Origin of the sequence: Chryseobacterium sp. AG844 (assembly GCF_003182335.1) — a bacterium.
GTDB classification, from domain to species: domain Bacteria; phylum Bacteroidota; class Bacteroidia; order Flavobacteriales; family Weeksellaceae; genus Chryseobacterium; species Chryseobacterium cupriresistens.
Map to the genome: position 1 here is coordinate 1 of NZ_QGTV01000001.1, position 115,343 is coordinate 115,343.

Annotated in this window: 99 protein-coding genes and 1 tRNA gene (1 of these 100 running past the window's edge); 38 read left to right on the forward strand and 62 right to left on the reverse strand. The window is 36.5% G+C overall.

The window, feature by feature from the left end:
* Positions 1-319: 319 nt before the first annotated feature.
* Complete coding sequence (gene pdxH / locus DEU40_RS00005; RefSeq protein ID WP_110007965.1) at positions 320-961, reverse strand: pyridoxamine 5'-phosphate oxidase; 642 nt, start codon at positions 959-961, stop codon at positions 320-322.
* A 24-nt stretch (positions 962-985) separates the two neighbouring features.
* Between pdxH and DEU40_RS00010 the strand changes: the two genes are divergently transcribed.
* Together DEU40_RS00010 and DEU40_RS00015 are read left to right on the forward strand one after the other, a co-directional pair.
* Positions 986-1,534, forward strand: coding sequence for a YqgE/AlgH family protein (locus DEU40_RS00010; protein WP_110007966.1), 549 nt, complete (start codon positions 986-988; stop codon positions 1,532-1,534).
* Positions 1,535-1,637: 103 nt separating this feature from the next.
* Positions 1,638-2,222, forward strand: coding sequence for an N-acetylmuramoyl-L-alanine amidase (locus tag DEU40_RS00015; protein ID WP_110007967.1), 585 nt, complete (start codon positions 1,638-1,640; stop codon positions 2,220-2,222).
* Between the two features lie 85 nt (positions 2,223-2,307).
* On the opposite strand, the gene DEU40_RS00020 is transcribed toward DEU40_RS00015, so the two are convergent.
* The 11 genes from DEU40_RS00020 to DEU40_RS00070 form a co-directional block, all read right to left on the reverse strand.
* A complete protein-coding gene (locus DEU40_RS00020; protein ID WP_110007968.1) occupies positions 2,308-3,123 on the reverse strand; it encodes an aminotransferase class IV in 816 nt (271 codons plus the stop codon).
* 78 nt (positions 3,124-3,201) lie between these two features.
* On the reverse strand, positions 3,202-3,588 hold the full coding sequence (locus tag DEU40_RS00025; RefSeq protein WP_034696870.1) for an START-like domain-containing protein: 387 nt from the start codon (positions 3,586-3,588) through the stop codon (positions 3,202-3,204).
* Positions 3,589-3,776: 188 nt separating this feature from the next.
* On the reverse strand, positions 3,777-4,952 hold the full coding sequence (locus DEU40_RS00030) for an aspartate aminotransferase family protein (RefSeq protein WP_110008302.1): 1,176 nt from the start codon (positions 4,950-4,952) through the stop codon (positions 3,777-3,779).
* Positions 4,953-5,048: 96 nt separating this feature from the next.
* Positions 5,049-6,788, reverse strand: a complete 1,740-nt coding sequence (locus DEU40_RS00035; RefSeq protein ID WP_110007969.1) for an OstA-like protein — start codon at positions 6,786-6,788, stop codon at positions 5,049-5,051.
* Between the two features lie 3 nt (positions 6,789-6,791).
* Positions 6,792-7,265 (reverse strand): Fur family transcriptional regulator, encoded by a 474-nt coding sequence (locus DEU40_RS00040; RefSeq protein ID WP_002976876.1) that lies wholly within the window; start codon positions 7,263-7,265, stop codon positions 6,792-6,794.
* 64 nt (positions 7,266-7,329) lie between these two features.
* A complete protein-coding gene (locus tag DEU40_RS00045) occupies positions 7,330-9,324 on the reverse strand; it encodes a KUP/HAK/KT family potassium transporter (protein WP_110007970.1) in 1,995 nt (664 codons plus the stop codon).
* Between the two features lie 114 nt (positions 9,325-9,438).
* On the reverse strand, positions 9,439-10,419 hold the full coding sequence (locus DEU40_RS00050; protein WP_110007971.1) for a pyruvate dehydrogenase complex E1 component subunit beta: 981 nt from the start codon (positions 10,417-10,419) through the stop codon (positions 9,439-9,441).
* A 100-nt stretch (positions 10,420-10,519) separates the two neighbouring features.
* A complete protein-coding gene (locus DEU40_RS00055; RefSeq protein WP_110007972.1) occupies positions 10,520-11,137 on the reverse strand; it encodes a hypothetical protein in 618 nt (205 codons plus the stop codon).
* A gap of 2 nt (positions 11,138-11,139) precedes the next feature.
* Positions 11,140-11,637 carry an RNA polymerase sigma factor gene (locus tag DEU40_RS00060; RefSeq protein WP_110007973.1) on the reverse strand — a complete coding sequence of 166 codons (498 nt, stop codon included), beginning with the start codon at positions 11,635-11,637 and terminating at the stop codon, positions 11,140-11,142.
* 100 nt (positions 11,638-11,737) lie between these two features.
* Positions 11,738-12,157 (reverse strand): DUF2147 domain-containing protein, encoded by a 420-nt coding sequence (locus DEU40_RS00065; RefSeq protein WP_110007974.1) that lies wholly within the window; start codon positions 12,155-12,157, stop codon positions 11,738-11,740.
* Positions 12,158-12,306: 149 nt separating this feature from the next.
* The gene (locus tag DEU40_RS00070) at positions 12,307-14,235 is read right to left on the reverse strand and encodes an LTA synthase family protein (RefSeq protein ID WP_110007975.1); all 1,929 of its coding nucleotides are present in this window, start codon (positions 14,233-14,235) and stop codon (positions 12,307-12,309) included.
* Positions 14,236-14,324: 89 nt separating this feature from the next.
* Here DEU40_RS00070 and DEU40_RS00075 point away from each other — a divergent pair, with 89 nt between their 5' ends.
* The 5 genes from DEU40_RS00075 to DEU40_RS00095 all read left to right on the forward strand — a co-directional run bounded on the left by DEU40_RS00075 (position 14,325) and on the right by DEU40_RS00095 (position 17,436).
* Positions 14,325-15,038, forward strand: coding sequence for a CDP-alcohol phosphatidyltransferase family protein (locus DEU40_RS00075; protein WP_110007976.1), 714 nt, complete (start codon positions 14,325-14,327; stop codon positions 15,036-15,038).
* Positions 15,039-15,078: 40 nt separating this feature from the next.
* Complete coding sequence (locus DEU40_RS00080) at positions 15,079-15,843, forward strand: 3'-5' exonuclease (RefSeq protein ID WP_110007977.1); 765 nt, start codon at positions 15,079-15,081, stop codon at positions 15,841-15,843.
* A gap of 2 nt (positions 15,844-15,845) precedes the next feature.
* A complete protein-coding gene (locus tag DEU40_RS00085; RefSeq protein WP_110007978.1) occupies positions 15,846-16,244 on the forward strand; it encodes a DUF2007 domain-containing protein in 399 nt (132 codons plus the stop codon).
* Between the two features lie 89 nt (positions 16,245-16,333).
* Positions 16,334-16,939, forward strand: coding sequence for a fumarylacetoacetate hydrolase family protein (locus DEU40_RS00090; RefSeq protein WP_110007979.1), 606 nt, complete (start codon positions 16,334-16,336; stop codon positions 16,937-16,939).
* A gap of 59 nt (positions 16,940-16,998) precedes the next feature.
* Complete coding sequence (locus DEU40_RS00095) at positions 16,999-17,436, forward strand: universal stress protein (protein WP_062673831.1); 438 nt, start codon at positions 16,999-17,001, stop codon at positions 17,434-17,436.
* A gap of 83 nt (positions 17,437-17,519) precedes the next feature.
* On the opposite strand, the gene DEU40_RS00100 is transcribed toward DEU40_RS00095, so the two are convergent.
* The gene (locus tag DEU40_RS00100; protein WP_002976854.1) at positions 17,520-17,753 is read right to left on the reverse strand and encodes a DUF6341 family protein; all 234 of its coding nucleotides are present in this window, start codon (positions 17,751-17,753) and stop codon (positions 17,520-17,522) included.
* Positions 17,754-17,795: 42 nt separating this feature from the next.
* On the opposite strand from DEU40_RS00100, the gene DEU40_RS00105 reads away from it, so the two are divergent.
* Together DEU40_RS00105 and DEU40_RS00110 are read left to right on the forward strand one after the other, a co-directional pair.
* Complete coding sequence (locus DEU40_RS00105; RefSeq protein WP_110007980.1) at positions 17,796-18,701, forward strand: DUF6427 family protein; 906 nt, start codon at positions 17,796-17,798, stop codon at positions 18,699-18,701.
* Between the two features lie 6 nt (positions 18,702-18,707).
* Complete coding sequence (locus DEU40_RS00110; protein ID WP_110007981.1) at positions 18,708-19,292, forward strand: DUF3109 family protein; 585 nt, start codon at positions 18,708-18,710, stop codon at positions 19,290-19,292.
* Positions 19,293-19,370: 78 nt separating this feature from the next.
* Here DEU40_RS00110 and DEU40_RS00115 read toward each other — a convergent pair whose 3' ends face one another.
* The 13 genes from DEU40_RS00115 to DEU40_RS00175 all read right to left on the reverse strand — a co-directional run bounded on the left by DEU40_RS00115 (position 19,371) and on the right by DEU40_RS00175 (position 35,940).
* Positions 19,371-22,214, reverse strand: a complete 2,844-nt coding sequence (locus tag DEU40_RS00115) for a M16 family metallopeptidase (protein WP_110007982.1) — start codon at positions 22,212-22,214, stop codon at positions 19,371-19,373.
* A gap of 414 nt (positions 22,215-22,628) precedes the next feature.
* Positions 22,629-23,315: a hypothetical protein gene (locus tag DEU40_RS00120; protein WP_110007983.1), complete on the reverse strand. Its 687-nt coding sequence runs from the start codon at positions 23,313-23,315 to the stop codon at positions 22,629-22,631.
* A gap of 235 nt (positions 23,316-23,550) precedes the next feature.
* Positions 23,551-24,885 carry a trigger factor gene (locus tag DEU40_RS00125; protein ID WP_110007984.1) on the reverse strand — a complete coding sequence of 445 codons (1,335 nt, stop codon included), beginning with the start codon at positions 24,883-24,885 and terminating at the stop codon, positions 23,551-23,553.
* Between the two features lie 138 nt (positions 24,886-25,023).
* A complete protein-coding gene (locus DEU40_RS00130; RefSeq protein ID WP_110007985.1) occupies positions 25,024-25,611 on the reverse strand; it encodes a hypothetical protein in 588 nt (195 codons plus the stop codon).
* Positions 25,612-25,629: 18 nt separating this feature from the next.
* A complete protein-coding gene (locus tag DEU40_RS00135) occupies positions 25,630-28,023 on the reverse strand; it encodes a TonB-dependent receptor (RefSeq protein ID WP_110007986.1) in 2,394 nt (797 codons plus the stop codon).
* A gap of 257 nt (positions 28,024-28,280) precedes the next feature.
* Complete coding sequence (locus tag DEU40_RS00140) at positions 28,281-28,637, reverse strand: hypothetical protein (RefSeq protein ID WP_227943437.1); 357 nt, start codon at positions 28,635-28,637, stop codon at positions 28,281-28,283.
* A 147-nt stretch (positions 28,638-28,784) separates the two neighbouring features.
* Positions 28,785-30,713, reverse strand: coding sequence for an ABC-F family ATP-binding cassette domain-containing protein (locus tag DEU40_RS00145; protein ID WP_110007987.1), 1,929 nt, complete (start codon positions 30,711-30,713; stop codon positions 28,785-28,787).
* A gap of 200 nt (positions 30,714-30,913) precedes the next feature.
* The gene (locus tag DEU40_RS00150) at positions 30,914-32,260 is read right to left on the reverse strand and encodes a T6SS phospholipase effector Tle1-like catalytic domain-containing protein (RefSeq protein WP_110007988.1); all 1,347 of its coding nucleotides are present in this window, start codon (positions 32,258-32,260) and stop codon (positions 30,914-30,916) included.
* Positions 32,261-32,409: 149 nt separating this feature from the next.
* Positions 32,410-33,087, reverse strand: coding sequence for a response regulator (locus tag DEU40_RS00155; protein WP_110007989.1), 678 nt, complete (start codon positions 33,085-33,087; stop codon positions 32,410-32,412).
* Positions 33,056-33,688: a sensor histidine kinase gene (locus tag DEU40_RS00160; RefSeq protein WP_228406411.1), complete on the reverse strand. Its 633-nt coding sequence runs from the start codon at positions 33,686-33,688 to the stop codon at positions 33,056-33,058. Before DEU40_RS00160 ends, DEU40_RS00155 begins: the two co-directional genes overlap by 32 nt.
* A gap of 149 nt (positions 33,689-33,837) precedes the next feature.
* On the reverse strand, positions 33,838-34,461 hold the full coding sequence (locus tag DEU40_RS00165; protein WP_110007991.1) for a hypothetical protein: 624 nt from the start codon (positions 34,459-34,461) through the stop codon (positions 33,838-33,840).
* 16 nt (positions 34,462-34,477) lie between these two features.
* Positions 34,478-35,257: a hypothetical protein gene (locus tag DEU40_RS00170; protein ID WP_227943443.1), complete on the reverse strand. Its 780-nt coding sequence runs from the start codon at positions 35,255-35,257 to the stop codon at positions 34,478-34,480.
* A 62-nt stretch (positions 35,258-35,319) separates the two neighbouring features.
* A complete protein-coding gene (locus DEU40_RS00175; RefSeq protein ID WP_110007993.1) occupies positions 35,320-35,940 on the reverse strand; it encodes a DUF5715 family protein in 621 nt (206 codons plus the stop codon).
* A gap of 218 nt (positions 35,941-36,158) precedes the next feature.
* Here DEU40_RS00175 and aqpZ point away from each other — a divergent pair, with 218 nt between their 5' ends.
* Positions 36,159-36,875, forward strand: a complete 717-nt coding sequence (gene aqpZ, locus DEU40_RS00180) for an aquaporin Z (RefSeq protein ID WP_110008304.1) — start codon at positions 36,159-36,161, stop codon at positions 36,873-36,875.
* A 276-nt stretch (positions 36,876-37,151) separates the two neighbouring features.
* Here the strand turns inward: aqpZ and DEU40_RS00185 are convergent, their stop codons facing one another.
* From DEU40_RS00185 to aceB, 10 genes are all read right to left on the reverse strand, one after another.
* Positions 37,152-37,697, reverse strand: a complete 546-nt coding sequence (locus DEU40_RS00185) for a hypothetical protein (RefSeq protein WP_110007994.1) — start codon at positions 37,695-37,697, stop codon at positions 37,152-37,154.
* Between the two features lie 177 nt (positions 37,698-37,874).
* Positions 37,875-38,867: an acyl transferase gene (locus DEU40_RS00190; RefSeq protein WP_110007995.1), complete on the reverse strand. Its 993-nt coding sequence runs from the start codon at positions 38,865-38,867 to the stop codon at positions 37,875-37,877.
* Between the two features lie 192 nt (positions 38,868-39,059).
* A complete protein-coding gene (locus DEU40_RS00195; RefSeq protein WP_110007996.1) occupies positions 39,060-39,830 on the reverse strand; it encodes a UDP-2,3-diacylglucosamine diphosphatase in 771 nt (256 codons plus the stop codon).
* 20 nt (positions 39,831-39,850) lie between these two features.
* Positions 39,851-40,297: a 6-pyruvoyl trahydropterin synthase family protein gene (locus tag DEU40_RS00200; RefSeq protein ID WP_047097353.1), complete on the reverse strand. Its 447-nt coding sequence runs from the start codon at positions 40,295-40,297 to the stop codon at positions 39,851-39,853.
* Positions 40,298-40,484: 187 nt separating this feature from the next.
* Entirely contained in the window at positions 40,485-40,877 is a 393-nt protein-coding gene (locus DEU40_RS00205) for a hypothetical protein (RefSeq protein ID WP_110007997.1), read from the reverse strand.
* Between the two features lie 32 nt (positions 40,878-40,909).
* Positions 40,910-42,076 carry a hypothetical protein gene (locus DEU40_RS00210; RefSeq protein WP_146207819.1) on the reverse strand — a complete coding sequence of 389 codons (1,167 nt, stop codon included), beginning with the start codon at positions 42,074-42,076 and terminating at the stop codon, positions 40,910-40,912.
* A 28-nt stretch (positions 42,077-42,104) separates the two neighbouring features.
* Positions 42,105-42,491, reverse strand: a complete 387-nt coding sequence (locus tag DEU40_RS00215) for an acyl-CoA thioesterase (protein ID WP_110007999.1) — start codon at positions 42,489-42,491, stop codon at positions 42,105-42,107.
* Between the two features lie 129 nt (positions 42,492-42,620).
* On the reverse strand, positions 42,621-43,193 hold the full coding sequence (locus DEU40_RS00220) for an OmpH family outer membrane protein (RefSeq protein ID WP_110008000.1): 573 nt from the start codon (positions 43,191-43,193) through the stop codon (positions 42,621-42,623).
* Positions 43,194-43,360: 167 nt separating this feature from the next.
* Complete coding sequence (aceA, locus tag DEU40_RS00225) at positions 43,361-44,641, reverse strand: isocitrate lyase (RefSeq protein WP_110008001.1); 1,281 nt, start codon at positions 44,639-44,641, stop codon at positions 43,361-43,363.
* A gap of 106 nt (positions 44,642-44,747) precedes the next feature.
* Complete coding sequence (gene aceB / locus DEU40_RS00230) at positions 44,748-46,322, reverse strand: malate synthase A (RefSeq protein ID WP_110008002.1); 1,575 nt, start codon at positions 46,320-46,322, stop codon at positions 44,748-44,750.
* Positions 46,323-46,448: 126 nt separating this feature from the next.
* Here aceB and DEU40_RS00235 point away from each other — a divergent pair, with 126 nt between their 5' ends.
* From DEU40_RS00235 to DEU40_RS00245, 3 genes are all read left to right on the forward strand, one after another.
* Entirely contained in the window at positions 46,449-47,930 is a 1,482-nt protein-coding gene (locus DEU40_RS00235; RefSeq protein WP_110008003.1) for a helix-turn-helix domain-containing protein, read from the forward strand.
* Between the two features lie 307 nt (positions 47,931-48,237).
* The gene (locus DEU40_RS00240; protein WP_110008004.1) at positions 48,238-48,891 is read left to right on the forward strand and encodes a ComF family protein; all 654 of its coding nucleotides are present in this window, start codon (positions 48,238-48,240) and stop codon (positions 48,889-48,891) included.
* Positions 48,892-49,056: 165 nt separating this feature from the next.
* Positions 49,057-49,743 carry an alpha/beta fold hydrolase gene (locus DEU40_RS00245; protein ID WP_110008005.1) on the forward strand — a complete coding sequence of 229 codons (687 nt, stop codon included), beginning with the start codon at positions 49,057-49,059 and terminating at the stop codon, positions 49,741-49,743.
* Here DEU40_RS00245 and upp read toward each other — a convergent pair whose 3' ends face one another.
* Both upp and der read right to left on the reverse strand, forming a co-directional pair.
* The gene (gene upp, locus DEU40_RS00250) at positions 49,744-50,394 is read right to left on the reverse strand and encodes a uracil phosphoribosyltransferase (RefSeq protein ID WP_062676151.1); all 651 of its coding nucleotides are present in this window, start codon (positions 50,392-50,394) and stop codon (positions 49,744-49,746) included. It abuts the gene before it with no gap.
* Positions 50,395-50,556: 162 nt separating this feature from the next.
* Entirely contained in the window at positions 50,557-51,867 is a 1,311-nt protein-coding gene (gene der, locus DEU40_RS00255) for a ribosome biogenesis GTPase Der (protein ID WP_110008006.1), read from the reverse strand.
* A 362-nt stretch (positions 51,868-52,229) separates the two neighbouring features.
* Here der and DEU40_RS00260 point away from each other — a divergent pair.
* Positions 52,230-52,303: transfer RNA gene (locus tag DEU40_RS00260), tRNA-Gln, on the forward strand.
* 144 nt (positions 52,304-52,447) lie between these two features.
* On the opposite strand, the gene DEU40_RS22735 is transcribed toward DEU40_RS00260, so the two are convergent.
* Both DEU40_RS22735 and DEU40_RS22740 read right to left on the reverse strand, forming a co-directional pair.
* Positions 52,448-52,729: an antirestriction protein ArdA gene (locus DEU40_RS22735; RefSeq protein WP_181397924.1), complete on the reverse strand. Its 282-nt coding sequence runs from the start codon at positions 52,727-52,729 to the stop codon at positions 52,448-52,450.
* Complete coding sequence (locus tag DEU40_RS22740) at positions 52,717-52,977, reverse strand: antirestriction protein ArdA (protein WP_181397916.1); 261 nt, start codon at positions 52,975-52,977, stop codon at positions 52,717-52,719. Before DEU40_RS22740 ends, DEU40_RS22735 begins: the two co-directional genes overlap by 13 nt.
* Before the next feature lie 962 nt (positions 52,978-53,939).
* On the opposite strand from DEU40_RS22740, the gene DEU40_RS00270 reads away from it, so the two are divergent.
* Positions 53,940-55,349, forward strand: coding sequence for an NUMOD4 domain-containing protein (locus DEU40_RS00270; protein ID WP_110008007.1), 1,410 nt, complete (start codon positions 53,940-53,942; stop codon positions 55,347-55,349).
* 321 nt (positions 55,350-55,670) lie between these two features.
* Here DEU40_RS00270 and DEU40_RS00275 read toward each other — a convergent pair whose 3' ends face one another.
* From DEU40_RS00275 to DEU40_RS00300, 6 genes are all read right to left on the reverse strand, one after another.
* The gene (locus DEU40_RS00275; protein ID WP_110008008.1) at positions 55,671-56,024 is read right to left on the reverse strand and encodes a hypothetical protein; all 354 of its coding nucleotides are present in this window, start codon (positions 56,022-56,024) and stop codon (positions 55,671-55,673) included.
* A 3-nt stretch (positions 56,025-56,027) separates the two neighbouring features.
* On the reverse strand, positions 56,028-59,597 hold the full coding sequence (locus DEU40_RS00280; RefSeq protein WP_110008009.1) for a DUF6443 domain-containing protein: 3,570 nt from the start codon (positions 59,595-59,597) through the stop codon (positions 56,028-56,030).
* A 6-nt stretch (positions 59,598-59,603) separates the two neighbouring features.
* A complete protein-coding gene (locus DEU40_RS00285) occupies positions 59,604-62,546 on the reverse strand; it encodes a hypothetical protein (protein WP_110008010.1) in 2,943 nt (980 codons plus the stop codon).
* Positions 62,547-62,550: 4 nt separating this feature from the next.
* Complete coding sequence (locus DEU40_RS00290) at positions 62,551-64,074, reverse strand: T9SS type A sorting domain-containing protein (RefSeq protein ID WP_228406412.1); 1,524 nt, start codon at positions 64,072-64,074, stop codon at positions 62,551-62,553.
* Positions 64,075-64,751: 677 nt separating this feature from the next.
* Positions 64,752-65,846: a hypothetical protein gene (locus DEU40_RS00295; protein ID WP_110008305.1), complete on the reverse strand. Its 1,095-nt coding sequence runs from the start codon at positions 65,844-65,846 to the stop codon at positions 64,752-64,754.
* A 1-nt stretch (position 65,847) separates the two neighbouring features.
* The gene (locus DEU40_RS00300) at positions 65,848-66,663 is read right to left on the reverse strand and encodes an RNA polymerase sigma factor (protein ID WP_110008011.1); all 816 of its coding nucleotides are present in this window, start codon (positions 66,661-66,663) and stop codon (positions 65,848-65,850) included.
* Positions 66,664-67,031: 368 nt separating this feature from the next.
* Between DEU40_RS00300 and DEU40_RS00305 the strand changes: the two genes are divergently transcribed.
* On the forward strand, positions 67,032-67,274 hold the full coding sequence (locus DEU40_RS00305; protein WP_110008012.1) for a helix-turn-helix domain-containing protein: 243 nt from the start codon (positions 67,032-67,034) through the stop codon (positions 67,272-67,274).
* A 351-nt stretch (positions 67,275-67,625) separates the two neighbouring features.
* Here DEU40_RS00305 and DEU40_RS00310 read toward each other — a convergent pair whose 3' ends face one another.
* The 6 genes from DEU40_RS00310 to katG form a co-directional block, all read right to left on the reverse strand.
* Complete coding sequence (locus DEU40_RS00310) at positions 67,626-68,591, reverse strand: hypothetical protein (RefSeq protein WP_137905772.1); 966 nt, start codon at positions 68,589-68,591, stop codon at positions 67,626-67,628.
* Between the two features lie 478 nt (positions 68,592-69,069).
* Positions 69,070-69,801, reverse strand: a complete 732-nt coding sequence (locus tag DEU40_RS00315) for a hypothetical protein (RefSeq protein ID WP_110008014.1) — start codon at positions 69,799-69,801, stop codon at positions 69,070-69,072.
* Between the two features lie 17 nt (positions 69,802-69,818).
* On the reverse strand, positions 69,819-73,541 hold the full coding sequence (locus DEU40_RS00320) for a DUF6443 domain-containing protein (RefSeq protein ID WP_228406413.1): 3,723 nt from the start codon (positions 73,539-73,541) through the stop codon (positions 69,819-69,821).
* A 66-nt stretch (positions 73,542-73,607) separates the two neighbouring features.
* Positions 73,608-77,132 (reverse strand): DUF5977 domain-containing protein, encoded by a 3,525-nt coding sequence (locus DEU40_RS00325; RefSeq protein ID WP_110008015.1) that lies wholly within the window; start codon positions 77,130-77,132, stop codon positions 73,608-73,610.
* Positions 77,133-77,146: 14 nt separating this feature from the next.
* Positions 77,147-78,751 carry a T9SS type A sorting domain-containing protein gene (locus DEU40_RS00330; RefSeq protein WP_110008016.1) on the reverse strand — a complete coding sequence of 535 codons (1,605 nt, stop codon included), beginning with the start codon at positions 78,749-78,751 and terminating at the stop codon, positions 77,147-77,149.
* 569 nt (positions 78,752-79,320) lie between these two features.
* Positions 79,321-81,597 carry a catalase/peroxidase HPI gene (gene katG, locus DEU40_RS00335; protein ID WP_110008017.1) on the reverse strand — a complete coding sequence of 759 codons (2,277 nt, stop codon included), beginning with the start codon at positions 81,595-81,597 and terminating at the stop codon, positions 79,321-79,323.
* A gap of 432 nt (positions 81,598-82,029) precedes the next feature.
* On the opposite strand from katG, the gene DEU40_RS00340 reads away from it, so the two are divergent.
* Positions 82,030-82,497, forward strand: coding sequence for a heme-binding domain-containing protein (locus DEU40_RS00340; protein WP_110008018.1), 468 nt, complete (start codon positions 82,030-82,032; stop codon positions 82,495-82,497).
* 4 nt (positions 82,498-82,501) lie between these two features.
* The gene (locus DEU40_RS00345) at positions 82,502-82,912 is read left to right on the forward strand and encodes a thiol-disulfide oxidoreductase DCC family protein (protein ID WP_110008019.1); all 411 of its coding nucleotides are present in this window, start codon (positions 82,502-82,504) and stop codon (positions 82,910-82,912) included.
* A gap of 206 nt (positions 82,913-83,118) precedes the next feature.
* On the opposite strand, the gene DEU40_RS00350 is transcribed toward DEU40_RS00345, so the two are convergent.
* On the reverse strand, positions 83,119-84,558 hold the full coding sequence (locus DEU40_RS00350) for an alpha-amylase (RefSeq protein ID WP_110008020.1): 1,440 nt from the start codon (positions 84,556-84,558) through the stop codon (positions 83,119-83,121).
* A 188-nt stretch (positions 84,559-84,746) separates the two neighbouring features.
* On the opposite strand from DEU40_RS00350, the gene DEU40_RS00355 reads away from it, so the two are divergent.
* Both DEU40_RS00355 and murA read left to right on the forward strand, forming a co-directional pair.
* Positions 84,747-85,412, forward strand: coding sequence for a DUF4290 domain-containing protein (locus DEU40_RS00355; RefSeq protein ID WP_110008021.1), 666 nt, complete (start codon positions 84,747-84,749; stop codon positions 85,410-85,412).
* Positions 85,412-86,719 carry a UDP-N-acetylglucosamine 1-carboxyvinyltransferase gene (gene murA / locus DEU40_RS00360; protein ID WP_110008022.1) on the forward strand — a complete coding sequence of 436 codons (1,308 nt, stop codon included), beginning with the start codon at positions 85,412-85,414 and terminating at the stop codon, positions 86,717-86,719. The genes DEU40_RS00355 and murA overlap by 1 nt, the downstream gene beginning before the upstream one ends.
* Positions 86,720-87,165: 446 nt before the next feature.
* Here the strand turns inward: murA and DEU40_RS00365 are convergent, their stop codons facing one another.
* Entirely contained in the window at positions 87,166-87,477 is a 312-nt protein-coding gene (locus tag DEU40_RS00365) for an NIL domain-containing protein (RefSeq protein WP_062676181.1), read from the reverse strand.
* A gap of 160 nt (positions 87,478-87,637) precedes the next feature.
* Positions 87,638-88,267 (reverse strand): YiiX/YebB-like N1pC/P60 family cysteine hydrolase, encoded by a 630-nt coding sequence (locus DEU40_RS00370; RefSeq protein WP_228406414.1) that lies wholly within the window; start codon positions 88,265-88,267, stop codon positions 87,638-87,640.
* Between the two features lie 130 nt (positions 88,268-88,397).
* On the opposite strand from DEU40_RS00370, the gene DEU40_RS00375 reads away from it, so the two are divergent.
* On the forward strand, positions 88,398-89,102 hold the full coding sequence (locus tag DEU40_RS00375; RefSeq protein ID WP_110008023.1) for a response regulator transcription factor: 705 nt from the start codon (positions 88,398-88,400) through the stop codon (positions 89,100-89,102).
* A gap of 27 nt (positions 89,103-89,129) precedes the next feature.
* Positions 89,130-90,491: an ATP-binding protein gene (locus DEU40_RS00380; protein ID WP_110008024.1), complete on the forward strand. Its 1,362-nt coding sequence runs from the start codon at positions 89,130-89,132 to the stop codon at positions 90,489-90,491.
* Positions 90,492-90,576: 85 nt separating this feature from the next.
* On the opposite strand, the gene DEU40_RS00385 is transcribed toward DEU40_RS00380, so the two are convergent.
* The gene (locus DEU40_RS00385; RefSeq protein WP_110008308.1) at positions 90,577-91,428 is read right to left on the reverse strand and encodes an EamA family transporter; all 852 of its coding nucleotides are present in this window, start codon (positions 91,426-91,428) and stop codon (positions 90,577-90,579) included.
* 404 nt (positions 91,429-91,832) lie between these two features.
* Between DEU40_RS00385 and DEU40_RS00390 the strand changes: the two genes are divergently transcribed.
* Genes DEU40_RS00390 through DEU40_RS00405 form a run of 4 tightly spaced genes read left to right on the forward strand, consistent with a single transcriptional unit; the run spans position 91,833 to position 97,786 of the window.
* Entirely contained in the window at positions 91,833-92,315 is a 483-nt protein-coding gene (locus DEU40_RS00390; RefSeq protein WP_110008025.1) for an MgtC/SapB family protein, read from the forward strand.
* Between the two features lie 4 nt (positions 92,316-92,319).
* A complete protein-coding gene (locus DEU40_RS00395; RefSeq protein ID WP_110008026.1) occupies positions 92,320-93,420 on the forward strand; it encodes an efflux RND transporter periplasmic adaptor subunit in 1,101 nt (366 codons plus the stop codon).
* Between the two features lie 15 nt (positions 93,421-93,435).
* Positions 93,436-96,531: an efflux RND transporter permease subunit gene (locus tag DEU40_RS00400; RefSeq protein ID WP_110008027.1), complete on the forward strand. Its 3,096-nt coding sequence runs from the start codon at positions 93,436-93,438 to the stop codon at positions 96,529-96,531.
* Complete coding sequence (locus DEU40_RS00405) at positions 96,521-97,786, forward strand: TolC family protein (protein ID WP_110008028.1); 1,266 nt, start codon at positions 96,521-96,523, stop codon at positions 97,784-97,786. The genes DEU40_RS00400 and DEU40_RS00405 overlap by 11 nt, the downstream gene beginning before the upstream one ends.
* Before the next feature lie 202 nt (positions 97,787-97,988).
* Here the strand turns inward: DEU40_RS00405 and DEU40_RS00410 are convergent, their stop codons facing one another.
* The 4 genes from DEU40_RS00410 to DEU40_RS00425 form a co-directional block, all read right to left on the reverse strand.
* A complete protein-coding gene (locus DEU40_RS00410; protein WP_110008029.1) occupies positions 97,989-98,444 on the reverse strand; it encodes a DUF1801 domain-containing protein in 456 nt (151 codons plus the stop codon).
* Between the two features lie 24 nt (positions 98,445-98,468).
* Entirely contained in the window at positions 98,469-99,890 is a 1,422-nt protein-coding gene (locus DEU40_RS00415) for a hypothetical protein (protein ID WP_110008030.1), read from the reverse strand.
* Positions 99,891-99,900: 10 nt separating this feature from the next.
* Complete coding sequence (locus DEU40_RS00420) at positions 99,901-101,085, reverse strand: hypothetical protein (RefSeq protein WP_110008031.1); 1,185 nt, start codon at positions 101,083-101,085, stop codon at positions 99,901-99,903.
* A 144-nt stretch (positions 101,086-101,229) separates the two neighbouring features.
* A complete protein-coding gene (locus tag DEU40_RS00425; protein WP_110008032.1) occupies positions 101,230-103,722 on the reverse strand; it encodes a GEVED domain-containing protein in 2,493 nt (830 codons plus the stop codon).
* Between the two features lie 225 nt (positions 103,723-103,947).
* On the opposite strand from DEU40_RS00425, the gene DEU40_RS00430 reads away from it, so the two are divergent.
* From DEU40_RS00430 to proC, 4 genes are all read left to right on the forward strand, one after another.
* Complete coding sequence (locus tag DEU40_RS00430; RefSeq protein ID WP_110008033.1) at positions 103,948-105,153, forward strand: pyridoxal phosphate-dependent aminotransferase; 1,206 nt, start codon at positions 103,948-103,950, stop codon at positions 105,151-105,153.
* A gap of 10 nt (positions 105,154-105,163) precedes the next feature.
* Positions 105,164-105,649, forward strand: a complete 486-nt coding sequence (locus tag DEU40_RS00435) for a hypothetical protein (protein WP_110008034.1) — start codon at positions 105,164-105,166, stop codon at positions 105,647-105,649.
* A gap of 4 nt (positions 105,650-105,653) precedes the next feature.
* Positions 105,654-106,667, forward strand: coding sequence for a UDP-N-acetylmuramate dehydrogenase (gene murB, locus DEU40_RS00440; protein ID WP_110008035.1), 1,014 nt, complete (start codon positions 105,654-105,656; stop codon positions 106,665-106,667).
* A gap of 377 nt (positions 106,668-107,044) precedes the next feature.
* Positions 107,045-107,848, forward strand: coding sequence for a pyrroline-5-carboxylate reductase (gene proC / locus DEU40_RS00445; RefSeq protein ID WP_110008036.1), 804 nt, complete (start codon positions 107,045-107,047; stop codon positions 107,846-107,848).
* Here the strand turns inward: proC and DEU40_RS00450 are convergent.
* Complete coding sequence (locus tag DEU40_RS00450; protein ID WP_110008037.1) at positions 107,838-108,251, reverse strand: VanZ family protein; 414 nt, start codon at positions 108,249-108,251, stop codon at positions 107,838-107,840. The two genes, proC and DEU40_RS00450, sit on opposite strands and share 11 nt — an antisense overlap.
* 56 nt (positions 108,252-108,307) lie before the next feature.
* On the opposite strand from DEU40_RS00450, the gene lnt reads away from it, so the two are divergent.
* Positions 108,308-109,942, forward strand: a complete 1,635-nt coding sequence (lnt, locus tag DEU40_RS00455; RefSeq protein ID WP_110008038.1) for an apolipoprotein N-acyltransferase — start codon at positions 108,308-108,310, stop codon at positions 109,940-109,942.
* A gap of 137 nt (positions 109,943-110,079) precedes the next feature.
* On the opposite strand, the gene DEU40_RS00460 is transcribed toward lnt, so the two are convergent.
* Entirely contained in the window at positions 110,080-111,789 is a 1,710-nt protein-coding gene (locus DEU40_RS00460; protein ID WP_228406415.1) for a T9SS type A sorting domain-containing protein, read from the reverse strand.
* 243 nt (positions 111,790-112,032) lie between these two features.
* Here DEU40_RS00460 and rpmB point away from each other — a divergent pair, with 243 nt between their 5' ends.
* The 7 genes from rpmB to DEU40_RS00495 all read left to right on the forward strand — a co-directional run.
* Positions 112,033-112,275, forward strand: coding sequence for a 50S ribosomal protein L28 (gene rpmB, locus DEU40_RS00465; protein ID WP_002976757.1), 243 nt, complete (start codon positions 112,033-112,035; stop codon positions 112,273-112,275).
* 6 nt (positions 112,276-112,281) lie between these two features.
* Positions 112,282-112,464 (forward strand): 50S ribosomal protein L33, encoded by a 183-nt coding sequence (gene rpmG, locus DEU40_RS00470; RefSeq protein ID WP_002976756.1) that lies wholly within the window; start codon positions 112,282-112,284, stop codon positions 112,462-112,464.
* Between the two features lie 20 nt (positions 112,465-112,484).
* A complete protein-coding gene (locus tag DEU40_RS00475) occupies positions 112,485-112,637 on the forward strand; it encodes a DUF4295 domain-containing protein (protein WP_002976755.1) in 153 nt (50 codons plus the stop codon).
* An 81-nt stretch (positions 112,638-112,718) separates the two neighbouring features.
* On the forward strand, positions 112,719-113,675 hold the full coding sequence (locus tag DEU40_RS00480) for an MBL fold metallo-hydrolase (RefSeq protein WP_110008040.1): 957 nt from the start codon (positions 112,719-112,721) through the stop codon (positions 113,673-113,675).
* 158 nt (positions 113,676-113,833) lie between these two features.
* Positions 113,834-114,301 (forward strand): RidA family protein, encoded by a 468-nt coding sequence (locus DEU40_RS00485; protein WP_110008041.1) that lies wholly within the window; start codon positions 113,834-113,836, stop codon positions 114,299-114,301.
* A gap of 15 nt (positions 114,302-114,316) precedes the next feature.
* Positions 114,317-115,270 (forward strand): signal recognition particle-docking protein FtsY, encoded by a 954-nt coding sequence (ftsY, locus tag DEU40_RS00490; RefSeq protein WP_076595870.1) that lies wholly within the window; start codon positions 114,317-114,319, stop codon positions 115,268-115,270.
* Positions 115,271-115,342: 72 nt separating this feature from the next.
* Position 115,343, forward strand: partial view of a GlsB/YeaQ/YmgE family stress response membrane protein gene (locus DEU40_RS00495; RefSeq protein ID WP_034694983.1) — a 1-nt sliver only. It continues 260 nt past the right edge of the window; a 1-nt sliver of its 261-nt coding sequence is all that appears in the window; only part of the start codon is in view: it crosses the right edge, with 1 base visible at position 115,343; its stop codon lies off the right edge, out of view.

A 115,343-nucleotide genomic window follows, 5' to 3' on the forward strand; every position in this document is an offset into this window, starting at 1 on the left:
TATTTTATTTAAAAATAAAACTTTTTACCAGATAGATTTTGAAGAAAGTAGGGTAAAAATCAAAGACGTTCACCCTACGCAAGCTAACTCAAGGTCGCTTTTATAAATATAAATGTATAAAAAATATTTGGAAGTTAACACAGAATCTAAAGCCGATATCATCATATCTAATAAAAATAAGCGGGCTAAAGCCCGCCTCTATTGATATTACAAATTTTATATTTTCTAGTGGCTTATCTCCTATTGAAAACCGCCACTTCTAACTTCTAACTTCTAACTTCTAACTTCTAACTTCTAACTTCTAACTTCTAACTTCTCATTATGGAGCCAGTCTCGAGATTTTCCAGTCAAGATCTTCAAGCTCATAAATAATCCTGTCATGAAGGCGATTGGGTCTTCCCTGCCAGAATTCAATTTCATAAGGTCTGGCAAGATATCCGCCCCAGTGAGCTGGCCTTGGAACTTCCGTATTTTCATACTCCTTTTCCAGCTCTTTTAATTTATCTTCCAGAAATTCTCTATTGGGAATCTCCTGGCTTTGCGGAGAGACCACAGCGCCGAGCTGGCTTCCTTTCGGCCTGGAATGGAAATAACCGTCGCTAAGGTTTTCTGCCACCTTTTCAAGATCAGCTTTGATGATAATCTGCCTTTCAAGATTAGGCCAGAAAAAATGCAGGCAGGCTTTATGGTTGTTTTCTATTGCTTTTCCTTTTCTGCTGTTATAATTGGTATAAAAAATAAATCCTTCGTGGGTATATGCTTTAAGCAATACCATTCTTGTTCTTGGGCACCCATCTTCTTCCACTGTAGAAACCGCCATAGCATTAGCTTCTGAGATCATCAGGCTCTCATTGGCTTCCAAAAACCAGTCTCTGAACTGTTCAATTGGATTTTGTTTTATCTCACTTTCAATAAGTTGGGATTTCTCGTACACTTTTCTTCTGTCGTGCAGGTTTTCCATAAATATTTTTTATTAAATTTGAGTATGAATCACTCATACAAAGGTAAAATATTAATCTCGACACCCGACATTTCCGGCGATATTTTTTCAAGATCGGTAGTATTGGTTATTGAACATAATGAAAGTGGTGCATTTGGTTTGATATTGAATAAAAAGAACAGCCAGATGAGTAGCAAATTCAAAGATTTTTTTGACTTTAAAATTGAGGTATATGATGGAGGACCTGTGGAAAACGACAAGGTATTTTTCATTGTAAAAGGCAAAAGAGTTACAGAGATCTATACAGACATTACAGATGAATACTATCTTACAGAAGATATCGAACGGATCATTAATGCGGTTTTAAGCAGTGAACTGGATATCAACCATATCAAAATCTTTTCAGGATATTCCGGATGGTCTTCTCATCAGCTGGATACTGAAGTTCAAAGGAAAATGTGGACAGTAGTGGATGTTTATAATCTTGATTATACGCTTCCAAACGATCAGACACTCTGGAAATCTATCATGCAGAATCTTGGAGGAGAATTCCTTCTCTGGGCCAATTCTCCTGAGGATATTTCACTGAACTAAAAGTATATTTTTCACACCACTCTGATAATTAACAAATTTTAAGATTCTATTAACCAATTTTAAAGAAAGTTTTTCCGTTCTTTGAAAAACTAAAATCACTGATATGAAAGGTATTACACTACTTGCTTTATCAATATTTTCTACAGCGTTTTTATCATTTACTCCTATCAGCAAAAAATACATTGTCATTGATGCCGGACATGGCGGAAGTGATTTTGGGGCTGCTTATGGTGAAATTCTGGAAAAAAATATTGCATTAAGCATTGCAAAGGAAATCCGGAAGATCAATGAAAACCAGCATAAATATGAGGTTATTTTAACAAGGGATTCAGACAGTTCTCCCACTCTTGCTGAAAGGACTGCTCAGATCAATAAGCTAAACCCTGAAATGGTCATTTCTCTTCACGTTAACAGTTCTCCTCAGAAAGAAAGATCTGATAACGGATTTGAAGTTTATGTTCAGAATTCTGACATATCAAAGGAATTGGCCGGAAAAATCTATAAAAAATTTAATGCCCGTAAAGTTGAAGAACGCCAAAATCTTCACATGCTGAGAGAAACCAAAGCACCTGCTGTATTGGTAGAACTTGGCTTCATTAATAATTCTGATAACAGGAATTATATTACCAGTGAGAAAGGGCAGAAAGAAATCGCACAAAAATTTGTTGAGATTATCAACGAATATTAAATAAAGAAACAATTTCTGATTTTACTCAGAATAAAACCCGGTAAAGGACTTCTGGAACTTTGTTGTTTACCGGGTTTGTCAATTTTTATGAATTAAAACTTTTCTTCCAGCTTTCTACCAATCCGGAGAAACGCGAGGTTTCAAAAGTCTTGTTTCTTATCTTACCTACAGAAAACATACCTTTCTCATCAGAAATCATTAAAATTTCTTCAGCCTTCTGAGATTCAAATGCGATAATCTCGTGTTCCTGAATATCAGCAAGATTATTTTTATGTAAAAAAGTAACAATGTTTTCCATCAAAGGAGAAATGTAAGCTCCTTCCGTCTGCTTTGGTACTTTGATAACATCACCTTCTAAAAAGAGAAGATTTCCGGCAGTGGTACGCGCTATTCTTTTGTTTGGATTCAGAAGGATCACATCGTCAAGATCATTTTCCTGCGCATAGATCACTCCGTAAATATTTTCCGGACAGTGAACCCGGATATTGCTCAAAAGGTTGTTATTAACATTAATTTCCTTAATCAAATCCAATTCCAGAGGTCTTTGATGAACAGCAAGCACATCAGCCATTTCCGTCACCTCATAAAAATAAGAAACAGAAGATTTGGCCAATGTCATTCCATCATTATTTCTGAACACCTGGAAATTGATAATTCCATTGCTTATGCCTTTGCCTTCAATAATTTCTTTTTGAAAAAGGGTCTGGAAAAACTCCAGTGTGTAAGTCAAAGGAATATTCAGTCTCATCTTTCTCATGGAAGCCATTAGAAAAAAATAGCATTCTTCGTCCATGATCAATCCACCATTTCTTAGAAAGAAAGAAACTTTTACTGAGTCTCCCCAAAGAAAAGCTCTGTTCTTTACATGTAACTCGTCTGATGTAAAATATTGATTTTCCAAATTTTGATGTAATTTATTTACAAAAAAATAATGAACGATAAATCGTTCATCAGTTTTATCATTTCATATAGCCCGGTATTATGCCGCACCTAGTTTTATTCTAAGGTTTTCGATAAGATTTTCCCAATACATTGCATTTTCCTCTTCATCACCTTCTTCACAGAAGTCTGTAATATTTAGAGCCAGATCTTCTGTAATATCATCAATTGTGATAGTCATTTCAAAGAAATTTTTTGTTCCTTCATCTTCTTCCCATCTGAAACGCACGAAACCTTCAGGCTTATATCTGATCAAAGTGGCCTTCTCAGCAGGACCTCCACCCCAGCTAAAAAAGAAATCATCGCCTTTCTCTGTTACCTCATCCGCAAACCATTCAGACAATCCCTCTGCAGTCGCCAGATATTCATATAAAATCTCTGATAAACAGTGCATTGGAAATTCGTAATGGACTTTATGTTTCGCCATATAATCTTTGTTTTATCGTCCCGCAATATATAAATTAATTTTTTTATTACGCAAAAAAACAATTACTTTTTTATAGAATCTGCATGATATTTATCACTGGCTTTACATCCCTGTGATGGTAAGTTTTAAAGCTAAAAACTACCATGTAAAACATAAAAAAATCTCTCCTTTACAGAGAGATTTTATTTTTAATTTTCATTCAGTATATCGATAATAATCTGACATCCTTCTCTTATTTCATCCAGAGATAATGTAAGAGGCGGAGAGATTCTCAGATATTCATTTCTGTACAGCTGCCAGAAAACAATAAGTCCTCTTTCCATACATTTTTTAGCTACTTCCAGTGTGTATTCAGGAGTTCCTAAGTTGACGGCAAGCATCAGCCCCTTACCGTTGATATTTTTTATTTTAGGATGAACCAAAAGTTCTCTGAACAATTTCTCTTTTTCCTCTACTTCGTTCATTAAACCGCTTTCCAGCACTTCTTTCAATGTAGCATAGCTTGCCGCTGCAATGAGTGGATTTCCTCCAAAAGTAGTAATGTGGCCCAATTTAGGAGAATGTGAAAGCGTTTCCATGATTTTTCCGGAGCTCATAAAAGCTCCCACCGGAACTCCGCCTCCCATTCCTTTACCCATCACAAGAATATCCGGAACAATTCCAAAGTGTTCAAAAGAAAATAATTTCCCTGTTCGTCCGAATCCCGGCTGTATTTCATCCAGAATCAGAAGTGCTCCTACTTCTTCACATCTTCTCTTCAGTTTGATCAGGTAGTCGTTATCCGGCACTAAAAACCCTGCTGCTCCCTGAATGGTTTCAAGAATAACACAAGCCGTCTTCTCTGTAATTTTACCAAAGTCTTCTTCATTGTTAAATTCAATAAAAGAAACCATCGGTAATAAAGGGCGGAATTCCCTTTTGTGGGTTTCATTTCCTGAAACGCTTAAAGCGCCATGGGTATTTCCATGGTAAGAGTTTTTAAAGGAAACAATTTCTTCTCTTCCGGTATATCTTTTGGCTAGTTTTAAGCTTCCGTCAATGGCTTCTGCACCGCTGTTCACAAGATAAGTAACTTCTAAAGGATCTGGAGTAGCTTCTGCAAGCAATCTGCATAATGCGACAGGTTTTTCCTGTGCATATTCGCCATACACCATGACGTGAAGGTATTTATCGGTCTGTTCTTTGATGGCATCCACAACTTTAGGATGTGAATGTCCCAGCGTATTGGCAGAAACTCCTGCCACAAAGTCAAGATATCTTTTTCCGTTTGTACCGTAAATATAGCTTCCTACCGCTTTCTCCACTTCAAAACCAGCAGCAAATTTTGTGGTTTGTGCCTGATATGTAAAAAAATCTTTATGCATTTCCATTGTCTCCAAAAATTTCAGCAAAGCTATAAAAGATTCATTAAACGTTAAAATTAATCCACAAAAAAGACCAGCACTTTACTGGTCTTTCCGTTATTTTCTGGTACGTTTAGGTTTTTTAGCTTCTTCTTTGGCCTTTTCATCATCTATGGCTTTCTGTGCTTTATCGAAGAGCTCATTATCTGCTGTATATTGTATTTCTTCATTATTCGGAGTGTCTACAAGGATGTCCTGCCATTTCCGGATCCGGTCTTTGGTATTCCAGTTAAAATCCGGGAACTTTCTTTTTGACGGCTCTATCATACTCATCGGATAGGTATCGGAAACAGCTCCGATACTGCAGGAAATAATCTGTAATGCTCTTTCTTCAAACAATGCTCCGATAATTCCGCAGGTAGACAAGGTAATCCCTATTCTTTCCGGTTTTTTGGTTTCCTGATCGGTATCATCAACATAGACGATAGATTGGGCGTTTCCAACTACTCTTGCTTCTTTAATAGCATTTTTCTCATAGTACACCGTCATGAATTTCCCTTTCACCTGATTGAACTCATCTTTCAGGTTCAGGGAGTCTACTTTACTGATGGCAAAAGCATTTCCTATTACTTTTAAGGAGTCAATATCTTCTGTCTTGGTATTGAAGTAGGCTTCTACTTTATCTCCGGTCACCTGCTTTTCACCACTCCAAAGAATCGGGTTGGTATACATATGCATGATTCCGTCTGTTTCATTGAAAGCAATGGAATCTGCTCTTCCCTGTGCATTGGATTTATAAATACGGGCTTTTTTGAAGGCTCTAAGATAGCTTTTCTTCACTTTGATATCCAGTGAGTCCGGTCTTTGATAAGAGATAATTTTTTCTGCAGCGAAATAAATGGAGTCTTTTTCCATCACTTTTACAGCATACGGACTTTTGGTCATCATTGCAGAGTCTTTTTTCTCAAAAATTTCTCCGTATCCTCCTTTTATGTATCTTCTTTCTTTAGGATCATCCAGGGTTACATTGCCTGTTGCTTTACCAAACCCTGAAATCTGATTGTAGTACATATCATCACCGGTAAGGATTTTTTCATTGTAAAATATCCTTGAGTTTTTGGTTAAATACGCCTCCTTGGAATCCATTTTATAGGTTCCTCTTTCCGTATAGATTCTGTTTCGTGGATTGGTTTTGCTGGTAATGGTTGTAGGACCATTAAAATCGGCAATTTTTGTGTTTTGATTTTGCTTGATATTTGGACCTTCTATAGTATACTGAGGGGTTTCAATCTTTACATTTCCTGTAAGGTCAACTACTCTTGTATTGAGAAAATAAGTTCCTACTTTAGCATAGGTAACATTCTGGCCGTCCGAGATCGTTCCTCCTGTATTAAAATACGCCTGATTAGCCAGCCTGTCATAATACAGAATATCTGTTTTTATGGTCTGTTTAGGATCCGTCAGGACCACATTTTTTCGGGCAATACCTTTCTGGGTATTGGCATCATATTCCATTTCTCCTGCCGTGATTACAGAGCCGTCTGTATTTTGAAGTCTTGTATTGCCTATTGCTTTTACAAAGTTTTCTTCATTATACAGAACAACTTCATCCGCAGTAAGAATGGAGCCCTGATGTTCTATCTGAACATGGCCGGTAAAATATTGATTCCCGTCGTATTTTTCAGGATCTTTCTTGATTTCGTCTGCGTGGATGATCTTTACTTTATCTTCAGGTCTCACCTGTTGAGGCTGAGTGGGTGAAGGAGCCTGCAGATAAGGATCTCTCTTCACAGGAGTTTTATCCTGCGCAAAGTTGAGCGTAGAAATAAAGAGTAACAGAAAAAGGGCTATTCTCATTAATTAGTCATTCTTAGTGCCATAGAAGTATAGCGAATGAGAATCAATTTTTACGCCAAATGCTTCTTCAATGGCTTCTTTGATTCCTTGGATTCTTGGGTCACAGAATTCAATAATTTCCTCAATCTCTTTATCAGAGTCTTTTTTGTAGATCACCAGGTGGTCATGCTGTTTGTCAAAATAAGACTTTTCATAAGACGAAGAAGTCAAGGTCTTTTCTCCGAACTGATGCTTACGGATTAAACCTGCATCAAGGAAAATTTCAATCGTGTTGTAAATCGTTGCTTTGGAAACGTGATATTTCTTCTGCATCATCAGAAGATACAGATCATCAACATTGAAGTGATGATCCATATTATAAATTTCTTCCAATATCGTATATCTCTCAGGTGTGTTTCTGAACCCTTTTTCTAATAAGTAGTTTCTCAAAACATCCTTGATCAAAGCTATATTTTTTTCTTTTTGTATTGTATCCATTAAAAAAATTATCTACAAATTTATTGAATTTTATTTAAATAGATAGTATGGTTAATACGGGTGGCTACGAGTTGTGACGGAAATACCCGGACTGCTCGATCTTATTGTCATAAACTGTTAATTCTGTGATCGGAGCAGATTCCACTTCAACATTGTGCGAAGATACTCCCCAGGCCTTAAAGTCGTCACTTCCGATATACTTCACAAAATTGTAAATGTTAAGAGTAATCTTCTGTTTAACAGTTAAAAGGATATCGTTGATATAGGTGTTATCTATGATCACATATTTAAGATCCGGCGGTATATCATGAGCTCTTAAAGATGGATGGCTGCTTCTTGAAGGAATGGTTCCGTCCGCCATTAAGTCTTTAAGGACCATATTAAAATAATCGTTGATTCTTCGGTCTACTTTAAATCCTAAAAGGAAATTGATCTTATAGACGGTTCCCGGAAGAATCTCATCTACAGTATATCTGAAAGTATAGGGATCTTCCTGGTTTACGATGCTCAGGATAAAATAATGATCTGCTCTTTTCGGCTGTTTTTTGATGATGGAATAGATAATTTTGGATTCCACTTCATCATTTCTTTTTGCCCTGCTCAGGTAAGCAAGGTTGGTAGCATATTTCGGAATAGTTTCGTCCAGCTTCATGTCTTTTAGGATAGATACATATTTTTCTATTTTCACAAACTGGATAAATCTTGTTTTGATCAGTCTTCCGTTATACCATGCATACATAGAAACTCCGATAGAACCGGCCAATACAACAGTAATCCATCCACCTTCCATAAATTTGATGATGTTGGCACTGAAGAATCCTAATTCGATAGCCATGTAAACCATTGCGAAAACCAGAATCAGGACCTTGCTTACTCTGTGTTTCAGCAGCCAGAATACTAATAAAACGGTGGTCATCAACATCGTTACGGTAATGGAAAGTCCGTAAGCGGCTTCCATTTTTCCTGATTCTTTGAAATGCAGAACGACAATGATACACAGGATAAGAAGTCCCCAGTTGATTCTTGGAATATACATCTGTCCTTTTACTCCGGAAGGGTAATCAATTTTCTGATTCGGCCAAAGATTAAGAGACATTGCTTCTGAGAATATGGTGAAAGAACCCGTAATCAATGCCTGGCTGGCAATAATTGCAGCGGCTGTTGCTAAAATTACTCCCGGAATGATCATCCATTCCTGCATGATTCCGAAGAACGGGTTTATTACAGAGAAACCTGGTTTGTTATGATTGGTCAGAAGCCATGCGCCCTGTCCAAGATAGTTTAGAATAAGCATGATCTTAACGAATGCCCAGCTTACTCTGATGTTTTTAGCTCCGCAGTGCCCCAGGTCAGAATACAGTGCTTCTGCTCCGGTAGTACAAAGGAAAACCGCTCCTAAAATAACAATGGCACTCGGAGAGTTCACAATAAGCTTATAAGCGTAATAAGGGTTGAAAGATCTTAAAATCTCAAAGTTTTCACTTAAATGCATTACTCCAAGACCTCCCAATACCAGGAACCAAACTACCATTACCGGACCAAAAAACTTTCCGATAAAGCTGGTCCCGAACTGCTGTACCACAAAAATGGCAATCAGAATTCCGATGGTGATTGGAACAACAGGAGTATGGGGATTATAAATTTCAAGACCTTCAATAGCTGACATTACCGTCAGTGATGGGGTAATTACTCCGTCTGCAATAAGTGCCGCGGCACCAATAATCGCAATAAGGTACAGCCATCCTTTTTTAAGGTTTCTTACCAGTGAAAACAAGGCAAGAATACCTCCTTCACCTTTGTTGTCTGCTCTCAAAGCAATGATCACATATTTGATTGTGGTCTGCAAAGTAAGGGTCCAGATAATACATGAAAGAGCTCCTTCTATGTATTCATTGAAAGGCATATTGCTTCCCTGGGATCTTGCATTCACAATTGCTTTCATTACGTAAAGCGGAGAGGTACCAATATCTCCAAAAACAATTCCTAGAGACACTAAAACTCCTATGAAGGAAAGTTTCTTTATGTCGAAGTGGTAGCCATCTTCTGTAACTTCTGCCATATCAGCTTAATTTATTTTAAAGGCGCAAATTTATACTAATTTTATGACGTCAAGAATTTTTCTTCATGAATATAATAAATGAAAAAACTTCCTTTCGGAAGTTTTTTTCTATAACTATTTTACGTACATCGCTTTTTTGATCTCCTCTTTTACTTTTTCAAGTTTTGGGAACCATTCTGCAAATAATGCTGCAGAGTAAGGTGCAGGTGCATCAGGAGTAGTAATTCTCTTGATAGGAGCATCTAAATAATCAAATGCTTTTTGCTGTACCATATAAGTAATTTCTGAAGATACTGATCCGAATGGCCAGGCTTCTTCTAAAATAACCAGTCTGTTTGTTTTCTTTACAGATTCTAAAATTGTATCGAAGTCAAGAGGACGAACAGTTCTAAGGTCGATAACTTCTACAGAGATTCCTTCTTTAGCCATATCTTCTGCTGCCTGTAAAGCCAGCTTCATGATCTTTCCGAAAGAAACCAGAGTAACGTCTGTACCTTGTCTCTTGATATCTGCTTTTCCTATTGGTAAGTAGTATTCTTCTTCAGGGATTTCCATTTTATCTCCATACATCTGCTCAGATTCCATGAAAATAACAGGGTCATTATCCTGGATCGCTGTTTTCAACAATCCTTTTGCGTCATAAGGGTTAGAAGGTACCACCACTTTAAGCCCAGGGCAGTTGGCAAACCAGTTTTCAAATGCCTGAGAGTGAGTAGCTCCTAATTGTCCTGCAGAAGCAGTAGGACCACGGAAAACAATTGGACAATTCCACTGTCCGCCACTCATCTGACGGATTTTCGCTGCGTTATTGATAATCTGATCAATTCCTACCAGTGAGAAATTGAATGTCATAAATTCTACGATGGGTCTGTTACCATTCATTGCAGCTCCCACAGAGATTCCTGTAAATCCAAGTTCTGCAATCGGTGTGTCAATTATTCTTTTTGGACCAAATTCATCCAGCATTCCTTTTGAAGCCTTATATGCACCATTATATTCTGCAACTTCCTCCCCCATCAGGTAGATGGATTCGTCTTTACGCATTTCCTCGCTCATTGCCTGTGCAATTACCTCACGAAAAGTATATTCTGCCATATTTTCTTGAAAAATTTAGACTACAAAAGTAGTGTTTTTTTATTATACACATCATAAAAAGGTATTTCATTTGAACAGGAAGTTTTAATATTGATATTATTTAAAACAGCTTTTCTTCATGGCTACTCAATTCTCTGTAATTTTTTCTCAGATCTGTTAAAATTTTTCCATAGGTGATTTTATATATTATAAAGAGAAATAATAAAGCGATCAGCAGGAAAAGACCAAAATTGAGGTAATTGGCAGTTACCAGTGTAAGCTTGTCAGGATCTGTAAGTTCAGTATTGACATGGTGCTTTGTATTCCATCCATCTTTAAATCCAGCCATAAAATCTCTGGTATTATGATCAAAATGAATGATCCCATCTGCAGCAGCCAAGACCAAAGAAATACATGCATAGCCTAAAATAAGGGTTCTCAGATTCAGAATATTTTTCATTAAGGATATGCTGCTCTGTCCTGCTTTCAGTTTCCGAAACAGTATAATGACCATCGTTATAAAAGCTAAAAATATCCCTACTCTCACATAAGGAAACTGCTCATCCAGATAGCCGTAGAGCGTCCACAGAATTACTTCAACGGTTCCGATGAGCAATAAAGTTTTGGTAATGGAAACAGATTTATGTTTGATCATTTCATCAATTTCTTTTTCGGAATATTCTTTGAAATCCCCAGATTCCTTATTCCAGTCTTTTTTCAGTAATTCCAGTTCGTCCATCGTTATTCTGCAATGATTTTGGTTTTCAAATTATTTTTTGCCCTGTTCATTTTCACTCTTGCATTTCCTTCCGTTATTCCGAGAATCTCTCCTATCTCTCTGTAAGATTTATCTTCTAGATACATCATAATTAACGCTTTTTCCACATGAGACAGTTCGTAGATCGCTTTGTACATTTTTTTCAGCTTATGTTCATTATCTTCATCTTCTTCGTATTCCATTGTGAGAGAGGAGACATCAATATCTACAGTCCGGCGTTCATTTTTTTTAGGCTTTCTGAATAAGATAATGGCTGTATTCAAGGCAACCCGATACATCCAGGTAGAAAACTTAGCTTCACCTTTGAACCCTGAAAAAGATCTCCACAACTGGATCGTAATTTCCTGAAAAAGATCTTCATGATCTTCTGCGTTGTCAGTATATATTTTACATATTTTATGAACCAGTCTCTGATTGGGCTTAAAAAATTCGATAAATGTTTTTTCCTGTTCGGTGCTCATACCCTATAAGTGGGAAGTTTTGATTTTCGTTACAGTATTTTTCAAAAAAGACGGTATTTCATTACTGAAATACCGTCTTTAAATTCTGTTTAAACTTATATTAATTCGCTTTCTCCCAAACCTGGGTTCTTCCTAATAAAGATAATCCTAAGTACCCTCTTACATTCAGTTTATCACCGCTTCTTGTGATGGTACATTTGTATGTTTTTCCTGTTTTAGGATCCGTGATGGTTCCTCCTGTGAACTCATCACCGTCTTTTTTCAGTCCTCTGATGATTTCCAATCCTAAAATTGGTTTTCCTTTTCTGTCATCTTTACAAGCCGTACAGTTTGATTCAGCTGGTTTTATTAATAACTGAGAAACTTTCCCATAGTATTTTCCGTCTGATTTTTTGTACACTTCAACAATAGATTTTGCCTGTTTTGTCTCATCATCTATCGTCTTCCACTTACCTTCTATCTGTGCAAATGTAAGTACACCACATAAAGAAAGTGCGAACGTTAACAATATTTTTTTCATATTTCTTATAGTTTTAATTTTAATACAATATTCTTATCTACGTATTGATAAAAATATAAATTAATTTTCAACGAACAAAAACTTTTATTATACAAAGCATAAAGAGACAAAGAAAAGTAAAAAATCAATCCAAAATTGCCTCTTTCTCCTTAATAAAGTTTCCTGTTAATCACCCTATCCATATAGTCCTGATACCAGGCCTTTGCAGTTTTCTTTCCTTGTTCTGTTTCAGGATTTTTAACTTCATTCATGATATTTTTTTCCAGGCTCAGATCAGATTTATCATATACTCCAATGATTTCTTTTCCGTCAAAACGATAAATATAATTTCCGATCATAAACTGATCCGTACTTCCGTCTGAGTTGACTACAATGAAAGGATATTTTTTGTCACTCACGAGACTTCTTCCCCAGCTTCTGATTGGTTTGTTGTACCCGATAAGGTCAGCCAGTGTAGGATAGATATCTGCCTGCTGCGCAATTTCCTCACTGACTCCTTTTAACTGATAGGCAGGATTCGGAGAATAGAAAACCAACGGAACAGCATAACGGTTCATGGCTCTTTCATATTCCGGATAATAGACCTGGTTGGTATGATCTCCTGTGAAAACAAAGATCGTATTATTATACCACGGCTGCTTTTTAGCTGTTTCAAAATATTTTTTGATCGCATAATCCGTATACTGCATCGGCTCATGGATTTCTATTTTTCCCTTTTTAAATTTACCGTTATATTTTTCAGGGATTTTAAAAGGGTGATGGGATGATGCAGTAAATACAGTAGTCATAAAAGGCTGCTTCTTTCCGACGTTTTTCGCAAAATACTGAAGGAAAGGTTCATCCCAGATGGCCCACATTCCATCAAAATCTTCGTCATGATTATATTCTGTTTTCCCGAAATAATGTTTAAATCCTAAGATATTTCCGAATCCAAGGAATCCCATAGAACCATTAGGCGCCCCATGATAGAAAGAAGTATCATAGCCAAGATCATTACATACGGAAACAATGGACTGAATTTTCTGATTGGAATACGGAGACCCTGTAAACGCATCCGTCAGGCTCGGAATTCCGGCCAATACACTGCTCATCCCATGAATAGACTGTCTTCCGTTTGCAAAAGTATTTGGGAAAATAAGACTTTGATTAGCTAAACTATCCATAAACGGAGTATAAGAAACGTAGTCTTTAATATTTTTGTCTTTATTAAAGGCTCCTGAATACTCTCTTCCGAAAGATTCTACAATGAAAATAACAATATTGGGACGGTTCTCCACTTTCCTGTCGTATACTTTATAGGGCTGAACATTTTCTTCGATAAACTTTTCATCTACAAAATGAACTTCCTTGAAATTATTGGTATTTAAAGTCCTGAAAAAGGAAAATGTACTATTGAGCACCATATTTCCCTGCAGAGGATTGGTTACAAAACGGGTTGCATCCACCATATTAATCGGTCTGGTACTGTGTTTAAAATCTCCTCTGATTCCTCCCACAACCAGCACCGCTGTGATACAAAGTGTAAGAACGGAAGTGATAAAGTAAGGAAGCAGTTTCGCAGGTTTCACCTCTTCCACTTTTACCCTTTTGTAAAGGAAAACCCATAAAATCATCAACACAATGAACCAAATCAGTACAAAAGGATGCTGCCCGATAGAAATCATCAGCACTTTAGAAATATTAGATTCGTGCTCAGCAACCTGAAATACTGCCGAAGTAAGCCTTGCCTGTGAAAATTTATAGTAAATAAAATCTCCGAAGTTCATCGCATAAGCAATCCCGTTGGTAATAAAGTACAGCCAGAAAAGAACTTTCTGAAAAACTTTCTTTGTGTTGATGACCAACGGCAGTAAACTAAGCAATATAAACAGTGCATTAACATACAAAATGGCTGTGGTATCAAAAGCAGTACCATGGAAAGCCAGCTTTATATATTCTGAAACGGAGTCTACTTTAATCAGATCTTTATTAAAATACCAGAATAAAAGTCTGGCAATCTGATAAAAAACATAGGCCAGAAAAATCCTGTAAACCAATGCCAGAACTTCCTGTTTTCTAAATCCTTTTAAAAATTTCATGGAGCAAATTTACATCAAAATCACTTTAATGCCTTTTTTAGTTCAGATTATTTTGAGTTAGAATTTTTAAAAACTGTAATTTTGTGTTTATGGATTTTATAAAGAATAATCTGGCCAATGCCTTAACCCTGGCTAATTTATTTGCAGGCTGTGTAGGTGCAATACATTTAATTTTAGGAGATTATCAGACAACGGCAATCTGCCTTATTCTCTCTTCGGTTTTCGATTTTTTTGACGGCTTTGTAGCCAGAGCTTTAAAATCAAACTCCAATCTTGGCCTTCAGCTGGACTCGCTTGCGGATATGGTAAGCTTTGGAGTGATCCCGGGACTTACGATGTATAAAGCCCTTGAACCTTTTGGAGCTGAGCTTTTGGGAATGCATTTCCCATTTGAGATCAAGTATCTGGGACTCATTGTCACTGTATTTTCCTGCCTGAGGCTTGCCATTTTCAATCTGGATGAAGAGCAGCGTTATTATTTCAAAGGGTTGAATACACCTACCAATACCGTTTTACTGTTCGGTCTTTATTATGCCTTTAAAGAAACCGGAAATTTCAGCTTTTTGTTTGATCATGAATTGTTACTGATTCTGCTCACTCTTCTCACGTCATGGCTTCTGATCAGCCCAATCAGGATGATGGCTATGAAATTCAAATCAAAACAATTAAAAGATAACTACCCTAAAGTTGTATTACTGGTGGGAGGAATTGCTATTCTTGCGATATTCCAGGTTGTTGGAATTCCAATGCTTGTTATTTATTATATGCTGGTATCTCTCATTTTTCAGGGACAGCTAAAATAATTATTAAAATAAAACACATTTCAAATTATTAATCATTAACATGAATTTAAAACTCCATAAACCGCTTTGTATTTTTGACCTGGAAACCACAGGAACCAATATTGGAAAAGACAGAATTGTTGAAATCTGTATCTTAAAAGTAAACCCGGATGCCTCAAGAGAGAGCAAAACATGGCGTGTAAATCCTGAAATGCCGATTCCAAAAGAATGCAGTGAAATCCACGGGATCTATGATGAAGATGTAAAAGATGCTCCTACTTTCAGGGATATTGCCGCTAAAATTATGGAAATGATTTCAGGAAGTGATCTGGGAGGATTCAATTCCAACAGGTTTGATGTTCCGCTTTTGGCTGAAGAGCTTTTAAGAGTAGGAATGGATTTTGATCTGAGTAAATTCAGACTGGTGGATGCACAGACTATTTTCCATAAAAAAGAGCCCAGAAATTTAGGTGCAGCTTACCAGTTCTACTGTGGAAAAACATTGGAAAATGCCCACACTGCAGAAGCTGATGTAATGGCAACGTTTGAAGTTCTTGACGCTCAGGTTGGAAAATATGATGATATTCCTAATGAAATAGCACCGTTAAGTGAATTTACATTCCATAATAAGAATGCAGACCTTGCCGGATTTATCGGATATAACGAAAAAATGGAAGAAGTTTTCAACTTTGGAAAATATAAAGGACAGGGCGTGAAAGCGGTATTCCAAAAAGACTTAGGATATTTCGGGTGGCTTCAGAACGCTGATTTCCCGTTGTATACCAAAAAGATTTTTACAAAAATTCAATTATCAAGCAGGTTTTAAAAATGTCTGATCTGGTTCGTTTTAAATTTTATGAAACTGCCCTTGAAGCTAACAGGGACAAGCAGATACTGGCTGAAAACGGTATCAACAGTTTCATTGCGAATGAGCAGCTCATCCAATCGGATTGGCTTCTGTCTCAGGCAGTAGGCGGTATCCAGCTTCAGGTATTTGAAGAAGATATGGAAAGGGCCCGGCAGATTCTGCAGGACTATAAAGACAATGAGCAATACTCGCTGGAAGTAGAACATACCATTGAAGATCCCGAGTTTGATTTTGTCTGCCCGAAATGTGGTTCCAATCATATTTACAGGGATGACAGTGCTACCAGTTTCTTTGGAATTTCTTTTCTGACGAGCCACAAATTCAAATGTTACTATTGCGGGAATGAGTTTACCCACTAATCTATTCAGGACTCAATAGTCTTAAACGATCTAAAAGATTGCTTCGTCCCTCGCAATGACGGGGTTAAAAAAAATATAAAAAAAGAGTTATGAAAATAATCTGCATAGGAAGAAACTACAGTGAACACGCGAAAGAATTGGGAAATGAAATTCCTGAGAATCCTGTTATCTTTATGAAACCGGATACCGCTGTTTTAAAAGGAAATGATTTTTATATTCCTGAATTTTCCAATGATATTCACTACGAGCTTGAAGTGGTATTAAAAATTTCAAAGGGAGGAAAATATATTCAGAAAGAAACAGCGCACAAGCATTATGAAGAAATTGGCCTGGGAATAGATTTCACAGCCAGAGATCTTCAGAGCGAACTGAAATCAAAAGGGCTTCCATGGGAGCTTGCCAAGGGTTTTGACGGTTCTGCTGTGGTAAGCAGTTTCTTTAAAAAAGAGAACTTCAGTCTTGAAAACCTTCAGTTTTCGTTATTAAAAAATAAAGAAAAAGTACAGGATGGCAATACGAAGGATATGATGTTCAATTTTGATGATATTATAGCTTTTGCTTCTCAGTATTTTACGTTAAGGGTAGGTGATCTTATTTTCACAGGAACTCCAAAAGGGGTTGGCAAAGTAGAAGAAAATGATATTCTGGAAGCTTATCTTCAGGAGGAAAAAATCCTTGATATCCGAATATTATAAGTATTTAATATTAAAATCTGACAAATTTTTCCTATCTTTAGGTAACAAAATTAGAGGTTATGATAAATATTGTATTACCCGTAGATTTTGGGGACAAGACAGACCAATTGGTAGACGGTGCCATAAAATTTGCAAAACAGCTTAACGGCAGAATTTACCTGATCCACGTAGCGCCATCAGATATCGGCTTTGCTATTGGTGACATGGGATTTCAATATTTTCCGGAAGTGGAAGCCAATGAAATCAGGGAAGAGCTGGTGCAGCTTAATAAAATTGAGCAAAGAATCATCAGCCATGATATTGATTGTGAACACCTTTTAAAACAGGGGCTTGCAAAAGATATTATTCTGGAACATGCAAAAGCCAAAAATGCTGATTATATTGTGATGGGATCACACGGCAGAAGCGGAATTTATGATGTATTCGTGGGAAGCTTAACCAAAGGAATAACGAAAAGTTCAAGTATTCCTGTTCTGGTACTTCCGATTCACGACTAAGAAAAAGAAAATTTTAATCGTTAGTAATAAAAAAACCGATCAAACCTATTGTTTGATCGGTTTTTTACTATATAACCAATTAATTAACCTTCTTTTTTGTAGATATTCGGATCGTAGTAAGGGTGCTTACCTTCCGTTGGAGAATAATAGTCTTTATCTTTATCGCCACCTAGTGTAACCACCAGTACGTAGCACCAATAAGTGAATAGTACACAGCAAACTATAAATAGAATCCAGTTTAAAACATTACCGAAAGCATCAAAGAAACCGAAAGACCATTTGAAAACTTTGCTTAAGAATAGAAAGAAAGACGTCATTATTTTCCTTTTTTAAATTAACTTTGTACAAATTTATAAAAAATGTTTAAATTACTTTCAAAAGAAAGCAATATTTTTTCAATTCCTGTTTATATTGGTTTTCTTCTTTTAGTAGTCATAATATTTAACATACTGAATTTCAATACTTACGAAGCCATAGTTGCCGGAATAACTTTTCTGGGAATTGCTTTGGGATATTTTTGTTTTCACAGTGTTGCCCTTAATTATCAGACCCATCTGCCCTTATTTTTATACACCTTTTTTATTTTCGGACTGTATCCCGGAAATCTGGATATAGGAATTGCAGTTTCTCTGCTTACCAACTCTTTCCTTATCCTGCTTCTGACGAGTGCAGATGAAGATATCAGGAAAAAATCCTATGTATTGGTAGGATCTATTGTAGCCCTGAACTTTATTTTTCTTCCTACCACCTGGCCAATGGCTGTTTTTGTGATCATTCACGTGATTGCAACCTCCGCCAAAATCGGGTTGAATCTTTTCAGATTCCTTCTGGGGATTGTTCTGATTACATTCAGTTATTTTTCTGTCATGTATTTCGTTCAGTTCACTTCATGGAATATCGATTATTTTCCGTTTGGAAAAATGAAGCCGGTAACGGATTACACGGAACTTCTTCCGCTGATTCCTGTGGTTCTGATGCTTATTTATGCAGTGTACGACCATTTTAAAAATTATAACAAGAAAAGTCCGATAAGCAGATATAAATACACTTTCCTGCTGGTCTTTTCAGTAGCACAGCTTGTTACCATCATTCTATATATGAATAAAAGCTATGAATATCTGCTGCTTCTGGCATTTCCTTCAAGTATTATTCTGAGCAGAATGATGAGATTTTTACCTAAATACTGGATGCGTGAAGCCAGTGTTTGGCTTATTATTATTAGTTTACTGACCTTCAAAGCGGGTACAGTTTTTGATTTATTTTAGAAAATTATGATTCAGATAGACGATAAATTGATTTCTGAGGAAATTTTTTCCGAAGAATTTGTTTGCAACCTTACGAAATGTAAAGGTGCATGTTGTGTGGAAGGAGATGTGGGAGCTCCGTTGGATAAAGACGAGCTTGAAATATTGGACAGTATTTTTGACAAAATAAAACCTTACCTTACTCAGGAAGGTATTAAAGCCCTTGAAGAACAGGGAACATGGACTACTGATCCACACGACGGAATGTATGTTACTCCAATGGTGGAGAACCGCGAGTGTGCCTATGTAACCTTTGATGAAAAAGGAATTACCAAATGTGGTATTGAGAAAGCATATGAAGATGGTGCAGTAGACTGGCAGAAACCTATATCATGCCATCTTTACCCAATCCGTGTTACGGAATATTCTTCATTTACCGCATTGAATTATCATGAGTGGAATGTATGCAGCGATGCCTGTACGCTTGGAAAAGAACTTCAGGTTCCTGTGTATAAGTTTTTAAAAACTCCACTGACGAGAAAGTATGGTGAAGAATTCTATACTGTTCTGAGCGAAGCTGCTGAAGAATGGAAAAAAGAGTATGGTTCTTAACCGATACGTATTCGAATGAAATAATAAAAACCGCAGCTCTCTCTGCGGTTTTTTATTTTTGTTGACAATAAAAATGAATTAGTTCGTTGTACTTCCTTTTTCGGTTTCATTTTTTTTAACATTCTCCCAACCGTCTTCAGGCATAAGTATGGCTACATTTTTTTCTTTTGTCAGATATTTCCAGGCAACATCCTGAAGGTCTTTTACCGTAAGTGCTTTTACTTTGTCCGGGTAATTCAGAATATTATATTGATCACTTCCGTCTAATTGATTTTGAGCAATTCCCTGTAACCAGAATCCATTGTCTTTAAGACTTGTTTTATATTCATTGTATTCTCCTTCTTTGTATTTATCAAGATCTTTTTGCTCAGGACCCTTGTCTATCAGTTTTTGTAGTTCGGCCACTGCACTTTTTGTAAGCTGATCCACATTTTCAGGACCACAAGGGAAATTAACACTAAAATCATAAGCACTGTAAGGAATTTTACTGAAGCTTCCGCTTGCACCTCCGCCGTAAATACCACTTTCGTCTTCTCTCAGTTTTTCGAGAACTTTAATCGTAGCGACCTCTCCAAGAGCTGAAAGCGCCATAGCTTCCTTCTCATTATAAGGCGCTTCTCCGCTGTAAGAAATTGTGACAAGGCTCTTCGGTTCTTTTCCTTTTTTATAAACCTTTGTATATCCTCCTTTCACTGGTCTGTAGCCTGTATCTTTAAATGTAGACGATTTTCCTGTAGCAGGAAGGGAAGCAATATACTGCAGGATCTCACTTTTAAGCTGCCCTTCATCTATATTCCCCACAAAATAGAAATGAAAATTACCTGCATTGGCAAATTTATCTTTGTAAATATCATATGCTTTTTTATAATCTGTATTCGCCCAGTCTTTTTCGGTAGGTTCAAGGCCGGTAAATCTTGGATTCTTCTGATTGATAAATTTGGAATATTCACTGGAGAAATAGTATTCCGGATCAGAATCCACATTCGCCAGCATGGCAGATTTCTTTGTTTTATAGGTGTTGAATGATTCCGGGTTATAATTTAAGTCTGTAAAGCAGGCATAGATCAGTTCCATGGCAGTCTTAAGATCTTTTTTCGAACTTGTTCCTGAAATACCTTCTGTAAGGCCACCGACATAAGAGCTTACACTCACCTGTTTTCCTGCAAGATAGTGAGCAAGATCTGTCTTTGAAAGCCCTGCTAATCCGGCTTCCAGTAAAGCATCAAATGCAAATTTTGTTTTATTGTAATCGGCATCCGGAATGACAGACAGTCCTCCGAGGCTTATTGCTGCAAAAACAATCTCATCATCTTTAAAATCTGTTTTCTTGAAAGTAACTTGAGCTCCGTTGTTCAAAGTCCATGTGGTCGTTCCTAATTTGGCGTCTGCTTCTGTTTTAGTAATTTTCCCTTCGGATTTAAAAGGTTTTATTAAGCTTTCAGTTTTCTTTTTTTCTTCATAAGGTTTAAGATCAGCCACTTTCACAGCATCAAATGTCTTCAGAACCATCGCCTCTGTTGGCATGGTAATACCTTCCTTTTTTGGACCTGTAATAATAATGACCCTGCTGTCATTCTTTACCCGCTTTTTGATAATTTCATTGGTCTGTTCCAGCGCTATGGACGGAAGAACTTCTTTAATATGTTCATATCCCCAGGTAATTCCAGGTATTGGCTCATGTCTCAGGAAATGGTTCACGTAGCCATCGATAAGTTCACCGCTTAGGTTTTTGTCTTTGTTGTTGTAAGCCCATTCATAAGAGGAAAGCATTCCGGCTTTTGCCCTGTCCAGTTCAGATTGGGTAAATCCGAATCTTTTTGCTCTTTCCACTTCTTCCAAAAGGACTCTCAGTGCATTCAGCTGATCGCCGTCTTTTGTAGCTGCGGCACCCTGAAATGCTTCTTTGTTTCTTGCGTAAGTTCCTCCATGGTATACTGAACCATAAGTAAAAGGAGGATTTGGAGAATTAACCAGTTCTGCCAGCCTGCTGTTCAGCATAATATTCACAAGGCCTTCAACAATACTTTTATCATATTGCTGCACTGTTACATCCGGCTGGTATACTTCAGAATCTTTGATGATAAACTGCACTCCTGAACCCGTAGCATCAGGATCAGTCTCAATAGCTACCAGTGCTTCTTTATGATTCGGAAGATCAAATGATTTTCTTTCTCTGGGTTTTGAAGGATTTTTATATTGGCTGAAGTTATTCCTGATCTTTTTCTCTATTTCATCCACATTGATATCTCCTACTACCACAATTGCCATCAGATCCGGACGGTACCAATCCTGATGAAACTTCCGGATAAGATCAGGTCTGAAGTTTTCCAGCACTTCCTTTTTACCGATAGGAAGTCTTTCTGCGTACTGAGATTGGTATAAAAGCTTTGGCAGGTATTTATCCATCATTCTCTTATCCGGTCCGAGACCTAATCTTAGCTCTTCCAGTACAACTCCTCTTTCTTTATTGATTTGTTCGTCAGAAAGTGTTGCATTAAATGCCCAGTCTTCCATTACTTTCAGACCGGCATCCAGATTTCCAGGTTTATCCAACGGGACAGGAAGCATGTAGACAGTTTCGTCAAAGCTGGTGTAAGCATTAAGGTGCTGCCCGAATTTTACCCCGATAGATTGTAAAAAGTCTACTAATTTATTGTCAGGAAAATTTTTGGTTCCATTGAAGTTCATATGCTCCATAAAGTGAGCCAGTCCTCTTTGGTTTTCATCTTCAAGAATAGATCCGGCATTGATTGCCAGACGGAATTCTACTTTTTTTTCCGGTAAAATATTTTTTTTGATATAGTACTTCATTCCATTGGAGAGAGTACCGATTCTTACGGACGGATCCACAGGGATGTTTTGTCCATAGATATTGACAGACATCAGAAAGATGGCTGAAAACGAAGATAACATTCTTTTCATCTACATTATTTTTTGACCTTTCAAAAATATCAATTCTCCCAGTGACCGGGCTTTAGCAGAGGGTTAAATTCAAGTTAAAAAATTTAATTATTATAAAATGAAAGCAAATTGTTTCTTTTATATTGCTTATATTGATTTTTAATTAAAAACATTCATTAATTATTTAAAATAGACTAATTAAAAATAAGCTCATCTGATTCATTTTTCTTGAAATTGCGGTTAACAGATCCATATATACTTCTTTTAAACCCAAAAAACGATATAAAATACAACAGCCTAATTGTTTTGATTGAAAAAATTCAGTTTCTGAAACGCTGAAATAGTACATTAAGAAAACTTATCAGCATTCGGTTCATATTTCTACCATAAAAAAAACCGGGAATTCCCGGTTTTGATTACTTAAAAAGCATTTCCTTATTTAAAATCAGCATCCGTTACTCCGGAGTTGATGACTACTTTTGTAGTTTTAATGGTCATTTTCTGACCTCCGCCTTCAGCTTCCACTTCAGCAGGGAACTGTATTCCGTCTACAGCCATATAGCTTTTAATGGTTGCTTTACCTTCTCCTGCATCTGTCTTGTACAAAAGTCCTGTTCCCGCATCGAAATAGAATTTTCCTTTGTCTGAAGACAGGACATTATAATCTTTTCCGTCAAGTTTTTCTGTAGAAACAGTCTTGAAATTCGAAGCATCAAATGCTAAGGCATCCATTGGCTTTCCTTTTTTCAGGTCAGCAATTTTGTCAGCAGGAATATCTGTTTTAGTTCCCATCTGATCAAAATATCCTTTCTCACCGTCAAAAAGCTGCACCATTTCTTTTCCCATGAAGGATTGTACAGATTTGAATTTATTTCCTAATTTCTTAGTTGTCATTTGGATTTCCATTCCCTGCACAGCAACAGTGTTATCAGTAATGGTAGATTTTACAGCGTCTAGTTTATCTTTTCCACCTAGTGCTTTGAAATAATTATCAACAACCTCTTTAGGTGTAAGTTTTGATTGTACGGCTTCTGTTTTAGCAGATGCAGCCCCTTTCTTCTGAGCTGCTGCAGGCACTGAGAAAAGTACAGCGCAGAAAAATGGAATGATGATCTTTTTCATATTTATAATAAAGTTTAAAGGGTAAATATAGGAATATTGGCGGACATATAAATAAGTAATGAGTAATGAGCAATTAGTAATGATTGATAATTGATGAATGCTCTATGAGAACTTTGAAAACAAAAACCCGGCCAATTAGTTAACGAATACATCTGGCGTAATTCTTAGAAAAGATTTACAACAAAAAAAACCGCCAAAGAATTGACGGTTTTCAAATATTTATATCTGAGTATAATTACTTCTTAAGTTCTTCTAAAAATTCGTCGTGAGAAATTTTAGTTTCTTTTTTAGTCGCTTTTTCAAGAATTACATCTTTCAGTTTAGCCATAGCTACTTCAGAAGAAATTTGTCTTACCTGCTCCTGGTCTTTCAACATTTCAACAGCATATTTCTGGATTTCTTCATCCCCTAAGTGGTGGATTCCGTAGATAGCCAATTGGTTTTTCACCAATTGTTCTGCCTGAGCCAATACATCAGCATAGTCAAGGCTGATTTCGTTCTCAGTCATCAATTTACCTTCGATGATCTGATATTTCAACTGGTTTTTCTCAGCTTCAAGAATTTCTTTAGCCTGTTCTTCAGACTGGATATTCTGGTTAGAGAATAATAACCACTTCACAAGGAAAGATTCAGGAAGTTTTACTTCTTCTTTCTCAGTTACCTGCTCCAATACTTTATTCACAAAGTGAACATCAGCATTCTGCTGGAAATACTCGTCTAATTCAGTTTTTACTTTATCTTTAAGCTCTTCTTCAGACTTGATGTTTCCTTCTCCGTATACTTTGTCGAAAAGATCCTGGTTAAGCTCAGCTAAGTTTAATGAATAGAAATCTTTTACTTTAACTTCTATCTCATTGTGGTGCAGGTGCTCAACTTCTTCTTTGCTGAATCCTAATTCTTTAGCTAATTCTTCGTCACCTGCAAGAGTTTCTTTAGTCACTTTTACAGATTCATCCATTTTCAAACCTTTTACCAACTTGAAAGCTTCTTTGTTTTCAGCTGTAATAGTAAGGTTTTTTGGGTGGTGGTGGTGCTCACCTTCAGCATCTTCTTCCACAACCTGAGAAACTTCTAAAGCAATGTAAGAATCTTTAGTGATTTTATCTTGAGGAACCTGCTCAGCGAAACGCTTCTGCATGTTTTCAATGCTCTTACCGATTTCTTTGTCAGAAGCTTCTACTTTGTAGTGAGGAGCTTCATATTTAGCTAAATCTATAGTGAATTCAGGCTCAAATCCTACTTCGAAAGCAACTTCTAATTGATCAGCATTGTAATCGAATTCGTTTACTGGCTGAGGAACAGGCTGACCAACTAATCTTAGTTTGTTTTCATTAACATAGTTGTTTAAAGCATCAGAAACTTGTCTGTTGATTTCTTCAAATGCAATACCTGCTTCATATTGTTTTTTAACCATACTCAAAGGCACTTTCCCTTTTCTGAATCCAGGAACTTGCGCATTTTTAGCATAATTAATCAACTGCTTCTCTACTTTTTCTTTGTAGTCAGATTTTTCCAATGTTACTGTAAGCAATGCACTTACATCATCATGGTTTTGTGCGGTAACCTTCATTATTGATTAAAATTTTAGGTTGCAAAAATAGGAATTTTTTATGAAAAAAACTCATTTAAAATCAACTTATAAAGCCAAATATTGTTAAATAAAAAACCACCGGAAAATTCCGGTGGCCCAAACAAGATTAAAGGTATATTAATTAATAATATTATAGTTGGCCTCCGCGTCTGTTTCTCCTCCTGTATGAGTTCCGTAAATCACTCCGTTTCCACTTACAGCAGAAGCTTCAGAAACTGTTACCGGCTCATGGAACAATGTAAGAACCAGCTGACTAGGTGCTGAAGCATTTTTTACAGCGGTATTGACTGCCCATTTTGTTTTCAACCCAACACGGTTTCCATCATCTCTTTTGGAAGATTCATCATCTGTACGGGTTAAGGTGATATCTGAGTTAGGAAAATTATATACAAGGAAATGTTCATTTTTTGCGTCTTTAATTTCCTGAGTAGCATCTTCATCTCCGTTTTTGAAAATAACTTCTACATTATAAGTATGGCCATTGATCAGTTTAACATTAGGATTAGTAGTACTGTTCACCTGATAATCATAAACTACGGGAACTCCTGTAGCTTCATCCGTTACTCTTAAGAGAACATCTGACAATTCTTCCTGAGGAAGGTCATCTGCTTCATCATCGCTTCTGTTACACGATGTTAAGCTTAAAGAAACAGCTAAGAATAAAAGTCCTAAGATAAGTGTTGTATTTTTAAAAATATTTTTCATGTTTTTGATTTTAAGTAATTAAAATTGATATTTAAGAGTTAAAATGAAGTTTCTTCCCATTTCGTTGGAAAAGAAACGTAGTCTGTTCAGATAATCTCTGTAAGACTTGTTGAATATATTTCGGACTGAAAAATCAATTCCGAAATTTTTAGACAGATTTACCCCTGTCTGAAGGTTCCAAAGGGAATATCCGTTTGGAGGTGTAGAAATATCCACTTCTTCATTGTAAGGATTTCCGTCCGAATCAAATAATCTGATCGGAACGTTATAAACAGGAAATCTCGTCTGTTTCAGATAAGTATTGTTACTCACTGTGAAATAGAAGCTTTTCCATTCTTTTTTACTGAATTCCAATGAATTGTTAAAATTCGGCGGCATCATTAAAATAAGCGGCACATCATGAGTAGTAACCTGTCCATACACATAGGAACCGCTTCCTTTGTATGTCAGATTATCTGTAATTTTAAGCTGAGCATCGATATCCAATCCATACATTTTTGCATTGATCTGCTGATAACTATACTCTACAAAAGCTCCACCCCATTGTGTATTCAGATAACCTGTAGGAATCTGATTGATGAAATTCTGAGTATAAAAGAAATACGGGTTTACAGAAATATTTAATCCTTTCAGGACATTTGCTTTTACGTCTGCCACCAAATTAAACTGATTTCCGGTTTCACTTTTCATTCTCATATCCCCTCTTTCAATGATCGCTGCAGAATGGTGAAGTCCGTCTGCAAAAAGTTCTGCGATATTCGGAGATCTTGAAACCCTGGCGTAATTGAATTTCAGGTTAAAATATTCGGATGGATGGTAAACAATTCCCCCGTTTACTGAAATATTATTATAACTTAAAGACGGCTTGGTAAGAATTCTGTTTTGGTTGATTCTTACTACAAAATCTGAATAATCTGCTGCATATTTTTTATTCCAGTCACTCAGATCATACCATTTTGTTACTTCGTAATGATCATAATCGTATCTGCCTCCCAGTTCAAGATCCAGCTCCGGTGCAATTTTATATTTCAATACGGAATAAATTCCTGCATAGTATCTGTCATAGTTCGGAACAAGACGTCTCGCCTCGGTCTGGGTATTGGAATAATTGTTTTGATATCCTGCATTAATTCCTGTTTCAAGATTCCAGTTTGCTCTTTCTATCAGGTGGTTTACATTCAGATCATTGGTGATCAGTTCAAGGTCCAAAGCAGGTTTTTTACTTAATGCTTCTGTACGTCTGATATCATATTCTTTCCTATGATTGTACTGAAAACTGTAAGTAGCCGTTATTTTTCCAAAATTTTCAAACCTTTTGTAAGCCGAAACTTTAGCAATATGATGTTCAATCTCCTGTCTGGGATTATCAATATCATAACTAAAATCTCTCTGATAGATTGGTTCAGGAGAAGTAAGGGCATTACGCAAATCTTCAGAGTTTCCTACGTGAGAACTTCTAAGAATCCCGACAGTGCTTTTGGTCAGATAATAATCAAAAGAAAATCCTTTTTCAAATGTCATTTTCTGCACCCCAAAATTAAATCCAGAACTTTCAAGCCCGGTATTCATCAAGCCATAATCCGGAGCTTCAAGATCTCCCAGTTTTTTATAGCTTCCATTGGTTTTTATAGCCCATCCGTTCTCCCATGTTTTTGCGAGTTTTACGTTAAGATCAGCGCCTCTTCCGTTTGAAATCCCGGAAAGAGAAACATTTCCCATAATAGTATCTTTCTTTGGCAAAACCTGAGGCTGTAAAACTACAACCCCACCTACAGCACCTGCTCCATATTTCAAAGCTGATGCTCCTTTGATGACATCAATATGTTCAAAATTATTGACATCTACGTTAGGAGCGTGCTCTACTCCCCATTCCTGTTCAGCAAGCTTTACCCCATCATTAAGGATGGAAACCCTGCTTCCATAAAGACCATGGATAATAGGCTTTGCTATGTTATTTCCTGTTTTCAGAACATTGACACCAGAAATATTGGTTAATAAATTTCCTAAGTTCTCAGTAACATTTCGTGAAAGCGTTGATTTATCAAGTGTTTTCACCACCATACTTCCATTATTTTTATGACTTCCGTGAATGGTCACAGTTTCGATATCTTTAATGTGGTGTTCCAGTGTAATCACCAGCTGAACATCCTTATCAACTCCTATATTTTCAGTATAATCATTGCAATCAGGATGTTGAGCAATGAGTGTATACTTTCCTGCAGGAATTTTGTCAAAAGAAAATTGACCTTTCTTATTGGTTTTAGCTGTAAAGTTCCCGATTTTAATCACTGCATTTTCCAGCCATGTTTTATCATGGAAATCCTGAACGGTTCCCTCTACAGTATAAGTTTTTTGTGCACTTGTAAATACTGATCCACAAAAGACCAGCAGCAGGCAATATATCAATTTCATTGTAAATAGATTGATTGCGCACCCTTTTCAACAGGGTACATTTTCGTTAAAATTTGTGAGAAGGGTTAGTTTTAATTGTACAATGTAAAAGTCTAATGTCTGATGAGAAGTTAGAGGTTAGAAGCTAGAAATTAGTAATTGAAGATTATTTAAATACCAATTACAAATCAACAGTTGTTTTTCCAGCAACTTTAAACCTTAAACTTTAAACATTGAACTTTAAAGTACAAAACTTTAAACCCTATAGAATCTATGAATTATGCAAGTGCGGGCGGCCCCCGAAGCTGGAAGGTGAATTTGGTCTGTGACCAGATTTTCTCCTGAATGGCGATGATTTGTTTTACTTCATGGCTGTAATGCTCAAAAGTAAAGTTGAATTCTTCAGGAGCTAATGTATGTCCGGTAACCAAAAAGTGGCAGGCCAGACAGTCGCCAGCTTTCTCTTTAGTAACGGCTTTCGTCATTGTATTTTCTGCTTTTTTAAGATGAAAAGCCTTAAAATAGTCTACAGAATCGTGATGGTGAAAGCTTTGAGAAAGCAGCGCGAGAAAATACACTCCAAACAACAGCTTGGAGATAAAACTCTTTAGGTTTCTGCTTTCTTTAAATATCATGGTTCAAAATTATGAAAATAATTTAATTGTTTCCTTAAACTTTTATTAAATTACTTAATAACTGTTGACAATAGGTAGAACTTAATACGGTTTTGTTACAAAAAAAATGCTTCATCATTTTAGTTGATAAAGCATTTATATTTTGTTTTAATCCAGTTGGGTTCCAAGATATTCCCACTCCTGTAAAGCTGTATCCAGCTCCTCCTTAGCTTTGTTGTATTCTTCTAAGGTTTCATCTGAAGGATTTTCTTTGGCAAAAGATGCTTCCATCTGCTCTACTTTTGTTTCAAGCTCAGAAATTTTCTCTTCCACTTTCTTGATTTTATTCTGAATATTTTTCTGTTCTTTACTTACAATATTTGAAGACTGGCTGCTGCTTACAACAGGTTTCTCCTCTACTTTCTTAGGTTCCACCTTTACTTCCGTATGAAGTTTGGCTTTTTCTGCAGAAATCTCTCTGATGGTTTCTTTCTGTCTGTACTCAAGATATTCATTGATATCACCAAGGAATTCTTTCATTTTCCCATCACGGAATTCGTAGATTTTATCACAAAGCCCCTGAAGGAATTCCCTGTCGTGAGAGATGACAATTAAAGTTCCTTCAAAATTCTGCAGTGCCAGCTTGATAATTTCCTTAGACTGGATATCAAGGTGGTTGGTAGGTTCGTCCATAATCAGCGTGTTGAAAGGACGAAGCAAAAGTTTACAAAGTGCCAGACGGTTTCTCTCTCCTCCGGAAAGTACTTTTGTTTTTTTAGTAACGGCATCTCCCTGGAAAAGGAAAGATCCTAATAAGTCTCTTACTCTTGGTCTTGTTTCTTCTGTTGCAGCATCTTCAGCTTCTTCCAGCACTGTTTTATTAGGTGTTAAAACCTCTTCCTGATTCTGAGCGAAATATCCGATATTGACATTATGACCAAGATTCCATGTTCCTGAATAGTCTTTGATATCTCCTGCCAGGATTTTAGCCAGCGTAGTTTTTCCCTGTCCGTTCTGCCCCAGAAGCGCAATTCTGTCTCCTCTCTGAACGATAAAATCTACATCATCAAAAATCTGCTTCTGTCCGTAGGCTTTTCCAAGATTGATAGCTTCGAAGATCACTTTCCCCGGAACCATAGACTGTACGAAACGGATATTGAATTTTGAAACGTCCTCGTTATCCACTTCGATACGTTCGATTTTATCTAATTTTTTAATAAGTGACTGTGCGAAAGACGCTTTGGTAGCACTTGCACGGAACTTATTAATGTTATCCTCCATCTGTTTGATCTCCGCATCCTGGTTCTTTTTAGCCTGAATCAGTTTTTCACGGCGGTCTTCTCTCATGATCAGATACTTGGAATAGTTGGCTTTGTAATCGTCAACTTTTTTGTTGTTGATATCAAAAGTACGGTTACAAACCGCTGTCATAAACTGTTTATCGTGACTTACCAGAACAATAGCTCCGGGATAATCCTTAAGGAAGTTCTCCAGCCAGATGATGGATTCCATATCCAGGTGGTTGGTAGGCTCATCGAGAAGCATAATGTCGTTCTTCTGAAGAAGTAATTTTGCCAATTCGATTCTCATTCTCCATCCTCCGGAAAACTCATCGGTGATTTTCTGGAAATCATCTGCTTTAAATCCTAAACCGAATAACACTTTTTCCATGTCACCCTCAAGATTGTAGGCATCATGGTTCATCAAAAGGTCGTTCAGCTCGGTCATTTTATTAATCAGATCCGTGTAGGAATCACTTTCGTAATCTGTTCTTACTGTCATCTGATGATTCACCTCTTCCAGTTCATTTTTCCAGGCATTGATCTGTTCAAAAGCCTGCATGGTTTCTGCCCAGACCGTTCTTCCTTTTACGAAATCAAGATCCTGCTTCAGGAAACCAATGGTAACACTTCCTTCAGTGACAACTTCTCCCTCGTAGAAATTAATTTCTCCGGAAAGCATTTTCAATAAAGTGGATTTTCCTGCTCCGTTTTTACCAACGAGACCCACTTTATCATCCTTTTTAATGGTGAAATTGACATTTTGAAATAAATAATTTCCTGAATGATGTAATCCTAAACTTTGAACCGAAAGCATCTTAATTAATAATTAGTAATGAATAATGAATTTTCGGGTGCAAAAATACGGAAAAAGAAATGAATAGCCGAGAAATAAAAAAACAGGCCAGAATTTGGCAGTTTTTCCCTGTAGGCAAAACATTAAACCGCAAAAAAGGAGACACCATGAGATGTCCCCTAACCTAAATTTAAAACTGAGAAGTATTTTCACGAATGCTTCTATTCATTTATTCTAACAGCTGCCGGTGTTTTTACAATAGAGCGAAGCCAGATATCATTATTGGGAACGTTTGTTCCATAAAGAAAATCAGCAACAAAGCTGTCTTCCGGCAGATGAAGTTCTACGGAAAGTCTTTTTGTTCGGCTTGTTTCATCAACGGAGGTACTGCTTGATACATTTAATCCGTTATTGATCAGCTCAATATTAATTTCACGCTGGGTTCTATACCGGAAACTATTACTGTACAATCCGAAGTTTGATGAAATATGCGTATACTCTGCAAATCTTCCGAAATCATATGTTGGCTTTTTGTTTCCGGAAAGATCCTTCAGATACTCTTTCATTTTACTATAATACCTGTTAAGAAAAGAATGTTTATTATAATCTGTTCCGAAATAGGCTTCATTTTCTGTACTAAATACTGACAATATGGTATTGGTCTCATCCATCATCAGTTTTCCATATACTTTTGAGAGGTCGTTATATACTTTATCCCTGCACACAAATGCCTGCGAAAGTCCATTCACTGTTTCCACTTTATATTCTGAGAGCAATGCATCCCAGATTTTATTTCCATCAGCACTGGTTTTTGCATTTCTGATATCTGAAACATAGCTATGCAGATCATCAACATTTGCGAAATCTGTAGAAATATAAACAGATTGCGGTCCTTCAAGATAGCCGCCTCCAATATCGGCATGATCTCCGGGAACAAATACTTCTTTCCAAACTGATGATTTTTTTTCTGATTTCTGATCCTTCATTGTTTTTGAATTCTCAAATAAACCGGTAAGCGGAAAGAAAAACCTGCCCTCATTAACTGCACAGAAATGCAGAGCATTCTCTATCTGTACAGACATATTCATATTATAGGTATTAAAAGGTCTGGACTCTACTGTATCAAAAAGCCCTAAAAATTTTATTCTGCAATTTCCCACAGCATAATGAGTCAGAAGCTGATTACAGAAGGTTCTTGCCAACATACCTCCCCGGCCGAATCCGTATATAAAAAAATGGTATTCTTTGGTGTCATTATGAGCTATTTTTTGCACAAATTCCCCTGCTTTCCGAAGTTTATCATCAGAGGAATAACCACTTCCATAAGGTGGGTTTGCACATGTTGCCATAGCAAAATTATTATCTTCATGCCCCGTTACAGTACCAATACCTTCAATATATATCTTTTCATCTCCAACGAACAGACTGTATAATTTATAGATATTGCTGAAAGTCCCGTAGTAACTTTCATTATTATTCAGCGGTTTATCCGGTGAAAGAATATTGACTCCATTGTTTCCTGTGCCGTCAAAGAAAATCCCGACGGAAATCACTCTGTTACCATCCATGTTTCTACTTTAATTTTTTATTACAGATCCTGTTGTGTTTTTTTCAACTGACATCCCTTAAAGAGACATTCCAAAATAACAGAAGAAAAACAAGGTTCGCTAGAGTGAAAAGTACCAAATAAAAAATTCCGTATTTCTACGGAATCAATTTATATTTTTTCAAGAGAGTAAATATTGTTGACAATAGCATAGATGACGATTCCTACTGTATTTCTGGCTCCGATTTTTTCGAGAATACGCTGTCTGTGACTTTCTACAGTTCTCGGGCTGATAAAGAGTTTTTCTCCGATTTCGTTGTTAGTCAGTTCCTGGCAGATCAGTTTTACCACATCTTTTTCTCTTTCGGATAGTTCATCTTCTGTTTCAAAAAGAGAATTTTTCTTGGCAGAACTGTTCATATAAGTAAACAGCATCTGATGATCTTCGGCCGTGAAAAAAACTCCGTTTTTATCTACCATTGTAATGGCATCAATAAAGGTTTTCTTATTCGAATTTTTCGGCAGAAACGCAGATACTCCCAGCTTGACCATATATCCGAGAATTGAGGTTTTATAATGGGATGACAGGATAATAATTTTAAGATCAGGAAATTTCTCTTTGAGGATTTCTACCAGTTCAAAACCGTTCATGGGTTTCATCTGAACATCTACAAGAGCAATATCAGGGAATTCATCTTTTGAAAGTTTTCCGAGGTCTTCTATAAAACCGGGGCCATTATCTGCGGTAAGGGTTACCGATATATTTTTTTCATTGGACAGCAGCATTTTTACCCCTTCGAGGATCAGCTGTTCATCATCAATCAGTGCTAGTTTGATTTGGGAACTCATGATATTTTGGAATTTTTATGATTAAACGACTTCCTTTGTTTGAAAATGTTTTTTTCCATTTGTGTGTAGCATTCATTGATTTGATACGGGATTCGATATTTTTTATTCCCATTCCTTTTTTCACTTCTTCATATTCAAAGCCCTGCCCGTTATCCGAAATTACTACAGCCATATTTTCAGGATAATCTTTCATGTAAATCCAGATATCCGTTGCGTCCGAATGTTTGATCACATTGGTAGTAAACTCCTGAATAATTCTGTACAGCTGTACTTCCACAAAAAGATCTTTTTTTTCATATCCCTGCATTACCTGCAAAGAGATATTGATTTTGTGGGAAAGGTTGGCTATTAATTCTTCAACATATAAAACCAGACCCACAGATTCCAGGTTTACAGGATATAATGAATGGGAAATACTTCTGGCAGCATCAATCAGGGAAGACATCTGGCCGTAGATTTTTTTTTTGATGAGCTCATCGCCCTGAGTATCCAGATTATTTAACCATAAAGAAAGGATATTGAGACGGTTTCCGATATCATCGTGAATCATGACCGCAATTCTTTTTCTTTCTTCTTCCTGGGCTTTGATGTTTTCCAGCACTAATTTCTTCTGATGGAGAACTTCCGCCTCATGCTGTACATTTTTCTCCTTAATGATTCTGGTTATAAAAGCTCTGTACGCTAACAGAATAAAGGATACTATAACTGTTATGGTAACAATTATAAGGATCAGCAGATTGATATTTAAAGTTACTTCTTTAATCTGATAAAAGTGTATAAAAATGAACAGTACAAAATACCCGAAAGAATATTATTGGCACTGAGAATTGTATAGTAATCATTTTCCGACAGATTGGCAATCTGATGCTGGATGATAAAAATAAATACAGAAACGGAATAGTAGAAAAAAATACTGGCATCTACGAGAAGAAAACGATTCTGTAGAGAGGTATTCTTAATCTCACGGATCAGCGTAAACCCGGAAAGACAGATGATAATGATATTGGAAACTACTTTTGCAATATCGGCATTGGCGGGATAATCGAATCCGTATTTCGAGATCATAAAACCCACTGCCAATGTACCTGTAATCCACAGAACAGCTTTTGGCCAGTCCAGTTTTCTGACAAATAAGCCCGTCAGAAGGAAAAATTCTCCTGCAATATATAAAGGATAGAGGAATGAGGTGTCATTCAGTCTGAAGATATAAGGCAGCGCCAGATTCAGCAGCTCAATAAAAAAAAGAAAAGCAATACAATGAAAATATTGCTTTTCTTTATGATTTAATATGCGGTATTTTGCTGCTCCCAGCAGTATAACAGATAGAAGCAGTGCATAATTCAGGAATAAAATTGCCTTATAAAGTCCAGCCATTCCTCAGTATATCATTTTAAAATTCACATCCGACATCTACATCCGGAATACGGCAGATAGGAGGACACGGCTTTGCCCAGTCATAAGTATTGGAAATCACTTCTGCTCCCAGTTCTGCATTCCTGAGATTTTCACGGAAAGAGATAAAAATAAGGGTTACCAGCATTTTTCCATAGATATCATTGTATCTGATACCAAAAGAACAGGTAATACCGGCCAGCCCTTCATCTGAAAGGCAAAGATCTGCTATAGGAACATAGAATTTTCTGAAAATTCCGCTGCCTTCATTTTCTCTGCTCTCTTTATAAAACCAGTCCATCCCCTGGTTTCTCCAGCGTTCAATAGCATCTACGGCTTTGTCCTGCTCAAGAACCGGTGTATTGGAAACCGGGAATCCCATATTGGCATTCTTCTCCATACTCTCAAGATCTCTGGAAAGAACCGCATTTCTGATGACGGTATATTCCTGGATTTCCTGCAGCCTCAGATCTTTATCAAGTTCGGTAAGGAAACTGTATGGATATTCTTTTACATCTATTTTTTCCCCGTCGTTATTCATAGGATAAAAAATAAGAATCAACCGGTCTCTGTAAATTCCTACTGCAGCACAGAAGTCTTTATAATCACTGAACCCTTTCATCCATTCAAGGTGCTCTCTGGAAATATTAAAAACATAGTTGGTAGGGATAAGCTTTTGAATTCTGGAAAAGTCTGAAAGAGATGCTTTCCATTCATTTGATGCTGTCCTGCATTCTTCTACAGGTAGCATATAGTCTACAATGTTTAATGTTGACATAAGCATAGTTTTTAGTCGTATAAAAATATAGAAACTAAATATGCTACGCAAGAGGATTTTAATTAATAATTTTTCACAGTAATATGATAACAGCTCTGTTGTTTCTCTTTGATGAAATATATTCTACCGGCTTTCTCATAGTACTTTAAAACTTTCTCCAATGCCAATTCCATTTTCGGATTGTACTTTAAAACGTTGTTGAATCTTACATAAGAAATGTCAAAAGAATTACCATAATTGTGTGAACTAATCCCTAGTGAGGCGTTGGAATTTACTCTTCTAAGCCTGCATTGGTCTTCAAGCGTTCTGGTAATGGATGAAACAGTAAAGATACCGCCTTTTGTATCCTTGCTGAACTTAGAACCTATTTTTTCCAATGTAGTTTTTGCCTTCGATACCATATAAGCCCTGCTGTAATCAAGTTTTTGAACGCGATATCCTTTACCCGATTTTTTTATTTTGTGGAATTTGCCGCTATTGATATATCGCTGCACTGTTTTGGAATCTTTCAGCAGCTGTACCCCAAAACTTTTTGAGGCATCAAGATGAGATTTATAAAGCGGCGTAGGTTCAACCTTCAATACAGTGGCAAGATCATAGCAGGGAAAAGCTTTTTTAGCTGCCTGCGAATAGTGTAAACTATAAATAAAAGGTACAAAGACCACACAAAAAAACTTTCTCATTCACCATCCTTTTAAATTACAAATGAAAGATAAAACATTTATGTTATATCTTTCAAAACCGACTATTATACTCTCTAAACAAATCCCAAACAAACTTTACACCAAATTACAGATTTTGTAATTTTTGTTCTCTCTTTTTTGAAATATTTTTCAGATTTATCTTTTTACTTTAAGATTTAAATTTTACATTTGAGATACTTTAAACAATAAACAACATGATAAAAAAACTTTTCGCTGAATTTTTCGGCACATTTTGGCTTGTTTTCGGAGGATGTGGAAGCGCTGTTTTCGCAGCCGGTGTTCCAGATATTGGCATCGGACTTTTAGGAGTTGCTTTAGCCTTCGGTCTTACTGTTCTTACCATGGCTTACGCTGTAGGCCATATCTCAGGAGGGCATTTTAATCCGGCAGTTTCTTTTGGACTTTTAGCAGGAGGAAGATTTTCTGCAAAAGACCTTATCCCGTACATTGTGGCACAGTGTCTGGGTGCAATTGTAGCAGCAGGATGCCTGTATACGATTCTTAACGGAGCCGGAGCGGTAGAATTCTCAAAACCCGGAGATTTCGCCACCAACTTCTACGGTGAAGCCGTTTATAACGGAAAAGCTTTCAGTATGGGAGCTGCATTTCTTGCTGAGTTCTTATTAACTGCTTTTTTCCTTATTGTAATCATGGGAGCCACGGATAAGTGGGCTAACGGTAAGTTTGCCGGTCTTGCCATCGGTCTTGCTCTTACGTTGATCCACCTGATCTCAATCCCGATTACAAATACTTCTGTAAATCCCGCGAGATCACTTTCTCAGGCAGTGTTTATGGGAGGAATTGCCATGTCACAGCTTTGGCTGTTCTGGGTTGCCCCTATTTTGGGAGGAGTTGTAGGAGGTTTAATCTACAAGTTCTTACTTCAGAGAGATACTGCTGAAATTGCAGATTAATTTAAAATACTATTCAATGATAAAATCCTGTCAGGCGGCAGGATTTTTTTATTTTCTGATTTTGAATAATTGTTTTGAAATTCTTTGTAAACGCAAAGTTTTTATAAAGATGAATTTTTATTTAAGGAAGCAAAGTGGTTACGACTACGTCGTTGATGAAGTGATAGGTTTTACGATCGCTTAATAAAAATCAATGAAATTGATTCCTTCTTTGCTTTCTTAAACTTTAAATATAGAAAATAAGTCTTTGCGTCAGAATAAGAAACCTCCTTAATTTTATTTCAGTTTTTTGATTTCAAAGGGATTTTTAAAAATCAGTTCCTCGTGCTTTCCTTTGATCTCCATTTTACGCTGGAGAAGATTCAAAGCCATCTTCCTGATAAAAAAATCCTTGTCATTCAGTTTCCAGTAGGAATCTTCATGCAGTTTCTTAGGCTGGCGAATCAGATAAAATTCGGTATCCCAGGTATCCGCATTGTGATAGAATTCAATGATTCCGCAATGTTCCGGAATTAAAGCAGCATCTACCATTCCCATCGGGAGCAAAAAACTGAAAGAATTACACATATAATCCCCACAGGAAATTTTATCGTGTTTCAGAAATTTTTCTCCGGTGTCTTTATTCAGGTATGATTTTTTGAAATCATTTTTAAAATCACTTTTTGAAAGTTTAATTTCAATTTCATGACTTCCACCCTCCGAATCTATGATTAATATGTCCGCTTCCCAATCTGCCTGAAAATAATTCGTCAGTACGATTTCTTTTTCAAAATCGCAATGGGAATGGATGTAGGCGTGTATGAGTTCTTCTATTTTGATCATTTTTTATGATGGTAAAAATATTTTAATAAAACGCAATGCCCGCAAAGTTTTTAATAGTTAAATGTTTAAAGGCTCGAAAAGGCGTTTCACTCAGCAAAAGTTGCAAATTATTTTATGATACAAAAATTAACAAATGGAGCGAATTGAATGATTTACAATTGCCCTTATGCTCAACGTTTAGCTAACCAGTAAACTACATCCTCTGATATCTGAATGGTCTATTCTTCCTAACACCTGAAATTTATCACCGATTATTTTTCCTAAATCCTGTGTGGCAATAAATGAGCAGGAATGGGTATTGGCAAGGTCAATAATATTAATAGCTCCTGTGCGGCCTTCTTTTTCGTACGCTAAAGGATCTTCTGCATTGCGGACCATAATTCTCATCCAGTTGGGACACTCATATTCATTATTTCCAAGGGAGTAAGCCTGTGAAAGCAACTCTGTCATAGAATATTCTGAATAGATTTTCTCCGTTTTAAGGCCTTCCTGCAATATTTTAAGCAATTCATCCTTGGTCATTTCTTCCTTTCGCCCCTTCATACCGCCGGTTTCAATCACTATTAAATTTTCAGGAAAATTCGGGGATTCTTCACTTTGCTCAGAATGACAGTAATCCAGAAAATCAAGAAGGGCAAAAGAAACTCCGAAAAGAATCACTTTTTTATCCTGCAATGTGTTCAATAGTTCAAAGAGTTCAGCATGATTATAAAGGAAATATCCGTTTTCCGGCTTGGCAGATTTTTTCATCAGATAATCTACCATATAGATCAGTGATGAATTCTGTCTCTCAAGATAACTTGGAAGCAGCCCCAGAAAAATAAAGTCTTCCGGTTTTCCGATGAACTGTTCAAAGCTTTTATAAATACTCTCCTCATAAAGTTCCGGATCTGCGATGAAATGTTTGGAAAGGTTCATCTGGGTGGTTCCTGAACTTTGAAAGAAAAGGTCCGTATCCACATTTTTATCCAGAATCTGATGATTTTTAAACATTTCAATAGGAAGAAACGGAATTTTCACCAGGCTATCTACCTCATCTGGACTAACCTTCAGAAAATCAACAAATTTCCTGTATATTTCAACATTGTCATATTGATAACGAAATGTTTTCAATGAGGCATTCAGGAAATCCTGTTCAGTCTGTATGTTGAATATATTTTTCAGTTCCATAATTTTTTGAGTTTCTTAATCCCCGGCTGCAGGGCAATTATAGAGATAGAATATTTTTTTAATAATTTTTTAATGCATAAAACCTATTTTGGTAGACTTATTGCAATGACTTATCCGGAATATGGATTAAAAACAAGAGTGGGTTTTCCACCCGTTCGAAAGTTACCTCTTTTAGGGGTAATTTTTTTTGCTTTATTTTTCAAAAGTTTTCAGTTCAAAATCTTTTTCAAAAACCCCGTAAGTGAAATAGGAAATCCAGTCTCCAAGGTTGATATATTTTGCATTCTGTTCCAGATCCAGTACCATAGGCAGATGCCTGTGTCCATAGATAAAATAATCAATCTTCTGGGTTTTCAGCTTTTCTTTGGAATAAATGATGAGAAACTCTTTATCTTCTCCCAGAAAAGCCTTGTCCTCTTCTCCTGAGATCATTTTATTTTTTTGGGAAAGATACAATGCCACTTTCATCGCAATATCGGGATGAAGCCATTTGAAGAACCATTGTGCCACAGGATTTGTGAATAATTTTTTCATTCTTTTATATCCTTTGTCTCCAGGTCCCAAACCATCTCCATGGGCCAGCAGAAACTGCTTCCCTCCCATTTCAAAATATTGTTTCTGATAGAATACGGTACACCCGATTTCTTCTTCCAGATAATCTTTCATCCAAAGATCATGATTTCCGACAAAGAAATAAATATGAATTCCTCTGTCTTTCAATTCTGCAATTTTCCCGAGCACCCTGACATATCCTTTGGGAATGACATGCTTCCATTCGTGCCAGAAGTCAAAAAGATCACCCATTAAAAACAAAACCTGCGCATCTTCCTTGATCTCATCCATCCAGCGTATAAATCTCTCTTCCCGCACCTTACTTTCCTTTGGTGTAGGGGCACCAAAATGCTGATCCGAAGCGAAATACACTTTTTTTCCAGGTTCTAAATTAATTGTTGTTTTTAACACCTTCTGAGTTTTGTGAAAAATTATTGATTATCTTCTGCAAACCATTCTCCATACGAGTTTTCTGTCTCGTGAAGTTTAAGATAAGCTAAAGAAATTCCTTCGGGAAGTCTTGATTTGATTTTAGCAGCAATGGCGTACAACATGTTTTCACAGGTTGGCTGGAAGCTGCAATAGATTACTTTATGTCCTTTCTGTTCAAGGTCATCTCCCAGTTCTTTATGTGGAGACAGCGCATTGACAAGAACCGCATGGTCCCAAACATCTACGATCTCAGATTTTACGATACTTTTGATATCTCCGAAATCTACCACCATTCCATTTTTAGGATTTTCAATATCATTAATCGGTTTTCCTTTCACTGTTACAAACAGCTTATAGGAGTGCCCATGCATATTTTTACACTTCCCATCGTAGTTGTAAAGCACGTGAGCCGTTTCGAATGTAAAAATTTTTGTAATACGTATCATAATACAAAGATAGGATAAAACAGCTTAATAGAGAAAAGACTGTTTCTATTACAGCGATTTTAAAATATTCTTTTTAGAAAAAACCTGAAAATAATATTGTTAAAATAGAAAGTTTCATGAAGATGTTTGTTTGATGTTTCCTTAGTAAAAACAACAGTCGTTTTATTCTATTACATTAAAGGAAAAATTATTCGTTATATTCTGGTTTTAATTGACCGGTTTGAAAGCCTAATTCTCTCAAATAATCAAGTCCGTTTTGTATTTCCATTGAATTGAAACCGGACCATCCTTTCATTAATCCCAATACAATAAACTGTTTGATGTATTGTGGTCTATTGAGATTTATCTCATCTTCTGAACCTGTGATTTTATTCATCAGTTTCACACCTGATTTTAAAGGCTGTCCCATTATATAATCCTCGACAGTCATAAATCTGATGATTAGAGGGGTTTGCTTTTGTCCGTTTAAAAATACTTTTACAGTCAAAGTATTAGTTTTAGTTTCAGAGTGATATTGATCAGAAACCAAATACAAGTATTCTATAGTATTGACAGTTATTTTTCTTAACTTATTTTTCATTACCTCGTTCTTCTACCCAGATATTTCAGACATTATCTTATCGTTTTTTCAAACTTGTTAATAATGGTATACGCTTTATCTTTTACAACAATATCATAATTTCCTTTGTCCAGGATTAAAAAACGACTGTCTTGGGAAGTATTGAGTTCAATGATATCCGCAGGAACACCTTCCTTTTCAAATTCACCTTTTCTGTAAGCTAAAACCAGGGCCGGATAATTTGAAATTTTAGAAGAAGGAATTTTGTAAAACTTCCTGTTTTTACTCAACATCCAATGTGGCCTTCCGTTGATGTATTTTGTAACCGGATGAATGATTTTAATATCAGTATATAACTCTTTGTCTTCTCCATTGTATATTCCCTTATTTTCACCTTTCAAAACAACAGGGATGGTATTATTTATCAATCTTAAAAGCGGTTCATTATACTTCAGGTTACTTTTTTCTGAAAACTGAGTCTGGTCAATCGTAAACGGATTGATCCCCGTCAGGTCGGAAAGTCGTCCCGCCATTGTTTTCTCCCAGGATTTATGAACCCCTTCATAAGCATGCTGATAGCCACAATAGATCAGATATTTGCCTTCTTTATTTTTCTGCATAAAATCGAAGATATTTTTTGCTTCTGCAATTTCTCTTTCTTTGTTATTTCCTTCTGCTTCATATGGGAAAAGCTTGAACCCAATTTTCAAGGCATTGTAAATAAAGTTTCCGAATTCCGGTTCTTTGGAATAATATCCACTGTTAAGAGCAGCAAATTTTGTGGTGTTTACAGAGTCTCCCGCTAATGTTTCAAGTCCCAAATATCTGTAACCTTTGTCATATAATCCCTGAAGTAAGGAAGATGCGAAAGTTCGGTGACTGGCATTGTGATGGGCTTCATTAATGATGATAATCTGTTCACTAACGGATCTTTCTAAGATATAATCTTTTGCGTTGACAGGGACTAATTTCGTAAACTTCAAACTATCTGCAGTGCTCAGCTTTTTCACTCTTCCAAAAGTCATATCCCAACTTTCCAATGCAGATTTATATTGTCCGCTTATCGAGTAAAATGTTGCAGCCATCTGGCTTCTCCAGGATTGACTTTGGGTGGAGTCTGCCACCTTTTTTTTAATATCATCTGTCAACAAGTAAGGATTTTCCTGGCTATAGCCCGCCATGCTTAACAACAACAATGTCAGTGAATATAAAAGCTTCATGTATATTTAGTTTTGGTTTAGTTTTATATTAAAAAAATCTCTCCAGCCAGTCACTTTCCAGGCGCTTGATCTTTTTAGTTTCAGGATCAAATAAAATCCAAAGTGTTCCTGAGTCTACCACCAGCTTATCATTACAGTAAAATTCTACTTTTCTTGGCTGTTTAGCACCTTCCGGAGCCATTGGATAAGTTCTTACCGTAATGATATCACCCAGATAAACCTGTTTTTTATATCGGATATGATGATCCAGAAGCATCCAGGCGTCGTTTACATATTCTGTTTGCTGTTTCAGAAGATTCCAGTGCTCTGCTGCCACTTCTTCCACCCAGTGTACATATTGTACATTATTCACATGGTTGTTCTGATCAATATGCTCTTCTGTTACTTTGATCTGTTTTTCGTACATCAAATTCATTCTCCTGAAAGTTTACTCAAATTTATCATTTTAAAATAAAACTTTCTTCATCCAGCCACTCACTTTTGTCCATAAAAAAACGGAATCATCAATCTGATTCCGTTACAATATGCAGTATATTAAAAATTCTTATTTAGATTTTCCAGCTGGCTTGGCAGTTGTTGCCGTAGCCCCTAACTTGGTTTTCACAGTAGCAGTGATATCTTCGCTTCCGTCTGTGTAAAGAAGGTTATTAGATTCCTGTGATGCTACATCAAATACAAAATTCAGGTTTCTTTCTTTTGCTACAGCATAAATAGCATCTTTTACTTTCTTCTGTAAAGGACTAAACAATTCGTTTTGTTTGGCAGAAATATCTTTAGCAGCCTGTGTTCTGGTTTCCTCTATCTTCTTACCTAAAGCCTGTAGTTCTGTTTGTGCTGCAATCAGTTCTTTAGTCACAGCTTCTTTATTCGCCTCGCTTAACGTTTTTTCTTTATCCTGTGCCGCTTTCAATTTAGTCTGATAATCACCGATAAGCTTCTCAATTTCAGTCTGCCTGGTCTTAGTCAGGTTATCAATAGTAGTTCCTATAGTTTTTACTTCAGATAAACTTGCAAAAATGTCCTCTGTATTTACACTTCCAATCTTCTGTTGAGCATTTACAATATTTGCAGTAAGTGTTAATCCTAACGCAATAAAAATTGTCTTAATTAAATTCATTTGTAATAATATTTTTTTTCGCTCCCAAATATAACTCAAATTTCAATTACTTATCATGTAATTATTAATTTGAAATTAAATGATGTAAAAAACAGGTTTAAACAACTTCAGACAAAGAAAAACCTTCTCAAAGAGAAGGTTTAACATCAAAAAATATGGAAAAATGACTAATGGAACTGTGCTGTTTCTGTAGAATCTTGCATCGCTACAGTAGCTGAGGAACCGTTGGTGACAATATTCTGTACTTCATCAAAATATCCTGTTCCTACAAAAGACTGATGCTTCACCGCTCTGAATCCTTTCTGCTGTAATGCAAATTCGCGCTCCTGAAGTTCAGAATATCCTGCCATTCCTCTTTCTTTATAAGCCAGTGCCAGCTCAAACATGGCTGTATTCAATGCATGGAATCCTGCAAGGGTAATAAACTGGAATTTGTACCCCATTTTAGCCAGCTCTTCTCTGAAAGTAGACATTTCTTCCACACTCAGTTTTGCAGCCCAGTTGAATGAAGGTGAACAGTTATAAGCAAGCATTTTTCCAGGGAATTTTGCATGAATTCCATCTGCAAATCTTCTGGCTTGCTCCAGATCAGGATTAGAAGTTTCCATCCAGATCAGATCAGCATATGGTGCATAAGACAGTCCTCTGTCGATTCCCTGCGCAACTCCGTTTCTTACCACGTAAAAACCTTCAGAAGTTCTTTCTCCGGTTACGAATTTCTTATCCCTGTCATCAATATCAGAAGTCAGTAAATCTGCTGCATCCGCATCCGTTCTTGCAATGATAAGGCTTGGAACGCCCAATACATCGGCAGCCAGACGCGCTGCTATCAACTTATTGACCGCTTCCTGAGTAGGTACCAATACTTTCCCGCCCAAGTGGCCGCATTTTTTAGCGGAAGAAAGCTGATCTTCAAAATGTACGGCAGCTGCTCCGGCTTCAATCATTTGTTTCATCAGTTCAAAAGCATTCAGATTACCTCCAAAACCTGCTTCTGCATCAGCAATAATAGGCACAAGATATTCTTTATTTCCTGTTCCGCTTACAGACTGCACCTGATCTGCTCTCAGTAAGGCATTATTAATTTTCTTTACCACAGAAGGCACTGAATTGGCCGGATACAATGACTGATCCGGATACATCTCCCCTGACAGGTTAGCATCTGCAGCCACCTGCCATCCAGAAAGATAAATTGCTTCCAGGCCGGCATCTACTTCCTGCACCGCCTGATTACCTGTCAATGCACCCAGTCCCGCCACATAATCCTGGGTATTTAATTTATCCCAGAATTTTTTGGACATTTCTGTAGCAATAGTATAATCTATGGTATAAGAACCGCGAAGTTTTAAAACTTCTTCAGCTGTATAAGGTCTCTTAATGCCTTTCCAGCGTGGGTTTGTCAGCCAATCTTGCTCAATAGCCTGGATTTGTTCTTGTCTTGTTTTCATAATATTTGGATTTTGTTTGATTAGATTTTGGGGTTCGGGTTACGAGGTTCGGAGGTACGAGATATGATTCTCAAACTTTCGGACACTTCTACTCTCTCACTACTAACTAGATAAAAGGATAAGCTTTAAGGGTCAGAAATTCTTCAAAATTTTCACAGAAAATCAATTCATTGAAAAGTTCTTTGGCGAGGTTGAATTTTCCGTTTTTGAATCGGGTTTCACCTACATATTTTTCAATATGATCCATTTCTTCTTTTTCCCACTGCAGTACCATGCTTCGGGTTAACGTTCTGTCATCACTCAGAACCGCTTCATTTTTCAGCCATTGCCAGATTTGTGTTCTTGAAATCTCAGCAGTAGCGGCATCTTCCATCAGATTATAAATAGCAGCAGCACCGGTTCCCATCAGCCAGCTTTCAAGGTAAAGAATTCCAACATTGATATTTTTACGGACTCCTTTTTCTGTGATTTCTCCTTTGGGAATTTCCAGCAGCTGGCTTTCTGTTATATGGTATTCAAATTTTTTATCGATCTGATTTTGGGAAGGCATATACTGGTCAAAAACTTGTTTTGCTACAGATACCAATGCCGGATGTGCAACCCACGTTCCGTCGTGGCCATTTTTCACTTCCCTTTCTTTATCATTTCTTACTTTTTCAAAAGCAATAGTATTGGCTTCGTCATCGTCTTTTACCGGAATTTGAGCGGCCATTCCGCCTATTGCATGTACATTTCTTTTATGGCAGATTTCAATCACCCTTTTTGAATAAGCACTCATAAAGGGAGACGTCATAGTTACCTGATCTCTGTCCGGAACAATAAATTCGGGAAGATTTCTGAATTTTTTAATGTAAGAGAAAATATAATCCCATCTTCCGCAATTCAGTCCGGCACTATGTTCTTTTAATTCAAATAAAATTTCATCAATCTGAAATGAAGCGGTAATTGTTTCTATTAAAACAGTCGCTTTAATGGTTCCCTCCGGAATTCCAAGATAGTTTTGCGCAAAAACAAAAACTTCATTCCACCAGCGTGCTTCCTTATAATGTTCCAGTTTTGGAAGATAGAAATAAGGACCGCTACCGTTTTCCAAAAGCTGTTTTGCATTTCTGAAGAAATATATTCCAAAATCAGTCAGTGATCCGGAAGCTTTTTCTCCATTGATTTCAATATGTTTTTCAGGAAGGTGCAGGCCGCGTGGACGAACCTGTAAAACAGCCGTTTTTTCATTAAGGGTGTATGCCTTTCCTTTTTCATTGACAAAATCAATAGTCCGGTTAATGGCATCAGAAAGATTGATCTGTCCCTGAATACAGTTTTCCCACACTGGCGAGCTGCTGTCTTCAAAGTCGGCCATAAATGTAGAGGCACCGGAATTCAAGGCATTGATAATCATTTTGCGGTCAACAGGACCGGTAATTTCTACTCTTCTATCCAGCATATCGTCAGAAAGCGGAGCACATACCCAATTTCCATTCCGGATGTCTGCTGTTTCTTTCAAGAACTCAGGAAGATTTCCTTTATCAAAATTTTGCTGAGTAATTTTTCTTTCTTCTAAAAGTTCAAGTCTTTTATGATTAAAGTGCTGATGAAGCGAAATCAGAAAATCTGTCAAATCGGGAGTAAATATTTCCTCAAACTGCTTCTGTGACTTTATTTCTAATTGAGTCTTTGTTTCCATAACTTATTGATTTTGTGATTTGATATTACAAACATAAATAAAAATTTTCACAAATAGCGAACGTTCGCTAAATTTATTTAAAAATTATTATGCGAATAATCGCATCTAATTATTTATATTTGAGTAATGAATTCAGAAAGCGACTTTATCAAAACAGTTTTCGGGCTAAAACTGAAGCAGCAGAGACAAAAGAAAAACTGGTCTCTGCAGGATCTTGCTGTAAAGACAGGATTATCAAAATCTTACCTCAACGAAATTGAAAACGGAAAAAAATATCCCAAGCACGATAAAATCATTCAGCTTTCTGAAGCACTAAGCTGTACTTTTGACGATCTGGTTTCTACCAAACTTGATAAAAGCCTTTCCCCTTTCAATGAAATCCTGCAGTCTGATTTCTTTAAAGAAGTTCCGCTGGAGTTATTCGGAATTAATAAAAACAACCTCATCAGCATTATCAGCGATGCTCCGAAAAAAGTAACGGCTTTTATTAATGCCCTGATCGAAATTTCTCAGAATTATAATCTTGGAAAGGAAAGATTTTATTTTGCCGTCTTAAGGTCATTTCAGGAATTATATGATAACTATTTTCCGGAAATTGAAGAAAAGGTTGATCTGTTTACCCGGGAAAATCAGTTACAACCCGGAAAAGATTTAAAGTCTGACATCCTGGAGGCAATTCTTGCAGAAAAATTCAGTTACACCATTCAGTCTGAAGATTTTGAAAAATATGGAACTCTGGATAACCTCCGCTCTCTTTTCATTCCTGAAAAAAAACTATTGCTGCTGAATCAAAAACTGGAAAAGGATCAGAAAACATTCATTCTGGCTAAAGAAATCGGCTTCAATGTACTGGAATTAAAAAACCGGCCCAATACCTATTCGTGGCTTGATTTCGGAAGCTTTGAAGAAATTCTGAATAACTTTTACGCCTCTTATTTCGCAGGAGCATTGCTCATTTCAAAGGGACCTGTCATTGAAAAGACCTCAGAATTTTTCCAGCAAAATACATGGGAACCTAAAAATTTTGAGAGTCTTATCAGCAGTTTCACCCATTCGCCTGAAACATTTTATTACCGGCTGACCAACATTCTCTCGGCTGAAATGGGAATCAAAGATCTTTTTTATTTATGTCTGGTAAAAAAGAAAAATTCGGATAAAATCCAGATTTTAAAGGAGCTTCATCTTAATCACCAGCAGGCTCCTCATGCCAATGCAATGAACGAGCATTACTGCAGAAGATGGATTGCGGTAAAAAACCTTGGTGATTTAAAAGAAAATGAAACCCTGACGGATGCTCAGGTTTCTCATTATAAAGATCAGGGAATAAGTTATCTGGTAATTTCTACTTCACAAAAAAATCCATTCTCAGATGGAAGTAACAGAAGTTATTGCCTGGGCATTTTACTGAATTCCCAAACGATTAAAAAGATAGGTTTTATCAAGTCTCCATCTTTAAAAACCATTAATGTAGGGGTTACATGCGAATCCTGCAGTATCCCTGACTGTGAAGTGAGACAGGCTCCACCGGTAAGACTGGAAAAGGAGCATTTTAATATGAGTATGAAGAATGCTGTAGAGAAGATCAGGAAGACGTTTGATGATATTTAAAAAGTGAATCGTGAATTGTCAATATGAATTTTTTATGTGAGGTTCGGGATGCGGGATTCGGGTTTGTGAATAATCGATTTGTTGCTGAAATTTACGGGTAACTAATTTTTATAAACGCAGAATTTACAAAGTTTTCTATACTATTTAATAGCTTTTTCAGGCGCTATGGCGTTCCACTCAACAACGAAAAAATTCCTTTTGCTACATGAAATAATTAGCTCATAAAATTCGCTAACAATAATAATTCACTATTGACATTGCGAAGCAAAAATTGACAATTATTTTCATATCTTAGTAAAAACACACTATGATATTAGACATATTATTTCCTAACCGCTGCATTCACTGCAACAGAATCATCGATCCTGAACTTTTGGTTTGTGATCTTTGTTTCAGCCAGATTCACTTTACCCATTACAATTATTTTGAAAATAATCCGATTAAGGAAAAATGCAGTTTATTTTTTCCGGTTGAAAACGCATTCGCTTTAATACAGTTTGAAAAAGAAGGTTTAAGCCGTCAGATTATTCACGATCTGAAATATAGAAGCAGGGAAAAAACAGGAAAAATCTTAGCCGATTGGACAGCAGAACGACTTGATTTCAAAGATAATTTTCCTGACCTTTTAGTAAGTGTACCGCTTCATCCAAAGAAACTAAAGAAACGGGGATATAACCAGCTTCATTTGTTTACCGAAACTTTATCTTCATTTTATAACATTCCTTTTGATCATAATTTAATCAAACGAAATTATTATTCTAAAGCACAGGCCTTAAAAGACAAGAAGCACAGGCTGGAAACTGTCAATACATTCTCCACAACCAAGCCTGTTACCGGAAAACATATTCTTTTGATTGATGATGTTTTCACAACAGGAAATACGGTTTCATCAGTGGCGTGGGAGATTTTAAATGCCGGAGATAATAAAGTAAGTGTATTGGTGATGGCTGAGGATGTTTGATGCGGGAACGGGGTGCGAGTTTCGGGGTGTGGGTTTCGGGATTTCTGTACGGAGAAATAATCAAAATATTTTTAAACCCCAAAACTCTCAGACACTCTTACGCTTCCACCTCATCCATTTTCACGATTCAATTCTTTTTCCTAATTTTCAGGAAACTATACAACTATGCCCAATCTGATTTTACTGCACGGAGCTTTAGGTCACAGCGACATTTTCAAACCTTATCTGAATGTTCTGTCATCCTATTTTACAGTTCATACTCCTCTTTTTTCAGGACATGGAGACCAGGAACTTCCTGAAGGCGGCCTCAATATTAAAAAGTATGTCGAGGAATTATCCGAGTATTGTAAAGTGAACCATCTGACAGATGTATCAATTTTCGGGCACAGCATGGGTGGTTATGTTGCGCTTTGCTACGCAATGGAAAATCCTGACAATGTAAATTCTGTTATAACACTGGGCACAAAGTTCGACTGGACTGAAGAACAGGCTTTAAAAGAAAGTAAGATGCTTAATCCGGATGTTATTCTTGAAAAAATTCCGCAGTATGCCCAGCTTTTAGAATCACAGCACGGAACAAAGTGGAAACAGCTTCTTCCTGGTATTGCTGATTTAATGATTGATTTAGGTAAAAATCCTCCTCTGGAAAATAATTTTGCTACGATTACCACTCCGGTTCAAATCATGGTGGGTGATAAAGATAATATGGTAACGCTGGAAGAGAGTTCAAGGGTTTACAGAAGCCTTCCAAATGCAAAACTGGCCGTACTTCCGGATACAAAGCATCCTATGGATAAAGTACGACCTGATTTATTATTGAACTTAATAAAAGATTTCTGGAATCTTTCTTAATTATCGCTGAAGTTTTTCTCCGTAGCTCAAATCTCCGGCATCTCCCAGTCCTGGTGTGATATACCCTTTTGAAGTTAAGTGTTCATCAATTGCTCCTACCCAGATATGAGCTTCAGGATATGCATTCTGAACAGTTTCTACTCCCTGTTTCGATGCAATGGCTGCAACAATATGAAGCTGGGTTGGATTTCCGTTGGTCAGCAAATCTTTGATGGCTTCAATAAGAGAAGCACCAGTTGCAAGCATAGGATCAGCTACAATAAGTGGCCTGCCTTCAATACTTGGGCAGGTAAGATAATCCTGTTTGATTGAGAAATAATCGTTGGCATCATGTTTTCTGTAAGCTGCCACAAAACCGCAGTCTGCTCTGTCTAAATAGTTCAGGATTCCTTCGAATAACGGAACACCTGCTCTTAAGATGGTTGTAATAACCGGCTGCACGGCTATTTCCCTGCTTTTTATTGTATCTAAAGGAGTTTGAATTTCAACTTCTCTGTACTCCAGTCCTTTACTGATTTCAAAAGCGGCAATCTCCCCGATTCTTTCCATATTTCTTCTGAATCTCATTCGGTCATGCTGGATCGTAACGTTTCTAAGTTCGTTAATCCATTCGTTGACAAGAGAAAAGTGTTGCGATAAAATAGTAAGCATGAAAATTTTATTTTTAATTTCAGTTAATTGATATTAATTGCCGCAAAATTACAACTAAAAAACGAATTGAAAGATCGGGCTGGAAGAGAAAGTCTGGTTGGGTGATATAAAAATCTCCGGCAAGCTTCGCTTGCCGGAGATTTCCGATGAACATTTGTTCTATTATTTTTGTCTGAAATACACTTCAATCGGAACTCCGGTAAATCCGAATTCTTTTCTCAGCTGATTTTCAGTAAATCTTTTATATGGTTCTTTCACATACTGTGGAAGGTTGCAGAAAAACACAAACTGTGGTGACGGTGTAGGAAGCTGAACACAGTATTTGATTTTGATATATTTTCCTTTCAATGCCGGCGGTGGTGTATTTTCGAAGATCGGAAGCATTACTTCATTCAGTTTTGAAGTTTTAATTTTCTTCTTACGGTCTTCATAAACCTGCATAGCTACTTCTACAGCCTTCAGAATTCTTTGTTTCGTTAACGCTGAAACAAATAAGATTGGAATATCCTGGAACTGACCGATTTTATCTTTGATTGATTTTTCAAAATCACGCATCGTATTGGTCTGCTTGTCCTCGATCAAATCCCACTTATTCACTAGGATTACGATTCCTTTTCTATTTTTCTGAGCCAGTCCGAAGATATTCATATCCTGAGATTCCCATCCCTGTGTAGCATCCACCATGATGATCACTACATCAGAATACTCGATAGAACGGATCGATCTCATTACAGAGTAGAATTCAAGGTCTTCGTTTACCTTAGACTTTCTTCTCATCCCCGCAGTATCTACCAACACAAATTCGTGTCCGAATTTGTTATATAAAGTCTGGATACTATCTCTCGTAGTTCCTGCGATATCGGTTACAATATTTCTTTCAACATCCAATAAAGCATTAGTCATCGTGGACTTTCCTACGTTTGGACGACCTGCAATCGTAATTTTAGGCAATCCTTCAAATGGATCTTTATATTCTGTAGTAGGGAAATCTTTAACGATATCATCTAACAAATCCCCTGTTCCTGAACCTGTAGCAGAAGAAAGTGTGTAATATTTATCAATTCCTAACTGATAGAATTCTGTTGCAGGAAGTTCTTCCTTGGAAGAATCTACTTTATTGATAACAATATAAATGGGTTTGTTGGATCTTCTGAGAAGTCTGTAAATTTCGTGGTCCGTATCAGTAAGCCCTTCTTCCACGTTCATCATAAAGATAATAGAAGTGGCTTCATCCACCGCTAATTGTACCTGCTTACGGATTTCTTCTTCGAAGATATCATCTGTACCTACATCATAACCTCCGGTATCAATTACCGTAAAGTCTACTCCGTTCCAGTCTGATTTTCCGTAGTGACGGTCTCTGGTAACACCAGCTGTAGAATCTACAATAGCTTCTCTTCTTTCTAATAAACGATTAAAAAGCGTGGATTTTCCTACATTGGGACGTCCAACGATTGCGACAATATTTGACATAAAAAATGTTTAATAATCCTTTTGCTTTGCTCAGGATATGTTATTAATGGGTTACTCCAACTTTTGGAGCCCAATTTTTTTGCAAAGATAAGGTTTTATTATTTAACAGATTGAAGCTGGGAAAAGGAGGCTGGATGTTATTATCCATCGGACAAATTAATGTAAGCCCTACTCTTTCAATCTAACAATATATCCACAAATCTATTGTTTATGGGTAGAAGAAGATTTTTTTAAAAATTTTATTGAAAAATAATTCTTTGGATATCAATACATAAAGCTATCTTCTTACTAATTATGTTAATTAATCTTTAATTTAGATTTTCATATTTAAAATAATTTCTATAATTTCGCGGCATAGAAACAGACCCATGGTGTAGCGGTAACACTACTGATTTTGGTTCAGTCATCTGGGGTTCGAATCCCTGTGGGTCTACCACTCAATAAATGCAACTCGCTAAATTACAGCAAGTTGCATTTTATTTTTGGTCACTTTTTTACGTTTGGTCACCTTTTTAGTCATACTTTTGATAAAATATGCTCGGAGTGAATTTCATTGAATCTATTTGAATCTGATTGTATTTTAGTTACGGAAATAATGCCCATTACTGTCAAAATAATCATACATTAAATTTCTTGCCGTAGCTTCCCAATCAATATAGATATAGTTTGGTAGACTTTCGGGAATACTTTCTTCTAAAATATATTGAGCAAATGTTTCATCGTCTGAATACTCACCCATATAATAGTTTATTACACCGTCATAAACACTCTGGAAATTCATTTTTCCAACACAATCAAGGTAAGATTCAAAAACTTCTAAATCATGCCCAGAATCGTTTATTTGCTGGGCTATTTCGTAGATTTCAGAAGATAAATGACCTCACTAATCAATCCTAGTTTTTCAAAAAGTTCACAGTGTTCGTAGTCCTGAAACATAAATTCTGGGTCAGATTCATCAGAATGCACTTTATACATTGCTGTAAGTAGTTCGTCATAGTCTGAATAATCAGAAAGATTGAGCCATTTACCATTAAGACTTCCGTTGTTATACTTTGCGTACGTTCCTACATAGATACTAGCAGTATCAAGACAATTTTGTAAATTTGTCATGTCGATAATTTTTAGTGTAGTTAAAATTTATTGATACTGCCTAGTTGTGTTCGTTGCACTTCTAGGCATTTTTTATATATAGTTATGAGAATCTATGTAGAAAAAAGAACTTAAAACAGTTCTTTAATATATTAAAAAACTCAATATTCATGCCAATTGACAGAGATTTTAACTTTAAAATTAAAGTTTTTAAAATATTTTTAACTACAGGCCACACAAACAAAAACTGTCAATAAAAACATACAGTTTGAAAAGTATCATCAGTACAAAATAGTAAGTGGAAAAATAAAAATAGATCTGCAAAAACCACATACAGCAAAAGAACTGTACGAGAACAGGTTTGACAGTTGGGAGGGGCTAGGGAAAAAGTTAACGGACTAGTACGGGGGTAAAGAGAAAGTGGGTTGAGTCTATTCACTCAAAATATTTTACAGGTATTAAATTGTCGTAAATTCTACTATAAAGGATTATTTGATTTTTTGAGAGAGATTAGGTGGGGGTACTTTTGTAGTTGGGGATTTACCATTGCCTTTTTCCATGCAAATAATAATGCATTATAGTTTTCTGACAGTTGTTTTAGTCGAGGGTCTGGGTGGGGTGGGTGGGGTAAAATGTATGAAATAAAGTTTTTTATAATATTATTTATTATAAATTTCTAATAGTTTATGAAATTCACTTACCCTACCTACCCCCAATTACGATAATTGAAAATTAAAAAAAATCTGACAGTTTGTTTGAGTATCACTACGGGAAGAAATCTCCCACCCACCGTAATAAAACTTTCAAAAAATCATTTAAATATTATTTAAAGAATTTGGTAATTGAGACATTGTTTGTCAAGAGCAAAATGGAAAGATAATGCTCGATATAACTATCTAAATAGAATAATTTTGATATTATTAAATTTCGTTTTAAATTCGAATTACTCTAAGTACAATTAAACACAAACGATATTCCGATCAATGAAACTTCCTCCTGAATTTGAAGACCAATATGTAAAAGAAGTTATTTATAATAGATCTTTGGAAAATTTGCCTGACGAAAAGTGGGAGCTTATCGAAGGCTATGAGAATTATGCAATTTCTAATTATGGAAGAATAAAGAGTCTTGAGCGTGATGCTCCTTCATTATTTGGTAAAGAAAGATATCAACCAGAAATGATTTTGAAGCTAGTTTTTATTAAACATTTTAATAAATACCTTAATCGTTATTTCTATAATGTTAATGGAAGGTTATCAATTGATGGAAAAAAAACTGAAAAACCTATATCCCGTTTGGTATACTATCATTTTGTTGAAAAATTTGATATGAATGACCAGCGCATCTACATTGAGACCATAGATGGTAATAGGCTTCATTTGCATAGCAGTAATTTAAAGAAGATTTCAGCTAGTGAAAGAAGTTTGAAAGTATTTCAAAAAAACAGAATTAAAAATCGACATATACTCTATCTACAACCTGTTAGCCAATACACTACTGAAGGCAAACTTGTTGCTCATTTTGATAGTTTTTATGCTGCTGAAAAAGCTTTTGGCATCAGTGTAACTGCAATTTATTCAGCTATAACCAATGAAGTATTAATTACGGGAGGATATCGTTGGTTTCTGCAAAGCAAGCCTCCTAAGAAAGAGGATTTTAACTCAACAGATACTTCAAAACGTATATTCAATGAAGAATTATGGCAGAGATTAGGCAGGCCAAAGATTAATAAAAGGAATCCGCCTGCTTGTATGAATCTATCCATAGAAGATATTCCTGGTGAGCAGTGGAAGCCATTACCAGGATTTGAAAAGCAGTATTCAATTTCCAATAAGGGAAGAGTTAAAAGATGGGGAGCTTGGAATGTTACAGGAAGAAGGATATTTAAAAAAGATTATATCCTTCCTCAATATGTAGAATTTAAAGATGATACAGTGTATTCAATGTATGTCATATTAGATAATTTAGCTGATAAAAAAAAGAAAATATCAATTGAGATTATTCGATTCCTGTATTATTGCTTTATAAAAGAATTTGATTTAAATAGTAAAACACTTATCATCATCAATAAAAATAAACCACAATGGAAAGCTGATGCTTCAAAGATTATATTACAAAAGGTTAAAAATCTGCCTAAAGACAAAAAATTAAAATCAATTCGTATAATTGCTAATTCAGGACTTTTATTTAACAGTTTTCTCTGGGAGAAGCTAGGTAAGCCTAAAATTGATAAGAAGAATCCACCAGCCATTTTGAACCTCTCTCTGAAAGATCTCCCAGATGAGCAATGGAAGCCATTGCCAGATTATGAAGACAAATATGTTATTTCTAATAAAGGAAGGATAAAGAAAATATCCCATTATGGAATACAGATCTTTCAAAGTTTTCAATAAAATCTATCTATTCAGTCTTAAAAAGAATAAAATAAACTGTCTGAAACTTTCCTGATTATGAGTATGAAGATCGATAATAAAGGATAATTACTTCTACTGTATCCTTAACAGTATATTCTTTGAGTTAAATAGTTATGTTCAGCAAGGATCTTTTGGACAAAGTCAAACATCGAGAGAAATAGTTACTAAACTTCAATCACATCTGGGATCTACTAATGATAGAAATTGTCTATGTTGCGGAACAGAGTTAAAAAAATAGCCCCTTGTTGGGGCTACACTTTTATTTATTCTAAAAACCTCCAAAACAGCGTTTTTTTTATTCTATGGTGAAGGCAGTTTTAAATCTTGATTATCATAACTAAACAACTCAAATTTATTAGAATTTTTTATTATAAGCTCTAGAGATCCTTTAGGTTTTAATATTGAATCTCCTATTTCTATCTTATCTTCCCAATCTCTATAAATAATTATACTATCCTTTTTCCCATACACAATATATGGAATACCATGATTTTCAAAATCAATAGTTTTTTTATACACTTTTGATTTTATGTCTTTCTGTTTCATCTCATCTAAAAAGCCATCTTCTTTATTGAAGGGGAAAATAAACTTATATAAAATTGCCACAGCAATAACGATTAAAATTATTAGTACATTTCTGCTTTTATCTGTCATTTTCTAATTGTTTTTTTCAGGTTTAAAAAACTTAGTATTTGTTCTTGTCATTGATATTCCAAAAGCGGGTTTTGACAAACCGTAAGAAAATCCAAATGTAGAATATCCGCCATCATATTGACCCCATTCATTACCGCTTGTATTATCAACACCAAAGAACTTTTGAGTAGCAGAAGATCCGCCCCAAGAAAAAGCTCCCCCAAATCCAGATGTGAAACTATTTCCAAACCCTTGAAAATCTCTTTTCAAATCAAACAGTTTATCTGGATTTGTAAATTTTATTGTATTAAAATCAGCTGAAAAACCACTACTGTTCGACAAGGACCATCCATAGGAATAATAAAATTTCCCTCCAAAAGTACCCGTATTTGAATCTGCTACATAACCAACGCTTCCTGTGACTCCAATAGGTCCTATTAATTTTTGATTATATGAAACCTGGGCAGCCAAACCACTTACACTGGTTGCAGATGAAGTAATTTTTTCACCGTTAATGGTTCTAATTGAGTTGCCATTTTCAACATGGGCAAGGGTAACACTATTATTACCTGTTTTAGCTGTAGCAGAACCATTGGCATGCAGATAATACATCCTGTCCTGTCCATTATAGGATTCTCCAAATTGATACTTCTTGCCTAAATGTTCATAGCCTGCAATTTGTTTATTAGTATCTTTCCATACATAATTACCTGTCGTCTTGTTACGATACCAATCTGTTGCCTGCCTTCCATCAGGATCAATAAATCTCAAAGGATTGTTAAAAGCATAGTTATAAGGGCTATGTCTTGTCATCTTTTCGGCCAGTGGATCAATAACTCCCCATCTACCAAGATCACTCATATACATTCTTGCTCCAAAATCACTCCATCCAGTTTCCTGTAGTTCTTTACCTCCAAATTTATAGTTGTAATAACTTCCAAAGTTTGAGTAATTTGATCCTCCTATATGGTTTAATCCAAATGGATAGTAATTATTGGTGTCTATTGACTCAAGCATTCCAGCATTATTTTTAGCAAAGGTGATCCTTGTATTTCCTAAATGATCCTTATAGTTGTAAATATAACGGTTTTCTGCGAAACTGTAAAATCCTTCTGTGGTAGGTACAAATTCTAATTTCCATTCAGGTGCAGGAGGAAACAGTGGGGGTCTTTTGGAATAAGCCTGTACTTCAAATGCCGTCTCTGTTTTACAGGTCAAACATGTTCCTCCGTTGTCATCATATGAATATTGGAAGCCATCCAGATAGTCTGTCATACGGCTGGTAGGAAGCCCCATATAAAACTGCTGTGAAACTGTTTTACGAAGCTTTACCCCATCAGCACGGTACAGGTGTGATATCCCTGTATTGATAGGTCTGTCCATATAATCAAAACTCTGGATTGAAATAGCATTAGGCAGATTAAGGTAATTGTAGGCAATGGACTGAATACCTTTATCCTTCATATCAGTCATGTTCCCATTGAGGTCATAGCTAATAATGTTGTTTCCTCCTTCATATCCTGAACTGTTAGTGGAATGTTCTATTACCTGATTCAGACGGTTTCCTGTATATTTATATTCAAGATCATCTACCTGTGTGGCTGTAGTTCCTGATACAGGATAAGCATTTCTTTTCAGGGTCATGATATTTCCATTCAGATCATAAGTCAGGTTTTCATTGAAATTATTATTATACGGATTGGTAGCCCCAGGTTCTGTATATATAGCATCTTTCAGTCTGTTAAGAGGATCATAGGAATATGAATATCTTTTCAAAGCACCTTCTGAAGCGTTTTTCCAATCTACTTCTGCTATATTCCCATTATACCTTCCTGAAGCTAAATTGGTGTATTGGGGATTAGTATACCTGATTTCATATCCAAAGAGTTTTCCATTCAAATTTGCTGGATCATTGATTTTGGTTAACCATCCACGGATATTATACTTATAATCTATAGATTGCAGAGGATTCGCCAGATCTGTTCCTCCCACTTTTTTATTGGTAATCTGGGAAATTTCATTATAGGTATTCTGGGTTAAAATTTCTACAGGGTTACTATCAACCTGATGTTTATGAGAAAGTAACCTGTTCTGGTGATCATATTCAAATGTTTCTGTAATGACTTTTTCCGTATCGGTATCTAATCTTTTATGTCGGGTAATAGCCAGCTTGGTAACCCCTGCAAAATCAAGCTTAGATTCTGTGTGGGTATATCCTCCCACATAATTGATAGAGTGACTTCCAATAGCTCTTCCTTTTGTATCGTAATACGTATAGTTTTTTGTCCAGCTGTCATCTTCGATGTTTTTTACAAAACTCATGACAGGCATACCTTTAGTGCTCCTTCCGTCAGATGTAGGAGTTTCAGTAAGTACAGGTTCTCCCTGAATAGCCGAAGGAAAAGCAGGATTAAAACTGTATGCTGGGTAAGAATCATAATAGTTTAAAGACAATAAGGTAACCCATTTACTCGCATTGGGATAGGTAGTGTCAGGGTTGTTATAATATACATTCATTCCCTGTCTTTCAAAAAAGGAAGTATCTATTCTATTGACATTGTTGGAAGCATATCCATTAATAATATTCTGTTCTTCATACCTTTCCCCTCCAGTTCCAATTCCTGTAATCGCAACTCTACCAAACTGATCATACTTCGTGTACAACCATTGTCCTTTTGCTCTTAATACTGCATCCTGATTTCCTACAAGCCTGTCTGCTTTATCATACACCATAAACTCCCAACCTTTACCAGGGAGTTTCTTTCCCACCAACCTGCCTTTGGTATCATAACGATACTGATAAGCTAAAGCATCACGTTGTAGAGTTCCCCAGCTTGCCAACCCAGATAAAAGCGGGGGGATAACAAATGCTAACTGATCATATTCATTATAAACATAATACGTATCTGCATTTTCGGTAGCGCTGATAACCTTTCTTACCAATATAGTTTGTCCCTTACCATTTTTAAATTCTATGGTCTTATTTTCGTCTTCATCAGTTACTATATTTTTATACAATTTGACCTCTTCATACATTCCATTATTACTGATTCCTGATTCTGTAGCATCATTTACCCACATGGTAGTAACAATGAATTTTTTTACCTTGTCCTCTGTAGAATTTGCTTCATACCCAAACTTTATGGATTTTCCATTCCAGTCATTACCTACCTGTTTCTGTTCCATAATCCTGTCCACAGGGGACTTTTCCAGATCTTTTTCAGAATAAATCTTTTCATTGCCATAAGGGCTACTAGAGAGATTACTTAAAGGGTTGGGAGTAATGGCTCCGTTTAAAGTGCCTCCTTGTGGAATAGGAAGATAGTCTTTTACCTGTCTTCCAAACAGGTCATATTCAATAGGAGTAACCACATCTTTTCCTAATGGTGATGCTTTTACATTGACTATTTGTTTTGGTCTTCCCAGCCCATCAAAATATTGGACAGTTTCTAAAGATTTTGTAGCTGTGGTGCCATTATAATCAAGATATGTTTTACTTTGGATATAGTTTTCTGTATTAGGAAGTGTAGTAAGCTGTGCTTGTAAAATACTTGTGATAAACAAAGCACTTATAGGAATTATTATTTTTTTCATCGTGTTTTAGTTTTTATAGTTATACTTCATTTCCTTTACAATCTGCTCATTTACATCTACTATTTTCTGAAGTCTGCCTGCCGAATCGTAGATGTAATTCTCTCTAACTCCTGAAGGAGGGGTAATACTTGTTACTCCAATCAAGGGATCGTAAGTATAGGTAGTAATTGGATAACTTTTTAAAGAAGGGTTATTTCTTACTGTATTTAATTCATCAACTAAACTCTGTTCAGAAGCTGTATCTATATCTGCATTAGATTTAGCCACTATACTAAGATTTAAATAATCAGTAGAAGATGTTGGCTGCCCTAATGTTTGCATAAGCTGTGCATACGTAAGACCTGTAATCTTTAAAATAGGCAGGCTTTGCTTATATCCGTAAATTGTTACTGTTGGAATACCTAATTTATCTGTTGTTTGAATATAATTACCTCTATTATCTATTACATCATAATTTACCTGATCTACAGTTTTATCTAGACTGATCTTATAGTTTGTAAAATCCAGATCAGCATTAAGTTTGGAAGCTCTAATCTTTTTAGGTACAATTGGCCAGGTATGAAATAGATTTTCCTGAAGAGAATACTTGTTGTTCTCATTTTTTACAATTTCTATAACAGGAGTCCAGATATTAGAATTAACCATTGTCGAATAACTGGCAAACTGCCCTCCTACAATGGTAGTATCATCAGAACACCCTCTTAAACCTGGACATCCAGCTTTTAATTCATATGGATATACATATTTTTTAATGCTTGTTCCTGTAGATGTTGTAGACTGAACTTCTTCTGGGTAAGGATGCCAGAATATATTGGATTCCCTGTACTTTGTATTTGTTTCTACTGAAACTTGTTTATCATTAAGATAATCAATCACTTTTTCTTTCTTCAACAAATATGGAATGACAGGAATATACATTGTATAACTTCTTGTGGAGAATCCATTCTGTACGTGGTTTTCATTAACTTCAGTGTAAACATAATAGTTTTCATCAGAAATTTTACAGGTAGTACAGTTGTTTAATGCTAAGTCTACAAGCTCACTTTCAGGCCTTAGAAAACCTTGATATTCATATTGATATTCTTTTAATAATTTATTATTAGAATCATATTCTTTTTTCTTTAAAAGCTTTCCTCTTTCATAATGCCTGCCCTGAAGATGGTTAATATAAGCATTAGTGGTATAATTGTAGTTTCTAGCAGAGTTAACATCTGGATTAGTAATATAATCACTAAAAAAATATTCGGTATACCCCTTGTTACTAATGTTCTCAGTTACCTGACTAAATTTAATTTTTCCTCCACTAATCCCAGAGCTTGCATTGTTAGCAAGTTTATAGGTATAATTCGTAATATAACTATTTTGTCCGTCAAAATCAATTTTAGATGCAATTCTACTTGTAGTTGCATATGCAGGATTAGGGTTGTAATCTATTGCCTGTGGAGTAAATGGTGGTGCAGAAGAAATTGTAGATATTTTAGAATAATCACTGTTTTCGTAATTAAAAATTGAATATCCCTTAGTAGGATAAGTAATTTTTTTCAATAAGGTTGCATCAATATAATCTTTATTACTTCCAATTCCTGAATATTGAGTACCGTTCCAAAATCCGTAACCATTGACTCCATTCCAATATTTATTGGGCAAATTATCAGTCTTATAATACTCAAAAGAGTATTTTTGATCATTCTTTAATAACGATTCCATAAAATATCTGTAATTTGTTCCTCCCAATGGTAATTGATTAAAGACAATATTTTCTGTCTTTCCAAAATAATTAACATTTATATTGTTTAAATGGATAAGATTGTTAATGTCTTTTATATAGTTATAATTGATTTTAATTTCCTTTCCTGGAACTTCTACACTCTGAAGAATTGCTCTTTTGGTAAAGTTTTGAATGTCTATTATTGCATCTGTACTTCCCGCAATTAATTCCCTGGATTGGGTAACATCAATATTGGCTTGAGTTAGATCTGCCTGGGATGGAAAAGAAGTTGGAAATGAATCACCAGGGTTTACCAATGTTTTCTGAAGAAATGGTGAAAGTATACTTGAATTTCCAGTTTTATAATTAGCAACTATAGTTTCTCCATTAGCCAGCTTTACTTCCTTTAGATACCACGACACAATATAACCTGCTCTGGAATATGTACTGTATCCTCTAGCTCCTAAATTAGAAGAATACCATGTACCTGTATTACGATATTGGGAATAATTAACATCTAAAGCATCAAATGTACCCCCAAAATAAAAAGTATTTCCTTTATCATCAATGATTCTTATTTGGTTAATATTTATATTGTCAAAAGGGATTGGACTTGTTACAGAGTAACATTTAGAAGCAAGAGAACCTGGTCCTAACACTTGCAATTTAGCGTTCTCACAAAACACCATAGGGACACCTTTGTTATCAAATACAAAATATCCTTTATATCCGAAAAAATCAAAATAAAATTTATCTGGTTTGAAATCAGCTTTAACATATGAGTTAGGGTTTTCTAAAATTTGCTTTTTAGTAGGTGATCCACTAGTAAATTCCTGACTTTGGATAATACAGTCTTGGGTTTCTCTATCTTTCAGCTCCTGGCCTGCTATAATCCCTACAACTTCAGGATCATTCACAAAAAAATTTGTTAAAAGAAAATCTTTATTTACCTCCCTTGTAATTTGTCCAAAGAGATTGCCGTACCAGCCCATTCCAAAAATACTTTCATCAGATTTTGGGTCAAATCCTGTGGGAGTATTGGATATTTGACTGGATAATTCCATATTTCCAACAGGTATTTTATAAAGAGGAATTCCAACAGTTAAGGTTCCATTATATAAATCATTATTTGTAGTTACTCCATTTATTAAAGATAAACTCTCTGATGGTCTATCTTGTGCAATAACATTTGTTCCCAGGCATATTCCTAATAAAAGAACGCTTAGTTTCGTTTTTTTCATCGTGTTATTTCTTAATTAATTTGGCACTTGCCGTTTTATTCGTGTCAGTTTTAATGGTCACCAGATAAGCTCCCTGAATGAGTGCCTGGGTATTGATCTTAGTCACTTTATTCTTCGTTTTTATACTCTGAAGCTGTCTTCCGCTCATATCATACAACAAAATATCTGCATCCTTAAAATCAAAGCCAATTTCTACGTAAGCATAATCAGATACAGGATTCGGATAAATCTTGATATCGTATTTTTCAATTAAATGATCAACCTGTTTGTCACCCAGCTTTACAATCTTCCAGCTCTCTTTACCCAGTTCTTCAGCACTGGTCCCTGCCAGAACAATAGAGCCGTCCCTGTTAAGTTTTAAATCCGAAAGTCTTTCTTCCTTCTTTCTGGATTCTCCTTTTACGTGTTTTCTCCACTGCTCATTTCCATTTTGATCTAAATATAACATCCAGAAAGTTTCATCACCTGTTTGTATTCTGCCTTCAGCCTGAGTGTAGCCACCTAATAACACGCCTTTTGTAGATTTGTCATCTGCTGAATGAAGAACACTCATACTCATTAGAATATCTCTGTTTCCAAAGTTGTAAGATTTTTGGAACTGCTCATTCCCATTTTGATCTAATGCAATAAGCCATAAATCTGTTCCTTCTTCTATTCCTACAGTTTTATTGCCTGATCTTTCTGATCTGGATTCTCCACCTATGAGGTAACCATTAGAAGTTGAGGCCAGGGTTCTGATATGATCATCTCCTTTTCCTCCAAAGTTTTTCTCCCAGTCAATTTTTCCGTCTTTTGAGAGCTTTATAATCCAATAATCTCCTTCACCGTAGTTTTCTGTTTTCTTTGTACCACTGATAAAACTTCTGGAGTAAATTCCAAGTAATGCTCCGCCATCACGGGTTGGGATCATCTTTTCTACTTCATCAATCGCCATACCACCAAAAATGAGTTGGGATAATTCTTTTCCGTCTTTGTCTAATTTAACGATAAGTACATCTTTTGAACCGTAGCCTTTTGATGAGTTTTGGACAGTGCCTGCTACTATAAACCCCTGGTCAGTTGTTTGAATAACTGATCTGGCTTCTTCATCTGCTGAAGTTCCTATGGTCTTTTGCCATAACTCATCTCCAAATTCATTGATTCGAATTAACCAAATGTCTGATCCTCCTTTAGAATCCTCTTTTTTATCCAATCCCTTGCCTGAATATGATGTTCCAGAAATAAGGAATCCTCCGTCCTGAGTAGTGACCGTTGAAGATAGATAGTCGTGATTGTTTCCTGAAAAATATTTTTCAAAAACCTGTTCTCCTTGCTGATCCAGTTTTACAAGGTGAAAATCATAACCGTTGTTTTGTTTGCTGTTCTGTTGGAGTTTATCACTTTGAATAGAACTTCCTGTGACAAGATATTGCCCGTCAATAGTCGTTGTAATCTGGCTTAAAAAATCCTGCGAACTGGATTTATATCTTTCTGCCAAAGTACCTCTTGGGCAAATATGCCCGTAATAGTGCATAAAGAAAATGCACACACGTAGAGTTTTTTCATACTTGTGTTTTATTAATTGTTAAATAAATAGTGATTTAATTATTGTGTATATCAGAAATACACAAATTGAGTAGTAAATTTATTGTTCCATAGTTGTGTTTTTTAATGCGTTCAAAATTAAAACTTTTTATTTCCCCTTCAAAGAGATTTATTGACTTTCATATTTTACTAATACAAAGATATATCTGCAAAGCGACAAAACATGTCGTATATAATTTAAGATGCACCTTTTTTCATTTTGGTTGGATTTTTTTTCGATTAGTAGATTTAAGAGAGTTTGAGAATGGTTTAATTGGTATTATACTATCTCTTTTCATTGGAATATACAAAGATAAAGTAGCCTTTACCACAATTCATATCCCCATCTAAAATATCAAATTATTACTTTAACAGTTGGCTTTTCAAAAATTCCTCTAATGGAGTTTGAGGTTTGCTTGTTAAATTTCTCCTGATTACACTTATCATCTAATCAATAGCTAAGCCTCTTGCTTTATTCCCAACATTTCTCTAAAGCGTTTTTATGTTTCTTCTCTGATGTATTTTCTTTCCATATCATACATATAAAAAAAGAGCCCACGCCGTTGTATATACAGTAAGTACTTAGTGAGTGTTTCAAGACCTCACCCTACGGGTGTACAAGCACCCTCATTATTTTTTCAGCTATCCAATGATTAATTCGATACCAGCTTTTTCAGCTTTGTATTTTATTTTGGTCTGCAAATCATAATAACTCCAATTACGAAGCACGAATTCGTTATCTTTTGCAATCCCGATCTTGTCTTCCTGATTTTTAATAACGAGTGTGCCCGCTTGTTGCCGAATGCAGAAATTTATAAGCTGCCGACTGTACACGTGAAGACGATTGCTTACGTATCTGCTTTCCAGATTCTTTGTTTTATACAATGCCTTCAGTTTCCGTTTTACTCCATTTCTTGAACGGGCATAGACTACACCGTCCTGAATCCTTTTTTGACTTGCCTGAATTGCGAGCCTGCGATACAAAAACTCTTCTTTTGAGCCAATATTGATTCGTACATTGCCAGCTTTTGCAACTATTGGATGTTCCAGAGACAGGGAAGCTTCAGCAATAATTTCGGGTTTTAAAAGATGTTCTTTCTTTTCAAATTCAAAAACTGCAAGCCAGAATATTTTCCTGTCTTTAAGTTGGATCTGTGAGTTGCAAAGCTTTATCTCTTCTTTTAATAGGCGCTCCATAATCACTCGCTTATCAGCGTAGTCTTTTCCTAAGTATGTTTTGACAGGTATCGCAAACATATTGAAGCAAAATGCTTTCTTTTCAGGATCATACTTCATTTTACTGATGCATTTAATCGGAAGTGGGATTGGAATGTCTCTTTTATAATTTCTAAGTGATTTTGTTCCCTGCCAATAATCGGCTTTGCTTTTAGAGAAAGTAGATTGAATTGTATTGTTCAGGCTTCCCAGAATATCTGTTGGGATTTCTCCTTTGAATCGGTCAAAGACCATTCTTGCTGTGCTGTTTGTTTTCGAACGGTCAAACATTCCCATCTGATCTTTTTTTTCATCAGCTAACTTGTATTGTATTTTTTCGGTGAGGTAAAAGAAATCCTTGATCATTTCCTGAACATACAAATGAGAAGCGATTAAGTTTGCCGCTCGGAAACATCTATTCTGATAACGGTAGAGTTTTTCCCATATTTCTTTTTTTTCATTGGAAGGAACGTCGATCAGCAACTGAATTTTTCGGGTAAGGGTAATCGTTGATTTTTCCATTTCAAAAAGGGATTTGAGAGGTATTTCGATTTTGTAGATATTGATAAGCATATAGAAATTCCCGCTGGACCTGCTTTTCAGAAAGTTTAAGCTCCCTAGCAATTACTATGAAAGAGGATTTTTGCTCAAACCTTCTTTTTAATATCTCGAGCTGTTGGCAAGTAAGTTTATCTGACTGCTCTTCATTAGCTGAAGCTTTTTTCTGTGGATGTTCTAAAGAACTTCCTTTAATAATTTTCCGAAGATCATTTATAGCTCTGCTCACCTCATTGCTGATGCCTGTCACACTACTTCCCATTGCTTCTGCGATTGGTTTGTATTGAAAACCATATTCAAGACAAAGTTCAATAAGGTGTTTTCTTTTGTGATCGAGTACGTTTACAACCTTTTTAACTTCATCAAATTTCTTTTGTTCAGATTCCTGATTGAGAAGATTCTCTTTATCATTCTGGGGATCAAAACCTATAAGATAATCCTGATAGTTCTCAAAACTTTCAAGTGATGCCGTTAAGCGTGCGAATTTATTTTTCGGAGTATTGAAATATGTAATGCAGTCTCTTTTCAAAACAAACCGTAAAAAGCCAAGAATATGATTCGGAGTTTCAATGGAATCACGGTGTAGCCAAAGTTTGAGAAAGGTATCCTGAACAAGCGTTTCTACTACAAAATCATCATCAAGCATTTGTCTTCCGAGCCAGAAAAGAAGTCTTTTGTATCGTAAATAAATATGTTCTAAAGAGATCGGATTACCTTTTTTCAGCAACTCATATAGCTGATGATCAGTGGGCATACGAGGCAAAGAGTGTGTTCTTTTCATAGCAGTATATTTTAGCTAATTTATTGCTGGAAGGAACTGCTTCAATCAATAAGATGAATTCTTTGCATCAAAACGCTAACTCAACTACATCTTGCCTAAAAGAAAAGGCGTGGAACTCAACTTATAGCATTAGAGGCACTGGTATACCCGTGTACGATAAGAGAGCCCACGCCGCGGTCGTGAGCAAATTTACTTATCTTCTCGTACACATAAAAATTACCAGTTTTCTAATGCGAGATTCTAAGCAATTGCTTCAATATTTTTAATTCTATTGGAATAATTGCATTTTACTATTTACAAATATACAAAAACTTTCATGTAATCCAAATGGATTACATGAAAGTTGTGTTTTTTTGCAAAATTGCGTTATGGCTGGACTCAACGAGGAAGATATTTTGCTGAAAAATAAAATTGCTGATAGAATTAAGTTTCTAAGAGCTAATACTGGTTTGTCTCAATCTGAATTTTCTAAAAAATACGAAATTGACAGACAAATATTAAATCGTTGGGAAAGTAAAAACAATAAAAGAGGATTGACAATCTATACAATAGCAAAATTTTGTAATCTCTTAGGAATTTCTCTCAAGGATTTTTTTGATTTTGACGCATAAAAGAATAGAAAAATTACGTGAACAATTTTTTAAATCATATAAGGGTATTGAGGATTTAAAGAAATAAGGTGTTTATATGATTCTCAAGGAAAATAGTCCTTAGATGTGTCTTCTCAATAGAATTTGAAGCTACTACCCCTAATTCCGCGACGACCAATTATATTTTTCAAAAGAAAAAAGGAAAAAAGAAAGCCAAAAATTCATTATGGAAGATTTTAAAAAGCAAGTTTATGATAAAAAATACAACCTGCAAGGTGGAGATTTTTGTCGTATCCTTTGGACCTGAACTTGTCTTTTTAAAAATCTGAAACAATACCTTTGTTTTCTTTTATGAATTTTTTGCAGTGCTACTTAGGACCTCTTTATCTTTTTTCTTTTTTGCTGAACCGGAATATCTTCGGTATTATATTGTATTCTATGATCACAAATGTTCAGTAAGGAAAATATTTCTAAGCTGATGTCAGGATTTTTAAAAATCTCTTCTAGTGATGAAAAAGGAATATTGTTTTCTTCAGAAACTTTTTTACAAATACGATCAACAATTGCTATGAGTTTTTCTTTGGTAGTATCAAATAACTTAGGCTGTTTAAACTTTTCAAATTGGATTGATTTTATAATCGTATCCTTAACAGAATTAAAATAAGTTTCCTTTTCTCTTGTATATACTGCAATATTAGACAATATGCTGGAAAGCTTGTTTTTTAACTGTGAAACTTCTTTGTTTAAGTTAATATTCTTTTGTTGAAGCTCAGTAATGATTTTAGTTTTGGATTGAAGAATTTCTTTATTTTTAAGCAGTTCTATATTATATGATTTAAAAACTCTTTCATAGTTTTCAATCGTTTTATCTATTTTGATCCTGCTAAAACCTAAAAAGTCATTTTCCTTGACAATAAGATCTGTAAACTTTTTAGATTTGAGCTTTGCCTTCATTTGAGCTATCTTACTATTTAATAATACAAGCTCATTTTCCTTTTTTTGGATTTTAAATTCAATGGCTTCCAGTCTTCCTTTAGAGCCTGAAATACCTCTCTCCATTTCCAAGCATTCAGCAGTAATATCCTGCATTTTTGAATAATGAAAGAATTGGTGTTTCAATGTTTTCCCTGTTTCCAAATCCTGCCAGTCTGCTACCAAATGAGCATGATAATTAGGTTTCCATACTTTAGAATCTTTATCATAATGACCTTCATCTTTATGAATGGCAATTTGAAAAGTTTTTATTCTCAGCTCTTCTTCAAGCCTTTTAGCGAGCCTATGCAGATCTTGCATCGTTGTATTTTCTTTAATGACAACTACAGCTTCACGAATCGGCATTGCATTTTTCTGTAATTTCCTTCCTGATTTTTCCTTACAGTATGCTTCTATTGATTTTAGCCTATCTGAAATCTTATTTTCTACCCAATATTCATTTTTTACCGTAAGATCCTTTTTTATATAATCGAAGGTTTTTCTTCTGAAATTGTGTGCTTCGGAATCTGTTTTGACTGCTTTGAAATTGATAGACGTTTTCATAAGACAGTAAAATAGCTCACCTATCTTTTACTTATAAATGACAAGACTCATTTGGCTTCAACTGTCATTTATTGGCTTGGAAAAATAAATCCATTTCTCATCAATACGTTATTCTCCTTTTTTACTAAAAATACCTTTCTAACCCTATTAGAAGATTATAGGTAAGAGCTTAAAATATAATATTTTCATCAGATGTCGAGATTTATCCCAAGATACTACAACAAAGCCTCGCAATCGCGAGGCTTTGTTACTATAATTGTAAAAGATTACAGTAATTAAATTATTGAGAAGATGAACTTTTAATCGATGAGTTGTGTATTTTTAATATATTCAATTCATTGATACACTCTGTAAATTCCTTCTTCTTATTTTCCTTAAAATAAGGTAATTCTTCTATACCATTTTTAATATCACTATACTTTATTGGTAAATTATAAGTTTGCACTTTTTCTCCTGTAAAGTAATGGCTTCGAGCATAAACAATTGATTTTGGGGTATATTGATCAATTGCTAAACACTTTTCAAAAGCATTGACTTTATTTTGCCTAACCAATTCGTACCTGAAATATTCATCAGGATATTTATTCTTAAAATCTTCGATAGAAAATTTTTTAGTGTAGAAAACCATTTCACCATATGAAATATCTTTTTCCTTGACTTTAGTATAGGAAACACTGTCTTGATGTAATTTATAAGGACTTGTGGTAACCTCACAAATATTTTTATTATTTATTATAAAAATCCCATTGTAAAAACCTTGTTCATCGTGGAAACCGTCTTCTATATAAATCTGAGAATATTTTTTGTCAGGATCTATATCGCAAGACTTTACACCTAACAATCTAAAAACCTTATATGTATCTGTAAGCATTTTTATTGTCTTGGGATCACGATAGGTAATAGAATTTTTATCTTTTAGTAAGTTTTCATTCATTTGTCTCATAGTTATCTTTCCTTGGGAGTTACAAGAAGAAAATAACATAATACTAAATAATAATAAAAAATTTTTCATTTTCAAAAGTTTATAGTTTATCTGGGGCGATTTTTGAATTTTTGCAATTTATAATATCCGGCAGCTCCAATATAATTATATCGGTTTTGCAATATTTTGCCGTTTATCTTAAGAATACTTTCCACACTAGGAGTAGGAGATATTTGACCTCCACTTTTATTATAATAAATACTACTTCCTGCGTTGTCTATCAACCTTCCTTCATCATTAGGAATACAAGTAGAACCTCCACAAGTACTACCATAATTTGTTCGCAATGGTAGACCCGACTCTGCTCTTACAATATTTTCAACGTGCGTACCATATATTTCCGCTGTGGTACTGTTAGGTCCAAATCTTGTATCGGATTGAGAGGTTATTCCTAAAGCATAGTTTTCGTAAATATGCCCCATTTCATGTGCTATTGTGGTGTATAAAGGGGTATATTTAGAGTCATTACCCAAAGTAGTCCAAACTCCTTTGTCTGATGGGTTTAATTCAATTATATTGCTGATACCATATTTTATATGTGAAACATCACTCGTAGAATTAAAATAAATATCTCTTATTTTTCCATCTTTGCCTTGTGCCTGATCAAAATATCCAATCATTGTTTTTCCTATTGAAGTATTTTTGTCTAAATGATTTAAACCTGCTATAGTCTGAACAACATAATCTGATAATTGAGTACTTGCATCTACATTGGTCCATTTACCATCTACTTGATGTTGTGTTGCACCATTATGATATCTGTATTGGGTTCCATTTTGATCATTAATATATATCCACTCACCATTTATATCAATAAATTTAGTTGGATTATTTGCTACATAACTATAAGGGGAAATAGGAAAATAATTCTCACTGTAATTATCTAATACTCCCCAACGTCCGATATCTGCCATATAAAACCTTGCACCATAATCGTACATCCCCGTCTCCTGAAGCTCTTTACCATTATATTTGTAATTCTTATAACTTCCAGATCCGAAGAAAGCATTTCCTGTTTTTAAGTGGTTCATTCCAAAAGGGTAATAATCATTAGCATCTGTAATTTCAAGAGAACCTGCGCTGTTTCTTGCATAACTTATCCTGGCATTTCCCAAATGATCTTTATATTGGTAAATATACTGATCTTTCCCGTAATCATAAAAACCTTCTGCTGTAGGAAAGAACATGAGTTGAGGAGTCTTAACAGCAGTTATTCCTAATGGAGCTGCCTGTGCCATTGTAATTCCACTTTCAGTACTGTAAGCCTGTTGTTCGTATGCATATTTTAATTTTTCGGTGATCATGCTGAGTTCTTCGATACCGCCTCCCCCATTATTGTCTGATTCGTTGCGATAATATTGAAATCCATCAAGATAATCAGTAATCTCAGTTACAGTATAACAATTGATAATCCCGCATTCAATTTTAGGAAGCTTTTTCTGAAGCCGAACTCCGTCTGCGCTGTACAGGTAATTATGAAGGCCAGAGAGCCCTAAGTTTCCATACTCAATCTTATTGGGAAGATTCAGATGATTATATGTAATCTTGGTTATATTTTTATCCGGCATCTGCCACATATTTCCATTAAGGTCATACTGGATATTACCACCTCCGCCTTCATATCCTGAAGGATTATTCTTGTAGTCTTTAATCACAGATGCCTGATTGGTAAGGTTATTGGACCCATAAGTATATTCCAGCTCGTCAATAACTGTAGCGGTTGTATTATTTCCTTCTATAGCAGAGGTTCTGTAAAGGTTTGTAATATTTCCATTCAGATCATATGCCAGGGATTCTGTATGTTCTTTACTGTAAGGGTTCACAGGATTTTGGTAATATCCTGCTGTAAGTCTGTTCAAAGCATCATAAACATAACCGTATCTTTTAGGTGCAATTGGAGGGTTAGCTCCTAATGACTCCACAGCTCTCCAGTCTACTTCCGCAATGTTTCCATTATACCTTGGCTTCACATTTTTTCCATTGAATAGTGCAGAATCGGGATTTTCAATTCCATTTATCTGATTGTACTTGACTATGTAGGAAAATAATTTTCCTCCTAAATCAGGAATTGCCATTTGCGCTTTATTAATACCAGTCAGCCAACCTCTTATATTGTAAGTATAATCAATACTCTGCAAATTATTCCCTACCTTTTTGTTATTTAGCTGGGAAAGTTCATTATAGCTGTTTTCTGTAAGAATCTGCTCCGGTTTATCATCTACCTGATGCTTATGAACCAGTAATCTGTACTGATTATCATATTCAAAGTGTTCTGTAATAGTAACTCCCGATTCCCCTGCTAATCTCTTGTGAGTAGTAACCGTTTTTTGGGGCATTCCGGTAAAATCCAGCTCAGATTCAATCCTTGTGTATCCGCCTAAATGGTTGATAGAGTGGCTCCCGATTACTCTTCCCTTTTGATCATAGTAGGTATAATTCTTGGTCCAATTATCATCTTCAATATTTTTTACAAAACTCATGACCGGAAGTCCTTTAGTACTTTTTCCATCAGCAGTAGGAGTTCCCGTTAACACGGTCATATCTGGTGTATTTACTGGCAAAGCAGGGTTGAAACTATATGTTGGATAGCTGTCATAATAATTAACACTTAACAGTATACTAAGACCAGTAGGAGTGGAAAGCTTAGTATAATATACAGGAAGGCCATTTAAGATAAATCCTGTTGTAGAAGTTCTGGTTTCATATAAATTAGTATTGATATTAGCACTATTTTGCATTGAGGCCCTGCTGGCAGGATTATTTGTGATCCCCGTATACACGATTCTTCCAAACTGATCATATTTAGTAAAGAGCCATTGTCCTTTATCTTTAAGAACGGTATCCTGATTAAGAATTAGTTGATCAGCTTTATTATACACCATATATTCCCATCCTTTTCCAGGAAGCTTCTTCTCCACCAATCGATTTCCTTCATCATATTTATACTGATAACATAGCTCGTTTAGTACAGTATTAGCATCTGCTTGTATGGCGGCTTTTGGAGGAATCACAAAAGCCAGTTGATTATAATCATTGTAAACATAATAGGTATCTGCATTTTCTGTATCACTGATTACTTTTCGTACTAATACAACTTGTCCCTGACTATTTTTAAACTCAATAGTTTGGTTTCCGTCTTCATCAGTAACAGTATTCTTAAACAGCTGCCCTGATCCATAAGAAGCTGATAATATTAGTTTCGCCACAAAAGTGGTGTAACTAAATGTAGCGGTATATTTTTTAACCTCTCCGTTCTTATTGGATTCATACTTAAAGGTTACAGGCTTGCTAGCCCAGTCATTACCTACCTGAATTTGCTGTTGAAGCCTGTCTAAAGGTGATTTTTCAAGCACTTTTTCCGTAAAGGGTCTTTCTCCAGAGTATATTGCTTCTGGATCTCCAACCGGAAAATCAACTGCCAAGGAATTTTGTGAGTAAATTTTTCCATTTTGCGTTCCTGATTGTGGTACTGGAAGATAATCCCGCGTTGGTTTTCCATAGTAATCGTATGTAAAAGGAGTTACAATATCTCTTCCCTTTGGGGAAGCCTTTATATTAATCGTTTGTTTAGCCCTTCCTAATCCGTCAAAATATTGAATAGCCTGTATTTGCTTAGCATTGCTATCACTTTGAGTTTTAGGTTCGAGGTACGTTCTTGTATAGACATAATTTTCGTCAATTGTACCGGTAAGGCCAGAAGGAAGTTGGGTCTGGCCTTGGACTTCTGTAACGGTCCATACTAATATGGCCATTGTATATATTCTTCTCATTAAATGACAAATTCTAGGTTATAAGTTTTTACTTGTAAATGCGTATTTCTATTATTCATTACCATATTAGTTCGGAGTTTTATCATACTCAAAAACAAAATACAACTGAGTCCCAGGAGCCACATAACCATTAGGAATAAATATAAGGTCACCAGCAGAAGTGATCTGTACTTTCCACCAGGTATTTGTTGTAAGCTCTTTAACATTATTATTGAATATATCAGGTGCTAAATTTGTATTAGGACGACATGGATTCGGAATGTTAGCAACTCCTTTTTGCCACCATTGGCTGCCATCTGGATTGGTTAGTGAGTTAGGTACTTTGACCTGTATATCTACCTTAAAGTGTCCTAAAACGCTTTGAGAAATTTCTGCATGAGGTCCAACTTGAAATCCGTTTATTGAACTTGCATAGCATTGGGCATTATAACATTGTGCGTTGGTATTCGCAGCATTCTGCCCATTCGCTGCAAGATCATTGGCTGCCTGTTGTTCAGCATCTGTGCTGCTGATCAATGATACGTACTTATTAGCAGGTACTATATAAGTGTAGGTACCTCCAACCTGTAACGAGTTACAGTTATTTTTGGTATAGGTTTGGCTTCTTTCGCTGTTATAGAATTTCTTGATATTATATTTATAAGCAAACTCTTTAATAATGTTACCGGATTGATCCATGATTCTTTCGAGTTCATTCGCTGCATTGTACTTATAAAACTCTCTAATTCCTGAAGGTTGTCCGATGCTTTTCACACCAATTAAAGGATCATAACTGTAAGTGGTAATAAGATATCCTGCCAATTCAGGACGGTTTTTAAATTGGTCCAACGCATTAACAAAATCTTTTTCAGATGCATCTGTCGACTGCTGAGCATCTATTTTAGAAGCATTGATAATCTGATCAACATACGCTTGAGGAATATCGGATAGCTTGGCTCCCTGAATTTTCACAATTGGAAGGGTATTATTCTTATATCCCCAGATAATCGATGTAGAAACCCCATTTTTGGTTGTATACTGAAGTAGATTACCTTTACTGTCAAACTTGTCATATGTAGCTTCAGTGACTGGAGAGTTGCTTTGCAACTGATAAGAAACTTGCGCAGTAGGTAATGGCAGACCGGAGGTTTTATTATCAGCTTCTGTTTGGCTTAACGGGTACAACGTTTCTGTTTTAGAAACTACTTTTCCGTTTTTCATTTCCTCAGATTTAAGTGGAAGGCCCACCATATATTTTCCTAATAAAAAGTTATTTGGCTTATCAAAAGCATACGTAAAGTTCGTTTGAAACTCATCACCGTTCGAATCTATAATTTTCTGAGACTTCAGAGTATTATAGTTATATTCATAATCATATGATTCCTTTGTTTCTACTCCGTTTAAAGTGGTTTTAATTCCTTTAAGAAAGCTGCTATTAAAATTGACGTTATAAGCGGTAACTGTTAGTAGGTTCAACATATAATGAATATTTTCCTCTACCAGACCATATGCTTTTATCAGATCATTGTTATATCCATATTCATATTCTTTCGTCTGCACCACTCCACTAGCAGAGGATGTAATTTCTTTAAGAGGTTTTCCTCTCATAAGAGAAAAAGATGTGAAAGGAACACTTTTATACAGTCCGGTAAATTGATCAGGCGGTCCCATAATTATAGGCCCTCTCTGATCATTACAACTAGGAGTGTCAAAATTGGTAAAATAGTTTTCAGTTTTACCATTATTGGTATCTGTTACGGTTACTTTACTATACCCAATCATGTTATTCTCCCCTTTTAAGGATTGATATGAGCCCATTGATTTATGACTAAACTTATACATATCTTGGACTTCTCCAGCTCTGGTAAAGTTGAACTGATAAGGTAAAATACCGCTGGATTTTCCGTTATCACCATTATAGGAATAGTTCTTGATTACACATCCTGTACTATGTTCTGAACAAGCCTCAATCCTCTTAATTCTTAAACCACCCGCTATTTCATTAGGAGAAACGGTGTCAATCAGCTCAAGGGTATTCGCAGATGTATAGAAAGGGTTTTTATTTCCATACTTGGAAAAATCATTGAGCTCATAGATGAAATGGGTAACTCCTCCCGTAGGATGGTTTATCCATTCTAAAGTCTCAGCTTTTGTATATTCAAGATCCGGAGTACTATGAGTTGATGGAGCATAGTATCCCCATTTATCATATTTTGAATCAAGGTATAGGGGAAGCGTCTTAGGATTATAATCAAATGAGTATTTTTCATCGTTATTCTTTATCACTGCTTCCAAATGCATTCGCTTGGTTGTATCAACATTATTATAATGAAATGTTGTGGTGTTAACGGTATGGTTATCCTTATCCCTTACAGTGATACTATCAATTTTAAACCAGGTGTTAAAGAGAAGCGAACTATCTCCCGAGCCCAGATAAGAACCCATTTGGCCTCTTAATTGCTCGTTCAAAACCTGATAATTTAATGGCTTTACTTGTGATGTATTAATTTCAACGGAAAATTCATCACTTTCTACTTTTTTCAAATAAGTATTATACTGCCAGTTTAAAGCTGTTGAACCGTAGGATTCGAAAAGGTCAATATTGGGTGCTTTTAACACAATATCATAACCTACCTGACTTGCAATATAGTTAGGCTTTGGAGCTCTTTCGTAAGTGTATTTTATTTTTTTGCCATCTGGAAATTTAACCTCATTGATTAACCAGGAACTTGCTACAATCTGTTCATTAAAATTACAATTGGCACAAGGAGGTCTTTCTTCAGTAAATTCTACGGCATTATCATCCTGTCCAAAAATATATTGGGTACCATCATCCATCGTGACTGTAAAACCATATAAAATTCTTCTCAGATTATAACTGATATAACTGTTGGGTTTTATTGTGTGATTTTCTTTATAGACATGCTGTATTGAAAATGTTTTTCCATCACGAGTTCTTCCGATCCATTTTCCCTTCTCATTCATGTAAAATCGTCCATTAATACCCAATACATTTAATATAAATTCGTCCGGATCAGGGATTAGCATCCATTTATCCGTATAATTATCTAGCCCTCCTCCGAAGTTAAGAGTGTTCGTATTTCCACTCTGCATTGAGTAATTATAAAAACTTGTAAATCGTAGTGAGTTTTCCGCATCGTAATAAAAAGCAGATAATGAGGCCTGAGAATCCCAGTCAGGTTTATCCAATGTATTGTAATGATCGAGATAGGAAAGTTTGTCATGTTCGTTAAGATGACTTGTGTAAAGTTCATCATACTGCCCGTTAACGACTCTTGTAATTGCCCCGCCGATATTGGTACTCCATCCTAGTCCAACCCAACTGTGTACAGCTTCGGGTTTAACCGTACTAACATCATAGTTGAGTGAAATGTTAAAATTAGTATTGCTAACTTTTTTCTCAAAGATCGGAATAGAAATATCAGGGAGTCCTCTGTATAAATTTACTGGATAAAGTCCTTGAAAACCAAAACTTTTAGAAACGGGGCTCTGGGAAAAAAGATTGGTATATAAAAGCTCACTTTGTGCATAAGAAACACCTGACTGAGCTAAACAAAGAGCAAATAAGAGGTGTTTAAATTTAATTTTCATGAATTATTATTAATTTATTTTTTAATCAGCTTTGCATTCGCTGTTTTATTCGAATCAGTTTTTATGGTCACCAGATAAGCACCCTGAACTAAAGATTGAGTATTTATCTTGGTTACATTGTTTTTGGTTTTAATACTCTGAAGCTGTCTTCCGCTCATGTCATACAGCAGAATATCTGCCTCTTTAAAGTCAAAGCCAATTTCCACGTAGGCATAATCTGATACAGGATTTGGATAAATTTTGATGTCATATTTTTCAATCAGCTGATCTACTTGTCTATCTCCCAGCTTTACAATCTTCCAGTTTTCTTTTCCAAGTTCTTCAGCACTGGTTCCTGCAAGAATAATAGACCCGTCTCTGTTCAACTTTAAATCGGAAAGCCTTTCTTCCTTCTTTCTGGATTCTCCTTTTACATGTTTTCTCCACTGCTCATTTCCGTTCTGGTCAAGATAAAGCATCCAGAAGGTTTCATCATCCGTTTGTATTCTTCCTTCTGCCTGAGTATAGCCACCTAATAAAATTCCTTTTGAAGATCTATCATCTGCAGAATGAAGAACACTCATTCCCATCAGGATATCTCTGTTTTTAAAATTGTAAGACTTCTGCCACTGTTCATCTCCTCTTTCATTTAAAGCAATCAGCCAAAGGTCTGTTCCTTCTTCAATGCCTACTGTTTTATTTCCTGATCTTTCCGATCTGGATTCTCCACCGATAATAAAGCCAGTTGAAGTCAATGCCAGAGTTCTCAAGTGATCATCACCTTTTCCTCCAAAGTTCTTTTCCCATTCTACTTTTCCACTTTTGTCCAGCTTTACAATCCAGTAATCACCTTCGCCAAAGTTTTCTGTTTGCTTCGAGGTACGGGTTACGGGATTCGAGTTTTGAGTGTTTGACACAGAACCTTTTTCAGAACTCGAAACACGGACCTCGGAACTCCTAGAATACATTCCCAGTAAAGCTCCTCCATCTTTGGTAGGGATCATCTTTTCGACTTCATCTAAACCACGCCCTCCCAATGTTTGTTCAAATAGTGTTTTTCCGTCTTTGTCCAATCTAATGATCAGAACATCTTTTGAACCATAACCTTTAGAGGAATTTTGTACACTTCCAGCAACAAAGAATCCCTGATCTGTAGTCTGAATCACAGCTCTTGCTTCTTCATCAGAAGAACTGCCTAATGTTTTCTGCCATAATTCATCGCCAAATTCATTGATTCTAATTAACCAAATGTCTGAGCCACCTTTAGAATCTTCCTTTTTATCAAGTCCTTTTCCTGAATATGATGAACCTGTGATCAGAAAACCACCGTCCTGAGTAGTAACCGTTGAAGATAAATAGTCGTGATTGTTTCCAGAAAAATACTTTTCAAAAACCTGTTCTCCCTGCTGGTTTAATTTAATCAGGTGAAAGTCGTAACCGTTGTTCTGCTTGCTGTTCTGCCTAAGCTTATCGGTCTGGATACTGCTTCCTGTGATCAGATACTGTCCGTCAATTGTTGTAGTAATCTGGCTTAAAAAATCCTGAGCTGAGGACTTTATATCTTTCTGCCAAAGTACGTTTTGAGCAGATATGCCCGTAATAGTGCATAAAGACAATGCACACATGTAGAGTTTTTTCATACTTGTGTTATTAATGTTAAGTAAATATTGATTGATGTATTGTGTATATAGAAATACACAAATTATCGAGTGTAATTATTGTTTCATGGTCATGTTTTTTAATGCTTACAAAATTAAAATTTTTAAAGTTTATCCCAAAGAAAATTGATTAACTTTCTTTAATAAAGCAAAGATATACCAGCAAAGCGACAATACTTGTCGTATTACATTTTTATAAAAAAACTTTAAAATAATATATTGAGTTCGTAAAATTTTGATAAGTACTCTTCTATGATATTTCTTGATAAGTTTTTTATATCTGATTACCATTACGAAAGTAAAATAGTTATTGATCAACTACAATTTTTTTGTTATGATTTTTTTATATCGGTTAAATATCTAATTTTTAACCACTTGTAAATTTAATTTATTCTCCATTGAATAAATACTCTATAATATTTTTCCATCTAAACATTGTGATTAACGTTTACATTAAAACTGATTATGAATAGTTTAATATTTTTACTATTGATAAACCAAAATCGGCTGCCCTTCCGGGCAGCCGATTCTATTATCTAAAAAATTACTTTTTATATATCAAACCTATCCAGATTCATCACCTTCGTCCACGCCGCCACAAAATCTTTTACAAATTTGCTTTGTGCATCGGCACTTCCATATACCTCAGCCACGGCTCTCAATTCAGAATTGGATCCGAAAACAAGATCCGCACGCGTAGCGGTCCATTTTGGCTGGCCGGTTTTTCGATCAGTTCCGATATACAATTCTCTGTCATCTGACATTGCTTTCCACTGAGTTCCCATATCCAGAAGATTTACAAAGAAATCATTGGTAAGAACGCCCGGACGGCTGGTGAATACACCATGTTTTGAACCGTCAAAGTTCGTATCCAAAGCACGCATTCCTCCGACCAATACGGTTAGTTCCGGAGCGGTAAGGGTTAATAATTGTGCTTTATCAATCAGTAAAGATTCTGTAGACACCGTATATTTTCTTTTCAGATAATTTCGGAATCCATCAGCAGCAGGCTCAAGGTAACCCATAGATTCTACATCCGTCTGTTCCTGAGAAGCATCCATTCTTCCCGGAGCAAAAGGAACTTTTACGTCCTGACCAGCATTTCTGGCAGCCACTTCTACTGCCGCATTACCTGCCAAAACAATCAGATCGGCTAATGATATTTTTTTTCCTCCGTTTTGAGAATCGTTGAATTCTTTCTGAATTCCTTCCAGAACATTTAATACTTTATTCAGCTGAGAAGGATTGTTGACTTCCCAGTTTCTTTGAGGCTCCAGTCTGATTCTCGCTCCGTTGGCACCACCACGTTTATCACTTCCTCTGAAAGTAGAAGCGGAAGCCCAGGCTGTAGATATCAGTTCTGTATTGCTTAGTCCTGAATTTAAAACTTTTAATTTCAATGCCTCCACATCATTTTCATCGACCAGTTCGTGGTTGACTTCCGGAATAGGATCCTGCCAGATCAGTTCTTCCTGTGGTACATCCGGTCCCAGATAACGGGCACGTGGTCCCATATCCCTGTGTGTTAATTTAAACCATGCTCTGGCAAACGCATCGGCAAACGCATCAGGATTTTCGTAGAAGTGTCTTGAAATTTTTTCGTATACAGGATCCATTCTTAACGAAAGGTCTGTGGTAAGCATGGTTGGTTTATGTTTTTTGTCAGCATCAAATGCATCAGGAATGATTTCAGCACCGTCTTTGGCTACCCATTGGTGAGCTCCTGCAGGGCTTTTTGTTAATTCCCACTCATTTTCAAAAAGATTTTTAAAGAAGTAATTACTCCATTGAGTAGGAGTTTCTGTCCAGGTTACTTCCAGTCCGCTGGAAATAGCGTCTCTTCCGCTACCAGACTTATACGTGCTTGCCCATCCTAATCCCTGCTGTTCAATTCCGGCTCCTTCAGGTTCTTTTCCTACATGATCTGCCGGGCCTGCTCCATGGGTTTTACCGAAAGTATGTCCTCCGGCAATCAAAGCAACGGTTTCTTCATCGCTCATCGCCATACGTCCGAAAGTATCACGGATGTCTTTGGCAGCAGCAATAGGGTCAGGATTTCCGTCCGGACCTTCAGGGTTTACATAAATAAGTCCCATTTGTACAGCAGCCAACGGATTTTCAAGGTTTCTTGAATGAATATCTCCGTCTGCATCATCATCGGTAGGAAGAACCGCCGAATTTCCTTCTACAACTCCTTCCGAGCCGTGAGCATATCGTAAATCACCTCCTAGCCATGTTTTTTCTGATCCCCAATATACATCGGAATCCGGTTCCCAGACATCTGCACGTCCTCCGGCAAATCCGAATGTTTTAAAGCCCATGGATTCAAGAGCAACATTCCCTGTAAGGATCAGAAGGTCTGCCCATGAGATATTTCTTCCATATTTCTGTTTGATGGGCCACAATAATCTTCGTGCTTTATCAAGACTTACGTTATCAGGCCAGCTGTTTAACGGTGCGAAACGCTGTTGCCCAGCTCCTGCTCCACCTCTTCCGTCACCTACACGATACGTGCCGGCGCTGTGCCATGCCATACGGATAAACAGAGGGCCATAATGACCAAAGTCGGCCGGCCACCAATCCTGAGAATCTGTCATCAATGCATGAAGGTCTTTTTTTACAGCCTCCAGATCAAGGCTTTCGAATGCTTTGGCATAGTCAAAATCCTTATCCATAGGGTCTGAAAGTGAAGAATGCTGGCGCAGAAGATCTACTCTAAGCTGATCAGGCCACCAATCAGAATTCTGAGTTCCTCCTCCTGCTACATTCTTCTTCATTGTTCCGTTGTGAAACGGGCATTTACTGATGTCATTCAAATCTTTTTCCATTGTCGTTTATTTATTTTTTATGTTGATTAATACAGTTTCCAATTGTACTCTAAGAACATCACAAACCTACAACGTTTGTTTAATAAATACAATCTATTAATTTTTATTTCAATGATAGTTAAAAACTATAAACAAATATTTTCAACGGCACAATATCTGGTCAGAATTGTGGTATTAAGTTAGTAATTTTTAAGATTAACTTACAATAAAAACAACAGTATACCTTCCAATTTAGAATTACTCAACGTAAGAATGTAAAGGGAGAAGGAAGTTGAAAGGAGGATGTTTGGCGTCACCATGAAAATAACATATTAATTGCTAAAAAATACACTATTACAACATTTTTGGAAGCTGTTCCTTCTTCCAGCTTCTACTTTCTTTCACTAAAAATAAATTAACTATCTTTATATTTATAAAACATGAACATCCGCTATGAAAAAAATAATTGTTGTCCTTCTCGTTGTATTTATCATCATACAATTTTTTCCTATCGATAAAAGAAATCCGCCGCCAACTCCCGGTATGGATTTTCTGAAAATTAAAAATACTCCTGAAAAGATAGCGCATACAATCAGAACATCATGTTATGACTGTCATTCCAATGAAACAAAGTATCCATGGTACAGCAATATCTCCCCGATGTCATGGTGGGTAAAAAATCATATTGACGAGGGCAGGAATCATCTTAATTTTTCTACCTTTGCAGTGTATGAACCTAAAAGACAGCTTCATAAACTTGAGGAATGTATAGAAATGGTTGAAAAAAAAGAGATGCCGCTTGAATCCTATTATTTAGGACATCAGAATGCTAAATTATCGGATGAACAGCGTGCAGATCTTATCCATTATTTCAAAAAAGTAAAAGAAGACACGGAAAGGAGAATTCTATTTAATAAATAACGTCATGGAAAATTGGGAAAATAAGCATATTGTATTTTTTGACGGAGATTGCGGAGTCTGCAATTTCTGGGTACAATGGATTTTGGAGCGGGACAATAAAGACCAGTTCATGTTCGCTTCTCTTCAATCTGATTTCGGACAGCAGTTTTTATCCGAAAGAGGACTGGAAACCAATGTATTCAATACTATGTATCTGTGGAAACCCGGACGGTTTTATCTGATCAAGTCAAAGGCAGTACTGGAAATTGCTAACTTGTTGGGAGGCATATATAAACTTTCGTTTATCGGAAAAATCATTCCGGCATTTTTAAGGGACAAGGCTTATGATCTTATTTCCAGAAACAGGATGAAACTGGCCAATCAGAAATGTTATTTACCGGACCTTCATCAGAAGAAAAAATTTATTCAGGTGTAATTAATGATTCTTACACCGTTTCATTTAACTTATAAAAAGATCATTCCGTAAGAATTTCCTACAATATTAATGCTTTGTATAGATATTCCTACGGAATGATAAATAAGACGTATAGTTTTGCTTGTTTAATGTTTAATAAAAATTAAACTGAAGAGCAGTCTCTTACCAGCTTAATCAATTATCAATAATTACTCATTGCTCATTACTCATAAATTCAGCGACCACACAGAATAAGAATTCGGCGGACACTGGATTTTCACCCATTTATCTCCCTGAGTTGTTGGGTACCAGCTTGAGTTCCCTGTAAAATCTTTGATCTGCTGGCTGCTCCAGTTGGTTTCTATCCATCTTTCCTGCCAGTTTGAAGACGTATTGATGTAAACTACAAGTCCCGGATTACCATTATAACCGTTACGTCTTGCAATATATTCATCATTATCGGTGTAGAGAATAGAAGTTGTTCCGGTGGCTTTGTTATTGTGAATCCAGATCAGATTGTTCAGTCGTTCCTTATTTAACCATTCTTCATAATCTCTGTAAAAAATGGTAGGATAACCTTCATGGGTTAAGATATAGGCATATGCCGGCATTTTATTGTAGATGATATCGGTATCATGATTGGCAACAAAGGTGACTGCTTTGTATGGATTTCTTTTCCACATCATATCATCATTCAAAGCATTTAAATTACCATTATCAAAGGCTTCATCCATTTTATAATAGGCCGCAAAATCAAATACGGAACTGTTGGCATTATTGGCCCACCATTCCAATGTGTTGACATTTGAATCCCATAATTCCCCGACAGAAAATCCACCTACGTTAGAATTCCAGGTGTTAACAACCCATGGCCCGAACCCTTTAACGTAATCAAACCTCCAGCCATCAAATTTCATCACATTTTTATAATATTTAGCGACAGAATCATCTCTTCCCCAAAGCCAGTCCTGCACATGAGGATTCGCGTGGCATAAATCCGGAAAACCGCCAAAAGCTCCTTCATCATTATTTCCATAAGCATTTTTGTAAAAATCATTATAGTTTCTCTGGAATTTCCCTGATGCCACTCCAGAAAAATTGGTCCAGGTATTGGTTCCTGTAAAAGGATTGGCTTCAGATTGTCCTCCACTGTTATGATTGATTACAATATCTGCGTATACCTGCATATTTTCGGCATGAGCCTTCGTAATCAATGCTTCCAGTTCGGCTCTGGATCCGAAACGGGTTTCTGTGCTTCCATTCTGATTAAAATCTCCAAAATCATAATAATCTGTAGGATCGTACCCCATAGAATATGCACCGTTTTGTGCTTTTGATGCCGGCGGCAGCCATACTGCCCCAATTCCGGCATTGGACCACGCTGTTATTTTGTCTTTAACGGTATTCCACCAGTTACCACCTTCTGGAACATCCCAGTAGAAGCCCTGCATAAGAACTCCGCCACCCGGTCCGGCTACGAATTTACTTTGTGTGGAACCTGAACCGCTTCCTGTACTGAAAGGCCGGCCATCATGATTGGTCACATTCACTGTTTTGTTATGAACCTCTTCCTGCTTGGTAGGTTCTGTCATTAATTCATCACTTGTACGGCATGAGCTTATTAATGCTAAAGCCAGTAGTGAAAGGAAAAAGTTTGTTTTTTTCATCGCTGCAATTAATTATCAATCTATTAAACAAGATACAATTTTATTAAAAACAAAATCAAATAAACGGGAAATATTTTCATTTTACCTAATAAATCAAGATGAAAGGCATTCAACTTTTTTCATTAAAAAATCATAAATTTTTGAGATTCCCGAGACAATTTTTCTTTTAATGCATATATTTGCATACTATGGAATACAACACCCAAAAAACTCAGCTTCATATGCCGGAATATGGCAGAATTATACAACAGTTGGTTGAGCGCTGCAAAGAACTTCCTTCCAAAGAAGAAAGGAATGAAATGGCTATGGCAATCATCGATTTTATGGGTCAGAGAAACCCACAACTTCGCGACGAGGAAAATTATAAACATAAACTTTGGGACCATCTTTTTATTCTTGCCAACTATGATCTGGATGTAGATTCTCCTTATCCGTTCCCAACGATGGAACAGCTGGCGGAAAAGCCTAAAAGAATGGAATACCCAAAACTTCAAGGTGACTTTAAGTTCTACGGAAAAAGTATTCTTCAATTGATAGAAAAAGCAATCGAACTGGAAACGGGTGATGAAAAAGAAGCCCTTATCGAGGTAATTGCCAACAATATGAAGAAGTCTTATAATGTCTATAATAAAGAACATGTGACGGATGATGTTATTTTCCGCCACCTGAAAGAACTGTCTGAAAACAGGCTGGATCTTACCGGAATAGATTCTCTTGAAAAGAGTAAAATTTATTACACCAGCAATAACAACAACAGGAACAACAATAACAACAACAGGAACAACAGCAATAATAAAAATAATAACCAGCCCAACAAAAGAAGGCATAATAACAATCATAAAAACAGAAAATAATGAGTGGAACATTTCAAATAAGAGGAGGAAAAAGACTGCAGGGTGAAATAACTCCACAAGGAGCCAAAAATGAGGCTCTACAAATTTTATGTGCGGTTCTTCTGACGGACGAAGAGGTAAGAATTAAAAATATTCCTGATATCCATGATGTGAACAGACTGATTGAAATTCTTGGAGATTTTGGAGTAAAAATTACCAAAAACGGACAGGGAGATTATACTTTCAAAGCAGATCAGGTTAATTTTGATTATATAAAATCTAACGAGTTTAAAAAAGACGGAGCCAAACTTCGCGGATCCATTATGCTGATGGGGCCAATGCTTGCCCGTTATGGAGAGGCTTATATGCCTACTCCCGGAGGTGACAAAATCGGGAGAAGAAGATTGGATACTCACTTTCAGGGACTTGTTGAATTAGGTGCTGAATTTAATTATGATGAGGAGGAATATTTCTATTCTTTAAAAGCTAAAGAACTGAGAGGAAAATTCATCCTATTGGAAGAAGCTTCTGTAACCGGAACGGCCAATATTGTAATGGCAGCCGCTTTGGCAAAAGGAAAAACAAGAATCTACAATGCTGCCTGCGAACCCTATCTTCAGCAATTATGTAAAATGCTGAACAGAATGGGAGCCAATATCTCAGGAATCGGATCCAACCTTCTTACTATTGAAGGGGTTGAATATCTGAGAGGTACTGAGCATACCATGCTTCCGGATATGGTAGAGATCGGTTCATGGATTGGTCTTGCAGCCATGACAAAATCTGAAATCACCATCAAAAATGTAAACTGGAACCAGCTTGGGGTAATTCCGAATACCTTCAGAAAACTGGGAATTCAGCTTGAACAAAGCGGTGATGATATCTATATTCCTGCCCAGGAGCATTATAAAATCCAGAAATTTATTGACGGTTCTATCCTTACGATTTCGGATGCGCCATGGCCTGGATTTACACCTGATTTATTATCTATTATTTTAGTAGTGGCTACTCAGGCCAAAGGAAGTATTCTGGTTCATCAGAAAATGTTTGAATCCAGATTGTTCTTTGTGGATAAATTAATTGATATGGGTGCTCAGATCATTTTATGTGATCCGCACAGAGCTACGGTAATCGGATTGAACCAGGAAGCTCCGTTAAGAGGGACAACAATGGTTTCCCCGGATATCAGAGCCGGAAACGCCCTTCTTATTGCTGCACTTTCTGCGGAAGGAAAATCTATTATCCACAATATCGAGCAGATCGACAGAGGATATGAAAATATTGATGGAAGGCTAAGAGCTATTGGTGCTGACATTGAAAGAATCTAAAATTATTTTATCGAGCTAATCCTTTAAATAATGGCTTCGTCAGGCGCAGCCTGACAATGTTTAAAAATTTCGGTTGGTTTTAGGGCTGTCACCTGAGCTTGTCGAAGGGTTATCAATAAGAAAACCTTGTTAATTATTAATCTCAGGTATTAACTAAAGGGATAAACCAAAAATTTTATTCAAAAGCGTTCAGGATATCTGAGCGCTTTTTTGTTTTACTTCTGTCACTGACTACGTCGAATCTTTGATTTCTGACGAAGGAAGAATCTTATTGCCAATCAAATATATAAGATTCTTCACTACATTTCATTTCGCTCAGAATGACACCCTTGAGGCACCTCTGTTCTGCAGCAATTTGATTCGTCATTTAAATCTGTTATAGTGGCAAATAAAAAGCGCCCGGTAAAACCGGACGCTTTGAGTAATTAAAACTATATGAATCTCACTTAAAAATATGTTCTGCAGGTATATTCTACCGTCGTATTGATAAGTTTATTTTTATTCAGATAGACTTCAAGCTGCTGAAAATCTTCTGAATTGACATTAATATATAACTGTACTGAACCGAAACTGTACCCGTTCACATACTCTACGTTAGCAGATAACACTCTATGACAAATGCCAAATTGATTGTAGATCGTATTCATCAAATGTTCAAATTTCATTTTACCATTCAACTCTATTTCCAATAACAATTCTTTTTTAGGCAGGTTAATTTTATTTTGTAAAACCTGCAAGCCGGGATTAGGTGTAATCATTGCTAAACATTTTTGGGTTAAACTCTGTCAGATCATATGACACTTTTGTTTTTAAATCTGTGACAAAAATATAAAAAAATATTAGTCTACCAAATTAGTGGACTAATATTTTTTAAAAATTTAACATAAAAAAAGAAGCCTGTTGAGCTTCTCTTATGTTTTAATAGTTTCCTATTCTTTCTAATTTATAAGAACCGGCCAGTCCGTTTGGGTTGCAACCAGGCTCACCTTCAGGGACTTTGAGATTTTTCTTAGTATAAAATTCTTCCCAGAATGTGTTTGTTTTTCCTGTTTTCGGATCAATAAATGTCATGGGCTCCAGTTTGAAAATATGTTCGTTCCGAAAAGCTCTTTCCACAAAATCTGAACAGTAATAGGAATTTTCATCAAGGATATAATTGAAATTGTAAGGTTTTCCCAGCATGGAATTCGCTTTTTTAACCGCTTCAGGAATTGCTTTCTGATATTCCGGTTTTAACCGGTAAATAATCACTTCCTGACCTTCTTCTTTCTGATCTTTCATAAAGTCTTTTAAATCCTGTCTCTGAGAACCACCTTTTGGTGCAGCATGCAAAACAAACATTTTGCGGCCCTCTTTTTCCAGAATTCCTATATGATCAAATGAAGCTGTTTTTTGTTTTTGAGTTACATTATTAATCGCTCCGGAAAGCCCTGTTTCTTTTGCAGTTACAAAAAGCAGGTCTCCGTTTTTGAGATCTATAGTACTTACCGAAACATTATTATTACACTGTACCAATAATAACATCAGAGCGTATAAAAATCCAGCCACAGACCTCTTTTTTAATCTAAATTCAAACATTCGATTCTATTTTCGGAACCAAAATTACAAAATAGAAATCATTACATTTGTGGGAATATTGATCTATTCTTCACACCAACCCAAACACTCCAGGAATCTTATGCCCCATATTTTATTAATTGAAGACGACGACAGACTTTCAAAATTGATTGCAAAGGGATTTCAGGAAGCAGAGTTTGAGGTCACTGCAGCTTACGATGGAAATACCGGTCTGAAGCTGGCTTTACAGACCCATTTTGATCTGGTGGTGACAGATATTGTATTACCAAAAAAAGACGGTCTTGAATTCTGTAATGAAATCAAAAGTTTAAAACCCAATCTTCCTGTCATTATGCTTACTGCATTGGGAACTACGGATGATAAGCTGGAAGGATTTGATGCCGGAGCTGATGATTATCTCACCAAACCTTTTGAAATGCGTGAACTGGTGGCAAGGATCAAAGTACTTCTGAAAAGATTTTCACAACAGCCCCACCAAAAGATTTCTGTTCTTACATATGAAGGTATTGAAATGAATCTGGAACAAAAAACCGTGAGCCGTGATCATACGCCTATAAAATTGACCCCGAAAGAATTTAATCTCTTAAAATTCATGATGGAAAATTCAGAAAGAGTGCTTTCCAGAAGTGAAATTGCAGAAAAAGTGTGGGAAACTCATTTTGATACGGGGACCAACTTTATTGATGTCTATATCAATTATCTACGAAAAAAAATAGATAAAGATTTTGAAACCAAACTGATCCATACCAAAGCCGGTATGGGATTTATTCTTAAAAAAGACTACGAAACAGGTATTGTACAGTAAGCATTGAGATAAATTAAAAACATCCGGATGAAAATAAGAACCAGACTTACCCTGCTTTTTACCTTAATCACTGCAATGCTTTTAAGTATTTACAGTATTTCGATCTATTATTCATCCAAAGAAGCCAGAGAACAATCTTTTTACAGCGAACTTCAAAATGAAGCGATTGCCAAGGCCGATTTATTTTTCCGAAGCTCACTCCCCGAGCAGGAAATGCACAAGCTTTATAAAAACAATACCAGAACGCTTAACGAAGTTCAGGTAGCGATTTATGACAGTAATAAGGAGCTGGTTTATCATGATGACGCCAAAGTAGATTATGTAAAGGAAACTTCGGAAATGCTTTCTAAGATATTTCAAAAAAAGAAAATTAATTTCTTTCTCAATGATCTGCAGGTCATTGGAATCGTGTATCATTATGAAGGAAAAACGTATGCGGTAACTGCGGCAGCTTATGATCAGTACGGATATGATTATCTTACTCATCTTCTTACCATCAGTCTCATCTCGTTTTTCATTATTCTGATTTTGATTTATCTGGCCGGAATATTTCTTTCCAAAAAAGCATTGAGTCCACTGACGGACATGGTTACTCAGATAAAAAAAATAACCGCCGGGAAATTACAGTTACGTCTGAAAACAACCAAAGAAAAAGACGAACTTAATGAGCTTGCTGAAAACTTCAATGGAATGCTGGAACGGCTTGAAAATTCCTTTGATTCGCAAAAACATTTTGTATCCAATATTTCACACGAACTGAGAACGCCTTTATCAGCTATCATCACCGAACTGGAACTGGCTTCTGTAAAAGATAAAACCAGGGAAGAATATCAGGAAACCATTCAATTCGCGCTGGATGATGCCCGGAATATGGTAAAACTGTCCAATAGCTTAATGGATCTCGCCAAAGCAAGCTATGATCCCAATGAGATCAGTTTTTCGGAAGTACGTCTTGACGAGGTTCTTCTGGAATCTTATACCAAAATCACCAAAGAAAATTCAGGATATAAAGTTTCTCTGAACATCGAAGATTCCGTGGAAGAACAACAGCTTATCATTCAGGGAAATGAATATCTTCTTCAGGTGGCCTTTAACAATCTTATCGACAATGCCTGTAAATATTCTCCGCAACATACCTGCCTGATTGATGTTAATACGGATTCAAAAATTCTTACAATCAGTTTTACCAATATCGGAAATAGCATAACCAACGAAGATTTACAGCATATTTTCGAGCCTTTTTACAGAAGTGAAAACTCCAAACGTGAAAAAGGTCATGGAATAGGATTATTTCTCACGGAGAAAATTATTCACCTTCACAATGCAAAAATCAAAGTTGTATCAGAACAGAATAAAACTACTTTTAAGGTAGAGTTTATCACCCAGTAATTGATCAGAAACTTCATTCAAATGTATTTGAATCTTAACTTTCCTTACAACCTTCATTTACTTAATGGTTTTAAAAATTTCTTATTTACTCATGAGAAAGAGATTTCTTATTGAAAACAGTTGTTCCAATACTCGCTGTAATTACACAGGCAATAGAAATCCATTGTAAAAAAGATAATTCTTCAGCAAGAAAAACCAATCCGGAAAGCGCTGCAAATGCAGGTTCCAGACTCATCAGAATACTGAAAGTCTTTGCAGGAAGTTTTTTCAAGGCCATCATTTCCAGTGAAAAGGGCAAAGCACTCGAAAGAACAGCCACGCCAAGTCCTTTTATAAAAATAGCAGGAGTAAGATTGAAAACGGCTCCATCCCAGATGGTAAAGGGAATAATGACAAGACTGGCAAATATCATCCCGGTGGTAACCGCATCTTTTCCATCCATTATTTTGGAAACCTTTCCACCCATTACAATATACAGGGCCCAGAACATCCCTGCCAGAAAGGCCAATCCAAGTCCTAACAAATCGACATGATCATTTTTCCATGGAACAATTAACAAAATTCCCACACAGGCCAGTAATGCCCACACGACATCCAACAGTTTACGTGACAATGCCAATGCGAGAAATAATGGCCCGGCAAATTCCACAGTAACAGCCAATCCCAGCGGAATCCTTTGAATCGCCATATAGAAAATAAGATTCATTGCAGCCAATCCAACTCCATAGATTGCACAGTATTTCCATTTCTGACTGTTAAATTGTAAAAACTTAGGTCGGTTAATCAAAGTAAGCAAAACAGCAGAAAGTACAATTCTTAAAGTAACCGTACCAATCGCTCCGATTACAGGAAAAAGCTGTTTTGCAATGGAGGCTCCTCCCTGCACACAGATAATCGCTAAAAGCGTAGCCGGTATTGCTAAGTTTGATTTTTTCATTTCTACAATATATAATTCAAAAGATATTGGAAGGAAGTCTCCGGGATTTAACAAGCTTTTATTTCATATGACAGATTGTAAAATTCATCATACAAAAATCAGCCTCCAAATGTATTGAAATTTTATCGCTTATCATGGGTACAGTTTACACATATTAAAAGGATATAATAAACAACTATTTCCTGCAGAATCATCAAAAAAACAGGAAGGAACTTTCTCTAATGATTTTCTAATCACATTCTAAAGCTTTTCTAACGGCAAAAAAGGGCAGTCAGTTTTACTTTTGCACAGTAAAAAATAAAGCAATATGGACTCAGATCCTTACAGTAATTATCAATTTTAAAAGCTTTAGTTGTACTCACTTTTCCCGTACAGCAGAAAAGCTTACAAAAACAGGAAAAGTTATGAATACATTCGAATTTACCCTTCGTCTCCTTACCGCATTTTGTCTGGGAGCCGGTATTGGCTTCGAAAGACAGTGGCGCAAAAAAAATGCAGGTCTCCGCACCAACACTCTGGTATGTATCGGTTCTGCAGCATTTGTACTGATTGCCATCAGAATTGGTGGCGATGCAGCCGGCCGAATCACTTCTTATATCGTCAGTGGAATAGGTTTCCTTGGCGGCGGTGTTATCATGAAAGACGGCCTTACCGTAAGAGGATTAAATACAGCAGCCACATTATGGTGTTCAGCAGCCATAGGCGCATTATGCGCTTTGGGATATCCTCTGGAAGCCTTTATCACAGTTCTCTTCATTGTATCTACCAATATATTCCTGAGGCCTACCCTATCCTCTCAGAAAGAAGCAAGAAGCAAGAAATGGTTCAGTGCCAGGAAAAATAACAAAGAAAAAGTAAAAATCAGCAACAGCACTCAATTGTATTAAGATCATGAAAAAAATAATCTTAAGTAGTATTATTCTCTTTGCAGCCTCTTGTAAAGACAATGCACCTCAGCAAAACAAAGAACCGGAAATTATAACAAAAGGTAACCAGATCACCATTCCGGAAAGCCATCCGGTTTTCAAAAAAATTAAAACACAGATGGTAACCGAACAGGAACACAGCGACGGTGTAATTTCAGCGGGAACAATCCAGGCAATCCCCAATCATTATGCGGAAATTGCCAGCCCTTTTTCCGGAAGAATTACAAAATCTTTTATTCAGCTTGGACAGAATGTTTCTGCCGGAAACCCGCTTTTTGAAATCCTTTCATCAGATTATTTTTCAGTTCAGAAAGATTACACGGATGCTCTGAATGATGTACAGCTTGCAGAAAAAAATTACAGACGCCAGCAGGACCTCGTAAAACACGGAGTCGGTATCCAGAAAGAGCTGGACGAAGCGGAAACCGATTTTAAAAATAAAAAAACATCCCTTTCCAATGCATCTTCTGCCCTGAAGGTCTATAACAGCAAAGGCGGAAGCATAGGAAGTCCGCTTATTGTAAGAGCACCCATTAACGGAGAAATTATTTCCAACAAAATTGTCAACGGCCAATATCTGAAGGGAGATGCAGATCCGGTCGTGATCATCGCAGAATTATCAAAAGTCTGGATTTCCGGTGATGTAAAGGAAAAAGACATCCGCTTTGTCAATATTGGCGACCAGGTTTCTGTAAAAGTAAGCGCCTATCCCGACAGAAATATTACCGGAAAAGTATACCACATCAATGAAATGGTGGATGAAGATACCCGAAGCATTAAAGTTCTTATTGAATGCGATAATCCGGACAGAAAATTAAAGCCGGGAATGTACGCCACCGTAAACTTCTCAACAACCCCTGAAAAGACGATGATGATTCCTGTAACGGCCTTAATGCAGGAGGACAGTTCACAATATGTATGGATAAAAACAGGAAAAAGCCAATTTACCAGACGTTCTGTGACAACGGGAGAAACCGATGAAAAAACTGTAAGAATCATATCAGGATTAAAACCCGGAGAAACCATCATGACCGAAGGCGGAATTTATATGCCTGATACAAAATAATGTAAATGAAAAACTATGAAGAAATTACTGACAATCTCTATACAGAAGAGATGGCTGATGCTTGCCCTCTTCCTTTTACTGGGATTCTTCGGATACTATTCCTGGACCAGATTATCCATAGAAGCCTATCCTGATATTGCCGATGTCACTTCCCAGGTGGTAACGCAGGTTCCGGGCCTGGCCGCCGAAGAAGTAGAACAGCAAATTACCATTCCTTTGGAAAGATCTTTGAACGGACTTCCCGGAATGCATGTGATGCGAAGCAAAAGTACCTTCGGACTGTCAATTATTACGATAGTTTTTGATGACGGGATAGATGATTACTGGGCAAGGCAGCGTATCCAGGAAAGACTGACTGATGTGGAACTTCCTTATGGGGCACAGCCAGGATTAGATCCCCTTACCTCTCCCATCGGCGAAGTGTATCGTTACATTATTGAAAGTAAAAGCCACAGTCTGCGGGAATTGACAGATTTACAGAAATTTGTCATTATCCCCCGAATCAAACAGGTTTCAGGAATTGCTGATGTCACCAATTTCGGAGGAATTACCACCCAGTTCCAGATTGAGCTGGATCCGCATAAGCTTGAACAGTACGGTTTATCCCTGTCAGAAGTTACCGAAACAATCTCCAAAAACAATGTCAGTGCCGGAGGAAGTATGCTTCCCCGTGGAAACCTGGCCTATGTCATCCGTGGAATAGGTTTGGTAAAAGACCTGGATGATCTGGGAAAAATTGTAGTGAAAACCCAGAATGGGGTTCCTGTTTTCCTGAATGATGTTGGAACACTGAAATACGGAAACCTTGAAAGAAAAGGAGTTCTTGGCTACACAGACCGAAACCGTAATTATTCTGAAAGCGTGGAAGGAATTGTACTATTGCTAAGAGGACAAAATCCTTCCGAGGTACTGGAAGGTGTGCATGAAGCGATTGAAGAACTGAATAACGAAACACTTCCACCCGGAGTAAAGATCCACCCTTTTCTGGACAGAACAGATCTTGTAAAAACAACGCTTACCACAGTTTCTCATACCCTTACCGAAGGAATTGTTTTGGTTATTATTGTGCTGATTGTATTTCTGGGAAGCTGGCGGGGAGCATTACTGGTAGCGATTACCATTCCGCTTTCTTTATTATTTGCTTTTATACTAATGCATTTTACCAATATTCCGGCTAATCTTCTTTCACTGGGAGCGATTGATTTTGGAATCATTGTAGACGGAGCCATCGTCATGCTTGAAACCATCCTGAGGAAACGGGAAGAGAATTCTGAAGAAACGCTGGAAGAAAAAACAATTACCCAAAGAGTGATTGAAGTGGCAAAACCTATTTTCTTTTCCACCATCATTATCATTACGGCTTACCTTCCATTATTTGCTTTTGAAAGAGTAGAAAAAAAATTATTTACCCCCATGGCTTTTACTGTTGGATATGCTCTGTTGGGAGCCCTTGCTGTAGCATTACTTCTTATCCCGGGATTAGCCTATGTGATTTATCGGAAACCACAGAAGATCTATCACAATAAATGGCTGGAGAAACTCAGTAAAGCCTATGGAAAAAGCATTGAAAAAATAATGCAGACTCCTAAAAGAGTTCTCATTCCCATTATGATTGTTTTAGTATCTGCCGGAATTCTCTCCTGGCATGTAGGAAAAGATTTTTTACCTGAACTGGATGAAGGCTCTATATGGCTGCAGGTACAGCTTCCACCCGGAATTTCTTTAGCCAAGTCAAAAGAAATGAGTGATACTTTACGTGCCCGCACACTGAAACATCCTGAAATTACCTATATGATGGTTCAGGCAGGACGTAATGATGATGGTACCGACCCATGGACCGCTTCCCACTTTGAGGTATCGGTCGGAATAAAACCTTACAGCGAATGGCCTTCGGGAAAAACAAAAGCAGACCTCATCAAAGAACTTGCTGCAGATTATAAGGACATGCCGGGATTCACTGTCGGATTTTCACAACCTATGATTGATGGAGTTATGGACAAAATCTCCGGAGCGCACAGTGAGCTGGTGGTAAAAGTATATGGAGAAGATTTTAAAGAAACCAGAAGAATTGCAGAAAATGTATTGTCTACATTACATACAATTCCGGGTTCGGCAGACCTTGCCATTGATCAGGAGCCACCGCTACCTCAACTGCAGATTATTGCCAACAGAGATAAAATTGCTCAGTACGGACTGAATGTAGCAGATGTGGCCGACCTTATTGAAGTGGCATTGGGAGGAAAAGCCATCTCCCAGATCTTTATCGGCAATAAAGTATATGATATTTCATGCCGTTACACAGAAGACAGCCGCGATACTCCGGATAAAATCGGAAATCTGATGCTGACTTCAGCTTCCGGAGCCAAAATACCTTTATCACAGGTAGCAGAAGTGAAATTAAGTACAGGTGAAAGTACCATTACCAGAGAAATGAATAAACGACATCTTACGGTAAAGCTGAATTTAAGAGGAACCGATCTTTCTTCTTTCCTGAAAAATGCACAGGATAAAATTGAAAAAGAGATCCAATATGATCATGAAAAATACCAGATCAAATGGGGCGGACAGTTTGAAAATCAAAACAGAGCCTATTCAAGGCTGGCATTTATTGTTCCGCTGGCATTAGCTATTATGTTTCTTCTGCTGTACGGTGCCTTTGGAGATTTCAGGCAGGCTTTGGTACTGATGTCTATCGTTCCGTTGGCTCTATTTGGGGGAATGCTGGCACTCAATATCCGCGGAATGTCTCTGAATGTATCTTCAGCAGTAGGATTTATCACTCTCTTTGGAGTGGCCATCCAGAATGGAGTGATCATGATCTCTCATATCAATGATCTGCGGAAGAAAGGATATGAACTGAAAGATGCTGCCATCAAAGGTGCAAAAGACCGTTTCAGACCTGTACTGATGACCGCGACGGTTGCTGTCATCGGATTATTTCCGGCATCATTGGCCACAGGAATCGGTTCTGATGTACAGCGTCCACTGGCAACAGTAATTGTTTATGGGTTGATGTTCTCTACTATTTTAACCTTATTCGTGCTTCCGGCTATTTATTTTATGGCTGAACGCCGAAACAAAAAACAAAATTTAGAATCAGATGAAAATTAGAGTTCGTTTTATCATATTATCTGTCGTATTGCTCAGCATCACCGGGATGAAAGCACAGGAAAAAGAGCTTTTGCCCTTTGAAGAATACCTGAGTCTTGTAGGAAATAAAAATTTAGGCTACGCTTCTCAAAAATACAATGTAAGCATGTCCGAAGCAGCTATTCAGACCGCTAATATGTTTCCTGATCCTGAGCTGGAAATGGAAACCAGCAATAACGGGGTAAGACAAAGTATGGGTTATGTGTATGGTGCCTCACTTGGCTGGACACTTGAATTGGGCGGTAAAAGAAAGGCCAGGGTAAATCTGGCAAGAAATCAATCGGAGCTGAGCAAAATACAATTGCAGGATTTTTTCAGGAACCTTCGTGCAGATGCCAGTTTAGGATATATTGAGGCTTTAAAATCCAAGGCTTTGCTTGAAGTACAGCAGGATTCTTATCAAAACATGCAGCAATTGGCAAAATCCGACAGTATCCGGTATAAATTGGGAACGATAACATGGGTCACTTCCAAACAGAGTAAGCTGGAAGCAGCTTCTTTGCTCAATGAAGTATATCAGGCTGAAAGTGCAGAGCAGCAGGCTCTCACCGGTTTATCTGTATTTCTTGGAGACAGCAAAATAACTGGCAGAGATGTTACCGGAGATTTTAATACCTTCAACAGAGATTTCAGCATTGACGATCTGATTCTTCAGGCATTGAATGAAAGAGCAGATTTATTGGCAGCCAAGCAAAATACAGAAGTTGCCAAAAGCCAGATCAGCCTTGAAAAAGCTAATCGTGTCATAGATTTGGGCATCAGTGCCGGAGCAGAACGACATACTGAAGCGACGAATGAAATTGCCCCTTCTCCCACTGTAAATGCTGTAAAAATGGGCATCAGTATTCCTTTAAAATTTTCCAACCGAAGAAATGCCGGATTGAAAATTGCAGAAATGGCCCATTCACAGGCAGAAGTTGAGTATAAACAGATCGAACAGGAGATAAAAGCTGAGGTAATGCAGGCTTTTCAGCAATACACAGCCACTCAGAAACAGCTCAGACAATTTCATAACGGAATGCTTTCTGAGGCCAAAAGTATTCTGGAAGGAATCATTTATAGTTACAAAAGAGGAGAAAGCTCTATCCTTGAAGTATTGAATGCGCAGAGAACCTATAACAGTGTTCGAAAAGATTATTATGAAGCTCTAGCAGATAATGCTGCCGCTTTGATTGAGCTGGAACGTAAAGCGGGAATCTGGGATATTCATTTTTAGCTGGAAGAGGGAAGCTGGAGGATGGAAGTTTCTGGATGTCGATGAATAAATACACATCATTTAATTAACTTTTTAATATTCAGATTGCTCATCAAGGAATAACAACTGATAGTTTTTAAACACAAATATAACTTCCTACTCCCATCCTCCAGCTTCCAGCATAAAAAAAAGCCCTGAAATCAAATAGATTTCAGGGCTCTTTTTATTTCTTATACTGTGATTCATAAATTCCGATCCAGTCATCAGGCGTCATTTTCTGACTCAGCTCGGCAATCAGTTCAAAAGGAATATCTTCTGTTTTTTTGAAGCGGACACAGGATTTACCCATATCCAGCTTTTTCTTCGAATATTTGGGATATTCTCCTACGAACCAATCCAGAAGTTCCGGCTTGGAATATAGTCCCATATGATACAAAGCTATAAAATTCTTCTGGGAAGCAAGGTTGATAAAAGGCAACGGTGTCCCGGGTGCACAATGATATCCGGCAGGATAGGTTGTCAAAGGAACTACCCAGCCTATCATCCCATAATTTGAAGCGTCTTCAAAACCTTTCGGAAGGTTGTCGTTCACCGTATCAAAAAGTTTTTTAAAAGCTTCCTGTCTTTCTTCAGGAATTTTTGAGATATAATCTTCTATAGAAACCGACTGAATCTGCATGTGATAATTTTTTCTAAAATACGATTATTTTATAAAATTGTACACACTGAACATCTGAACCTCCTTGCTGCTCTTTTGAAGGAACATCATTTTGTTGACATTCGGAACGTACTGAATCATATTTCCATCTGCAAAACCGTAGTTCTGGAAGAAATTTCTACCTTTATAATCGAGGCTTACTTCCTGAGGCTTCAGATTGGCGAAATCAAAAACTTTCATAGAAAATCCTGTATTCCCGAATGCTCCTTTAGGATAGAAAGCGGAAATATAAAGTTTGTCTCCGGCTTCCACCACATGAATTCTTTTTCCTGTAGAAGTGCCTGCCGCTACAAATTGTTTTACCTCACCTTCTTTATTAAACTTGATCAGCATTCCCGCATCCAGAGAATATACAGGATCAGGGAAACGGTTCATTGCTGTAGGCATCGGTCTTGTCACCGTCTCCTGCTGAACAGCCATTAAAGTTTCATCCCCTTTCACAATCGTTTTAATGACTTTCACATCGCTCATGTCTTTGCTTCCAGCCAGATTGGTATTGCTGATGACTGCTTTCCCAGACTTCATATCATAGTACATTACCGTTCCGAAAGTACTTGCTCCAATGGTAACTGCTGCATTTTTCCTTCCAAAAGTCACCAGATAATCACTATCATTTTTACTGAAAGCATATAATTTTTCAGGAATATATTTATCATCGAACGGAAGGTCTTTATCTTCAGTATTGGAAACCAGTTCCAGCTTATAGGATTCTTTCCAGCCTGCTGCTTTACGTAATAGGACGATTTTCGCTGAGTTGGTTAATGTCAAAGACTTTTCAACATAATCATTACTCAATGTGATTTCTTTGTTCCAGACCGGAGAAAGCGTTCTTAAATCCATTACCAGCACATCATTCACATTATCTGTCTTTTTATTCGCATATCTGTCATTGAAGACAGCTGCATATTTCCCGTTTTCTGAGAAAAGGACATAGGTAGTTCCTGATTTGTTGGTAGACTCGATGCTGTATTTTGCAATACTCTTTGTTGTAAAAGTACCTTCCTTTCTGCTGAAAACATGCTGGAATACTTCTTTTCTGTTTTCTTTTCCGAAATACTCTTCCGTAAATGCTATAAATTTATCATCATCGATCTGCTGAGATCCCAGATAATTGTGAAGCACACCATTCGTTTTATTGGCGTAATCTTTTACATAGGTGTCTACAAGACTTCCGTTCTGATCCAGTTTTCTCATCAGTAATTTTTTATGAGGGAAAACATTTCTCATCAGTCCGTCAATATTGATAACACTGAACATATAAGAATTGTAATCATCTGCCAGTACCAGTTTATCATCCTTTTCAAGATTGGCATCCACTGTGAATTTTGTTCCTTCTGTTACTTTCGTCTGTGCATAAGAGTACACGGAAGCGGTAATTAATGCCGAAGCAATAATCTGTTTAATCATATCGTTTTCTTTAGTTATTATAAATTTTTTCTTCTAATCTTTTCAGTTCAAGATTGGCATCGTAGGATAATTTAATATCTACTAAATGCTCCTGTAACTCATTTAAATATTTCTCTGCTTCCTGATAGTTTCCTAAAGCAATATTCAATCTAATCAGGTTAAAATAAAGGTATTCTCCGATCTTCTGATTGTAAACAGCTTTCTTATCGTTGTAATTTACTTTTGTTAAAGCTGTTTTCCAGAGATCAATTCCTTTCTGCATATTCTCCATGGCAATTTTGTTCGGTGCATAATCCGATTTTGCCTGAAGCTTTTTCAGATTGGTCGTCACATAGATATATGCTTTCTCCAGATCATCATACTCTCCTTTGTTTTTTACCGTCGCCAATGTCACTGTAGAGTTGATCGTCTGATACCCGAAGTTTTCATTGATAATATTTCTTGTGCGGTCGATCGTTCTTTGCAGGAATCTTTTTTCCTGAGCATTCAGATTAATTTCATTAGTTGGAACACTTGCTATTTCAGCAAAATCTGAGAAGTAGGTTTTATCCAGTTTTATGGCACCGTCCTGCTTCGCCGTGATTTTTGTAGGTTGGTTGGCAAAAGTTTTTCCCTGATTGTCCTGGAAATTTGTTCTTTCCATTTCAATGACAATATCAAGATAATTTCCACCTTTTGAAAAACCAATCACATCGATTTGAGAAGCCAGAATTTTGTTATCCACAATTAAAGCATCCCTCAGATCGGGCTGCTGGTACACCGGCATCGGAGGAATATTAAGGATAGGTCTTGAAGGAAGCCTCAGTACGGGAGCACCATTGGTTGCTGCAATTTTTTCAACAGCTGACAATTTGCTGTATTCTGCAGATTCAAGTTTGTATTTTTCCTGAAGTTTTTTTACTTCAGCATCATAGTCTTTTAATCTTTCCTGATGTTCATACTTGGCATTTTCAACATTAGTCTGGTAATTGTCTACCTTTTTCTGGTGGTCTTCTTTTGAAATTCTGATGACATCATCTTTTGTAATATTGTAGGGAGACTTTACCGTAATTGTGTAATTTCTGTTGGAAAGTTCCGTAGGAAAAACCGGCTCTTTTAAAAGCTGGAAACTGATTATTTCTTTATCAATTCGCTGAGCCTGGGAAAATTCGGAATAAAATAATGGTATTAAAAAAAATAGTTTAAATTTATTCATGGATATTATAGTTTTCGGTGCAAATGTATAATAATTTTATGGACATTTTCTGATAATATTTTGTCCAGTTATTATTAAACTGATCACAAAAAAAAGCAGCCGCACGAATGCAGCTGCCTACAGAAATTATTAACTCAAAAAATTTTATTTTTTAATGGCTTTTACTGTTGATTTTGAACCATCCTTAAAGTTCATCGTCACTAAGTATAAACCGGCATTCAATTCCCCTAACTGAAGTTCATTAGTTGGATTGTCAATAGTTTTCACTACTCTTCCCGCTACATCTGTAACTGTTACAGATTTTACATTTTTAATATCTGCAACATGAAGCACATCTTTAAATGGATTAGGATATACATTCACTTCTTTTTTCTTCAGATTCGTTTCCGAAGTGGATAAAGAGGTAGCCACTTCAAAGGTAAAATCAATAAATTCTCCTCTTGAAATAGCAGAACAAGGGTTTGAAGGGGCTGTACTGTTATAATCAGTCACCACTCTCATTCTATAAGATCCAAGAGGTGTTCCTGCAGGTACAGTGATAGATCCCGACGTACTTGTAACATAAGTATTGGTCACAAACATTCTTTCTGAAGCTTCAAAAGTTAAATTATTATTCCAGTCTACCCAAACCCCGATTCCACACGTAGGACCACCGGCCGTAAAAGATACGGAAGTACTGGATCCCGGAGCATTGATTATTTTGTTACTGGTTGTTGTTAAATTCTGATATCCTCCAGCAACACTTGAACCGGATGAATAAGCCATATCTACAAGTCCTCCTGTAGAACTGAAGTCAGAAAGCCATGAATTCTGAGAAGTAGATGAAGGTAAGCAATACCCTGTTCTGAATGTAAGCATCTCACTCCAGATACTTTTATCAGCAGCACTGCATACAGATCTTACCCATACATAATAATTGGTATCAGAAGATAATGAACTTAATGGTGCAGAAGTTGTAGCAGAAGTTACAGAGTTGGAAGCGTCCAAAACAGTAGATGCATCAGGTGCTGTATTCGTTGTACTGTAGTATACTTCGTATCCATTTGCAGGAACCGAAAGAGGAGCAGTCCAGCCAATTGTTGCAGAGTTCACTGTAAGATTGGATACCGCAACCGCAGTCGGCTCAAGGCAGGAAGGAATATTCTGAACGGTAATATTATCAATATAAATAGAACGTGAAGAACCTCCTAAACCGTGTTTAAATGCCAGTTGCAAATCAGAACCTGCAGGAATATTCACGGTATATTGTGCATGCGTAGTTGTAAGGGAAATAGGAGCTCCTATCTGTGTAAAGGATGCAGGATCCGCAGGGTTCGATAGTGTTCCCACCAATAAAGTATAATTACTTCCTCCGGCTTTTGCATAGAATCTCACACGTTTGGTCCCGTCTGAAAGGTTCACCGTTGGAGGTGCAACCAATAACTGACTGCCTGTAGTCGCACTCGAGTTATTCATGTAGTAAGAATTAGGTGCTGAATAACTATTGGAGGTTGATACATAGCCATAACCCGAAAATGAAGGAGTTTCCAGGTATGCCCAGCAGCTTGGAGCATTGGTATTGGTGCTTGAACCTGTACTTGTCGTATCAAAGTTTTCTGTATAAGGAACCGTGAAAGTAGAACAAGCCGTTTTAAATGTTCCTGCAAAAGACCATACACTCTGTCCGGTTACAGTATTACAGTTGGATCTCACCCAATAATAATAGGTTGTATTGGAATTAAGACCTCCTATTGTTGTACTTGTTCCTGTTACTCCCGGATAAGTAGGTGTTACTGAGCTTGCTGGTATTGTGCTGGAAGTACTGTGGTACACATCATAACTGGCAGCACTGCCTGTCCATGAGACTAAAGCAGAATTGGCTGTGATTCCGGAAACGGCCTGCAATACAGGAGGCATACAATCCGAATAAGCATCTGCCGAAAAAGCAAAAATATTCGGTATGCCTGAACCACTTGCTTTGGTTACCGTTACACTTTGTATTAGTTTTGCCTGATTTGCGGCATCTATAGCCAGTTCAGCCTGATATAATCTTGGATTGGTTCCGCCCTCAGGAGACGGAATATCATCACCGGCACCGGGAGTAGCCCCGGGCTTTTTAATCCTTCCTATTCCCTGGATGGCAAAACTAGGCCCATTATACCAGTCAGCAAGACTGATCCCTGAAAACGTCTGCGAACTTCCATCGCTAAAATTCACTACTACATTTACCGTAGAAGTACCGCTTCCACTTACAGCAAGCATGTACAACTTGGTTGCAGCTTTTGGTGCTGTAAATGCCAGGGTTCCGTTATCATTAATTGCCGCCAGTCTTAAAGAGTTGTTCGCACTCAGACCCGCCAGTTGAAAACTCAGTCCCGGAGTGGTTGCCACTACAGAATTAATAATCCCGTCAACAGGAATACCATACGTAATAGCTGCACTTGTGGAGGTTAGCTGAAAATCTTTAGCTACAAAAGCGTAAGAAACTCCGTCTACGTCATTGTTTGTAGTAATTGTGGAAGAACCGATGCCATTAGCGATTACATCAGCTGTAAAGCCTGAGGAAATGGGCATGGTTTGATAATTCTGAGCCATCATAGCCGTGGCTGAAAACAGAGCAATAGCAGGTATTACTCTAGAAAATAAATTTATTACCATTTTAATCACATTTGAGGCGAAATTTAGCAAAAATAATAATACGAAAATATTATTTTTAACAAAATCATAAACTTTATTTAAAATGTATGAAAAATTAATATTAAAAGCCTTTTAATATGTAAATTTTAAAGGTAACATAAAACGTAATGAAACATCTTCTTATTGATTCTTAATTTTATTATTGAGAAATTAAATCCTATTTTTGTCATACAAATTTTTTGAACAATGCCGAATATTTCAAACAGAGCACTGCATATGCCGCCATCGCCGGTAAGAAAACTGGTTCCTTTTGCGTTACAAGCAAAACAAAAAGGAATAAAAGTATACCACCTTAATATCGGACAGCCTGATATTGAAACTCCGGAAACAGCTTTAAATGCTTTAAAGAACATCGATTTAAAAGTATTGGAATATGCTCTTTCTGAAGGTAATATAGAATACAGAAAGGCCCTTACTGAATATTATCATTCATTAGGGTTCTCAGATCTTACTCCTGATAACTTCATTGTTACCAACGGAGGTTCTGAAGCGCTTAACTTTGCGATCTCTACTCTATGTGACGAAGGTGATGAAGTCATTATCCCAGAACCTTACTATGCCAACTACAATGGTTTCACCAGCACATTTGACGTGAATGTAGTAGCTGTACCTTCTACAATTGATACTGGTTTTGCTTTGCCGCCTGTTGAAGAGTTTGAGAAAAAAATTACAGAAAAAACAAGAGCGATCATCATCTGTAACCCTGGTAACCCTACCGGATATCTTTATACCCGTGAGGAACTTCAGAAACTGGCAGAAATCGCTTTGAAATATGATATCGTCATCATTTCTGATGAAGTATACAGAGAATACGTATACGATGGAAAGCAGCAGATCTCAATGCTTGATTTCCCTGAATTAGCTGAAAACTGTATCATTATTGACTCTGAATCCAAGCGTTACTCTATGTGTGGAGTAAGAATCGGGTGTATGGTGACACGTTCCAACAAGATCCGTAATGCGGCGATGCTTTTTGCACAGGCAAGATTAAGCCCGGTTCTTTTAGGACAGATTGCAGCAACAGCAGCACACCAAAATGACGGCCCTTACATCAGAGCTGTAAGAGAAGAATATACCCACAGAAGAAATGTATTGGTAGATCTTTTAAATGCTATTCCAGGAGTGATCTGCCCTAAACCAAGAGGAGCTTTCTACTGTGTTGCAGAACTTCCGGTAGACGATACTGAAAAATTTGCCCAGTGGCTGCTTGAAAAGTATTCTCTTAATAACGAAACCATCATGGTGGCGCCTGCAGGAGGATTCTACAGCGATCCTGAATTAGGTAAAAAGCAGGTAAGAATTGCCTATGTACTGAAAGAAGAAGATTTAAAAAGAAGTGCTGAAATTCTTAAAGAAGCTTTAAAGAAGTACAGAGAAGAATTCAGTCTGTAAAAATATACTGATGCCGACAACAAAAAAACTCCATCTGAAAATCCTGTTTTCGATCCTTTTGCTGTCGGCATTTTTTTCCTGTGATTCCAAAAAGACAGAGCCATCTGTTTCTCAAAAAAATCTACACGAGATTACCTTCATCAGCGTATCCGACATCGGAGGACATCTGGGAAACTACAGAATTGTGAAGGCCACAAAAGATTCTGTTTTTGCAGAACAAGGGATGACAGCCAATCAAACCCATAAATCATGGGCATCTGCTATGAATGCCGAAACCTGGAAAAAGCTGGTATCAACGATCAATATTGTAGATCTTGACCATATCAAAAGTTCTCCAAGCCAACAGTCTGTAGACGGAACAGATGAAACCTTCCAGATCCGGACTCCCAAAAAATCACATATCTATGTGAATGCTTATGCAGATACTTTACATTACAAGCAATTACAGCAACTTAAAGAACAACTAGACAAAATTCTCCCCAAAGAATACCAATAAAAACATGCAGGAAAATTTTTCATTACAACCTTACACCACATTTGGTGTTGAAGCCCAGGCCCGTTATTTCACTGAAGTTAATACTATTGATGAATTAAAAGAGGCACTCATTTTCGCGAAGACCCAAAATCTTAAGCTTCTGTTCCTGGGAGGCGGAAGTAATATTCTTCTTACCAGAGATTTTGATGGTCTTGCTATCAGACTTAGTTTAAGAGGTATTTCCGAAGAAATCATCAATGAAAATGAGGTATGGGTAACCGCAAAAGCAGGTGAAAACTGGCATGAATTTGTAATGTACTGCCTGCAAAAAAATTATGGAGGCCTTGAAAATCTTTCTTTAATTCCGGGAAATGTAGGAACTTCTCCGATGCAGAATATCGGGGCTTATGGAACAGAAATTAAAGATATTTTTGTAAGCTGTGAAGTATTGGACCTGGAGAATCTTGAATTGAGAACTTTTAATCTTGAACAATGCAGGTTCGGATACAGGGATTCTATTTTCAAACAGGAAGGAAAAGGCAGATATGTTATTCTGGAAGTTACTTTTAAACTGACTCAAAAAGATCACCATATCAAAACCGAATATGGAGCAATCCAATCTGAACTCGAAAATCTTGGCATTGAAAATCCAACCATTCAGGATGTTTCAAAAGCAGTGATCAATATCCGTCAAAGCAAATTACCGGATCCTAAAGAAATTGGAAATGCCGGAAGTTTTTTCAAGAACCCAACCATTCCTTTAGCTCAGTTTGAAGCATTAAAACAAAAATTTGAAAATATTCAGGGTTACCCGAATGGAGATGGGGTAAAAGTTCCTGCCGGCTGGCTGATTGAACAATGCGGATGGAAAGGAAAACAAATCGGAAATGTAGCTTCACACAAACTACAATCTCTTGTGATCATTAATGCAACCGGGAGTGCTACAGGAAAAGAAATTTTTGATTTTTCTACGGAGATCATTAATTCTGTAAAGGAAAAGTTCGGGATAGAACTTGAACGGGAAGTGAATATTATTTAATCTAAAAATATATAAAGGCTGATTCGTATGAATTCAGTCTTTTTTTATTTCTTATTATCTGTAAGTATTGGATGAGTGCACAGTCGCAAGGATCTTTTATTTTCTTTATTAGTATTTTACGGCGCAAGGATTTTATCTTCGAGAAAATTTAATGCTGTTCGATCTTTGTACTACAAAAGGATTAACCTTATCTTATTTCATTATCATCCTTACTGAAAATCTCATATTGAGCGAAGTCGAAATGTTCCCGCGCCTTTAAACGGCATATTATTTAAAACTTTTACTCCTTTGCACTCACCCAACAAAAATTAATTCAGAATCAATTCATATATAGTCTCCGGAAAATCATTACTTTAGCTTAAAAATTACAATTTGTGATGAAAATAGCTATTCTTGGAGCCGGAAATATGGGACTTTCTTTTTCGAAATCATTCTTAAAATACGAACTGATCAAACCTGAACATCTGCATCTTATTATCAGAAGTCAGGAAAAAATCTCCAAAATAGCTGAGGAATTTCCCAAATCCAAAATCTCCACTTTCGAAGAGGTAAGAGATATTGATGCTGATTTAATCATCATTGCAGTAAAGCCTCAGGATTTTCAGGCGGTTGCCCAAAACATTCAATTTACTTTCAAGGAAAACCAGATGGTCTTATCCATCATGGCAGGGATTAATATTGAAAAAATCCAAAAATTGCTGAATCATCCGCTTGTAGTAAGAGCAATGCCAAACTCTCCTACTCTTCTGGGAATGGGAATCACAGGTTATACTGCTGCCAACGGAATTTCTTTCAGCCAGTTAATCAATATTGAAAGATTATTAAACAGCACAGGAAGATCGGTTTATCTGGAGGATGAGGAACTTCTGGATGGAGTTACAGCTCTGTCAGGAAGCGGCCCTGCCTATTTTTATTATATAATTGATGCTATGATTAAAGCCGGCATTGAAATGGGAATTGAAGAAAACCTTTCCAAACTTTTTGTAAAACAGACGATGCTGGGAGCTTATCATCTGATCAATAATTCGGAAAAAAATCTTGAGGAACTGATTAAAGATGTTGCATCCAAAGGAGGAACTACTGAAGCTGCTTTAAAAACATTTGAAGAGAACAGTTTCAAAGAAATTCTGAAACAAGGGATTCTGAACGCTGAAAAGCGTGCAAAAGAACTTAATAATTAAGTTTCCTATCCAAAAATCTGCGTAGCAACCAACCAATATATACCCCGAAAGTATTCAGGAGGATATCATCTACCTCAAATATTCCCATTCTGGTAAAATATTGAAGCGCTTCTACAATAACAATACATGAAATAAAACCAAATATCAGAGGTTTCAGCTTTTTCAGTCCGGGAATTACCCAGCCCAGAAATCCAAAAGGAATAAACATCATAATATTACCCAAGACAATTGTTACTATATCTATAGTTTTATTGGGTCCCTGGATAAATTTGATGGTAGAAAAAACTGGTTCTACCGTGATGAGATTTTCCTCATACTGAAATCTTCCCATTCCCAAGAACATCAGATAGAGCAAAAACAGAGTATACGGAACAATAATGATTGTATAAATTTTCTTTAACATCGAACTGCTAATATATTCATTTCAAAAACATTAAATTTGTGTATTAAAATAATTTAATGAAATACGTTCTGCTTACACTTATTTCAGCAATGCTGCTGTCGGTTTCATGGCCAACTTATGGGGTTCCGTTTTTTATATTTTTTGCCCTTGTTCCTCTTCTGATGATGGAACATGGCATTTCAAAATTTTCTGATTATAAAAGGAAAAGCTGGGTGGTCTTCGGATTATCTTACCTATGCTTTGTCATCTGGAACGTAGTGACTACAGGATGGCTGTATGGTTCAAAGAATCCGGATGGAAGCCACTCACTGATGGCTGTTTTATTCCCTGTATTAGTCAATTCTCTTCTATATTCTCTGGTATTCCAATGTTATCACTGGTACAAAAATGCCCAGGGAACGTATTGGGGATTAGGCTTTTTAATTGCCATCTGGATGAGTTTTGAAAAATTTCATTTAGGATGGGAACTGACATGGCCGTGGCTGAACCTGGGGAATGTATTTTCAGACTATCCCAAACTAATCCAGTGGTATGATACTTTGGGAGCAACCGGAGGAAGCTTCTGGATTCTGGTCATCAATGTTCTGATTTTTTATACTGTAAGAACATGGGAAGCCGGAAGAAAGAGAAAAGATCTGATCAAAAACTCCGCTATTGTTGCTGCTTTAATTGTTCTGCCGATGATTATTTCAATAATCAGATACAACAATTTTGACGAAAAGCCAATCGGACAGGTTAATGTTCTGATGCTTCAGCCGGATCTTGATCCTTATGCTGAAAAATACTCCAAAGATAGCCTGACTATAGAACAGGATTTATTAGCGCTTGCTGAAAAAAACTCAACCGGTAAGATTGATTATTATATCGCCCCGGAAACCGCTCTTCCGGGAAGAGGATCTATTTCCGAAACAGGTTTTGAAAAGAGTTTACTTCTTAATAATATCAAAGGATTTTTATCAAATCATCCCGGATCTGTTTTTGCTACAGGAATTTCTTCACACCGATTCTTTTATAATCCTACCGACTTACCTAAAGAAGCTTACCAGATTAACAGCGGTGTTTGGGTGAGCAGTTATAATACTGCCATTCAACTGGTGCCTAACCAAAAAGTACAAGCTTATCACAAAGGAAAACTGGTGCCAGGTGTTGAAATATTCCCTTATATGAATGTTTTGAAACCATTATTGGGAGATGCCATGCTGAATCTTGGAGGTACTGTAGCTTCTCTGGGAACAGACAAAGAACGAGTTGCCTTTGCAAATCCTTACAACAAAGGAAAACTAGCGCCTATCATTTGCTATGAAAGTATTTATGGTGAATTTGTAACAGACTATGTAAAAAAAGGAGCTAACTTTTTAGGTATTATGACCAATGACTCATGGTGGGGCGTTACCGAAGGGCACAAACAGCTTTTATCTTATGCTAAACTGAGGGCTATTGAAACAAGAAGAGAAATCGCCCGTGCAGCGAACAGCGGAATTTCAGCGCATATCAATGCTAAAGGAGAGATAACAGCCGATACTTTCTATGGTGACAAGACAGCCTTATTCGCAAAGGTAAACCTGTATGATACAATGACATTTTATACAAGAGCAGGAGATCTTCTTTCAAGGTTTTCCATATTTGCATTAGGATTCTTATTGTTCTACTATCTGATTGAATGGTTCAAAAAGAAAACAAAGAAAGCTTAGTTCTCAAACACTAATTGCCTAAATTTACGCACGAATAACACAAGATCTGCAGATCATACAGATTTTGTTCCATAAAAAAGAGAAAAGCCAGCTGGACGTCTGGCTTTTCTCATTGATAGAAGATAGAATTGATTCAATTACTTAATCGTAAGTTTCCTGGTGGTTATTTCGTTTTTTATCTTCAGTTTTAATACATAGATTCCTTTTGGTAAATGAGCAACATCAATAGACTCATCTCCATTGATACTGATATTCAGTTTTCTTCCGTCCATCGAATACATTTCAACTTCTGAAACTTTTTCTCCTTTTATATAGACTTTATCTGACACAGGGTTCGGATAGATAACAAGCTGCTTTTCAGATTTGATTTCCGCTGTTCCCAAAACACTTTGGGCAGAAGCGTCAGAATATACTTTTGCAGCATCAATTGATCTCACACTCCAGTATACATTCTGAACAGCCTGATCAAGCTCAAGGAACCATGCTGGTGTCGTTACCACATATTTGGCAATATCATGAGCTCCCTGCGTAGTTCCTACCGAGATCTCATAACGTAATGCATTCACCGGAGTTTTATCATCAGAAGCACCACTCCATGTAAAATTGAAACGGTTTCCGTTTTTAGTCAGATTCAGTTGCGTTGGTGCTGTAGGTTTAGCGTTTGCTTCTGCAGCATTATTTTTAAATACTTTAGTCAGTGAAGGCAGATCTGAAGCAGACCAGTCGAATCCACCCAATAAGATGTCCGGATGATGATCATTATTAAAATCAAAAAGCTGCACCAGCCCTGGACCTCCAAGGGCAGTAATACCATTTAGAGTTCCTTCATTGAATTTATGATTGGAAACATCATAGATATAGGTTTTCACTACAGCATTATAATTTTCATTTCCTGAAATAATAAAGTCGTAATAGCCGTCATTATTTAAATCTCCGACACTTAATGCAACATCAGAAATATCGCCTGCTTGAATTATATGAGGAGTTAATGCTCCGGTACCATCATTCATTAAAACAGCAGAATAGGCATCATCATTGACATCTCTCCCAATTACCACGATATCCTGAAAGCCATCAGCATTAAAATCTGCAAAATCTATTTTTCCCACTGCAACAGGCGCAAGATCCTGTGTAGGAGTCAGAACTCCAGCCTGGTTCATATATACTTTGGATACCGCATCTCCGTTGATGTCTGATCCGATAATCACAAGATCCAGAAGATTATCATTGTTAAGATCTACCACTTTAAAGCTCCCGCTCTGAGTTCCATCTACCCAATTTTCTGTAAGATCAAAACCGGTGCCCGTATTTTTGTAATAATCCAGACTATTTCCAAAACCTCCTCCATGAGCATATTGAGTTCCATTAAGGGCATAATCAGGCTTTCCATCATGATTAAAATCAAAAACTTCCAGGGATCCATAAATTTTTCCTGGCAATTCTGCTTCTTTTACAAATCCTGAACCTGTATTTTTGAATCGGTATTGTTTATAATTAACAACATCCATATAGCTGAGCCCTGTAGAAACAATATCCATCAGGCCGTCATTATTATAATCAATGAATTTAATATCTCCAAGATGGGTTACATCAGCTCCCAACCCTGCAAACGGTAACAATGTTGTTCCATTGTTCTGATATACTTCATTATACGTACTGTCCACATTTCCATCACCATCAGCATCTATCGCTCCGTTGAGTACGATATCCAGCGTACCGTTGTTATCTATATCTGCAATATCAGCTGCAGAATAATAAAAATTATTCATGCCGGTCTGAATCTCAGTAAAGTTCTGAGCCATGATACTTACAGGCAGCATAGAGCATAAAATATAAATCCTCCTCATAATTGTTTTTATTTAGATTAATTAAAAACAAAGATAGAATATTAAATTTTTCGGGTGAAAAAAAGGCTGTATGAAATATATCAGCACTGATTATCTGCTGTATCCCAAGGATTCTGCTATTTTAAAAATTCAATATTATTAATCAGCCACTTATTTGCAAATATTTTCCAAAAGATTTGTCTATCTAAAAAATTCTTCGTTATTTTGCACTCTCAAATATTATACAAATAAGAACATCGAGATATGTCAAGAATTTGCCAAATAACAGGAAAGCGTGCAATGGTTGGTAACAACGTTTCTCACGCTAATAACAAAACGAAGCGTCGTTTTGAAATTAACTTATTAGAGAAGAAGTTTTACCTTCCGGAGCAAGATAAGCACGTTACACTGAAAGTATCAGCTCATGGATTGAGAGTGATTAACAAGATTGGAATCGAGGAAGCTATTGAAAGAGCTACTAGAAACGGATTGATTAAAAAGAATTAATAAATCATGGCAAAAAAAGGAAACAGAGTTCAAGTAATCCTTGAATGTACAGAGCACAAAGAAAGTGGTATGCCAGGAATGTCAAGATACATTTCTACAAAAAATAAAAAGAACACTACAGAAAGATTGGAATTGAAAAAATACAATCCTGTTCTTAAGAGATCTACCATTCACAAAGAAATTAAGTAATTTATAAATAATAACTTACCATGGCAAAGAAAGTAGTAGCAACCCTACAAAGCGGTCAGTCTAAGAAGATGACTAAAGTGGTGAAAATGGTTAAGTCTTCTAAATCAGGAGCTTACGTTTTCGAAGAAAAAGTAATGAATGCTGATGAAGTAGATGGTTATTTAAAAAAATAATCAGTACTTTGTTTACAATATAAAAAACTACTCATTTTTTGAGTAGTTTTTTTGTTATATTCGTTTCATAAAAAACACATTATGAAGCAATTCTTTATTTTATTTTCAGTCCTACTATTCGCAGCGCCTTCCTATCATTCTCAAACCCTTCAAAATAAAAGAAGCTCTACAGATAATGTAAAAATTATTATTCTGGGAAATGTACAGGATGCCGGCTCTCCTCAGATCGGATGCCGTAAAGAATGCTGTGTGGATCTCTGGAAACATCCCCAGCAGGACAGGAAAGTATCTTCTCTGGGAGTCATCGACAAAGAGCTGCAGAAAAATTATATCTTCGATGCCACCCCGGATTTCACTCAGCAGCTGCAATTCCTGATGGAGCATTCAGCCGATCCAAAGAAAGCCGTGCCTGATGGTATTTTTATTACCCATGCCCACATCGGACATTATACAGGTCTTATGTTTTTAGGAAAAGAAGGTATGAATTCCAAGGATGTTCCCGTCTATAGCATGCCAAGGCTTAAAAAGTTCTTTGAAACCAGTGGGCCATGGTCCCAGCTGGTCCGTTTGAGTAATATTATTCCCTATGAGATGCAAAATGAAACACCAATAAAGGTGAACTCTCATTTAGAAGTTACTCCTATACAGGTTCCTCACCGTGATGAATATTCGGAAACAGTGGGTTTCCTTATTAAAGGTCCTCATAAAAAGGCATTATTCATTCCGGATATAGATAAATGGAATAAGTGGAAATACCATATTACAGATCTCATAAAAACAGTAGATTATGCATTTCTTGACGGTACATTTTATGATTCGGAAGAAATAGGCTACAGAAATATTGAAGATATCCCGCACCCCTTTGTAGTGGAGAGTATGGAACTGTTTAAAAGCCTGCCACCTGAATATAAAAAAAGAATTTTCTTTATCCATTTTAACCATACCAATAAAATTTTAAATCCTGATAGCAGACAGAGTAAACAGGTTATTGAAAAAGGTTTTAATATAGCACGCCTGGGAGACGAATTTGACTTATAAAGGCAATCAGTGTCCTGATCAGACTGTAATAAAAACCCCTGCTGCTGAATATCAGGAAATAAAAATAATAAAGACTTTGTTTACATATAAAAAAAACAACTCCTGTTTTGGGTAGTTTTTTTGCTATCTTTGCTCACCAGATTATTAATCAGTAAAGTATGAAAAAGATACTTGTTCTGGCCTGCACAGCAACTTTTCTATTTTCATTCAGTCAGAAAACAATGAATACTGTAGAATATAAAAGTTCGCCGAAAGTTTTCAGCATAAAAGGATTATCTCAATCGGTAAGCATTGATTGCGGAAATTCCAGAATGATTTTGCTATCCGGACAGGTTCCTCTGGACACGGAAGGCAATCTTGTGGGAAATACGATTGAAGAGCAGACCCGGCAGGTTTTCAAAAATATTGAAAACATCCTGAAAGAATATGAAGGTACAGGAAAAGATATTATCAAACTGGTCATCTACACCACAGACATCAAAAAAACACCTGATTTCAGAAAAGTAAGGGATTTGTATATCAATCTTCAGAATCCTCCCGTAAGCAGCCTTGTAGAAGTGAGCAGGCTTTTCAGAGATGATGTGTTGATAGAAGTAGAAGCCACAGCAGTGATTAAAAATAAATAAGAATAAACTAAAACTATGAGTTGGTTTAAAAATATTTTCAAAAAGGAAGAAAAGGAAACCTTAGATAAAGGATTGGAAAAATCCAGCCAGGGATTCTTTGAAAAAATGACGAAAGCCGTAGTCGGTAAAAGCAAAGTAGATGATGAAGTTCTGGATGATCTGGAGGAAGTACTGATTGCTTCCGATGTAGGTGCCTCTACCACTATCAAAATTATTGAAAGAATTGAAGAACGTGTTGCCAGAGATAAATATGTAGGCGTTAACGAACTTGACAAAATTCTCCGTGAAGAAATTTCGGGATTATTGCTTGAAAATCCACATGCCGGTACGGGAAATATAGATACTTCCAAAAAACCATATGTCATTATGGTAGTAGGAGTAAATGGAGTGGGAAAAACAACAACCATCGGAAAACTGGCTCATCAGTTCAAGTCGGAAGGTAAAAAAGTAGTTCTTGGTGCCGCTGATACCTTTAGAGCAGCTGCCGTTGACCAGCTTGTTATCTGGAGCGAAAGAGTGGGTGTTCCCATTATAAAACAGGAAATGGGATCGGATCCTGCGTCTGTAGCTTTTGACACGGTACAAAGTGCTGTAGCTCAAAATGCAGATGTTGTCATCATCGATACTGCAGGAAGACTTCACAACAAGATCAACCTGATGAACGAGCTTTCCAAGATCAAAAGAGTGATGCAGAAAGTGATTCCTGATGCGCCTCATGAAATTTTATTGGTACTTGACGGCTCTACAGGGCAGAATGCTTTCGAACAGGCAAAACAATTTACAGCAGCAACAGAAGTAAATGCTTTGGCAGTAACAAAACTGGACGGAACAGCCAAAGGAGGTGTTGTTATCGGTATCTCCGATCAGTTCCAGATTCCGGTGAAGTATATTGGTGTAGGCGAAAAAATGCAGGATTTACAACTTTTTAATGGTACGGAATTTGTAGACTCATTCTTCAAGAAAAGATGATTTATATCATGTTTTCCCTTATATTAGTAACAAATCATTTTTAAAATATTAACAATAAAAAAATTTGCAACTA

Excerpts from the sequence above, each read along its gene's own strand:
- pdxH (WP_110007965.1), bottom strand. The coding sequence starts at position 961 with ATGGAAAACCTGCACGACAGAAGAAAAGTGTACGAGAAATCCCAACTT.
- DEU40_RS00010 (WP_110007966.1), top strand. The coding sequence starts at position 986 with ATGAATCACTCATACAAAGGTAAAATATTAATCTCGACACCCGACATT.
- DEU40_RS00015 (WP_110007967.1), top strand. The coding sequence starts at position 1,638 with ATGAAAGGTATTACACTACTTGCTTTATCAATATTTTCTACAGCGTTT.
- DEU40_RS00025 (WP_034696870.1), bottom strand. The coding sequence starts at position 3,588 with ATGGCGAAACATAAAGTCCATTACGAATTTCCAATGCACTGTTTATCA.
- DEU40_RS00030 (WP_110008302.1), bottom strand. The coding sequence starts at position 4,952 with ATGCATAAAGATTTTTTTACATATCAGGCACAAACCACAAAATTTGCT.
- DEU40_RS00035 (WP_110007969.1), bottom strand. The coding sequence starts at position 6,788 with ATGAGAATAGCCCTTTTTCTGTTACTCTTTATTTCTACGCTCAACTTT.
- DEU40_RS00040 (WP_002976876.1), bottom strand. The coding sequence starts at position 7,265 with ATGGATACAATACAAAAAGAAAAAAATATAGCTTTGATCAAGGATGTT.
- DEU40_RS00045 (WP_110007970.1), bottom strand. The coding sequence starts at position 9,324 with ATGGCAGAAGTTACAGAAGATGGCTACCACTTCGACATAAAGAAACTT.
- DEU40_RS00050 (WP_110007971.1), bottom strand. The coding sequence starts at position 10,419 with ATGGCAGAATATACTTTTCGTGAGGTAATTGCACAGGCAATGAGCGAG.
- DEU40_RS00055 (WP_110007972.1), bottom strand. The coding sequence starts at position 11,137 with ATGGACGAACTGGAATTACTGAAAAAAGACTGGAATAAGGAATCTGGG.
- DEU40_RS00060 (WP_110007973.1), bottom strand. The coding sequence starts at position 11,637 with ATGAGCACCGAACAGGAAAAAACATTTATCGAATTTTTTAAGCCCAAT.
- DEU40_RS00065 (WP_110007974.1), bottom strand. The coding sequence starts at position 12,157 with ATGAAAAAAATATTGTTAACGTTCGCACTTTCTTTATGTGGTGTACTT.
- DEU40_RS00070 (WP_110007975.1), bottom strand. The coding sequence starts at position 14,235 with ATGAAATTTTTAAAAGGATTTAGAAAACAGGAAGTTCTGGCATTGGTT.
- DEU40_RS00075 (WP_110007976.1), top strand. The coding sequence starts at position 14,325 with ATGGATTTTATAAAGAATAATCTGGCCAATGCCTTAACCCTGGCTAAT.
- DEU40_RS00080 (WP_110007977.1), top strand. The coding sequence starts at position 15,079 with ATGAATTTAAAACTCCATAAACCGCTTTGTATTTTTGACCTGGAAACC.
- DEU40_RS00085 (WP_110007978.1), top strand. The coding sequence starts at position 15,846 with ATGTCTGATCTGGTTCGTTTTAAATTTTATGAAACTGCCCTTGAAGCT.
- DEU40_RS00090 (WP_110007979.1), top strand. The coding sequence starts at position 16,334 with ATGAAAATAATCTGCATAGGAAGAAACTACAGTGAACACGCGAAAGAA.
- DEU40_RS00095 (WP_062673831.1), top strand. The coding sequence starts at position 16,999 with ATGATAAATATTGTATTACCCGTAGATTTTGGGGACAAGACAGACCAA.
- DEU40_RS00100 (WP_002976854.1), bottom strand. The coding sequence starts at position 17,753 with ATGACGTCTTTCTTTCTATTCTTAAGCAAAGTTTTCAAATGGTCTTTC.
- DEU40_RS00105 (WP_110007980.1), top strand. The coding sequence starts at position 17,796 with ATGTTTAAATTACTTTCAAAAGAAAGCAATATTTTTTCAATTCCTGTT.
- DEU40_RS00110 (WP_110007981.1), top strand. The coding sequence starts at position 18,708 with ATGATTCAGATAGACGATAAATTGATTTCTGAGGAAATTTTTTCCGAA.
- DEU40_RS00115 (WP_110007982.1), bottom strand. The coding sequence starts at position 22,214 with ATGAAAAGAATGTTATCTTCGTTTTCAGCCATCTTTCTGATGTCTGTC.
- DEU40_RS00120 (WP_110007983.1), bottom strand. The coding sequence starts at position 23,315 with ATGAAAAAGATCATCATTCCATTTTTCTGCGCTGTACTTTTCTCAGTG.
- DEU40_RS00125 (WP_110007984.1), bottom strand. The coding sequence starts at position 24,885 with ATGAAGGTTACCGCACAAAACCATGATGATGTAAGTGCATTGCTTACA.
- DEU40_RS00130 (WP_110007985.1), bottom strand. The coding sequence starts at position 25,611 with ATGAAAAATATTTTTAAAAATACAACACTTATCTTAGGACTTTTATTC.
- DEU40_RS00135 (WP_110007986.1), bottom strand. The coding sequence starts at position 28,023 with ATGAAATTGATATATTGCCTGCTGCTGGTCTTTTGTGGATCAGTATTT.
- DEU40_RS00140 (WP_227943437.1), bottom strand. The coding sequence starts at position 28,637 with ATGATATTTAAAGAAAGCAGAAACCTAAAGAGTTTTATCTCCAAGCTG.
- DEU40_RS00145 (WP_110007987.1), bottom strand. The coding sequence starts at position 30,713 with ATGCTTTCGGTTCAAAGTTTAGGATTACATCATTCAGGAAATTATTTA.
- DEU40_RS00150 (WP_110007988.1), bottom strand. The coding sequence starts at position 32,260 with ATGGATGGTAACAGAGTGATTTCCGTCGGGATTTTCTTTGACGGCACA.
- DEU40_RS00155 (WP_110007989.1), bottom strand. The coding sequence starts at position 33,087 with ATGAGTTCCCAAATCAAACTAGCACTGATTGATGATGAACAGCTGATC.
- DEU40_RS00165 (WP_110007991.1), bottom strand. The coding sequence starts at position 34,461 with ATGGCTGGACTTTATAAGGCAATTTTATTCCTGAATTATGCACTGCTT.
- DEU40_RS00170 (WP_227943443.1), bottom strand. The coding sequence starts at position 35,257 with ATGTCAACATTAAACATTGTAGACTATATGCTACCTGTAGAAGAATGC.
- DEU40_RS00175 (WP_110007993.1), bottom strand. The coding sequence starts at position 35,940 with ATGAGAAAGTTTTTTTGTGTGGTCTTTGTACCTTTTATTTATAGTTTA.
- DEU40_RS00185 (WP_110007994.1), bottom strand. The coding sequence starts at position 37,697 with ATGATCAAAATAGAAGAACTCATACACGCCTACATCCATTCCCATTGC.
- DEU40_RS00190 (WP_110007995.1), bottom strand. The coding sequence starts at position 38,867 with ATGGAACTGAAAAATATATTCAACATACAGACTGAACAGGATTTCCTG.
- DEU40_RS00200 (WP_047097353.1), bottom strand. The coding sequence starts at position 40,297 with ATGATACGTATTACAAAAATTTTTACATTCGAAACGGCTCACGTGCTT.
- DEU40_RS00205 (WP_110007997.1), bottom strand. The coding sequence starts at position 40,877 with ATGAAAAATAAGTTAAGAAAAATAACTGTCAATACTATAGAATACTTG.
- DEU40_RS00210 (WP_146207819.1), bottom strand. The coding sequence starts at position 42,076 with ATGAAGCTTTTATATTCACTGACATTGTTGTTGTTAAGCATGGCGGGC.
- DEU40_RS00215 (WP_110007999.1), bottom strand. The coding sequence starts at position 42,491 with ATGAATTTGATGTACGAAAAACAGATCAAAGTAACAGAAGAGCATATT.
- DEU40_RS00220 (WP_110008000.1), bottom strand. The coding sequence starts at position 43,193 with ATGAATTTAATTAAGACAATTTTTATTGCGTTAGGATTAACACTTACT.
- aceA (WP_110008001.1), bottom strand. The coding sequence starts at position 44,641 with ATGAAAACAAGACAAGAACAAATCCAGGCTATTGAGCAAGATTGGCTG.
- aceB (WP_110008002.1), bottom strand. The coding sequence starts at position 46,322 with ATGGAAACAAAGACTCAATTAGAAATAAAGTCACAGAAGCAGTTTGAG.
- DEU40_RS00235 (WP_110008003.1), top strand. The coding sequence starts at position 46,449 with ATGAATTCAGAAAGCGACTTTATCAAAACAGTTTTCGGGCTAAAACTG.
- DEU40_RS00240 (WP_110008004.1), top strand. The coding sequence starts at position 48,238 with ATGATATTAGACATATTATTTCCTAACCGCTGCATTCACTGCAACAGA.
- DEU40_RS00245 (WP_110008005.1), top strand. The coding sequence starts at position 49,057 with ATGCCCAATCTGATTTTACTGCACGGAGCTTTAGGTCACAGCGACATT.
- upp (WP_062676151.1), bottom strand. The coding sequence starts at position 50,394 with ATGCTTACTATTTTATCGCAACACTTTTCTCTTGTCAACGAATGGATT.
- der (WP_110008006.1), bottom strand. The coding sequence starts at position 51,867 with ATGTCAAATATTGTCGCAATCGTTGGACGTCCCAATGTAGGAAAATCC.
- DEU40_RS22740 (WP_181397916.1), bottom strand. The coding sequence starts at position 52,977 with ATGACAAATTTACAAAATTGTCTTGATACTGCTAGTATCTATGTAGGA.
- DEU40_RS00270 (WP_110008007.1), top strand. The coding sequence starts at position 53,940 with ATGAAACTTCCTCCTGAATTTGAAGACCAATATGTAAAAGAAGTTATT.
- DEU40_RS00275 (WP_110008008.1), bottom strand. The coding sequence starts at position 56,024 with ATGACAGATAAAAGCAGAAATGTACTAATAATTTTAATCGTTATTGCT.
- DEU40_RS00280 (WP_110008009.1), bottom strand. The coding sequence starts at position 59,597 with ATGAAAAAAATAATAATTCCTATAAGTGCTTTGTTTATCACAAGTATT.
- DEU40_RS00285 (WP_110008010.1), bottom strand. The coding sequence starts at position 62,546 with ATGAAAAAAACGAAACTAAGCGTTCTTTTATTAGGAATATGCCTGGGA.
- DEU40_RS00295 (WP_110008305.1), bottom strand. The coding sequence starts at position 65,846 with ATGGAAAAATCAACGATTACCCTTACCCGAAAAATTCAGTTGCTGATC.
- DEU40_RS00300 (WP_110008011.1), bottom strand. The coding sequence starts at position 66,663 with ATGAAAAGAACACACTCTTTGCCTCGTATGCCCACTGATCATCAGCTA.
- DEU40_RS00305 (WP_110008012.1), top strand. The coding sequence starts at position 67,032 with ATGGCTGGACTCAACGAGGAAGATATTTTGCTGAAAAATAAAATTGCT.
- DEU40_RS00310 (WP_137905772.1), bottom strand. The coding sequence starts at position 68,591 with ATGCCGATTCGTGAAGCTGTAGTTGTCATTAAAGAAAATACAACGATG.
- DEU40_RS00315 (WP_110008014.1), bottom strand. The coding sequence starts at position 69,801 with ATGAAAAATTTTTTATTATTATTTAGTATTATGTTATTTTCTTCTTGT.
- DEU40_RS00320 (WP_228406413.1), bottom strand. The coding sequence starts at position 73,541 with ATGAGAAGAATATATACAATGGCCATATTAGTATGGACCGTTACAGAA.
- DEU40_RS00325 (WP_110008015.1), bottom strand. The coding sequence starts at position 77,132 with ATGAAAATTAAATTTAAACACCTCTTATTTGCTCTTTGTTTAGCTCAG.
- DEU40_RS00330 (WP_110008016.1), bottom strand. The coding sequence starts at position 78,751 with ATGAAAAAACTCTACATGTGTGCATTGTCTTTATGCACTATTACGGGC.
- katG (WP_110008017.1), bottom strand. The coding sequence starts at position 81,597 with ATGGAAAAAGATTTGAATGACATCAGTAAATGCCCGTTTCACAACGGA.
- DEU40_RS00340 (WP_110008018.1), top strand. The coding sequence starts at position 82,030 with ATGAAAAAAATAATTGTTGTCCTTCTCGTTGTATTTATCATCATACAA.
- DEU40_RS00345 (WP_110008019.1), top strand. The coding sequence starts at position 82,502 with ATGGAAAATTGGGAAAATAAGCATATTGTATTTTTTGACGGAGATTGC.
- DEU40_RS00350 (WP_110008020.1), bottom strand. The coding sequence starts at position 84,558 with ATGAAAAAAACAAACTTTTTCCTTTCACTACTGGCTTTAGCATTAATA.
- DEU40_RS00355 (WP_110008021.1), top strand. The coding sequence starts at position 84,747 with ATGGAATACAACACCCAAAAAACTCAGCTTCATATGCCGGAATATGGC.
- murA (WP_110008022.1), top strand. The coding sequence starts at position 85,412 with ATGAGTGGAACATTTCAAATAAGAGGAGGAAAAAGACTGCAGGGTGAA.
- DEU40_RS00365 (WP_062676181.1), bottom strand. The coding sequence starts at position 87,477 with ATGATTACACCTAATCCCGGCTTGCAGGTTTTACAAAATAAAATTAAC.
- DEU40_RS00375 (WP_110008023.1), top strand. The coding sequence starts at position 88,398 with ATGCCCCATATTTTATTAATTGAAGACGACGACAGACTTTCAAAATTG.
- DEU40_RS00380 (WP_110008024.1), top strand. The coding sequence starts at position 89,130 with ATGAAAATAAGAACCAGACTTACCCTGCTTTTTACCTTAATCACTGCA.
- DEU40_RS00385 (WP_110008308.1), bottom strand. The coding sequence starts at position 91,428 with ATGAAAAAATCAAACTTAGCAATACCGGCTACGCTTTTAGCGATTATC.
- DEU40_RS00390 (WP_110008025.1), top strand. The coding sequence starts at position 91,833 with ATGAATACATTCGAATTTACCCTTCGTCTCCTTACCGCATTTTGTCTG.
- DEU40_RS00395 (WP_110008026.1), top strand. The coding sequence starts at position 92,320 with ATGAAAAAAATAATCTTAAGTAGTATTATTCTCTTTGCAGCCTCTTGT.
- DEU40_RS00400 (WP_110008027.1), top strand. The coding sequence starts at position 93,436 with ATGAAGAAATTACTGACAATCTCTATACAGAAGAGATGGCTGATGCTT.
- DEU40_RS00405 (WP_110008028.1), top strand. The coding sequence starts at position 96,521 with ATGAAAATTAGAGTTCGTTTTATCATATTATCTGTCGTATTGCTCAGC.
- DEU40_RS00410 (WP_110008029.1), bottom strand. The coding sequence starts at position 98,444 with ATGCAGATTCAGTCGGTTTCTATAGAAGATTATATCTCAAAAATTCCT.
- DEU40_RS00415 (WP_110008030.1), bottom strand. The coding sequence starts at position 99,890 with ATGATTAAACAGATTATTGCTTCGGCATTAATTACCGCTTCCGTGTAC.
- DEU40_RS00420 (WP_110008031.1), bottom strand. The coding sequence starts at position 101,085 with ATGAATAAATTTAAACTATTTTTTTTAATACCATTATTTTATTCCGAA.
- DEU40_RS00425 (WP_110008032.1), bottom strand. The coding sequence starts at position 103,722 with ATGGTAATAAATTTATTTTCTAGAGTAATACCTGCTATTGCTCTGTTT.
- DEU40_RS00430 (WP_110008033.1), top strand. The coding sequence starts at position 103,948 with ATGCCGAATATTTCAAACAGAGCACTGCATATGCCGCCATCGCCGGTA.
- DEU40_RS00435 (WP_110008034.1), top strand. The coding sequence starts at position 105,164 with ATGCCGACAACAAAAAAACTCCATCTGAAAATCCTGTTTTCGATCCTT.
- murB (WP_110008035.1), top strand. The coding sequence starts at position 105,654 with ATGCAGGAAAATTTTTCATTACAACCTTACACCACATTTGGTGTTGAA.
- proC (WP_110008036.1), top strand. The coding sequence starts at position 107,045 with ATGAAAATAGCTATTCTTGGAGCCGGAAATATGGGACTTTCTTTTTCG.
- DEU40_RS00450 (WP_110008037.1), bottom strand. The coding sequence starts at position 108,251 with ATGTTAAAGAAAATTTATACAATCATTATTGTTCCGTATACTCTGTTT.
- lnt (WP_110008038.1), top strand. The coding sequence starts at position 108,308 with ATGAAATACGTTCTGCTTACACTTATTTCAGCAATGCTGCTGTCGGTT.
- DEU40_RS00460 (WP_228406415.1), bottom strand. The coding sequence starts at position 111,789 with ATGAGGAGGATTTATATTTTATGCTCTATGCTGCCTGTAAGTATCATG.
- rpmB (WP_002976757.1), top strand. The coding sequence starts at position 112,033 with ATGTCAAGAATTTGCCAAATAACAGGAAAGCGTGCAATGGTTGGTAAC.
- rpmG (WP_002976756.1), top strand. The coding sequence starts at position 112,282 with ATGGCAAAAAAAGGAAACAGAGTTCAAGTAATCCTTGAATGTACAGAG.
- DEU40_RS00475 (WP_002976755.1), top strand. The coding sequence starts at position 112,485 with ATGGCAAAGAAAGTAGTAGCAACCCTACAAAGCGGTCAGTCTAAGAAG.
- DEU40_RS00480 (WP_110008040.1), top strand. The coding sequence starts at position 112,719 with ATGAAGCAATTCTTTATTTTATTTTCAGTCCTACTATTCGCAGCGCCT.
- DEU40_RS00485 (WP_110008041.1), top strand. The coding sequence starts at position 113,834 with ATGAAAAAGATACTTGTTCTGGCCTGCACAGCAACTTTTCTATTTTCA.
- ftsY (WP_076595870.1), top strand. The coding sequence starts at position 114,317 with ATGAGTTGGTTTAAAAATATTTTCAAAAAGGAAGAAAAGGAAACCTTA.